The 115,343-nt window shown below is 70.5% G+C and carries 81 protein-coding genes and 3 pseudogenes (1 of these 84 running past the window's edge); 30 read left to right on the plus strand and 54 right to left on the minus strand.

From position 1 onward, the window contains the following. The first annotated feature begins 320 nt into the window (after nucleotides 1–320). Nucleotides 321–1,541 (plus strand): thiolase family protein, encoded by a 1,221-nt coding sequence (locus tag B7P34_RS05870; RefSeq protein WP_106674723.1) that lies wholly within the window; start codon nucleotides 321–323, stop codon nucleotides 1,539–1,541. Then, on the plus strand, nucleotides 1,538–3,667 hold the full coding sequence (locus B7P34_RS05875) for a 3-hydroxyacyl-CoA dehydrogenase NAD-binding domain-containing protein (RefSeq protein WP_106674724.1): 2,130 nt from the start codon (nucleotides 1,538–1,540) through the stop codon (nucleotides 3,665–3,667). Before B7P34_RS05870 ends, B7P34_RS05875 begins: the two co-directional genes overlap by 4 nt. A 60-nt stretch (nucleotides 3,668–3,727) precedes the next feature. Here B7P34_RS05875 and B7P34_RS05880 read toward each other — a convergent pair whose 3' ends face one another. Continuing rightward, nucleotides 3,728–3,922: a DUF397 domain-containing protein gene (locus B7P34_RS05880; protein ID WP_106674725.1), complete on the minus strand. Its 195-nt coding sequence runs from the start codon at nucleotides 3,920–3,922 to the stop codon at nucleotides 3,728–3,730. Continuing rightward, a complete protein-coding gene (locus B7P34_RS05885) occupies nucleotides 3,906–4,742 on the minus strand; it encodes a helix-turn-helix domain-containing protein (RefSeq protein WP_106674726.1) in 837 nt (278 codons plus the stop codon). The genes B7P34_RS05880 and B7P34_RS05885 overlap by 17 nt, the downstream gene beginning before the upstream one ends. Before the next feature lie 133 nt (nucleotides 4,743–4,875). Between B7P34_RS05885 and B7P34_RS05890 the strand changes: the two genes are divergently transcribed. Further along, complete coding sequence (locus B7P34_RS05890; protein WP_106674727.1) at nucleotides 4,876–5,061, plus strand: hypothetical protein; 186 nt, start codon at nucleotides 4,876–4,878, stop codon at nucleotides 5,059–5,061. Nucleotides 5,062–5,064: 3 nt separating this feature from the next. Here B7P34_RS05890 and B7P34_RS05895 read toward each other — a convergent pair whose 3' ends face one another. Together B7P34_RS05895 and B7P34_RS05900 are read right to left on the minus strand one after the other, a co-directional pair. Then, the gene (locus B7P34_RS05895) at nucleotides 5,065–6,255 is read right to left on the minus strand and encodes a hypothetical protein (protein ID WP_106674728.1); all 1,191 of its coding nucleotides are present in this window, start codon (nucleotides 6,253–6,255) and stop codon (nucleotides 5,065–5,067) included. Then, nucleotides 6,252–6,731 (minus strand): SH3 domain-containing protein, encoded by a 480-nt coding sequence (locus B7P34_RS05900; protein ID WP_106674729.1) that lies wholly within the window; start codon nucleotides 6,729–6,731, stop codon nucleotides 6,252–6,254. Before B7P34_RS05900 ends, B7P34_RS05895 begins: the two co-directional genes overlap by 4 nt. 132 nt (nucleotides 6,732–6,863) lie before the next feature. Here B7P34_RS05900 and B7P34_RS05905 point away from each other — a divergent pair, with 132 nt between their 5' ends. Beyond that, the gene (locus tag B7P34_RS05905; RefSeq protein WP_146166746.1) at nucleotides 6,864–8,402 is read left to right on the plus strand and encodes a serine/threonine-protein kinase; all 1,539 of its coding nucleotides are present in this window, start codon (nucleotides 6,864–6,866) and stop codon (nucleotides 8,400–8,402) included. 78 nt (nucleotides 8,403–8,480) lie between these two features. After that, nucleotides 8,481–9,086, plus strand: a complete 606-nt coding sequence (locus B7P34_RS05910; protein ID WP_106674731.1) for a mycothiol-dependent nitroreductase Rv2466c family protein — start codon at nucleotides 8,481–8,483, stop codon at nucleotides 9,084–9,086. Here B7P34_RS05910 and B7P34_RS05915 read toward each other — a convergent pair. Together B7P34_RS05915 and B7P34_RS05920 are read right to left on the minus strand one after the other, a co-directional pair. Then, nucleotides 9,079–11,982, minus strand: coding sequence for an NACHT domain-containing protein (locus tag B7P34_RS05915; protein ID WP_223267548.1), 2,904 nt, complete (start codon nucleotides 11,980–11,982; stop codon nucleotides 9,079–9,081). The two genes, B7P34_RS05910 and B7P34_RS05915, sit on opposite strands and share 8 nt — an antisense overlap. A 157-nt stretch (nucleotides 11,983–12,139) precedes the next feature. Next, complete coding sequence (locus tag B7P34_RS05920; protein ID WP_106674733.1) at nucleotides 12,140–13,198, minus strand: hypothetical protein; 1,059 nt, start codon at nucleotides 13,196–13,198, stop codon at nucleotides 12,140–12,142. Between the two features lie 221 nt (nucleotides 13,199–13,419). Here B7P34_RS05920 and B7P34_RS05925 point away from each other — a divergent pair, with 221 nt between their 5' ends. From B7P34_RS05925 to B7P34_RS05945, 5 genes are all read left to right on the plus strand, one after another. Then, nucleotides 13,420–15,741: a cache domain-containing protein gene (locus B7P34_RS05925; protein ID WP_223267549.1), complete on the plus strand. Its 2,322-nt coding sequence runs from the start codon at nucleotides 13,420–13,422 to the stop codon at nucleotides 15,739–15,741. A gap of 3 nt (nucleotides 15,742–15,744) precedes the next feature. Then, on the plus strand, nucleotides 15,745–17,049 hold the full coding sequence (gene pgsB, locus B7P34_RS05930) for a poly-gamma-glutamate synthase PgsB (RefSeq protein WP_106674734.1): 1,305 nt from the start codon (nucleotides 15,745–15,747) through the stop codon (nucleotides 17,047–17,049). Continuing rightward, entirely contained in the window at nucleotides 17,046–17,528 is a 483-nt protein-coding gene (locus B7P34_RS05935) for a poly-gamma-glutamate biosynthesis protein PgsC/CapC (protein WP_106674735.1), read from the plus strand. The genes pgsB and B7P34_RS05935 overlap by 4 nt, the downstream gene beginning before the upstream one ends. A gap of 29 nt (nucleotides 17,529–17,557) precedes the next feature. Continuing rightward, nucleotides 17,558–18,646: a C40 family peptidase gene (locus tag B7P34_RS05940; protein ID WP_106674736.1), complete on the plus strand. Its 1,089-nt coding sequence runs from the start codon at nucleotides 17,558–17,560 to the stop codon at nucleotides 18,644–18,646. 98 nt (nucleotides 18,647–18,744) lie between these two features. Then, the gene (locus tag B7P34_RS05945; RefSeq protein ID WP_146166747.1) at nucleotides 18,745–19,275 is read left to right on the plus strand and encodes a DUF4878 domain-containing protein; all 531 of its coding nucleotides are present in this window, start codon (nucleotides 18,745–18,747) and stop codon (nucleotides 19,273–19,275) included. Between the two features lie 51 nt (nucleotides 19,276–19,326). Here the strand turns inward: B7P34_RS05945 and B7P34_RS05950 are convergent, their stop codons facing one another. Then, complete coding sequence (locus B7P34_RS05950) at nucleotides 19,327–21,435, minus strand: tachylectin-related carbohydrate-binding protein (protein ID WP_189382513.1); 2,109 nt, start codon at nucleotides 21,433–21,435, stop codon at nucleotides 19,327–19,329. Nucleotides 21,436–21,883: 448 nt separating this feature from the next. Here B7P34_RS05950 and B7P34_RS05955 point away from each other — a divergent pair, with 448 nt between their 5' ends. Both B7P34_RS05955 and B7P34_RS05960 read left to right on the plus strand, forming a co-directional pair. Then, the gene (locus B7P34_RS05955) at nucleotides 21,884–31,642 is read left to right on the plus strand and encodes an HYD1 signature containing ADP-ribosyltransferase family protein (protein ID WP_146166748.1); all 9,759 of its coding nucleotides are present in this window, start codon (nucleotides 21,884–21,886) and stop codon (nucleotides 31,640–31,642) included. A 2-nt stretch (nucleotides 31,643–31,644) separates the two neighbouring features. Then, nucleotides 31,645–31,926, plus strand: coding sequence for a DUF6881 domain-containing protein (locus B7P34_RS05960; RefSeq protein ID WP_106674740.1), 282 nt, complete (start codon nucleotides 31,645–31,647; stop codon nucleotides 31,924–31,926). Nucleotides 31,927–32,272: 346 nt separating this feature from the next. Here B7P34_RS05960 and B7P34_RS05970 read toward each other — a convergent pair whose 3' ends face one another. Further along, a complete protein-coding gene (locus B7P34_RS05970) occupies nucleotides 32,273–33,340 on the minus strand; it encodes a hypothetical protein (RefSeq protein WP_106674741.1) in 1,068 nt (355 codons plus the stop codon). Between the two features lie 154 nt (nucleotides 33,341–33,494). On the opposite strand from B7P34_RS05970, the gene B7P34_RS05975 reads away from it, so the two are divergent. Continuing rightward, complete coding sequence (locus B7P34_RS05975; protein WP_106674742.1) at nucleotides 33,495–33,869, plus strand: NTP pyrophosphohydrolase; 375 nt, start codon at nucleotides 33,495–33,497, stop codon at nucleotides 33,867–33,869. Nucleotides 33,870–33,935: 66 nt separating this feature from the next. Here B7P34_RS05975 and B7P34_RS05980 read toward each other — a convergent pair whose 3' ends face one another. The 7 genes and pseudogenes from B7P34_RS05980 to B7P34_RS06010 all read right to left on the minus strand — a co-directional run bounded on the left by B7P34_RS05980 (nucleotide 33,936) and on the right by B7P34_RS06010 (nucleotide 44,201). After that, complete coding sequence (locus B7P34_RS05980; RefSeq protein WP_106674743.1) at nucleotides 33,936–35,438, minus strand: amino acid permease; 1,503 nt, start codon at nucleotides 35,436–35,438, stop codon at nucleotides 33,936–33,938. A gap of 291 nt (nucleotides 35,439–35,729) precedes the next feature. Continuing rightward, the gene (gene dxs / locus B7P34_RS05985) at nucleotides 35,730–37,697 is read right to left on the minus strand and encodes a 1-deoxy-D-xylulose-5-phosphate synthase (RefSeq protein WP_106674744.1); all 1,968 of its coding nucleotides are present in this window, start codon (nucleotides 37,695–37,697) and stop codon (nucleotides 35,730–35,732) included. A gap of 468 nt (nucleotides 37,698–38,165) precedes the next feature. Further along, nucleotides 38,166–39,491 carry a sugar ABC transporter permease gene (locus B7P34_RS05990; RefSeq protein ID WP_223267550.1) on the minus strand — a complete coding sequence of 442 codons (1,326 nt, stop codon included), beginning with the start codon at nucleotides 39,489–39,491 and terminating at the stop codon, nucleotides 38,166–38,168. A gap of 158 nt (nucleotides 39,492–39,649) precedes the next feature. Then, nucleotides 39,650–40,462, minus strand: a pseudogene (locus B7P34_RS05995) (ATP-binding cassette domain-containing protein); the annotation flags it as partial. An 11-nt stretch (nucleotides 40,463–40,473) separates the two neighbouring features. After that, a complete protein-coding gene (locus B7P34_RS06000) occupies nucleotides 40,474–41,580 on the minus strand; it encodes a substrate-binding domain-containing protein (RefSeq protein ID WP_106674745.1) in 1,107 nt (368 codons plus the stop codon). Between the two features lie 203 nt (nucleotides 41,581–41,783). Further along, nucleotides 41,784–42,989, minus strand: coding sequence for an ROK family transcriptional regulator (locus tag B7P34_RS06005; protein ID WP_223267551.1), 1,206 nt, complete (start codon nucleotides 42,987–42,989; stop codon nucleotides 41,784–41,786). A 465-nt stretch (nucleotides 42,990–43,454) separates the two neighbouring features. Next, complete coding sequence (locus B7P34_RS06010; RefSeq protein WP_189382518.1) at nucleotides 43,455–44,201, minus strand: ALF repeat-containing protein; 747 nt, start codon at nucleotides 44,199–44,201, stop codon at nucleotides 43,455–43,457. A 1,074-nt stretch (nucleotides 44,202–45,275) separates the two neighbouring features. Between B7P34_RS06010 and B7P34_RS06015 the strand changes: the two genes are divergently transcribed. Both B7P34_RS06015 and B7P34_RS06020 read left to right on the plus strand, forming a co-directional pair. Then, the gene (locus B7P34_RS06015; RefSeq protein WP_189382520.1) at nucleotides 45,276–46,850 is read left to right on the plus strand and encodes an FG-GAP-like repeat-containing protein; all 1,575 of its coding nucleotides are present in this window, start codon (nucleotides 45,276–45,278) and stop codon (nucleotides 46,848–46,850) included. Between the two features lie 414 nt (nucleotides 46,851–47,264). Further along, nucleotides 47,265–48,368, plus strand: coding sequence for an acyltransferase family protein (locus B7P34_RS06020; RefSeq protein WP_189382522.1), 1,104 nt, complete (start codon nucleotides 47,265–47,267; stop codon nucleotides 48,366–48,368). Nucleotides 48,369–48,534: 166 nt separating this feature from the next. Here the strand turns inward: B7P34_RS06020 and B7P34_RS06025 are convergent, their stop codons facing one another. From B7P34_RS06025 to ngcE, 4 genes are all read right to left on the minus strand, one after another. Next, a complete protein-coding gene (locus tag B7P34_RS06025; RefSeq protein ID WP_106674749.1) occupies nucleotides 48,535–49,170 on the minus strand; it encodes a hypothetical protein in 636 nt (211 codons plus the stop codon). Nucleotides 49,171–49,280: 110 nt separating this feature from the next. After that, nucleotides 49,281–50,117: a carbohydrate ABC transporter permease gene (locus tag B7P34_RS06030; protein WP_106674750.1), complete on the minus strand. Its 837-nt coding sequence runs from the start codon at nucleotides 50,115–50,117 to the stop codon at nucleotides 49,281–49,283. A gap of 100 nt (nucleotides 50,118–50,217) precedes the next feature. Further along, nucleotides 50,218–51,135 (minus strand): carbohydrate ABC transporter permease, encoded by a 918-nt coding sequence (locus B7P34_RS06035; protein WP_106674751.1) that lies wholly within the window; start codon nucleotides 51,133–51,135, stop codon nucleotides 50,218–50,220. 200 nt (nucleotides 51,136–51,335) lie between these two features. After that, nucleotides 51,336–52,769: an N-acetylglucosamine/diacetylchitobiose ABC transporter substrate-binding protein gene (gene ngcE, locus B7P34_RS06045; RefSeq protein ID WP_189382523.1), complete on the minus strand. Its 1,434-nt coding sequence runs from the start codon at nucleotides 52,767–52,769 to the stop codon at nucleotides 51,336–51,338. A 618-nt stretch (nucleotides 52,770–53,387) separates the two neighbouring features. Here ngcE and B7P34_RS06050 point away from each other — a divergent pair. Next, the gene (locus B7P34_RS06050; protein ID WP_223267552.1) at nucleotides 53,388–57,212 is read left to right on the plus strand and encodes a GH92 family glycosyl hydrolase; all 3,825 of its coding nucleotides are present in this window, start codon (nucleotides 53,388–53,390) and stop codon (nucleotides 57,210–57,212) included. Nucleotides 57,213–57,321: 109 nt separating this feature from the next. Continuing rightward, nucleotides 57,322–58,371 (plus strand): FG-GAP repeat domain-containing protein, encoded by a 1,050-nt coding sequence (locus tag B7P34_RS06055; RefSeq protein WP_106674755.1) that lies wholly within the window; start codon nucleotides 57,322–57,324, stop codon nucleotides 58,369–58,371. 109 nt (nucleotides 58,372–58,480) lie between these two features. Here B7P34_RS06055 and B7P34_RS06060 read toward each other — a convergent pair whose 3' ends face one another. The 5 genes from B7P34_RS06060 to B7P34_RS06080 all read right to left on the minus strand — a co-directional run bounded on the left by B7P34_RS06060 (nucleotide 58,481) and on the right by B7P34_RS06080 (nucleotide 64,773). After that, nucleotides 58,481–59,728, minus strand: a complete 1,248-nt coding sequence (locus B7P34_RS06060; RefSeq protein WP_189382525.1) for a hypothetical protein — start codon at nucleotides 59,726–59,728, stop codon at nucleotides 58,481–58,483. A gap of 79 nt (nucleotides 59,729–59,807) precedes the next feature. Then, complete coding sequence (locus B7P34_RS06065) at nucleotides 59,808–60,149, minus strand: hypothetical protein (protein WP_106674756.1); 342 nt, start codon at nucleotides 60,147–60,149, stop codon at nucleotides 59,808–59,810. Nucleotides 60,150–60,179: 30 nt separating this feature from the next. Further along, nucleotides 60,180–60,461 (minus strand): hypothetical protein, encoded by a 282-nt coding sequence (locus B7P34_RS06070; RefSeq protein ID WP_146166749.1) that lies wholly within the window; start codon nucleotides 60,459–60,461, stop codon nucleotides 60,180–60,182. A gap of 196 nt (nucleotides 60,462–60,657) precedes the next feature. After that, nucleotides 60,658–63,372, minus strand: coding sequence for an aconitate hydratase AcnA (acnA, locus tag B7P34_RS06075; RefSeq protein WP_106674800.1), 2,715 nt, complete (start codon nucleotides 63,370–63,372; stop codon nucleotides 60,658–60,660). Nucleotides 63,373–63,852: 480 nt separating this feature from the next. Continuing rightward, nucleotides 63,853–64,773, minus strand: coding sequence for an alpha/beta fold hydrolase (locus B7P34_RS06080; protein WP_106674758.1), 921 nt, complete (start codon nucleotides 64,771–64,773; stop codon nucleotides 63,853–63,855). A gap of 194 nt (nucleotides 64,774–64,967) precedes the next feature. Here B7P34_RS06080 and B7P34_RS06085 point away from each other — a divergent pair, with 194 nt between their 5' ends. Beyond that, nucleotides 64,968–65,522 (plus strand): Uma2 family endonuclease, encoded by a 555-nt coding sequence (locus B7P34_RS06085; protein ID WP_106674759.1) that lies wholly within the window; start codon nucleotides 64,968–64,970, stop codon nucleotides 65,520–65,522. 15 nt (nucleotides 65,523–65,537) lie between these two features. Here the strand turns inward: B7P34_RS06085 and B7P34_RS06090 are convergent, their stop codons facing one another. Together B7P34_RS06090 and B7P34_RS06095 are read right to left on the minus strand one after the other, a co-directional pair. Next, nucleotides 65,538–65,900, minus strand: coding sequence for a GntR family transcriptional regulator (locus B7P34_RS06090; RefSeq protein ID WP_106674760.1), 363 nt, complete (start codon nucleotides 65,898–65,900; stop codon nucleotides 65,538–65,540). A 1-nt stretch (nucleotide 65,901) separates the two neighbouring features. Further along, nucleotides 65,902–66,894: a hypothetical protein gene (locus B7P34_RS06095; RefSeq protein ID WP_106674761.1), complete on the minus strand. Its 993-nt coding sequence runs from the start codon at nucleotides 66,892–66,894 to the stop codon at nucleotides 65,902–65,904. A 92-nt stretch (nucleotides 66,895–66,986) separates the two neighbouring features. Here B7P34_RS06095 and B7P34_RS06100 point away from each other — a divergent pair, with 92 nt between their 5' ends. The 7 genes from B7P34_RS06100 to B7P34_RS06130 all read left to right on the plus strand — a co-directional run bounded on the left by B7P34_RS06100 (nucleotide 66,987) and on the right by B7P34_RS06130 (nucleotide 77,565). Further along, nucleotides 66,987–68,516 carry a helix-turn-helix domain-containing protein gene (locus B7P34_RS06100; RefSeq protein ID WP_106674762.1) on the plus strand — a complete coding sequence of 510 codons (1,530 nt, stop codon included), beginning with the start codon at nucleotides 66,987–66,989 and terminating at the stop codon, nucleotides 68,514–68,516. Nucleotides 68,517–69,160: 644 nt separating this feature from the next. After that, on the plus strand, nucleotides 69,161–69,571 hold the full coding sequence (locus B7P34_RS06105) for a hypothetical protein (RefSeq protein WP_106674763.1): 411 nt from the start codon (nucleotides 69,161–69,163) through the stop codon (nucleotides 69,569–69,571). Next, nucleotides 69,561–71,549, plus strand: coding sequence for a hypothetical protein (locus B7P34_RS06110; RefSeq protein ID WP_106674764.1), 1,989 nt, complete (start codon nucleotides 69,561–69,563; stop codon nucleotides 71,547–71,549). Before B7P34_RS06105 ends, B7P34_RS06110 begins: the two co-directional genes overlap by 11 nt. Before the next feature lie 282 nt (nucleotides 71,550–71,831). After that, nucleotides 71,832–73,055: an arginine deiminase gene (locus B7P34_RS06115; protein WP_106674765.1), complete on the plus strand. Its 1,224-nt coding sequence runs from the start codon at nucleotides 71,832–71,834 to the stop codon at nucleotides 73,053–73,055. 160 nt (nucleotides 73,056–73,215) lie between these two features. Continuing rightward, nucleotides 73,216–74,217, plus strand: a complete 1,002-nt coding sequence (gene argF / locus B7P34_RS06120; protein ID WP_106674766.1) for an ornithine carbamoyltransferase — start codon at nucleotides 73,216–73,218, stop codon at nucleotides 74,215–74,217. Between the two features lie 274 nt (nucleotides 74,218–74,491). Next, entirely contained in the window at nucleotides 74,492–75,319 is an 828-nt protein-coding gene (locus tag B7P34_RS06125) for an enoyl-CoA hydratase family protein (protein WP_106674767.1), read from the plus strand. Continuing rightward, nucleotides 75,316–77,565 carry a bifunctional salicylyl-CoA 5-hydroxylase/oxidoreductase gene (locus B7P34_RS06130; RefSeq protein WP_106674801.1) on the plus strand — a complete coding sequence of 750 codons (2,250 nt, stop codon included), beginning with the start codon at nucleotides 75,316–75,318 and terminating at the stop codon, nucleotides 77,563–77,565. Before B7P34_RS06125 ends, B7P34_RS06130 begins: the two co-directional genes overlap by 4 nt. Nucleotides 77,566–77,661: 96 nt before the next feature. On the opposite strand, the gene B7P34_RS06135 is transcribed toward B7P34_RS06130, so the two are convergent. Together B7P34_RS06135 and B7P34_RS06140 are read right to left on the minus strand one after the other, a co-directional pair. Further along, nucleotides 77,662–78,510 carry a PaaX family transcriptional regulator gene (locus tag B7P34_RS06135; RefSeq protein ID WP_106674768.1) on the minus strand — a complete coding sequence of 283 codons (849 nt, stop codon included), beginning with the start codon at nucleotides 78,508–78,510 and terminating at the stop codon, nucleotides 77,662–77,664. A gap of 20 nt (nucleotides 78,511–78,530) precedes the next feature. Beyond that, a complete protein-coding gene (locus B7P34_RS06140; protein ID WP_435693948.1) occupies nucleotides 78,531–80,171 on the minus strand; it encodes an AMP-binding protein in 1,641 nt (546 codons plus the stop codon). 215 nt (nucleotides 80,172–80,386) lie between these two features. Here B7P34_RS06140 and B7P34_RS06145 point away from each other — a divergent pair, with 215 nt between their 5' ends. Next, nucleotides 80,387–81,559, plus strand: coding sequence for an acyl-CoA dehydrogenase family protein (locus B7P34_RS06145; RefSeq protein WP_106674802.1), 1,173 nt, complete (start codon nucleotides 80,387–80,389; stop codon nucleotides 81,557–81,559). Then, nucleotides 81,556–81,978, plus strand: a complete 423-nt coding sequence (locus B7P34_RS06150) for a RidA family protein (RefSeq protein ID WP_223267553.1) — start codon at nucleotides 81,556–81,558, stop codon at nucleotides 81,976–81,978. Before B7P34_RS06145 ends, B7P34_RS06150 begins: the two co-directional genes overlap by 4 nt. 18 nt (nucleotides 81,979–81,996) lie before the next feature. Here the strand turns inward: B7P34_RS06150 and B7P34_RS06155 are convergent, their stop codons facing one another. The 7 genes from B7P34_RS06155 to B7P34_RS06185 form a co-directional block, all read right to left on the minus strand. Next, the gene (locus B7P34_RS06155; protein WP_223267554.1) at nucleotides 81,997–82,452 is read right to left on the minus strand and encodes a hypothetical protein; all 456 of its coding nucleotides are present in this window, start codon (nucleotides 82,450–82,452) and stop codon (nucleotides 81,997–81,999) included. 168 nt (nucleotides 82,453–82,620) lie between these two features. Then, nucleotides 82,621–85,317, minus strand: coding sequence for a polynucleotide kinase-phosphatase (locus tag B7P34_RS06160; RefSeq protein ID WP_106674770.1), 2,697 nt, complete (start codon nucleotides 85,315–85,317; stop codon nucleotides 82,621–82,623). Continuing rightward, nucleotides 85,314–86,789, minus strand: coding sequence for a 3' terminal RNA ribose 2'-O-methyltransferase Hen1 (locus tag B7P34_RS06165; protein ID WP_106674771.1), 1,476 nt, complete (start codon nucleotides 86,787–86,789; stop codon nucleotides 85,314–85,316). Before B7P34_RS06165 ends, B7P34_RS06160 begins: the two co-directional genes overlap by 4 nt. A 34-nt stretch (nucleotides 86,790–86,823) precedes the next feature. Continuing rightward, nucleotides 86,824–87,627, minus strand: coding sequence for an NUDIX hydrolase (locus tag B7P34_RS06170; protein ID WP_106674772.1), 804 nt, complete (start codon nucleotides 87,625–87,627; stop codon nucleotides 86,824–86,826). A 25-nt stretch (nucleotides 87,628–87,652) separates the two neighbouring features. Further along, entirely contained in the window at nucleotides 87,653–89,173 is a 1,521-nt protein-coding gene (locus B7P34_RS06175) for a hypothetical protein (protein WP_106674773.1), read from the minus strand. A 157-nt stretch (nucleotides 89,174–89,330) separates the two neighbouring features. Next, the gene (gene mmuM, locus B7P34_RS06180; protein ID WP_106674774.1) at nucleotides 89,331–90,260 is read right to left on the minus strand and encodes a homocysteine S-methyltransferase; all 930 of its coding nucleotides are present in this window, start codon (nucleotides 90,258–90,260) and stop codon (nucleotides 89,331–89,333) included. A gap of 58 nt (nucleotides 90,261–90,318) precedes the next feature. Continuing rightward, nucleotides 90,319–91,242 carry an LLM class F420-dependent oxidoreductase gene (locus B7P34_RS06185; RefSeq protein WP_106674775.1) on the minus strand — a complete coding sequence of 308 codons (924 nt, stop codon included), beginning with the start codon at nucleotides 91,240–91,242 and terminating at the stop codon, nucleotides 90,319–90,321. Between the two features lie 247 nt (nucleotides 91,243–91,489). Between B7P34_RS06185 and B7P34_RS06190 the strand changes: the two genes are divergently transcribed. Further along, nucleotides 91,490–91,816, plus strand: a complete 327-nt coding sequence (locus tag B7P34_RS06190) for a hypothetical protein (RefSeq protein ID WP_106674776.1) — start codon at nucleotides 91,490–91,492, stop codon at nucleotides 91,814–91,816. Between the two features lie 11 nt (nucleotides 91,817–91,827). Here B7P34_RS06190 and B7P34_RS06195 read toward each other — a convergent pair whose 3' ends face one another. From B7P34_RS06195 to B7P34_RS06215, 5 genes are all read right to left on the minus strand, one after another. Continuing rightward, a complete protein-coding gene (locus B7P34_RS06195; protein ID WP_106674777.1) occupies nucleotides 91,828–92,286 on the minus strand; it encodes a DUF6099 family protein in 459 nt (152 codons plus the stop codon). Between the two features lie 130 nt (nucleotides 92,287–92,416). Beyond that, entirely contained in the window at nucleotides 92,417–92,830 is a 414-nt protein-coding gene (locus B7P34_RS06200; protein WP_353620232.1) for a nucleotide pyrophosphohydrolase, read from the minus strand. Continuing rightward, nucleotides 92,820–94,037, minus strand: coding sequence for an AAA family ATPase (locus B7P34_RS06205; RefSeq protein WP_106674778.1), 1,218 nt, complete (start codon nucleotides 94,035–94,037; stop codon nucleotides 92,820–92,822). The genes B7P34_RS06200 and B7P34_RS06205 overlap by 11 nt, the downstream gene beginning before the upstream one ends. 24 nt (nucleotides 94,038–94,061) lie before the next feature. Next, nucleotides 94,062–94,475 (minus strand): cell division protein SepF, encoded by a 414-nt coding sequence (locus tag B7P34_RS06210; RefSeq protein ID WP_106674779.1) that lies wholly within the window; start codon nucleotides 94,473–94,475, stop codon nucleotides 94,062–94,064. A 208-nt stretch (nucleotides 94,476–94,683) separates the two neighbouring features. Further along, the gene (locus B7P34_RS06215) at nucleotides 94,684–95,532 is read right to left on the minus strand and encodes a nuclease-related domain-containing protein (RefSeq protein ID WP_106674780.1); all 849 of its coding nucleotides are present in this window, start codon (nucleotides 95,530–95,532) and stop codon (nucleotides 94,684–94,686) included. Between the two features lie 186 nt (nucleotides 95,533–95,718). Here B7P34_RS06215 and B7P34_RS06220 point away from each other — a divergent pair, with 186 nt between their 5' ends. Then, nucleotides 95,719–99,012, plus strand: a complete 3,294-nt coding sequence (locus B7P34_RS06220; RefSeq protein ID WP_106674781.1) for an AAA domain-containing protein — start codon at nucleotides 95,719–95,721, stop codon at nucleotides 99,010–99,012. A gap of 89 nt (nucleotides 99,013–99,101) precedes the next feature. On the opposite strand, the gene B7P34_RS06225 is transcribed toward B7P34_RS06220, so the two are convergent. From B7P34_RS06225 to B7P34_RS38285, 8 genes and pseudogenes are all read right to left on the minus strand, one after another. After that, complete coding sequence (locus tag B7P34_RS06225) at nucleotides 99,102–100,028, minus strand: hypothetical protein (RefSeq protein WP_223267555.1); 927 nt, start codon at nucleotides 100,026–100,028, stop codon at nucleotides 99,102–99,104. A 311-nt stretch (nucleotides 100,029–100,339) separates the two neighbouring features. Further along, the gene (locus B7P34_RS06235; protein WP_106674784.1) at nucleotides 100,340–101,761 is read right to left on the minus strand and encodes an MFS transporter; all 1,422 of its coding nucleotides are present in this window, start codon (nucleotides 101,759–101,761) and stop codon (nucleotides 100,340–100,342) included. A gap of 57 nt (nucleotides 101,762–101,818) precedes the next feature. Then, nucleotides 101,819–102,157, minus strand: coding sequence for a Clp protease N-terminal domain-containing protein (locus B7P34_RS06240; protein WP_106674785.1), 339 nt, complete (start codon nucleotides 102,155–102,157; stop codon nucleotides 101,819–101,821). A gap of 386 nt (nucleotides 102,158–102,543) precedes the next feature. Beyond that, a complete protein-coding gene (locus B7P34_RS06245; RefSeq protein ID WP_106674786.1) occupies nucleotides 102,544–103,764 on the minus strand; it encodes a cytochrome P450 in 1,221 nt (406 codons plus the stop codon). 30 nt (nucleotides 103,765–103,794) lie between these two features. Then, the gene (locus B7P34_RS37290) at nucleotides 103,795–104,049 is read right to left on the minus strand and encodes an aminotransferase class V-fold PLP-dependent enzyme (protein WP_286157449.1); all 255 of its coding nucleotides are present in this window, start codon (nucleotides 104,047–104,049) and stop codon (nucleotides 103,795–103,797) included. Beyond that, nucleotides 104,015–104,743 (minus strand): annotated as a pseudogene (locus tag B7P34_RS38280) (aminotransferase class V-fold PLP-dependent enzyme). The gene B7P34_RS37290 and the pseudogene B7P34_RS38280 overlap by 35 nt, the downstream one beginning before the upstream one ends. A 128-nt stretch (nucleotides 104,744–104,871) precedes the next feature. Next, nucleotides 104,872–106,128: a flavin-containing monooxygenase gene (locus B7P34_RS06265; RefSeq protein ID WP_106674790.1), complete on the minus strand. Its 1,257-nt coding sequence runs from the start codon at nucleotides 106,126–106,128 to the stop codon at nucleotides 104,872–104,874. Nucleotides 106,129–106,179: 51 nt separating this feature from the next. After that, nucleotides 106,180–106,938, minus strand: a complete 759-nt coding sequence (locus tag B7P34_RS38285) for a hypothetical protein (protein WP_223267556.1) — start codon at nucleotides 106,936–106,938, stop codon at nucleotides 106,180–106,182. Nucleotides 106,939–107,071: 133 nt separating this feature from the next. On the opposite strand from B7P34_RS38285, the gene B7P34_RS06275 reads away from it, so the two are divergent. Next, the gene (locus B7P34_RS06275; RefSeq protein ID WP_435693949.1) at nucleotides 107,072–107,638 is read left to right on the plus strand and encodes a helix-turn-helix domain-containing protein; all 567 of its coding nucleotides are present in this window, start codon (nucleotides 107,072–107,074) and stop codon (nucleotides 107,636–107,638) included. Between the two features lie 21 nt (nucleotides 107,639–107,659). Here B7P34_RS06275 and B7P34_RS39660 read toward each other — a convergent pair. From B7P34_RS39660 to B7P34_RS06310, 6 genes and pseudogenes are all read right to left on the minus strand, one after another. Beyond that, nucleotides 107,660–107,842 (minus strand): annotated as a pseudogene (locus B7P34_RS39660) (hypothetical protein); the annotation flags it as partial. 774 nt (nucleotides 107,843–108,616) lie between these two features. Further along, nucleotides 108,617–109,945, minus strand: coding sequence for a class I SAM-dependent RNA methyltransferase (locus tag B7P34_RS06290; protein ID WP_106674793.1), 1,329 nt, complete (start codon nucleotides 109,943–109,945; stop codon nucleotides 108,617–108,619). Between the two features lie 94 nt (nucleotides 109,946–110,039). Continuing rightward, nucleotides 110,040–112,091: an APC family permease gene (locus B7P34_RS06295; protein WP_106674794.1), complete on the minus strand. Its 2,052-nt coding sequence runs from the start codon at nucleotides 112,089–112,091 to the stop codon at nucleotides 110,040–110,042. Between the two features lie 105 nt (nucleotides 112,092–112,196). Beyond that, on the minus strand, nucleotides 112,197–113,300 hold the full coding sequence (locus tag B7P34_RS06300) for a cytochrome P450 family protein (protein WP_223267557.1): 1,104 nt from the start codon (nucleotides 113,298–113,300) through the stop codon (nucleotides 112,197–112,199). After that, nucleotides 113,297–114,913 carry a cytochrome P450 gene (locus B7P34_RS06305; RefSeq protein WP_223267558.1) on the minus strand — a complete coding sequence of 539 codons (1,617 nt, stop codon included), beginning with the start codon at nucleotides 114,911–114,913 and terminating at the stop codon, nucleotides 113,297–113,299. The genes B7P34_RS06300 and B7P34_RS06305 overlap by 4 nt, the downstream gene beginning before the upstream one ends. Next, a protein-coding gene (locus B7P34_RS06310; RefSeq protein WP_106674796.1) for a GTP-binding protein crosses the window boundary here: on the minus strand, nucleotides 114,910–115,343 show its 3' portion. It continues 208 nt past the right edge of the window; the window shows 434 of its 642 coding nt (coding positions 209–642); its start codon lies off the right edge, out of view — the gene reads right to left on this strand; it ends in the stop codon at nucleotides 114,910–114,912. The genes B7P34_RS06305 and B7P34_RS06310 overlap by 4 nt, the downstream gene beginning before the upstream one ends.

The following is a 115,343-nucleotide window of genomic DNA, read 5'->3' on the forward strand; positions in this document are numbered from 1 at the left end:
CGGGTCCCCGCGGGGACCCGGGGCACAGCCCTTTTCCGGCCCCCGTACCCCCGGGGCCCGGGGGCTCACCCCCGGTTTCAGGAAAGGGCGGGCCAGGGGATCACCCTCGGCCGCGACGGCGCGCGACCACCGCAAATGCCACCGGCCGTGCCGAACCCGCAGTAGCCCCTCCCGTTCACGGAATGTGACCTTCGCCGCTCCCGCCGAGGGGGCTGGGCAACTTAGTTACCCGTAAGTAGCATGGCCGGTGTCAGCCCGCACCGCGGCGGAGCCGTCCAGGCATGCCCGCGAGCAGCGATCCCGCACAGGAGGAGAGCCAAGTGCCTCGTACCGCTAGGGACGTCGTATTCGTCGACGGCGTCCGCACCCCGTTCGGCAAGGCGGGCCCGAAGGGCATCTACCACGAGACCCGCGCCGACGACCTCGTCATCAAGTGCATCCGTGAGCTGCTGCGCCGGAACCCGAACCTGGACCCCGCCAAGATCGACGAGGTCGCCATCGCCGCGACCACGCAGATCGGCGACCAGGGCCTGACCCTGGGCCGTACGGCCGGCATGCTCGCGGGCCTGCCGCAGACCGTGCCCGGCATGTCCATCGACCGCATGTGCGCCGGCGCCATGACCGCCGTGACGACCGTCGCCGGCGGCGTCGCCTTCGGCGCGTACGACATCGCCCTCGCGGGCGGCGTCGAGCACATGGGCCGCCACCCGATGGGCGAGGGCGTCGACCCGAACCCGCGCTTCCTCTCGGAGAAGCTGGTCGACGAGTCCGCCCTCGTCATGGGCATGACGGCGGAGAACCTGCACGACCGCTACCCGCAGCTCACCAAGGAGCGCGCGGACGCCTACGCGGTCCGCAGCCAGGAGAAGGCCGCCAAGGCCTACGCCGACGGCAAGATCCAGGCCGACCTCGTGCCGATCTCCGTGCGCCGCACCACGCCCGAGGGCGGGGAGCTGGGCTGGGGCCTGGTCACGGCCGACGAGCCGATGCGCCCGGGCACCACCATGGAGGGCCTGGCGAACCTCAAGACGCCGTTCCGCCCGCACGGCCGGGTCACCCCGGGCAACGCCTCGGGCCTCAACGACGGCGCCACCGCCTCGCTGATCGCCGCCGAGGACGTCGCGCGCGAGCTGGGCCTGCCGGTCCGCATGCGCCTCGTCTCGTACTCCTTCGTGGGCGTCGAGCCCGAGGTCATGGGCTACGGCCCGATCCCGGCGACCGAGAAGGCCCTCGCCAAGGCGGGCCTGACGATCGACGACATCGGCCTCTTCGAGCTCAACGAGGCCTACGCGGTGCAGGTGCTCGCGCTCCTGGACCACTACGGCATCGCCGACGACGACCCGCGCGTCAACCAGTACGGCGGCGCCATCGCGTTCGGCCACCCGCTGGCCTCGTCCGGCGTCCGTCTGATGACCCAGCTGGCCCGCCAGTTCGAGGAGCAGCCGCACGTCCGCTACGGCCTCACCTCGATGTGCGTCGGCCTCGGCATGGGCGGCACGGTCATCTGGGAGAACCCGCACTTCGACGGAGGCAACAAGTGAGCACCACCGCTGAACTTCTCAAGGGTGCGGCGGAGCTGTTCCCCGACGAGGTCGTGACCCAGGCGCACGTGCGCCACTTCGACCTCCCCTTCGGCGCCGGGCGCTTCGCGCTCATCACGCTCGACAACGGCCTGGACCACACCAAGCCGACCACCTTCGGCCCGCAGTCGCTCGCGAACCTGGCCGCCGCGATCGACCAGGTCGAGAAGGAGGCCGCCGAGGGCTCCATCACCGGCATCGGCCTCACCGGCAAGCCGTTCATCTTCGCCGTCGGCGCCGACCTCAAGGGCGTCGAGCTGCTGAAGAAGCACGAGGACGCGCTCGCCATCGGCAAGGGCGGCCACGACGTCTTCAAGCGTCTCGCCTCCCTCGCCGTCCCGACGTTCGCGTACTACAACGGCGCGGCCATGGGCGGCGGCGTCGAGGTCGGCCTGCACTGCACCTACCGCACCGTCTCGCGCGCCATCCCCGCCTTCTCCCTGCCCGAGGTCTTCCTCGGCCTGGTCCCCGGCTGGGGCGGCTGCACCCTGCTGCCGAACCTCATCGGCGCCGACCGCGCGGTCTCGGTCATCATCGAGAACTCGCTCAACCAGAACCGCCAGCTCAAGGGCGTGCAGGTCTTCGAGCTCGGCATCGCCGACGCCCTCTTCGACGGCGCCGACTTCCTGGAGCAGTCCCTCATCTGGACGGCCCGCGTCCTCAAGGGCGACGTCCAGGTCGACCGCGCCGAGATCGACCGCGGCGAGGCCTGGGACCAGGCCGTCGAGCGCGGCCGCTTCATCGCCGACTCCAAGGTGCACGGCGCCGCCCCGGCCGCCTACCGCGCCCTGGACATCATCGCCGCGGCGAAGAACGGCGACCTGCGCCAGGGCTTCGACGCCGAGGACCAGGCCCTCGCGGACCTGATCATGGGCGACGAGCTGCGCAGCGGCATCTACTCCTTCAACCTGGTGCAGAAGCGCGCCAAGCGCCCGGCCGGTGCCCCCGACCGCTCGCTGGCCCGCCCCGTCACCAAGGTGGGCGTCGTCGGCGCCGGCCTGATGGCCTCCCAGCTCGCGCTGCTCTTCGCGCGCCGCCTGGAGGTCCAGGTCGTCCTCACCGACATCGACCAGGAGCGCATCGACAAGGGCGTCGGCTACGTCCACGGCGAGATCGACAAGCTCCTCGCCAAGGGCCGCATCGGCAACGACAAGGCCAACCGCCTCAAGGCCGCCGTCACCGGCTCCCTCGACAAGGCCGCCGCCTTCGGCGACGCGGACTTCGTCATCGAGGCCGTCTTCGAGGAGATGGGCGTCAAGCAGCAGGTGTTCGCCGAGGTCGAGGCGGTCGTCCCCGCCCACACCATCCTGGCGACCAACACCTCCTCGCTGTCCGTCAGCGAGATGGCGTCCAAGCTCAAGCACCCCGAGCGGGTCGTCGGCTTCCACTTCTTCAACCCGGTCGCCATCCTCCCGCTGCTGGAGATCGTCCGCGGCGAGAAGACGGACGACGCCTCCCTGGCCACGGCCTTCGCCGTCGCCAAGAAGCTGAAGAAGAGCGCGGTCCTGGTGAAGGACGCCCCGGCGTTCGTCGTCAACCGCATCCTGGTCCGCTTCATGGGCGAGATCCAGAACGTCATCGACGAGGGCACGCCGGTCGCTGTCGCGGAGAAGGCCGTCGAGCCGCTCGGCCTGCCGATGTCCCCGCTGGTGCTCCTGGAGCTCGTCGGCCCCGCGATCGGCCTCCACGTCTCCGAGACGCTGGCCGGCGCGTTCCCCGACCGCTTCAAGGTCTCCCCGAACCTCGCCGCGGTCGTCAAGGCCGGGAAGCGCGGCTTCTACGTCTACGACAGCGGGAAGCCGGAGCTCGACCCCGAGGTCGCGGCGCTGCTCAAGCAGGGCGACAACGTCCTGACGGAGGAGCAGGTGCGGGCGCGCGTCCTGGAGGCGGTGGCCCAGGAGATCGGCATCATGCTGGACGAGGGCGTCGTCGCCGAGGCCCAGGACATCGACCTGTGCCTGATCACCGGCGCGGGCTGGCCCTTCCACCTGGGCGGCGTGACGCCGTACCTGGACCGGGTCGGCATCGCCGAGAAGGTCAACGGCAAGCGGTTCCTGCCGCGGGGCGTTGCTTCCGTTCCCGCGTAGCGGGAGCTAAGCCGGAGGGCCGTACGGGGTTTCCCCGTACGGCCCTCGTTTGCGTTGGCGTCAGACGGCCCTGACGAAGGCGGCCCAGGCCGCCGGGGAAAAGGCGAGGACGGGGCCGCCGGGGGTTTTGCTGTCGCGGACGGGGACGATGTCCGGGGATGCGGATGGTGCCCATTCAAGGCAGTTGTCACCACCATTGCCGCTGTAGCTGGACTTGGCCCATACCGCGCGGGATATGTCAGGGATGGTAGCCATCGGGTAATGCCTCCATGACGGACCTGATGAATGCCGCCGAGTCGGCCGGCGACAGGGCGCTTGCGCTCAGGAGATCGTAAGCACGGTCGCGTGTGACGAAGTCGGTTGCGTCTTCCAGCAGGGTCCCGGTGGAGATCGACTCCTCGTAGGCGACTTGTGTCCCATCGCGCAGGGTCAGCAGGGTCAGAGTGCCGCCCACCAGGCCGTGGCCACCGTGGGAGAACGGCAGGATCTGAACCGTGGTGGTCGAGGTGAGGGTCAGCCCGGCCAGCCGGTCGAGCTGAGCACGCATGGTCTTCGGGCCGCCGAAGGAACGCCGGATCACACCTTCGTCGAGGATGAAGGAAATGTCCGGCTCCGGGTCCTCCCGCAGGAGGGCCTGTCGTGACAGCCGGGCCGTCACCAGTTCCTCGATCTGGTCCGATGTAGCCCGAGGGTTGTATGCCTCGAACAGGGCCCTCGCATATTCTTCCGTCTGCACCAGACCCGGGACGATCTGCCCGGTGTATTGCTGAATCAGGCGCGCCTGACCCTCCAGCTCCATTCGGCGACGGAACTGATCCGGATGGATCTCCTTCCGAGCGAGCTGGTACAGCTCGACGAAAATGCCGTCCGTGCCGAACTGGGCGTCCAGCAACGCCGGAAGCTCCGGCGGCGGCATCGACTCGGCCGTCTCCACCCTCGCCAAGTGACTCCTGCTGAAGTTCACAATCTCGGCGAGCCGCTCCAGGCTCATATTTCCGCGATACGCGCGCATCTTCGCCCCGAACAGATGCCGGGCGGACCGGTCCGGCGTCAGCGTGCGTGGTCGTGCGGGCATGCACGTACCCCCTATCTCCCCTGCTCAGGCGAGGGACATGAACTCCTGGTGGTCGACGTCTCTGCCCGGCAACCCTAGTTATCTGAAGGGGAGTTGCCCGCTGGCAACGAGCAAGACACAACGGAGGCCGGACATGCTGAACGAACGTGCGAATGCCCACCCGTACGACGACGAGGGCACCCGCACGAAAACAACCGCCTCCTGCCTGACGTGCGCCGTCCTCGTCATGAAGCGCGCCGCCGCCCTGCGGCAGGGCCTCGCCGCGGTCGAGGAGATCGAGAGCCGACGCCGGGAACACCTCCGGCAGGAACACCGCTGAGGCTCACCCCGTGCGCACACCCCTGAGGTCGTACGTGGTGCCGGACAGCACCATGGTGAGGGTGTACGACGGCGAACCGTTCGTGACGCCGGTGAACTTCCCCCTCAGCTTGTAGCTCTCGTGGGACGTCCGGTTGCCACTGCCGGGCGTGGTGTCGGTAATGTCGGTCCAGAGGTCGTAACCGGTTTCCTCGACCGTGCCGTCCTGCTGGATCCAGGCCTGCATCGGGCCGATCTTCATGTTGATCACGCTGGCCACGCCCGTGGTCGCCGGTGTCCAGTTCGCGGCAGTGAAATTCACGGTGATCCTCCCGGCATCATCGATGCCGGGCCCGCTCGGGTCGCTCACCTTCGTCACCGTGACGTAGCACTCGGGCTTCTCGCACTTCGCTCCGTTCGCGGTCCCGTTGTAGTCACCGTTGATGTTGAAGGAGGCGGAGGAGGGAGACGACGCGGACGGCGAGGTGAAGTGGTTGTAGGCCCAGTACGCGCCGACCGCCACGGCCGCGATGACGGCGATGCCGATGAGGACGCGGCCCACGCGGGAGGCGCCGACGCCGGCGACGGCTTCGGCTCCGGCGCCCGTGGCCGCTTCGCCGCCCGCGAGCGCTTCTTCGCCCGCCGCGACGGGGGCGGCCGGCGGGGGGAGGTCCGGGGCCGCTGCCGGACCGCCGGGTACTTCCGCGACCTGCGGAACGGGGGTAACGGCGTCGTGCGCCACATGGACGGCGCCGGGCGGCCGTACGATCCCTTGGCGAGGGAGCTCGGGCACGGGAACATCGGGCACAGGGGCATCGGGACCCACGCCGCCGGGACCGGGCCCCTCCGGAACCTGTGGTTCGGGAGGGGCGCGGCGGGCGGGGCCCACCTTCTCAAGCCTCCGCCATTTCGCGTCGAGCCGGGCGTCGAGATCTTCCAGGTACGCGCGGCAGGCGTCCGGTCCCTGCGACAGCGTCTCCCGCGCCTGGTCGATCTTTTGCAGAGTGGTCTCCATGTTCTCCTGGAGCATGCGGAACTCAAGCCTGGCCTGATCCGCTGTCAGCCCGTACTGGCCGCCCGGCTTGCCTGCCAGGAAGTACTCCTCTTTGTTCGCCAGAATCATCTGCTGGGTCTTCAGCAGTTGCTGAAGACTCTTGATTCTTTCCTGCACCTTTTCCATCAGGATCAGGTTGTCGAACGCCGCCCACTGGCTCATGACCGCTCCTCGAATGTCACGTGGCGCAAAGTGACTCCGTCGTAGCGGTGCCAGCCATGGGCGAAGTCCCACATCCACGCCTCCCCGTCACGCAGGACGAGCCCGGCGCGGAACGCCTGGGCGTGGAAGGACTCGGCGTCGATCCGCCCGTCCTTCACGTCTTCAAGCAGTCGCGAGCAGGCCGACAGCGCGCCCTGTAGCTGCGCTACCAGCTCCATGGCATCGGCATCGACGGACTCGTCGGGCGTGATCGCCTCCAGATGCCGCCCGTCGGTCCAGCCCTGCGGGCCGCCGCGGGCCGTGAGCCGCACCCAGCCGTCGGGCCGCCGCTCGACGACCTGCACTTCCGTACCGCCGGGGAGTTCTGCGACCGGCTGCTGCTCCGCATCCGGACCCGGATCCGGCAGGTTCCACAGATCCGCGCCCCACGCGGGGACCGTATGGGTGGCGACGAATCCGTCATTCGCGCTGGTCATGGCATGGACCCTTCCGAGGGGCCCCTGAATTCAGCCTGGCACCGCGGGCCCGGCGGATCAAGGGGATGCGGATGAGGCGAACCCCGGCCCGGCGGCGCAGTATGGGATCAGGGAGCACGAAGGGATCGCACCGTGAGCACGCAGGGCGGCCCCGGAACCGGTGGGAGCCCCGGGCCGGACCGCGGAGCGGAAGAATTGCTGGCCGACCGGTACCGGCTGGGCGGGACGCTCGGCGACGGCACCATGGGCACGGTCCGGCGGGCGGTGGACACCGCACTCGACCGTGACGTCGCGGTCAAGGAAGTGACCGTCAGCGGTCTGCCGCCCGAGGAGCTCGCCGCTCTGTACTCCCGCATCCTGCGTACGGCCCGGGCGGCGGCCGGGGTCCGGCACGTCAACGCCGTCACCGTCTTCGACGTGCTGGAGCAGGACGGCCGGCCGTGGATCGTGATGGAGCTGGTCGACGGGCGCTCCCTGGCCGGCGTCCTCTCCGGGGAAGGGACTCTCCGGCCGCGCGATGCGGCCCGCCTCGCCCAGCCGCTGCTGGGCGCCCTGCAGCAGGCGCACCGCGTCGGCGTGCTCCACGGGGACGTCACACCGGCGAGCGTGCTGCTGGAACACAGCGGCAGGGTGGTGCTCACCGGCTTCGGCCTCGCCGTGTTCGAGGGCCCGGCCGATCTGGCCCGCATCGTCAGCGCCGTCGGATCGGCCGCGTACGTGGCGCCGGAGCTGACCATGGGCCCGCCCGGACCGCCGTCGGACCTGTGGTCACTGGGCGCAACGCTGTACAGCGCTCTGGAGGGCGGGCCCCCGTTCCAGCGCGCGACGGATGCCGAGACCCTGGAAGCGGTGGCCGCCGATCCGCTGCCGCCGCCCCGGCACGCCGGACCACTCACCCCGGTGGTCGAGGCATTGCTGCGCAAGGACCCGGATCAGCGACCGGACGCCGAGCAGGCCCGGCGCATGCTCGCCGACGCGGTCGCCGGACCGTCCGTCACCGCGACGCAGCCGATCACTCCACCCCCGTCCCCGCCTCCACCCCCTCCCCCGCAACGCGTGACACACGAGACCCGCCCGCCACCGACCGTCCCCGTAGCGCCACCGGTCCCGGTCCCTGCTGCGGGAGGCACCGGCCCGGGCGGTCAGGCCCCGCACCCTCCGGGCGCACCCGCCGGCAGCCGCCCCAGGCGCAAGGCGCGCATACGCGCCCTGATCACCGCGGCCTCCCTTCTCCTGGCACTCATCGGCGGCGGAATCACCGTGTGGAAACTGACCAGCAGCCCGCACCATGCTCCGCAGTCCGTACCGTCCACGGCCCCCAGCACTCCGCCGTCCGCACCACCCGCACCACCCGCCCCGGCCCAGCCGCCCAGTGGCACGCCCGCCGCCGCTCCCCAGCAGGTGGTGCAGGACTACTACGCCGCCATCAGCAACCGTGATTACCGGCGCGCCTGGGACCTCGGAGGCAAGAACCTCGGTGGTTCCTATGAGGAGTTCGCCAAGGGTTTCGCGACCACCGCCTCGGACTCCGTCACAGTCACCTCCGTGTCCGGCAACACCGTGGGCGTCCAGCTCGACGCGACGCAGACGGACGGATCGCACCGGTATTTCTCCGGCACGTTCACGGTGAACAACGGCGAGATCGTCTCGGCCGCCGTGCAGCGCCGCTGACCCTGTCGGATTGGCCCACGATCTACGGAGGGAAATGGCCCTGCCCACCGGTCCACCTCCTCCCGTAGCCTCAACGTCATGACACACAAAGTCGACTTCTACTTCGACCCCATCTGCCCCTTCGCCTGGATCACCTCCCGCTGGATCCTGGAGGTCGAGCGCCACCGCGACCTCGACCTGCGCTTCCGCGTCATGAGCCTCTCCGTGCTCAACGAAGGCCGTGCCGATCTGCCCGAGCGCTACCGCAGACTGCTCGACGTGGGCTGGGGTCCGGTGCGGGTGTGCACGGCCGCGGCGCAGGAGCACGGGGAGGGCGTGCTGCGCGACCTGTACACGGCCCTCGGCACGCGCATCCACAACGATGACGGCGAGGTCTCCGACGAGCTGATCCGCAAGGCCCTGGCCGACGTCGGCCTCCCGGAGTCGCTCGCCGACGCGGCCCGTTCGGCCGACTACGACGAGGCGCTGCGCAAGAGCCACCACGAGGGCATGGACCCGGTCGGCGAAGAGGTCGGCACGCCCACCATCCACATCGACGGGGTCGCCTTCTTCGGGCCCGTCCTGACCGCGATCCCGCGGGGAGAGGAAGCCGCCCGGATCTTCGACGGCGTGCGGCTGCTGGCCGGTTACCCGAACTTCTTCGAGCTCAAGCGCACTCGTACGGGCGGCCTGGACTTCAGCTGACCGGGCTTCGGCCCGAGGCCCCCGCCGGGGCCGCCCGGCGTTCGTCGTCGGCCGCCCCGGCCAGCCGCTGCTGGAGCCGCAAGTGACGGAACTCGTAGTGCGCGCCCGACTGGCGCAGCACCCCGCGCCGGTGGGCCTCTTCGAGGAAGGCCATGAGCCGCCAGGGCGCACGGCCGGTGACGGCCAGCCAGATCCGGGCCGTCAGCAGGCGGCCCCACGCGCTCAGCGCGAGCGCGGACGTGCCGACGGGCACCCAGAGTTCGGTGTGCATGGTGCCCAGCGCGCCGCCGCTGCCGACCACCGGGATCAGCGCCAGGCAGACGCCGCCCGCGAGCACGGCGGCGATGGCGCTGCGCGCCGCGGTGGCGGCCCGGTCGGTGCGCAGGGTGCTCTGCGGGCCGGCGGCCCGGAGGGTGTCGGAGGGGGTGCTCAGGGCGCGGTAGACGCCCGAGGCACAGCCTCCGATGGCACCGACCAGGACGCCGAACTCGGCGAGCGGGCCCACGACGTCACCGATGACGGCCGGCGTGCTGCGGTACGCGAGCCACAGCTGTACGGGGTGCGGCAGTTCCGACACCACATTCCAGGCGTCGGCAGGGGGGTGGCCCGCCGTGATGAGCACGGGCCCCTCCCGCTCCATGCGGATCCGGACCGGCTGACGGAAGGGCTCGGGCGTGCGCCCGTTGCGGGCGATGCCGGAATGGCCCGGTACGGCGAGCGGCTTGGTGTGCGCGCCGCGGGGCAGCAGCTCGCCCGCGTACGGCCCCGGGGAGTCGAGGGTGCGGATGCCGCCTGGCGACACCCGGGGGCGCCAGCCGTCGGTCCGGCCGGTGTCCGTGAGGGAGGGCGCCGAGCGGATTTCGTACGCCGCGATCGCGCCCGCGATGCCTCCGACGACCGCACAGCCGGACACCGCGATGAGCGAGCAGACGGCGAATCCGCGCAGGAGGCCGCTTCCGAAGCCGCGGAGGACGGCGACGGGGCCCGTGAACGGTGCCGCGGCCCGTTCCCCGTGGCGCTGTCCGGCCAGGCCCAGGAGCAGGCCCGCCACGAAACAGATCAGGGCCGGTACGACGAGCCGGACGGCCAGGAGGACCGGTCCGGCGGCGGCGAGGCCGATCGCGAGCGCGCGGACGGCCCCGGGGCCGCTCGCGCTGCCGGCCCACGGCAGGCCCAGCGGGGGCGGGCGCCGGGGCAGCCCGGCGACGGCGAAGAGCATGGACAGGATCAGCCCGAAGGCGCATCCGTTGAAGAACCAGATGGGCCGGGGCGTGATCGCGTCCCCCAGCCTCATGCCGAAGAGCGGCGGCGCCAGGAAGCCGGCCACCGCGGCGAGGGGCGCGGCGAAGGCGGTCATCGTCACCGCCGTGCGGGCCAGCCGGCGAGGCCCTTGCGGCGTGTCCGCCGTGGCGGGCAGCAGGCAGGCGAACCCGCAGCACAGGCCCAGGAAGATGCCCGTGAAGTGCAGGACCATCGACAGCGTGCTGTCCCAGTTGCCGACGACCCCCCTTCCGTACCAGGCCATCGGCACCAGCAGCGCGGCCGTCGCGAGGAGGGCCGTCAGGGCGGGGCCGGTCACGCGCAGCGCCCCCGGCATCGCGTCCGGCACCTCCCACCAGGCGAGCCGCCACGTGCCGCGCTGCCGGTCGTGGCCGTCGAGGTCGCGGGCGAGGCGGCGGAGCCAGCGGTGGGCCGCGTCCGGCCGCCAGGTGCTTCCGGGCGCGTCGCCGAAGGCCGCCGGGACGAAGGCGTCCAGAAGGTGTTCCTCGATGCTCTCCGCCGTGGGGAAGCGCGCCGTGTCCAGGAGTTCGGCCGGGTCGCGGGAGGTGTCCCCGTAGACGGTGCGGGCCAGGGCCACCATCAGCGGCGTGCCCAGCACCTCGGTCAGCGGCCCCGGGGGCGCCTGCAGCACCGGCGTCCACGAGGTCGAGCCCCGGCCGTCCGGCCGCGCCGTGCGTTCCAGGTACGTGCGGGCCGTGCCGAAGTCGAGGCGGCGCAGCTCGACGACTTCCGCGGCGGTCAGGACGTCGCCGGCCTGCACGGCGCGGGTCCAGGCGGTGGTGCGGCAGGTGAGCAGGACGGGCAGCCGTTCGTCCAGCTCCGCGTTGAGCCGCCGCATCGCCTCGCCGTGCGCGGGCGGGGGAAGCTCGTCGAAACCGTCGAGCACGGGCAGGACGAGGCCGGCGTCCAGCAGGTCCCGGGCCAGGGTGCCGTCGCCGGACGGGGCGGCCAGCGTCCGGTACTCCGCGGCCAGCCGCTCGGCCAGCCACGCGCGCAGGGTGAGGGCCCGCGGATTCCACCCGGCGAGCGGGAAGAGCACCGGCACCGGGCCGCCCGGCTGCCGTGCGGCGAGCATCCCGAGGACGAACTGCACGGCCAGGATGCTCTTCCCCGCACCCGGCCCGCCCAGGACCACCAGCCGCCGCGACGGCACCGCGGCGAACGCCTCGACGACGCGGCCGAGCTGCTGGTCGCCGTCGCGCGGCGGGGGCAGCAGCCCGCGGCGGATGTTGCCCTGGTGGTCGGCGAGGGGCGGGCCGACGCGGGACCAGCGGACGCTCAGCGGCTCAGGGTCCTGCAGCCGGCGCAGCTGCGCCTCCGCCGCCCACTGGCTGCGCACCGCCTCGGCGAGGGCGTCGGCCGCGCGCCGGCGGCGGTCGGCCGGGTCCGGCGCGTCACCGCCTCCGGGACCGTTCAGGAGGTCGGCGACGAAGGCGAACGCCGAGACGACGGCCGAGACCACGGAGATCCACGTCGCCGTGCCGGTGCTTTCGACGTCGCCCTTCCACAGCACGACGGCCAGCGTGATCAGGGCCGCGCAGGCCAGCCCCAGCCCGATGCGCCGTTGCACGTGCGTCCGGCGCAGCGGCGACCCCGGCGCCATAGGCTCCCCCACTCCGCAATCCCCCGTCCGCCCCGGGCGGGCGGCACCGGCGGCCCGGGGCGGGCCGCCTGCATGGGGATCAGGTAACCCGTCCTTCTCGGCCCCCGGGCGGAAATCCGCGGAAGGCCACCCGGCAGAGCGACCGGGGCCCGCCGGGCGGAGCGAGCCGTCAGCCCCGCTCCGGCCCCCACTTCTTCACGATCTCCACCAGCGCCCGCACCGCCTTCGCGACGAGCCCGTCGTCGTCCCGTACACGCCGGTTGTGCTCGACGTGCACGAACGGCACGCCGGCCTCCCCCGCGTACTCGCCCTCGACGTTCGTGCGGCCTTCGAGGCGGCCGCAGTAGCGCTCCCAGACCTCGCAGACGCGCATGCCCTGCGCGCGGTAGGCGGCGGCGAGGCGGCGGGCGGAGGGGAGGCCCGCTTCGCCGCTGCCGGGGGAGACGACGACGTCGTGGTCGGGGAGGCTGCTGTCGGCGAAGCCGTGGACCTGGACGGCGGGGAGGCGCCGGTCGGCAAGGGCGTCGGCGACGGCGGCGAAGACGGAGTCGCGGCGGTGGGCGACGTCCGCGGCGTCGGAGCCGGCCCCGGAGTCCGCCGCGCGGTGGGCGCCGGCGAGGACGAGCACGCCGCCGGGGGCGCCGCGCAGGAGGCCGATGCCGAGCTGCTCGGTGCGCTGGTCGGCGGAGGGGTGCGGGACCTGGACCTGCCAGCGGGCCGGGCCGCGCAGGTCGGCGTAGACGCGGCCCCAGCCGCGCCGGACCTCGCCCTCGCGCGTGGCGTCGGCGATCTCCGCGTACCGGGCGCCGCCGCTGTCGGTGAGGGTGCGGACGGCGTACCCCACGCCCGCGAGGCGGCGGGCGGCCGCGGCGCGGTCGCCGTCGAGGAGGGCGCGGACGCCGTCGGCGACGGCGCGGCGCTCGCGCTCGGTGGGGACGCGGTAGCTGCCGTCGGCGGTGATGCCGGCGGTGTAGTCGGTGATGTGGCGGCCGAGGTCGACGCTCCCCGCGGGCTCGGGGGTGGACTTCCGCACCGCGGGGGCGTCCTTGTGTCCGTCCGCAGACGCCGGCGACGGGCCGCCGCAGCCGGTGGCCCCCATGAGGGCCGGCGCGCCGAGCAGCACGCAGGACAGCACGGCGCGTGCGGCGCGGGCGGCACGTTCGGAGCGTGCGGCGCGGGCGGCGGAGGCGGCGGAGGCTCCGCTGTCGGTGGCCGGCTGGGTCGTCATGCGGGCAAAAGTACCCCGGGAGCGACCCCCTCCCGCGCCTTTACTTCAACTCCGTCCGCAGCGCACGCATATGACACACACACCGTCAAGATTTTGTCGATACTTTAACTTCCACTTAGAATTCAGCGGTTCCCGTTAGTTCATCCTGATGTGCGGCAAGCGGAACAAGGCATTCCGCCGACCCGGCAATGCCGAGCCGCGGCCGAAAGGAATACCCAGGAATGCCGCTGTCCGCCCCGCGCGGCGCGCGCCGGCGCAAGCTGCGCCGACGCGCCGACATGCCTCTTCTCGGCGGCGCCCGCCCGCCGATCGCCGCACTTCTCGCGCTCCTGCTGCTGGTCGCGGGCGCGACCGCCCTCGTCCTGGGCGACCACGACCGGACCGTCGTCGACAAGGCCGTCCTCACCTCGCAGCAGCGGGTCGCGGAGGACGGCGCCCTCGCCCTGCGCGCCTCCCTCGACGAGAGCGTCACCGACCTCCAGCGCGCCGCCGCACTCTTCGCCGGCCCCGAGGCCGTGCCCGCCGACACCGTCCTGGACAAGCTCGGCAAGGTCTACAACAAGTGGCGCGGCCTCGCCGTCATCGACCCCGCCGGCGGCACCCTCCTCGCCGCCCGCGGCGAAACGATCCCGCTGGCCGACGCCCTGACGGACAAGGGCGACAGGGCCGACAAGGCAGATAAGACTGATGGGGCTGCTAGGGCCGATAGGGCGGGCAACTCCGGCAAACAGGACGGCGGCAAGGGCGGCGGTGCCACCCCCCGCCTCGTCAAGCTCCCCTCCGGCGACACCCGCATGCTCGTCACCGCCGCCCTGCGCGGCGGCGACAAGCCGCGCCTCCTCGTCGCCTCCGGCACCCTCAACGTGCCGGGCATCTCCACCGGCGAGAACCGCTCCCTGCTCGTCGTCGACTCCGCCGGCACCGTCCTCGCCAAGGACGGCCCGTCGATCGCCCGCACCGCCTGGGCCAAGCGCGCCGCGAAGACGGCGGCCGCGGCCTTCACCAAGACCCCCGAGCCCGGCGGCCACCCCGGCGCGAGCGGCCGGCTCATGGGCGGCACGGACAAGCACCGCACTGCCGTGGGCTACGCCGCCGCCGGCCGCGCGCCCGGCGAGACCAGCCCCGCGGGCGGCCTCGGCCTGTCCGTGGTCACCTCGGTCAAGGTCACCGAGGACGCCAAGGCCGTGCGCACCCAGGCCTTCGGCCTCGTCGCCGCCGCCGTGCTGCTGCTCCTCGCCGTGCTCGTGACGTGGATCCTGATCCGTACGGTCCAGCGCCCGCTGATCGGGCTGTACCTGGAGAGCCGCCGGCTCGGCCGCGGCGAGCTCGACCGGCCCGTCCGCGCGTTCCGCGGCCGCGAACCGGCCCGCATCGGCGCCGCCCTGGAGAGCCTGCGCGGCCAGCTCCTCGGCGGGCGCCCCACCCGCACCGGCCGGGCCCGCGGCGGCATCGGCACCCGCACCACCGTCATCGTCTGCGGCGTGGTCCTGCTCGCCTGGGCCGCCCCGCTCCTGCTGCTGCTCAACCGCGCCGGCAGCGGCGTCGCCGTGCCCAAGCAGCTGGTCGAGGACCAGCGGCGGCGTACGGACACGGCCGCCGACCGCGTCCGCAAGGCCCTCAACGAGGGTTGGGCCGACGTCGCCTCCGTCGCGCAGATCGTCGGCGCGGGCAGCGAAAAGGGGGACAAGGGAGATAAGGGGGAGAAGGAGGCCAGGGAGGACGCCGACGCGGGCAGCGCCACCAAGGCCGTCCTGCAGACCACCCTGCGCGAGCACACCCGCTACCGCTCCGTCTACGTCCTCGACGCCGACGGCAAGGTCCTCACCCGCGCCGGGGCCGCCCCCCGCCACCCGGCCGGGCGCAAGCCCTACGCGGACTCCGTCGCCCAGCTCAACACCTCCGGCAAGGAACCGGCCGTCGCCGCCTACGCGGCCGTTCCCGGCGGCAAGGGCCGCACCGTCGTCGGCGAGTACGACCCGCAGTTCCTGATCTCCATGGTCACCCGGCCCGGCCTCGGCCAGGTCTGGCTCGTGGACGACAAGCACCGCATCGTCGCCGCCGACCGCCAGCACGGCTTCCGCGCCTTCTCCAAGCTGCCCGGCAAGCACCTCGACGACCTCGTCACCAAGGCCCGCAAGGACACCAACGGCACCGCCCTGCTGCACCGCGCCGACGGCGGCTCCTCCCTCGCGGCCGCGGCGTCCTTCACCGGCGGCGGCGCCGTCCGCGACCTGAACTGGCAGGTCGTGAGCGAGCAGCCGGCCTCCTGGCTGGAGCTGCCCGAGTACACCGCGCAGCGGCACACCATGCTCGCCGGCCTGCTCGGCGTGACCGCCGCCGTGGCCTGCCTGGGCTGGCTGCACATCATCGTCGTCCGCCCGCTGCGCACGCTCGCGGACCAGGCCGAGGCGCTGGCCGGCGGCGACCGCAAGACCGTGCTGTTCCCGCAGCACCACGACGAGGCGGGCGCCGTCGTCCGCAACCTCGAACTGATCCGGCAGCAACTGCGTACCGCCGAGCGACCGCCGGCCGGAAGGAACTGACGCGTGCTCTTCCTCTACACGGTCCTGGTGATCTGCTGCGCGATCGTCCTGGTCGCGGGCGTGATCGAGCAGCGCCGGCACTTCACCAACCTCGACATGATCCCCACCCGGGTGCTGATCAACGGCATCCGCGGCAAGAGCTCCATCACCCGGCTGTGCGCGGGCGCGCTGCGCGGCGGCGGGCTGGTCACGGTCGCCAAGACCACCGGCACCGCGGCCCGCTTCATCCACCCGGACGCCACCGAGGAGCCCGTCTACCGCAAGTTCGGCATCGCCAACGTCGTCGAGCAGATCGGCATCGTGCGGCGCGCCGCCGCGTACCGGCCGCACGCGCTGGTCATCGAGTGCATGGCCGTCATGCCGGCCCTGCAGGAGGTCAACCAGACCAAGCTGATCCGCTCCACCATCGGCGTGCTGTGCAACGTCCGCGAGGACCACCTCGCCGAGATGGGCCCCACCCTGGACGACGTCGCCCGCTCGCTGAGCCGCTCCATGCCGCACGGCGGGATCTGCGTCACCGCCGAGCGCGACCGGCTGCACATCCTGCGCGAGGAGGCCGCCAAGCGCGACTGCCGGCTGATCGCCGTGGACCCGGAGACGGTGACCGACGCCGAGCTGCGCGGCTTCAGCTGGTTCACGTTCAAGGAGAACGTCGCCATCGCGCTCGCCGTCGCCGAACTCCTCGGCGTCGACCGCGCCACGGCCCTGCAGGGCATGTACGACGCGCCGCCGGACCCCGGCGTGCTGTCCGTCGAGCGCTACCTCACCCCCGAGGGCATGCCCTTCCGGTTCGCCAACATCTTCGCGGCCAACGACCCCGAGTCGACCCTCATGAACGTCGAGCAGCTGCTCAGCCTCGGCGCCATCGAGCGGCCCCTGCACGTCCTCATCAACTGCCGCCCGGACCGCGTCGAGCGCAACGGCCAGATGGGCGAGCTCATCCCGCGCCTCGCGCCCGAGTCGGTCTTCCTCATCGGCCACCCGACGAAGAGCGCCGCCGACGCGATCCCCGCGGAGTGGCGCTCGAAGATCGTCGACCTGGGCGGCGACCGCCGCGACCCGGCCGAGCTCGAACGGGAGATCCTCGGCCGGCTGGGCCCGGGCGCGTCGCTCATCGCCATCGGCAACATCCACGGACAGGGCGAGCTGCTGCTGGAGCGGCTGGCGGAACTGCCGGCGGACGAGGAGACGGAGCCGACGCGGACGCAACGTCCGGAGGAACCCCAGGTATACGTCCCAACCTACATAGACCACCTAGACCACCTAGACCAGATAGATCACATAGATCGCACAGGAGACTTCCGTTGATCCCCGCCGTCCTCACCCCGGAGATCGCCGCCATCGGGATCGCCCTGGGCCTGCTGTTCTCCCTGGTCTGCTACCTCACGACGAACCTCTCCCCCGGCGGCATGATCACCCCCGGCTGGCTGGCCCTCACCCTCGTCGAGAGCCTCCAGCGCGCCGCGATGGTCGTCGGCATCACCGTCCTGACGTATCTGGCCACCCTGCTGCTGCAGCGGTACGTGATCCTCTACGGCAAGCGGCTGTTCGCGGCGGTCGTCCTGACCGGCGTCCTGCTGCAGGCGACGCTCTACGTGATCCTGCAGCAGCAGTTCCCGCTGATGTACGCGAACCAGACGCTCGGCTTCATCGTCCCCGGCCTGATCGCCTACCAGCTGGTGCGCCAGCCGCGCGGCGCGACCCTGCTGGCCACCGGCACGGTCTCGCTCGCCAACTACGTCGTCCTGACCGCCGGCATCCTGCTGGGCTTCATGCCCACCGCCTGAGCCCTACGGACCCTACGGAGCAGAGCCCCATGAAGAAGGACCGCAGGCGCAAGAAGCGCCTCACCGGCCGTCACGCCCTCCACACCCTGGTCGTGCTCGGCCTGCTCGGCACCAGCGCGTACCTCACGGTGGAGCTGCGCGAGAAGCAGGACGGGACCGCGCCGCCGGTCCAGTCCGTCTCCGGCACCGGCACCGGCACCGGAGCCGCGCCCGGCGGCAAGCCCGCCGCGGGCGAGCGCCGCTTCGAGCGGCTGGCCAGCCCGGCCCGCACGGTCGTGCGCGCGGCGGACGGCGGCGTCCTCGCCACCTTCACCGACGGCGCCCGCACCGCGGTCCTCACCGGCGCGAGCCGCACCTTCACCGAGCCGAAGTACACGGACGCGAAGGTCACCACGGACAGCTGGGTGCGCCTGCTGCCCGAGGCGTGGAAGGAGGGCGCCGAGAACGCGGCCTGGTTCAAGGACTGGTTCAGCACGTCCCTGGGCAGCAAGGACCCCGACATCTTCGCGTTCGCCATGGAGTACATCGAGGGCGCCCCGCAGAAGAAGGACGCCAAGGGGATCCCGTACTCCGGCGACGCCCAGTTCGGCCCGCTCAACCCCAACGGCTCCGTCGCCGGCGACCTGCGCCTCGAACAGTCCGACTTCTACGACTACCTGGGCATCCCTTACCGCTTCCGCGACGGCACCGTCGAACAGCCCGAGGCGGCGCGCTACCGCTCGATGGACTGCTCGGGCTTCGTCCGCACCGTCTTCGGCTACCGGGCGCGCTACCCCCTCATGTCCAAGGACATCAAGGGCGACGGCCTCCCCCGCACCGCCAACGGCATGGCCCGCCTCTCCCCCGGCGTCCCCGTCCTCGAACTGACCGGCAAGCGCCCCGACGCCACGGACCGCCTGCAGCCGGGCGACCTGGTCTTCTTCGACATCGACAAGCGCACCGGCGAACGACTCGACCACGTCGGCATCTACATGGGCCTCGACACCGACGGCAAACCCCGCTTCATCTCCAGCCGCGAGGAGGCCAACGGCCCCACCTTCGGCGACAAGGGCGGCACGGCCCGCCTGGACGGCAACGGCTTCTACGCAGCCGGCCTGCGGAGCGCGAAGCGCCTCTGACGGCACCTCAGCAATACCAGGCCCAAATATTCCGTTTGCCGGAACTCCGTGTCAGACTTGCCCGGTTCACAGGTGATTCGCGAGAGAAATGTGAGACCGTGCCCGAGCAGGTGAAGTCCTCGTCCGGAGAGCGGAGCGCAGGAGAACGGATCAGCCGTGCGGCTCACAGCACCGGCACGCGGCTGTGGTCGACCCGCAGGCGCCGGCTGACGACGATCGGCACCTCGGCCGCCCTGGTGGCGGCGGCCGTCACCGGCGTCCTGGTCCTCCGGGACAGCGACCCCGGCGCCGAGCCCGGCGCCAAGGGTGCTCGCAAGCTCGTCATGGCGTACATCGACGCGCTCGCCGACGACGACATGCGCGAGGCATGCCATCTCCTGCACCCCAAGGTGGCCTCCTCCATGGCTCAGGCCGACGGCGGTTGCCCCGGAGCCATGCGGTCCCAGACCGGTGACCGGCTCAGCGGCAAGGAACGGAGCAAGGTCGGCGACATCGATGTCGGCGCGGCCCGGGTCGAGGGCGAGGGCAAGGTCGCCCGCGTCGAGGTCAGCGCCGGGTCGGGTGGCTCCAGGAAGAGCACCGTGACGGTGGAGCGCGTCGACGGGCACTGGCGCGTCCTGGAGGACTGAGCAGAGCCGCGCGAGCAGTGGGCGGGAGGCACGCCTCCCGCCCACCCGCCGCTACCGGCCTTCCGTCACCACCGGCTTGCCGTTGCGGGACTTGGCGGTGACTCCGCCGGTGAACACCGGGTCGGCCGGAACGCTGCGCTTCGGCCTGGTCAGGGACCGGGGCTGGGCGCTGCTGCCGTCCGCGTCGGAGAGCCAGTACATCCGCTCCAGGCCCTCGGTGTCGATGTAGAACACGGCCCACTGGCCGTCGGCGAGCTGTACCACCGCGGGGTCGGTCGCCGCCTGCTTGGAGGCCACGAGACTCCACCGGCTGAAGTCACCGTCCGGTCCCAGCTGACGGGCGTAGTGGACGTAGCCGCTCTCGTCCCGGACGACCACCCCGAGTGTTTTGTCCTGGTTGACGGCGACCGCGGGTGAACCCGTCGTCTTCACGCCGGACAGGACGGTTCCGTCGCCGAAGAAGCCGTTGAGCGGAAGCTTGGTGTCCGCGTCGGTACGAGTGGCCTCCCTGGCCGTCCAGATCTCGCCATTCTTGGTGCGGGCGAAGGCCATGACCTTGCCGTCGGCCCCGCGCGCCGCGGCCGGCGTGCCGCCGAGGCCGCTCACGTCGGAGGCGCCCCAGACCCACCAGCCCTCGCGCTTGGCGTCCGCACGGTTCATGCCGAGACGGCCCTGCTTGTCGAGCCCGAGGATGAACGGGCGCTCGGCATTGACGTCCACCGAGGCGGCCTGGCCCGCGCCGGCGAAGGACGACTTCTCGTACCCGGCGGGCATGGAGGAATAGGCGTCCCGGGTGCGCCACGGGATGAAGTTGTCGCTGTTCGGCGTCTGCTGGTTCAGGTACCACATCTTGCCGTCGCGGTCGAAGGCGTGGACCGCAACGATGCCCTGGGTGTTCCTGGTGACGGTGGGCGCACCGGTGAAGTCGCCGCCGAAGTCCGTCAAAGCGGACCAGACACCGCCCGCTTGACGCTTCGTCATCCAGATGTGGCCGTCCTTGCCGAGGACGAAGGCCATCGGGGTGCCGTCCGCCTGCTCCATGACGACCGGCTGGTCGACGATGTCCCGCGCGCCGGGCACGGTGCTGTACGCCACGGTGCCCAGGTCCCTGGGGTCGCGCTGGACACCGTTGACCAGCCAGCCGCGTTCGTCGACGTAGAACTGCTGAATGAGCTTGTCGCTGCCCTGCCGGATCGCCGCGGGCATGTTCGGCCGCGGAGCGACAGGCGCCTTCGCGGGCTGGGCCGGGGTCTTGCACGCGTCCGTGGACACGGAAACACCGTGGTACTTATCGGCATCGAAGTTCCAGCCGGCCTTGCGGCCCTTGGTGTCCACCCACGCGCCGGTGTTGACGTCGTAGCGGAACCAGTAGAGCGAGCCGTCGGAGTAGAGGCCGTAGAGGGTGCCCCCGCCGGCCGAGCGGATCTCCCGGAAGTTCTCCCAGCCGCCCATCCAGGCCTGCGACTTGAGCTCGAGCCACTGCTGGCGGTCGACGTCGTAGCGGTAGCGGTACATGTCCTTGCCCTGGCGAGCGAAGAGCAGCCCGTCTCCGGCAGCGACGATGAGGTTGAACCCGCCCCAGTTGCCGGTGTCGATGATGCGGCCGTTGCCGGGCACCGGGGCCCCGGTCTTCTCGTCGTAGCGGTAGAGCCGCAAGGTGCCGTCGTCGTGGACGGCGAAGATGTTGCCGCGTTCGTCGATGGTGACGCGGTTGCGACGGGCGGCACCGTTGAGGAAGTTCCCCCAGCCGCTGTCGATCTTCTCGCCGGGAGGGGTCCCCCAGCTGTTGGTGGCCGGATCGTAGCGGTGACGGTACAGGCCGCCGTCGGCGTTGATGCTGTAGATCCAGTTGCCGGGGCCGCCGAGGGTGATGCGGGGAGGGCCCCAACCGCTCCCGTCGATCCGCTTGCCGATGACGGGCCAGTTGAAGGACCCCTGCGCGGCGTCGGCATGGGAGAAGAAATCGAGCTTCCCGTCGGGGGTCGGGCCGTACAACTGGACCGGTCTGCAGCTCACTTGCGCGGAAGGGACAGGAGTGGACGGCACGGCGTCGGCCGTGGCGGTGGGAGCGCACACCAGCCCCAGCGGCAGAGCGGTGACGACTGCGAGGGTCAGCGCCGCCACGCGGGCGGCGGACGGGCGAGGGCGACTCAGAAGCATCGAGGGCACTTTCTGACGGGGCGACAAGGCCCGGCCGGGGCCGAGGTCCCGGCCGGAGGACGGCGGGGCGGGATGCATGTAATCACACCCGATGTGGCTACCTTTGGGGCAGTTACCCTCGATGAGCATTGATGACGGCAAAACGACCATAATGCCCGCTCTTGCTTTCGGAGCGTAGTCGGTGGCGCTTTAACTACCCCTGCCTCTTGCATACCTGATCTTTACTCAGATACAACATCGTCTCAATGCCCGCCATCTCATGGTTGTGGCTCCCTGTGGCGACCTATGCCCATATGCCGATGCATGTCCATATGCAGGCTCGCCACGTCCGGTCGATGGGTGGGGTGTGTTCTCCGTGTTCCTTGGCAGCCGGCGTTCCGGGTCCTCCGGCGCGCGTCGCCGCCGCGGCGCCTTCAGGCACCGCGGCTTCTTCGCCACCAGACCGGGGGTGAGCAGAGCCGTCGCGGCCACGGCCGCCATGCTGGTGTTCACCGCCGCGGCTCCCTCCGAGGCGGTGACCAAGCCGGAGGCCGGGCCCTCGCTGCCTGGCGTCAAGGGCCACACCAAGCGGCCCGACGGGCAGCGCTGGCGCAGTGCCGCGGATCTCGACCACCTCGACGGCTCGGCCGCCCCGGTCAAGTCCCGCGGCCCGCAGACCCTGCACGGCAAGTACGCCGTGGAGCGCCCGAAGGCCCCCGAGGCCACCGCCCGGAACGAGGCCAAGATCGAGGCCGCCCCCGGCAAGGAGGTCAAGGGCTACGACCCCAGGAGCAGCAGTGAGATCACCGGCGAGCGCTCGGAGTTCGAGCGCACCTTCAGCAACCGGGACGGGTCGCGAACGACCCAGTTCTCCAAGGAACGGCTGAACTACCGCGCCTCCGACGGCAGCTGGAAGCCGATCGACGCAGCGCTCGTCCGCACGGGCGACGGCAATGCGGGCGGCTGGCGCAACGCCGCCGACAGCCTCGACATCCGGCTCGCGGCTCAGGCCGACGCCAAGGACCTGGCCCGGCTCGTCGTGGACGGCGACCACGAGGTCTCCTTCGGCCTCGACGGAGCGCAGCGCTCGGCCGGCCGTACCGACGACAAGAACAAGTCGGCGATCACCTACCCCGACGTCCTCAAGGACGCCGACCTGGAGCTGATATCCAGGCCGGGCGGCCTCAAGGAGGTCATGGTCCTGCGGTCCAAGGACGCACCGCGCACCTGGCTCTTCCCGCTGCGGACCAAGGGCCTCACGGCCTCGCTGGACAACGGTGACATCGTCCTCAAGGACGCCGGGGGCAAGCAGCGCGTGCGGATCCCGCACGGCTACATGGAGGACTCCAAGGTCCACCCGGAGTCCGGCGACGGTGCGATATCCACCAAGGTCGGCTACCGCCTCGTCGAGCACGGCGGCGGGCAGGCCCTGCGCGTGGACCTTGACGGCGACTGGCTCTCCGCCCCGGAGCGCACGTTCCCCGTCCGGGTCGACCCGCCCATGGTGGATCCCGTCGGCGCCTCGTCAAGCATGTACGTCGAGAAGTCCGGCAGCAACAACTGGAGCTCGGGCTCCGAGGACACCCTCAAGGTCGGCGCCGTCAGCGACGGCGGCACCAGCCGGGCCGCGAGCTACCTCGCCTTCCCGAACGTGGCCTCCAAGCTGCGCAACCACAAGATCTTCGGCGCCTCGCTCAACGTCCTCAACTACTGGTCGGCCTCCTGCCGCCCGCGCGAGGTGAGCGTCCACCCGGTCACCGAGGCGTGGACGGCCGGCAAGGGCCACACCTACCCCGGCCCCTCCTTCGGCGCGAAGATCGCCGGCGAGTCCTTCGCCCACGGCTTCATCGGCGAAGGCCAGTCCAGCTCGGCCTGTCCCGCCGCGTGGGAGGCCATTGAGCTGGGCTCCAAGGGGCGCGACCTGGTCGAAGAATGGGCCAACGGCTCCCGCCCCAACTACGGTCTGACCCTGCGCGGCTCGGAGTCCGACACGGCGAGCTGGAAGAAGTTCTCCAGCACCAACAGCGCCAACCCTCCGTCCCTCTACGTCACGCACTCGCCGTACGACGCCAAGTACTCCGTCGAGCGCGCGAACCCGGAGCCGGCGGTCAGCCGGAGCCAGGACGGCAAGGTCAAGATCAAGGTGACCAACCTGGGCGCCGAGACCTGGACCCCCAGCACCTACGAGCTGGGCTACCGCGCCTACAAGGGCGGCAAGCTGGTCAAGGAGGTGTCCGCGGCCCAGCTCCCCAAGGACGTGCCCCGGGGCGCCGCCGTCACCCTCGACGCGACGGTCCAGAAGGGCGACCCGGGCGAGTACCTCATCGACTTCTCGATGATCCGCAAGGGTCTGGGATTCTTCACCGACTACAACATCGCGCCGGTCCGCATCGGCCTCAACGTGCTGGCCATCCCTCCGGTCGTCGACGCCTTCCACCCGGCCAACGGCTACCAGTCCCAGACGCTCACACCGGAGCTGTGGGCCAACGCCCGGGACATGGACAAGACCGGGCAGACACTGCAGTACCGCTACGAGGTGTGTGAAGCCGGCAAGGACGGCAAGCCGAAGGACTGCTTCTTCTCCGACTGGTCACCCGACCGCAGCTGGGTCGTCCCGGCCGGCAAACTGCGCTGGTCCAAGACCTATCTGTGGCGCCCCTGGAGCAGGGACAACGCGGCCGTCAGCCCCGAGCTGCCGTACGCCACCCTGCTGACCGCCGTGCCGCAGCCGGTCATCACCTCGCACCTGGCGGGCTCGCCCTACGGCTCCTCGGACAAGCCCTTCGACCCGCAGGTCGGCAACTTCGCCAGCGCGGCGGTCGACGCTTCGGTGGCCACCATCGGCCCGGGGCTCACCATCGCCCGGACCTACAACAGCCTCGACCCGTCCAGGAACCACGTCTTCGGCGCCGGCTGGGCCTCGCGCCTCGACATGAAGGTGACGCCGGACGACGACGGAACCGGCAATGTCGTCGTCACCTACCCCGACGGCCAGCAGGTCCGCTTCGGCCGCAACCCCGACGGCTCCTTCGCCGCCCCCATGGGCCGTGACGCCGTCTTCACCACCGTCAAGGACGGGGGCTGGCAGCTCACCGACAAGAACGGCGTCCGCTACGCCTTCCGCGCCGACGGACTGCTCGGCACGGTCACCGACGCGAGCGGACTGGCTCAGACCTTCACCTACACGGACGGCAAGCTCGTCCAGCTCCGCAACGACGCCGGCAAGCGAAGCCTGTTCTTCCAGTGGACGGGTGAGCACATCACGGCAGTCGGTACCGACCCGCTCCGCACCAGCCCGCTGACCTGGACGTACGAGTACGACGGGGACAAGCTCGCCAAGGTCTGCTCCCCCGAGAAGACCTGCACCCGGTACGAGTACGGAAAGGGCTCGCACTACCGCAGCGTGGCCCTGGACTCCGGCCCTTACGCCTACTGGCGTTTCGGTGAGGACGGCGGCGACGACGCCGTCAGCCAGGTCACCGTCAACCAGGGCAAGGACCGGGCCCAGTATGTCGACGTCACCCACGACGCCGCCGGCCCGCTGAGCGGCACCTCGGACAGCGCGGCCGGCTTCAACGGCACCTCCTCGCGCGTCGACCTGCCCGAGAACCTGCTGAACCTGCAGCGCAGCCTCGCGGTCAGCATGTGGTTCCGCACCTCCGGCAACGGCGTGCTGCTGAACTACCGCTCCGACAAGCACAACGACAGCAGCGACGGGACCAGCGCGCCCGTGCTGTACATCGGCGCGGACGGCAAGCTGCGCGGACAGTTCCGCATCGGCCGCATCTCCCCCATCACCACGGGAACCGCTGTCAACGACGGCCAGTGGCACCACGTGGTGCTGTCCTCGGACGGCGCCCGGCAGACCCTGTTCCTGGACGGCAAGCGCCACGGCAGCCTGGACGCACCGGTCAACCACGGCAACCAGCGGTTCGCCGAGATCGGCTCCGGCTACGCCTACGACTGGCCCTCCCCGCCCGCCAAGGGCGCGGTCTACTTCAAGGGCGACATCGACGAGGTCGCCGTCTACCACAAGCCCATCGGCACCGCCGCCGCGCAGTCCCTCTACGCGGCCCGCGAGCAGGCCGACCACCTCACCAAGGTGACGACGCCCGGCGGCCGCACGGCCGTGGAGGTCTCGTACGACACCTCCGTCGACCGCGTCGACAAGCTGACCGACAACAACGGCGGCCAGTGGCAGCTGGGCATCCCCGTCACCGGTCTGTACGGCAAGGAACTCATCCGCACCGTCCAGGTGACCGACCCCAAGAACCGCCGGCACTTCTACGACTACGACCCGCTGGCCGGCCGCGTCATCCGCTACGTCTCCCCGTTGCGCGACAAGCCGGTGGAGCCCCAGAAGCCCAAGCCCACGACCTCCCCGACCCCCGGCACCGAGGGCGGCATGTTCGAGGGCGGTGTCGTCGGCGACGGCAACCGCCCGACGGACTACCCCGACCCCGAATTCGTCGGCGGCGCGGTCAACGCCATGGGCGTGCGCAGCTTCGGCTACGACGACAAGGGCTTCCAGAGCCGGGTCATGGACGAGAACGGTCATGCCATCGACATGACCTACGACGACCAGGGCAATGTCGCGACACGCAAGACCTGCCGCGACCTCGGTGACTGCCAGACCACCTACTACACGTACTACTTCGACGAGAAGAACCCGGTCGACCCGCGCAACGGCAAGCTCACCGAGTCCCGCGACGCACGCTCCGCGGACGCGACGGACAACACCTACCGGACGACGTACTCCTACGACGCCCGCGGTGAGCTGACCGAGCAGACCGCACCGGACGGCCGCAAGGCCACCCGCACCTTCACCACCGGATCGGACCCCGCCTTCAACAACGAGGGCACCGCTCCGGCCGGCCTGCTGGCGTCCATGACCGACGCCAAGGGCAAGACGACCAAGTACACCTACTTCGCCAACGGTGATCTCGCCGAGACCACCGACCCGGCGGGCCTGATCACCCGGTACACCTACGATCGCCTGGGCCGCAAGCTCACCGAGACCGACATCAGCGACTCCCAGCCCAAGGGCGTGACCGTCAGCTACACCTACGACGGCCTGGGCCGGACGGTCACCACGACCAAGCCCGGAGTCAAGAACCAGGTCACCGGCGTCACGCACACCGCTTTCACGACCATCGAGTTCGACCAGGACGGCCTGGTGCTGCGCTCCGAGGTCGCCGACACCACGGGCGGCGACCCCACCCGCGTGACCCGCACCGAGTACGACGACTCCGGCCGCCCGGTGCGGGTGACGGACGCCGAAGGCGCCGAGACCAGCTTCGGCTACGACGCCCTGGGCAACCGGGCCTGGCAGGTCGACCCGAGCGGCACCCGGACCGAGTACACCTACACCCCGCGCAACAAGGTGGCCGAGGTACGGGTGCGCGACTGGAGCGGAGACCCGGAGGAAGCTCCCAAGGACGCCGACGAGAAGGTCCTGGTGACCGACTCCTACGCCTACGACATGGCCGGCCGCCTGACCCGGCACGCCGACGCCATGGGCCGTATCCGCGCGTTCAGCTACTACGACGACGGCCTCAGCAAGGCCGTGCGCGCCCTCGGCGTGCGCCAGCCGGACGGGTCCACCCGCGACATCGAGCTCGAACGGAACGCCTACGACGCCCTCGGCAACCTGACGCGCAAGACCACCGGCAACGGCACCACCGTCACCGCCTACGCCTACGACGTGTCGGGCCGCACCCGGACCATCACGACGGACCCGGGCCGGCTCGACCGCAAGGTCAGCTACACCTACGACGATGCCGACAACGTGACGCGCGTCGTGCACACCGGCAAGAGCTCCAACGTCGGGTTCTCCAGCAGCAGCTCCGAGGTCGTCGACTACACCTACGACGCCGCCGGCCGGGAGCTCAGCGAGACCACGCTCAACGGCAAGGAGCGGCTGACCACGACCTTCAAGCGCGACCAGCGCGGACTGCTGCTCGCGGAGACCGAGCCCCGGGGCAACGCCGAGGGCGCGGACCCGGAGGCGTTCACCACCACCTACACCTATGACGAGCTCGGCCGTCAGGTGACCGTCACCGAACCGGCCGCCGACGTGGAGAACGGCGGGGGCGACGCTCCGGCGGTCAGGACCCGTCCGGCCACCACCACCGGGTACAACGCCTTCGACGAGGCGACCCAGAGCAAGGACCCGCAGGGCCGGGTCTCCTCCGTCACCTTCGACAAGGCCGGCCGCCCGACGGTCAGCACCTCTCCGTCCTACACCCCGCCCGGGGCGTCCGAGCCGATCACCCCGGTGAGCCGCAACGAGTACGACGCGGCCGGCCGGATCACCGCGACCACGGACGCGCTCGGCAACGTCCAGCGCTTCCGCTACGACCAGCTCGGCCGGATGGTCCAGCGCGAGGAGCCGCGCGCCTCGAAGCTGCTCGGCCTGGTGACAGAGTCCGGCAAAAACGTTCCGGCAGGTGCCGGTGCCGTGTGGTCCTACACCTACTCCCGCACGGGCGAGACCCTCTCGGTGACGGACCCGACCGGAGCCCGCACCGAGAACACCTACGACGACCTCGGTCGTCGGCGCACGGCGACCGCGGTGGAGCGCAAGTCCGACCAGACCCGCTACTTCTCCACCACCTTCACTTACGACGACGCCGACCAGCTCGTGGCACAGACCGCGCCCAGCGGCGACACCACGCGCTTCACCTACGACGCACTCGGCCAGCTCACCGGCACCGAGGATGCCGCGGGTGTGAAGACACAGACCGGCTACGACATGGCCGGCCGCGTCATCCGCAACAGCGACGCCCTGGGCCGCACCGTGCGGCAGGACTACGACCAGGCCGGCCGGATGACCGGTCAGCTCTGGCTGGACAAGGACGAACGGCCGCTGCGCAACCGCAGCTTCCGCTACGACCAAGCGGGCAACCTCTCTACGTCCACCGACGCGAAGGGCAAGAGCACCCGGTTCACCTTCGACCCGCAGAACCAGCTGGTGCAGCAGGTCGAGCCGGTGAGCGCGGACAAGACCATCACGACCAGCTTCGGCTACGACGCCAACGGCAACCGCACCCGTTTCACCGACGGTCGCGGCAACACCACCCGCTACACCTTCAACGCCCTCGGCCTGCCCGAGTCGGTGATCGAGCCGGAGACGAAGGACCACCCGGCCCCGGCCGACCGCACCTGGACCACCTCCTACGACGCCGAGGGCAACCCCGTCCGGCTCACCGAGCCGGGCAAGGTGGAACGTCAGCGCACCTTCGACCCCAGCGGCCTCCTGCTGCAGGAAACCGGATCCGGGGCCGAGGCCTCGACCCCCTCCCGCGTCTACGAATACGACGCGGCCGGCCGGATGACCTCCGCCAGTGCCCCCAAGGGGACGAATGTCTTCGAATACAACGACCGGGGCCTGCTGACCTCCGCGAAGGGCGGATCCGGCGACGCCACGTTCGGCTACGACGAGAACGGCCGTCTGCTCACCCGGGTCGACGCGGCCGGCACGGCAGTGTTCGGCTACGAGAACGGCCGGCTGAAGTCCGTCAAGGACGCGCAGTCGCAGCGGCTCTTCAGCTACCGGTACGACAAATCCGGGGCGCTGGAAGGCGTCGACTCTCCCGGCCTGAACCGCACTTTCGGCTATGACGCGCTGGGCCGTCAGGTCTCCGACATCACCAAGTCCACCGGGGGAACGACACTCGCCTCGTTCGAGTACGCCTTCGACGACAACGACCGGGTGATCTCGAAGAAGACCGCCGGCACGGCCGACGCGGGGGAGCAGAAGTACGCCTACGACGACGCCGGCCGCCTGACCTCCTGGACCGACAAGGACGGCAAGACCACGGGCTACGCGTGGGACGACGCCGGAAACCGCATCCAGGCGGGCGAGCGGAAGGCGACGTACGACGCGCGCAACCGGATGCTGACCAACGGTGAGGCCACCTACACCTACACCCCGCGCGGCACCCGGAAGTCCTCCACGACGTCCGGCCTGACCGAGGAAAGCCGCTTCGACGCCTTCGGCCAGCTGGCCAAGCAGGGCGAGATCTCCTACCAGTACGACGCCCTCGGCCGCCTGGTCGACCGGGACGGCACCCAGCACACCTACGACGGTCTCGACGACGACGTCGTCACCGACGGCCGCGGCGTCTACAGCCGCGGGCTCAACGGCGAGCTGGTCTCCATCACCCAGGACGGTGCCACGCGCCTGGCGATGAGCGACCGCCACGGCGACATCGTCGGCACGCTGAACGCCAAGGACAGCGACCCGAAGAAGCTCACGTCGTCGACGGGCTACGACCCCTTCGGCCGCACCACGGCTACCCAGGGCGACCAGGTCTCCCTCGGCTACCAGGGCGACTGGACCGACCCGTCCACCCAGCAGGTCAGCATGGCCGCCCGCTGGTACGACGCCGACGGCGGTTCCTTCACCTCCCGCGACAGCTACAACCTCGACCCGACCCCCGCGTCCATCCGGGCCAACGGCTACACCTACGGCGACGGCGACCCGGTGGACAACACGGACCCGACGGGCCACTGGAGCATCCGGGGCGCCCTGAAGAAGGTCGGACGGAAGATCGCGTCCGCCGGCCGCGCCGTCGCGCAGACGGCCACGCAGATCTACCACGCCGCGGAACGAACGATCTCCTCCGGCATCAACTGGATGCAGGAGCGGATCTCCTCCGGCCTCAACTGGATGCGGGAGAAGATCTCCTCCGGCGTCAACTGGATGCGGCAGAAGATCTCCTCCGGCGCCCGGTGGCTGGGCAACAAGATCTCATCCGGAGCGCGGTACATACGCAACCAGGGCGCACGGATCTACAAATCCGCGGCCCAGATCTACCGCGAGAGCAAGCGCTACATCAGCGACACGGCACGGGCGGCGAAGAAGTTCGCCGCCACCCACAACCCCATACCAGTCCTGGCCAAGGCACTTCGCCCCGTCTACGCGGGCATGAAGATGGTCGTCGCGGCGGCGGCCCACGCTCCGGCACTGATCGTCCAGGAGACCAAGCAGGTCGTCCAGGACGTGGCAAAGGTCGCGACCGAAGTCACGAAGATCGTCGCCGACGTGAGCGCCAAGATGGTCTCGGCCGTCGACACCGCGATCACGGCGGTCTCGGAGTTCGCCCAGACGGCGGCGCCCTACCTGAAGGCGGCGCTGGACTTCGCGGCCGAGGTCACCGGCGTCAATGACGCGATCGCCTGCGCCACGAAGGGCGACGTCGAGGCGTGCCTGTGGACCATCGCGACGGTCGGCAGCATGTTCGTGCCGGGCGCCACGGCGGGAGTCCGCGGCGCGAAGGCGGCGCGGGCCGGCATGAAGATGGAACACGCGGCGAAGACGGCGTTCGTTTCGGAGAAGGGCGCGACCACCGCGGGGAAGGGCACGAAGCTCGCGGAGAAGGCCGAGGACCTGGCCGGGGCCACCTGCAAGGCCCCGAACAGCTTCACTCCGGAAACCCCGGTGTTGATGGCCGACGGCACGACCAAGCCCATCAAGGACGTCAAGGTCGGCGACAAGGTCCTGGCGACCGACCCGACGACAGGAAAGACGGAAGCCCAGACAGTCGGTGATGTCATCGTCGGCAACGGCGAGAAGCACCTCGTCAAGCTGACTGTCGACACGGACGGCGACAAGGGCGAGGCCACCGACACCATCACTGCGACCGAAGGCCACCCGTTCTGGCTGGAGGACCAGAAGACCTGGACCGACGCTGGCAAAGTCAAGCCGGGCGCAATGCTCCGCACGTCGACCGGCACGTGGGTCAAGGTCACGGCGACCCGAGCGTGGACCGCGGTCCAGCAGGTATTCAACCTGTCGGTCAGCTCGATCCATACGTACTATGTCCAGGCGGGCGCTACGCCGGTCCTTGTCCATAACTGTGGTGAGGCCGCGAAGGCTGCTTCTGATGGTCCGCAAAGTCTCTACCACTACACGAATGAAGCGGGGCATGACGGAATCATTTCGAGTGGCGAGATGAGGCCGTCCCTGAAAGCGAACAATCCGAAGGATGCTCGCTACGGAGACGGTCAGTACTTGACGGATATACAGCCGGGGACGAAGACACTCGGGCAGCTCTCAGCGGCCTTCTTGCGGGTCCCATGGGCCGGACGTAAGTTCACTCACTACATCGAAATCGACGTCAGAGGGCTGGACGTGGTAGAAGGCAGGCCAGGGGTGTTTGTGATCCCAAACAGCGGACCACTCGATCTAACCGGCCGTATCGTCGGCTCTGGAAGGAACTAGAGGTGAGGTACGTCAAGGTCACATGGGATCACGACTTCGCTGACGATCCTGTGCTCTATCTCAGCGAGCTTGGAGACGACGGGTACGAAACCCGGAAGGTGCAGTTCTACCGGGATGGTCAATCCGAATGGGCAGACGAGGGTTTCGAAACTGCAACTGTCGGCCTCTCGGAAATCCCGTTCCCGCCTCTGGAGGAAATTTCCAGCCAGCCGGAGTTCACTGCCAAGGTGATTACTCCGGAAGAGTTCGAGAGTGCATGGAACGAGGCGCACGCGAACTCCTGATCGCCGCCGAATTCTTCTTGTGGCGTGCCAGAGCGAAAAGAGTGCTTCCATTCTGGTGGTAGCAGAAGCTTGGGGCCCTGCTGACAGTCAGCAGGGCCCCAGGTTCTTGACGGCAACGCTGACGGCAACGTCAACGGACGGTTGCGGCGGGTGGGTCTTCCGGTTCATCGTCGGTATAGCCGAGGGCGTCGATGGCTTGTCGTTGGAGTCGGAGTCAGACGCGGGCACATACGGTGGCGGTGATGCACTCTGTTCTCCAGAGCCCAACCGTTAGGCTGTTTACCTGTCCATCCAGCGGCCCTTCGGCGTTGAAACGCAATGACGTCCGCGCGGTGGCCGGACGCTGCTACACCCGCTGCCAAGGACCGAGCGCCAGGCCCGGCTCGTCGGAGCGCTGGCGGGCCACCCGCAGGTGGCCGTCGGTGCCGAGTACGGCCACCGTCACTCGCCCGTTCGCGTCGACGGCGAGCGCCGGCGCGCCGGTGAACTCCTCGCCCGTCTCCGACCACTGCGCCGGCAGCGTCTCGTCCCCGCTGGGGCACACGGCGACGGCCGGCAGCCCGGACGCGGCCCGTTGCGCCAGCACCGTGCACTCGTGCCCGTCGAGGACGGCCCGCAGCACGGCGACGGGGCCGGTGCCCGTGCCGCCCACGGACGTGACCGACGGCTCGTCGTCCGCACCGGCGTCCGGCAACAGCGTCTGCAGGCCGCCGTCCGCCGCGTCCCGCCAGAAGTGCGTGACGCGGTCGTCGCCGGTGACGCCCGAGGCGGAGGAGCCGGCCGCCGGCTTCGCCGGAACGTTGAGGACGCGCCGCACCGGGCCGCCCGGCTGCTCCTGCCGCCAGCGCAGCACGCATTCGGCCGCGGGGGCGATCAGTTCGACGCGCCCGGCGGGCGTCGCGACGGCGGTCAGGCCGTCGAGGACGTGACTGCCCTTCATGTCGGCCCAGGGGCCCCAGATTCCACGGGCGTCCTGCCGCCGCCCGCACACCCCGCCGCCGGAGTTGCGGACGAAGACGTGCAGGCCGGCGGAGTCCACGGCCGCCGCGGGGGCGCCGATCTGCGCCGAGCGCTGCCAGTCCTGTCCGTGGGGCGAGCCGATCGAGCGCCAGTTCGTGGGCGGTCGGCCCGACTGGAACTGGGTGGCGTAGACGATGTCGGTCTCGGTGCGGTCATCGACCTCGCGGCGCCGCACGCCGACCAGGTGGACGTAGCCCTTCGGGCCCTGCGCTATGGACAGGAACGGCTCCAGGCCGGGCACCGCCAGCAGCTCCGGGCCCGTCCACTCGGGGCCGCCGGGCCGGGTCTCGGTCCAGCGCACGACACCGCCCTCGGCCGGTGCGTAGGCCGTCAGACGGCCGTCGCTCCCCCTCAGTAGCCAGCCGGTGACCGGGGTGGCCGTACGCACTGCCATGACTCGCTGCCAGCCTTTCTCGCATGCGGCTCTCGCATTCGGCCTCGGTGGCGCGGCGCGTGGCGCTGCGCTCGGAGCCCGTTTGTCGACCCTCGACAATAACATCGTGGCCGGTCAGGGCGTCGTGCCACGGTGGCCGTGCAAGGCTGCGGGCATGAACACTCTTCTCGTCGTGGACTCCGCGAACGTCGTCGGTTCGGTGCCGGACGGCTGGTGGCGGGACCGGCTCGGCGCGGCCGGGCGGCTGCGGGACCGCCTCGCGGCGCACGCGGCGGCCGGCGCGCCCGCCCTGTTCGCGGACGCGCCGGAGGTCGTCCTGGTGGTCGAGGGCGCGGCGCGCGGTGTCGCGCCGGTGCCGGGCGTACGGGTCGAGGAGGCGTCCGGCAGCGGTGACGACGCGATCGTGGCCGTGGTGGCGGGCCGGGAGCCGGGCCGGCGCTGCGTGGTCGTCACGGCCGACCGTGAGCTGCGGGCGCGCGTGACCGCGCTCGGCGCGGAGGTGACCGGGCCGAGCGCGGTGCAGGCTTGAGAAGCACGGTGCGGGCCTGAGCCTGCCGCCGCCCGCTCTACGGGACCCGGCAGGGCTACAGCAGGGCTACGGGACCCGGCTGTGCCGCTTCCCGTACACGAAGTACAGGACGAAGCCGAGGACCATCCACGCCGCGAACCGCAGCCACGTCTCCGCGGTCAGGTTGAGCATCAGCCAGACCGAGGCGATAACGGACAGGACGGGGACCGCGGGCACCAGCGGGGTGCGGAACGCGCGCGGCAGGTCGGGCCGGGTGCGGCGGAGGATGATGACGCCCAGGGCCACGACGACGAACGCGAAGAGCGTGCCGATGTTGACGAGTTCGGCGAGGACGTCGATCGAGGTGAAGCCCGCGAGGACGGCGACGACCACGCCGAGCAGGATCGTGGAGCGGTAGGGCGTGCCGTACTTCGGGTGCACCCGGGAGAAGATCCGGGGCAGCAGGCCGTCGCGGCTCATCGCGAAGAACACCCGGCTCTGGCCGAGCAGCAGGATCATGCAGACGGTCGTGAGGCCGACGGCGGCGCCGAAGCTGATGAGCCCGGCCCAGAACGGGTGCCCGGTGGCCTTGAAGGCGTCGGCGAGCGGGGCGTCCGTGGACAGCTCGCTGTACTTCTGCATGCCGGTGACGACGACGGACACGGCCACGTAGAGCAGGGTGCAGATGGCGAGGGAGCCGAGGATGCCGCGCGGCACGTCGCGCTGCGGGTTGCGGGTCTCCTCGGCGGCGGTGGCGACGATGTCGAAGCCGATGAAGGCGAAGAAGACGACGGCGGCGGCCGAGAAGATGCCCATGACGCCGAAGTTCGACGGGGAGAAGCCGAACATCAGCTGGATGAGCGGGGCCTTGATGTCGCTGCCGGCCGTGGTGCCCTGGGACTTGGGGATGAACGGCTCGTAGTTGGAGCCGGTGATGAAGAAGGCCCCGACGATGATGACGATGAGGACGACGGTGACCTTGATCGCGACGACGACGGCCGTCACGCGTGAGGACAGCTTCATGCCGAGGACGAGGATCGAGGTCAGGACGAGGACGAGGATGCAGGCGAGGAGGTCGAAGCCGAAGCGGCCCCCGTGCGTGCCCTGCAGTCCCACGGGGAGGTGCCAGCCCGCGTTGTCCAGCAGCGAGCGGATGTAGCCGGACCAGCCGACGGCGACGACGGCGCAGCCGAGCGCCAGCTCCAGGATCAGGTCCCAGCCGATGATCCAGGCGGGCAGCTCGCCGAGGGAGGCGTACGAGAAGGTGTACGCGGAGCCGGCCACCGGCACGGTGGAGGCGAACTCGGCGTAGCACAGCGCGGCGAGCCCGCAGACGACGCCGGCGAGGACGAAGGCCAGCGCGACCGACGGGCCGGCGTTCTCCTTGGCGACCTTGCCGGTGAGGACGAAGATGCCGGTGCCGATGACGACGCCGACACCGAAGACGGTGAGGTCCAGGGCGGTGAGGGACTTCTTGAGCGCGTGCTCGGGCTCCTCCGTGTCCCGGATGGACTGTTCCACCGATTTGGTACGGAAGACACCGCGCTTGCCGCGGCGCTCCCCGAGAGGCTGCTGTTCGCTCGTGCTCATCGGCCCTCCTCCACCTGCTCGCACACTCTTCGCCATCGCTCACCGTGAACTGAGCGAGTGTCCGCGATGATCGGGGGCGCGGGGCGGCCGGACCTGCCACCCACCCTCAGGATTCACCCGATGGGACGCAGAGGTCCATATGCGTACGGACCGGCCGGACCACCCGGATAGGGGGTGGTCCGAACCGGTCCGTGGAGACGGTCGGAGGGGCGAGGCCCTCGGAAGGGCGAGGCGCTCGGAAGGGCAAGGCCCTAGTCGCACGCTCGCGCGCAGCCCTGGTCGCGCGCAGTCCTAGTCGCGCGCGGGCTCCGCAGCGGCCTCGGAGGTCGCCCCGGCGGGCTCGGCAGCCTCGGCGGCCTCGGGCGCGTCCTCGAGCCGCCCGTCGATCTTGGCGACGAGCCCCGTCACCTGACGGGCGATGTCCGGCGCGGTCAGCCCGATCTCGGCCATGACCTCCTTGCGGGAGGCGTGGTCGAGGAACCGCGGCGGGATGCCGAAGTCGCGCAGCGGCAGGTCGACGCCCGCGTCGCGCAGCGCCTGGGCGACGGCGGAACCGACACCACCCACGCGGCTGTTGTCCTCGACGGTGACGACGACGCGGTGCTCGGCGGCGAGGCCGGGCAGGGCGGCGTCGACCGGCTTGACCCAGCGCGGGTCGACGACCGTAGCGGAGATGCCCTGCTTGTCGAGCAGGTCGGCGATCTCCAGGCACATCGGGGCGAGCGCGCCGACGGAGACGATGAGGACGTCGGGGCGCTCGACGCCCTCCGCGGGCTTCCGGAGCACGTCCATGCCGCCGACGCGGCCGACGGCCTCGACCGCCGGGCCGACGGTGCCCTTGGAGTAGCGCACGACGGTCGGCGCGTCCTTGACCTCGACGGCCTCGCGGAGCTGCGCGCGGACCTGGTCGGCGTCGCGCGGGGCGGCGATCCGCAGGCCCGGCACGACCTGCAGGATCGACATGTCCCACATGCCGTTGTGCGAGGCGCCGTCGTCACCGGTGACGCCGGCCCGGTCGAGGACGAACGTCACGCCGCACTTGTGCAGGGCCACGTCCATCAGCACCTGGTCGAAGGCGCGGTTCAGGAAGGTGGCGTACACGGCGAAGACCGGGTGGAGACCGCCGGTGGCCAGGCCGGCCGCGGAGGTGGCCGCGTGCTGCTCGGCGATGCCGACGTCGTAGACGCGCTCGGGGAAGGCCTTCGCGAACTTGCCGAGGCCGACCGGCTGCATCATGGCCGCCGTGATGGCGACGATGTCCTCGCGCTCCTGGCCGAGCTTGACCATCTCGTCGGCGAAGACGGAGGTCCAGCTGGCGCCGCCGGAGGCGACGGGCAGGCCGGTGTCGGGGTGGATGGCGCCGATGCCGTGGAAGCGGTCCGCCTCGTTCTGCTCGGCGTGCTTGTAGCCGCGGCCCTTCTGGGTGAGGCAGTGCACGAGGACGGGGCCGCCGAAGCGCTTGGCGCGCTGCAGGGCGGACTCCAGAGCCTCGATGTCGTGGCCGTCGATCGGGCCGACGTACTTCAGGCCCAGGTCCTCGAACATGCCCTGCGGGGCGATGAAGTCCTTCAGGCCCTTCTTCGCGCCGTGCAGCGTCTCGTACAGCGGCTTGCCGACGACCGGGGTGCGCTCCAGCAGGTCCTTGCCGCGGGCCAGGAAGCGCTCGTAGCCGTCCGTGGTGCGCAGGGTGGCGAGGTGGTTGGCGAGGCCGCCGATGGTGGGCTCGTAGGAGCGCTCGTTGTCGTTGACGACGATGACGAGCGGGCGGTCCTTGGCGACGGCGATGTTGTTCAGCGCCTCCCAGGCCATGCCGCCGGTGAGCGCGCCGTCACCGATCACGGCGACGACGTGGTCCTTGCGGCCGAGGACCTGGTTGGCCTTGGCGAGGCCGTCGGCCCAGCCCAGCACGGTGGAGGCGTGGCTGTTCTCGATCACGTCGTGCGCGGACTCGGCGCGCGACGGGTAGCCGGAGAGGCCTTCCTTGGCGCGCAGCTTCGAGAAGTCCTGGCGGCCGGTGAGCAGCTTGTGGACGTACGCCTGGTGCCCGGTGTCGAAGAGGATCTTGTCCTTGGGCGAGTCGAAGACCCGGTGCATGGCGATGGTCAGCTCGACCACGCCCAGGTTGGGCCCGAGGTGCCCGCCGGTCTTGGAGACGGCGTCGACGAGGAAGGTGCGGATCTCGGCGGCGAGCCGGTCGAGCTGCTCCGGGCTGAGCCGGTCCAGGTCGCGCGGTTCCCTGATGCGGGTCAGCAGGGCCACCCGTGCCTCCTCTTCGTCGAGCTGTCGGCTTGTAGAAACATGTAGAAGCCTTGAAGAACCGCAAGAACCTCAAGAACCTCTAGATCCGTCGAGTCTAATGTTCCGCTCGGCGTGGCGATGAACGGGTGATGCGACCCGAGTCACCCGACCGGACGCACGAGCGAGGGAGGGCGTGGCAAAACGCCCTATAGGGCACGGTCCGGGCGGGGAGGACGGCCGTACGGCTGGATGGCGGGGGGGGAGCCCGCGGCCACGTACGGCTCGCGCGCCCTCCCGGGGCCCCGCCACGCCCCGATAAGGGGCGCGGGGAACTGCGCGACCAGCCACCACGGACCGGCAGCCGACGACGTACGGGCGTACCCCGTACACATACGGGCACACCCCGTACACAAAGGCGCCGCCGTCCGCCGCCCAAGGCGGGCGACGGACGGCGACTACGCACCGTGGGCAGAGCGCCCCCCGCAGGGGCTACGCGCGCCCCGCCGTTTTCTGCGTCCGCCGCGACACGGAGTCGATCACAACCGCAGCCAGCAGCACCGCGCCAGTGATCATGTACTGGACCGCCGAGGCGATGCCCAGCAGCGCCATGCCCGACGCGATCGACTGGATGACCAGCACGCCCAGCAGCGCGGACCACGTCTTGCCGCGCCCGCCGAAGAGGCTGGTGCCGCCGATGACGGCCGCGGCGATCGCGTTCATCAGGAGGCTGCCGGCCCCGGAGGACTGGTTCGCGGCGTTGATCTGCGAGGCCAGGAACATGCCGCCGACGGCCGCCATCGTCCCGGAGAGGGCGAAGACGGAGATCCGGACGGCCGCGACGTTGATGCCGGCGCGGCGGGCCGCCTCGACGCTGCCGCCGAGGGCGAAGACCTTCCGGCCGTACGCGGTGCGGCGCAGCACGAGGTCCAGCGCCACGACGACCCCGAGGAAGATCACGACGGCGAGCGGCAGGCCCTTGTACTGGTTGAACAGCCACGCCACCACGTACGCGGGCACGGCCAGTGCCACCGTGCGCAGCACGATCTCGCTGAGCGGCCGGCTGGGCACGCCCGCGGCCTCGCGGCGCCTGCTGTCGCGGAAGGACACCAGGAAGAACGCGGCCACGGCGACGGTCGCCAGCCCGTACGCGGCGGAGATGTCGGTGAAGTAGTGGTTGGTGAGGCCTGCGACGAGCCCGGAGTCGTCGAGGTTGATCGTGCCGTTGGAGCCGAGGACCTGCAGCATCAGGCCGTTCCAGCCCAGCAGGCCCGCCAGGGTGACGACGAACGCGGGCACGCCGATCCGGGCGAAGAAGAAGCCGTGCAGGGCGCCGATGACGGTGCCGGAGAGGATCGCCAGGACGAGCGCGAGCCACTCCGCCATGCCGTGGTTGATGTTGAGTACGGCGAAGACGGCGGCCGCGAGGCCGCTGACCGAGCCCACGGACAGGTCGATCTCGCCGAGGATCAGCACGAAGACGATGCCGACCGCGATGAGGCCGGTGCCGGCGGCGGTGACGAAGAGGTTGCTGAGGTTCTCCGCACCGAGGAACGCCGAGTCCCGGAGCTGGAAGACCAGGGCGATGACGATCAGGCCGACGACGACGGGGAGGGACCCGAGCTCGCCGCTGCGCAGCTTGCGGAGGAATTCGCTCCAGTAGCCGGCGAAGCCTTCCTCGCGGACGAGGAGGCGGGGGTCGACGGCGGGGAGTGCGTCGTGGGCGGGGGCCTGGCCGTTGGGACCATTGGAACCGTTGGGACCATTGGAACCGCTGGTGGCCGGCTCGGTGGACGACGTGGGCAGCTCGGTACTCATGCGCCCGCCTCCTTCTCGGGCTTGTCGGCCTGGACGGCCTGGACGGCCTTGTCGGCTTCGTCGGCCTCGGCAGGCTCGGCGGCCTGGGTGGTCGGAGCCTCCTTGATGGCACCAGCGGCACCGGCGGCCTCCGTGGCCCCCGCCCCCGCCCCCGCCCCCGCCGCCTCCGCGGAGCGGGCCCGCCGCCGGGTGACAGCGTTGTCGGTGGCACCGGTGATGGCGGAAATGATCTCTTCCTGGGAGGTGGAGGCCACCTCGAACGTCCCGTTGTTCCGCCCGAGGCGGAGCACGGCGACGCGGTCGGCGACGGCCTTCACGTCGGCCATGTTGTGGCTGATGAGGATGACGCCGAGGCCGCGCTCGCGCAGCCGTTCGACCAGGTCCAGGACCTGCGCGGTCTGCTCGACGCCGAGCGCCGCGGTCGGCTCGTCCAGGATGACGATCTTGGGCTCGCCGAGCAGCGAGCGGGCGATGGCGACGGTCTGCCGCTGCCCGCCGGAGAGCGAGGCGATGGGGATCCGGACGCTGGGGATCCGGATGGACAGGGTGGAGAGCAGTTCCCGGGCGCGGCGCTCCATCTCGACCTCGTCGAGCACCCCGGCGCGGACGATCTCGCGGCCGAGGAAGAGGTTGCCGACGACGTCGAGGTTGTCGCAGAGCGCGAGGTCCTGGTAGACGGTCGCGATGCCGAGCTCCTGGGCGGCGTGCGGCCGGTCGACGGTGACCGGCTTCCCCTCCCACTCGATGACTCCGTCGTCGGCGGGGCCGACGCCGGCGATGGTCTTGACCAGGGTGGACTTGCCGGCGCCGTTGTCGCCGACGAGGGCGACGACCTCACCGGGGTGGATCTCCAGATCGACGTCGGTGAGCGCCTGGACGGCACCGAAGCGCTTGGAGATCCCTCGGAGGGCGAGAACGGGGACGGTGGTCTCGGTGGCGGTGTCTGCGGCGGTGTCTGTGGTGGCAGGCATCTGGGGAATCCCTACTTGATTCCGGCGGAGTCGCACTGAGCCTTGTACTTCTCGGTGCAGATCTCGTCGCGGTTGAAGAAGCCTTCCTGACCGACGTACTTCGCGATGTCGCCCTTGGTGAGCGCGAAGGGGGTGACGATGATGGAGGGAATCTTCTTCTGCGTCCCGCTGTCGACGGCCGACTTGGCGATTCCGTCGAGCGCCTTCCCCTTGGCGAGCGCGACAGCCATCTCGGCAGCGGCATCGGCCTCGGGCTTGTAAGGCTTGTAGACACTCATGAACTGCTCGTCGGAAAGGATCCGCTGGACGGCGGAGAGCTCGGCGTCCTGGCCGGTGACGGGCGGGAGCTTGTCGAATCCGGCGCTCTTGAGGGCCGTGATGATGCCGCCGGCCATACCGTCATTGGCGGAGTAGACACCGACGATGTTGTCCTTGCCCAGCGAGGAGATCGCGCCCTTCATGTTCTCGTTGGCGTTCTCCGGCTTCCACTCCTTGGTGTCGTACTCCTTCCCGATCTTGACCTTGCCGTCGAGGACGGAGTGAGCGCCGTCCTTGTACATCTTGGCGTTCGGGTCGGTGACGGAGCCGTTCATCATGACGATCTGGCCCTTGGAGGCGTTGTCACCGAGCTCCTTGAGCAGCGACTCGCCCTGGATCTTGCCGACGCGCTCGTTGTCGACGGAGGTGTACGCCTTGACCGGGCCCTCGGCCAGCCGGTCGTACGCGACGACGGGAATTCCCTTGTCGGTCGCCTTCTTCACCGAAGAAGCTATCGACTTCGCGTCCACCGAGTCGACGATCAGCGCGTCGACCTTCTTGGTGATCATCGTGTCGACCTGCTGCTGCTGGACGGAGGCGTCCTGCTTGGCGTTCTCGTAAAGGACGACGGTGTCCGTGCCCGCCAATTCCTTGATCTTCTTCTCGATCAGCGGCTTGTCGAAGCGCTCGTAACGCGCGGTCTGGTTCTCCGGAAGGAGGAGCCCGATGGTGAGGGACCCCTTCCCTTCCTTCTTGGTGTCCCCGCCGCCCGCTTCCTTGGCCTTACCGCAGGCGCCCAGTCCGGCGGCCATCGAAACAGCGGCCACGGCCACGGCTGCACGACGCAGATGCGTGTTCATTGCAGAAACCTCCCTGACATGGCCGCGTCGTTGCGACCGAGGTGGCGGAAAGTCAACTCGGCCGCCCGAGCACCGTCAAGAAGTAAATCCCTAACGAGACGGCAACGATGCCATTCGTTATCTACATGAACTCAAGGGAGGAGTCAGGGCCAAAAGCGGGACGTGCCGGGACGGGTCGGGGCACGCCCGGCCGTCGCCGGCGCTCAGGCGGACAGCGACGCCCCGACCGGAGCATGCCCATCGAGGAGCGTGGAATCACCCATCTCGCTCAGCACGAGCGCGAGGGCGCCGAGCACCTCGGCCCGGCCGCCGAGCGCACCGGGGACGACCTCCAACTGCCGGGCGGCGCTGGGGATCGCGTACCGCGAGACGGACTCACGGATGGGCGCGAGCACGAGCTCACCGGAGGGAGCGAGATCCCCACCCAGCACGACCCGCCGCGGATTGAGCAGGTTGCACAGGTTGGCCACACCACTACCAATATGCCGCCCGACGTCCGAAATCACCCGTCGGCAGCCGGGGTCCCCCTCGCGCGCGAGCTGGACCATACGGGCGACGGTGAGATCGGACCCATGGGCCGAATGGAGCAGAGGAAGGACATACCGGGCAGCCGTAAAGGTCTCAAGACACCCGCGGTTACCGCACCGGCAAACAGGCCCGGACTCATCGAGCGTAATATGCCCGATTTCCCCCGCTGTGCCGCCGGGCCCCCGGTAGATCTGCCCGTTGATGACGAGTCCGGCCCCGACACCGCTGGCGACCTTGATGTACGCAAGGTCAGCGGCCCCTCGCCCGGCGCCCCACACGAGCTCACCGAGGGCGCCGAGGTTCGCATCGTTGTCCACGTGCACGGGCACGCTCAGCCTGGCGGCCAGCTCATCCCGCGGATTGGTCCCGGCCCACCCCGGCAGGATGGCGGTGGACCCGAGCGTTCCGGTCTCCACGTCAATCGGCCCCGGCACGCCGAGCCCCACACCGATGATCTTCCCGGGATCGATCCCGGCATCGTCGATCAGCCGCCTGACCAGCTGCTCGGCCCGATCGAGCCCCTGCGCGGCGGAAGCGTCCACATCGAGCGGCTCGGCGTCTTCGGCAAGCACGCGCTGAGCAAGATTCCCGACGGCGACGCGCAGGTGGGTGTGCCCGAAGTCCACCCCGACCACAACGCCGGCATCCCCGGACAGCGACACGCTCCGCGCCCGCCGCCCCCCGGAGGAGGTGGGCGTGACCTCGACGGTCCCGCCCTCCTTCAGCTCCCGCACGATGTTGGAGACGGTGGCGGCGGAGAGGCCGGTAGTCCGGGCGATCTCGGCCTGTGTGAGCGACCCGGCCGTCCGCACGGCCCGCACGACCCGCTCAAGGTTGGCCCGGTGCAGCGACGACTGCGACCCCGGAGTCTCCACGCCCATCCACTCCCGCCTAGCCGGGCCACGGCACGCCGGCCGTCCCCGTACCGGACCACAGCTCTGGAGCCCGGCATCCATACAACACATGAACTCTAAGCTGAGCCGTCCCGCGGTTCCCCCGTCAAGGCCTTGAGCCACATCGAGGCCTCCATGGTATGGAAGGCCTCCTGCGGAGGAGCGGGGAAAGGGGCGCCTCGACGGCAGGAACCGTGTGCGTGCAGCCTGCGGCGGCAAAAGGCAAGATCACCCTTGTCGGCCCCATGGCCGGGAATGGCCGGGATCGGCGCGAACATGATCTACAGGGGCGGTTCGCGCAACCGGTGAAAGGATGCGTCCTGCCCGTCGGCGGTCCGTGCGGGTCAGCCCCTCGAAGGGGCCCGCGCAGGCCGCATTAAGAGAAGTATCGAAGAAGAGAAGTATCGAAGCCCCGCCAGTCGCCGGCAGGGCTTCGGGTGACTTCACCAGCCTCTACTTCCCGGCCTTCTTGTCCTTCTCACGCGCCTCGAACTGGCCGGTCGCGAGGAAGGCGATCCGATCCTGCTGAGTGCCCATCATGGCCTTCCTCCCCGCATCGTGTATCGCGGGGCCTCCCTCACTGATGATCCGCGAGATGAGAATCGAGATGTCATCTTCCTGAGCGTCGTACTGACCCGACGTCAGGAAGTTGATCCGATCCTGCGGAGTACCCTTCATGGCCGCCTTGCCGGCTTCCCTCACCCCGCGCCCCCCGGCATTGATGATCTGCGAGATCAGAACCTGGTTGTCGTCATCCCTGGCCTCGAACTGACCGGTCTCCAGGAAAGCCACCCGATCTTCCGGAGTGCCCTTCAAGGCCGCCTTGGCCGCGTCTTTCACCCCACGCCCCCCGGCGTAGTAAAGGATCCGCGAGATCAGAACCTGATTGTCCGCATCCCGAGCCTCGAACTGACCGGTCTCCAGGAACTTCCTCATGTCGGCGGCGGCACCGCCGAGCGCCGCCTTGCCTGCGTCCTTCACACCAGGGCCCCCGGTGTTGATGATGCGCTGGATCTCGTTCCGGTCCTTCTCCGCCTGCTGATCCTTGTCGGCAGACCCTTCGCCCTGCTGTCCGGCGGACTTCGCCGCCGAGATCTGGGCCGCCCGCGCCGACGAATCCGCTGCGGCGCCGTCCGCCAGGGACGGCGAGGCAAGCAGGAGGGCCGGAGTAATGGCGGCCACGGCGACCACCGCGGCCATGCGAGACAACTTCAAGACAATCCCCACCCCTTCACAGCAACTGTCATCTCTGCGTCGGCCAACCATAGGGAGACGAAGGTGTTTTGCTCCACTCATTAGACCCGCGGCCCGGCGCCCACCGAAATGCCTGCAAGAAGAGGGTCCGGACCCGCCACGGCAACCATCACGCAACAGGCCGACAGGACAGCGCGGACCGCATCAATCCAGCCAGAAGACAGGAGAAGTCGTGCACATGACACGCCATCAGGTGCTCTGCATTCACGCACCTCGGGAGGCCCGCACCCCGATTCAGACTGTATGGTATGTTCACTCGTATCGCCTGTCACCGCAGCACCACCACTCGTAGCTACTGCGGCAGAGAAAACCTTGGAAGGATTCCTAGGTGATGTCACGTGCGCGCAAACTCCTGCTCGCAGGAGCCATCGCCGGGGAATTGCCTTTCACGAGGCCGGCAGGCGCGCTCTGCCGCCGGACTGCCGGGCTTCCCGGTGAACCACTGCCCTGGCCGCCCTGACCAATGAGCCGGGGCGTTGGCTGAGACCGCTCCGTTTCAAGGTCGCCGGCACCAGCAGATCGAGCGCTTGACTCCTTGAAGTCCCCGAGGCCCTCCCCGTATTCGCGGGAGTCCGAGCCGGAGGACAGGCCCTCCGAGCCGCAACGAGGGCAGTCCACACCACACAGGCTCTCGAGGTCATAGCGCGCGACGACCGTGACGGGTTCCGGCCGGGCCGCCGCCCAGCCGACCGCGGATGGCGACAACACGCACAGCGAAAGCCGTCCTCCTCACGTAACACCCAGGACTCCGCAACGTGGCGGAGCGCTGGAGCTTGCCCCCATCACGGCGCGGCGAGCCCAGCAGCAGATACACACTCGCCTTTCTCGGGCCCGCGGCGAAGAAGCGCCGTCCGGCCATGGTTGCCGCGAGAAGCCACCCTCGCATCGCGAGGAGGCATTCCGGGCTCCCAGAAACGGATATGACAGAGAGTCATTGATTTGAAGCGCAGAAACCCTCTGAGACCGTTGTCGCCGCGGATGGTCGCACTCGCTCTGAGCGCTGCACTCGGGGGAGGCCTGATGACAGCAGATGCCGTCGTCGCCGAACCGCAGCCCTCACCCACCGCGCCCACCCCTCCCGGCGGAAGTGCAGTCGTCGCCACCGCCGCCGCGAAGGACTGGAAGGTGCCACGCCTCACCGTGATGCCCCTGGGCGACTCGATCACGCACGGTGCCGGCAGCTCGACCGAGTCCGGTTACCGCGGGGAATTGTGGAACCGGCTGGCCTCGCACACGGACCGCCTGGACTTCGTGGGATCCAAGCGGAATGGGAAGCTCCCCGACCTCGATCACGAAGGGCACTGGGGCTGGAAGATCGGCGGGTTGTCCAGCAACATCGACAGATGGCTGCCGGCCGCACAACCCAACGTCGTGCTGCTGCACATAGGCACCAACGACCTCAATGACGACTACCACGTCGACACGGCCCCCCGCCGCCTCGGGGACCTCATCGACAAGATCACGTCGGCCGCTCCCGACATGACGGTGCTGGTCTCCTCCCTGGTCCCCTCCACGACGCCCGACACCCAGAGGCGCATCGAGCAGTTCAATGCCGTGGTGCCCCAGCTGGTGGCGGAGCGGCGGGCCGAGGGACGGCACGTCGGGTACGTCGACATGGGGGCGGTCACGACGAGCGACCTCGCCGACGATCTCCATCCCAAGGACAGCGGCTACGTCAAGATGGCCGAGGCGTTCTCCGAGGGCGTGGCCCGCGCGGCGCAGGACGGCTGGATACAGCAGCGCGTGGACGTCAAGGCGGCGGCGCCGCGCCGGCCGGCCCCGCCCGGTGACCACCGGGTCGACATCGACGGCGACGGCAAGGCCGATTACCTCGTCGTCCAGGACGACGGCTCCGTGAAGGCCTGGATCAACAACGGCGGCACCGATCACGGCAGCTGGAGCGGACGTGGCACCTTCGCCACCGGCGTCGGCGAGCCCGGGCGCAAGGTCCGCTTCGCCGACATCAACGGCGACGGCAAAGCCGACTACCTCGTCCTCAATGACGACGGAACCGTGAAGGCCTGGATCAACAACGGCGGCACCGGCCACGGCGGCTGGAGCGAGCGCGGCACCTTCGCCACCGGCGTCGGCGAGCCCGGGCGCAAGGTCCGCTTCGCCGACATCAACGGCGACGGCAAAGCCGACTACCTCGTCGTCAACGAATACGGGGCGGTGCAGGCCTGGATCAACAACGGCGGCACCGGCCAGGGAAGCTGGGCCGGGCTCGGCACCATCGTCGGTGGCGTCGGCGAACACGACGACAGCATCCGCTTCGCCGACATCAACGGCGACGGAAAGGCCGACTACCTCGCCGTCCAGGACGACGGCTCCGTGCGAGCCTGGATCAACAGGGGCACCGACGGGCGCGCCCGCTGGAGCGAACTCGATTCCTACATCCCCAGTGCCGGCGAGCCCGGGCGCAAGGTCCGCTTCGCCGACATCGACGCCGACGGAAAGGCCGACTACCTCGTCCTCCAGGACAACGGAGTGATTCAGGCCCGGATCAACGGCATCGGCGACGGTCAGCAGAGCTGGACCGAGCGCGGCACCTTCGCCACCGGCATCGGCGAACCCGGCAGCAAGGTCCGGATCTAGCGCAATCCGTGGCGCAAGGGTGGGCCCTGCGCCCACCCTTGCGTCTTCGGCAGCCATACCTGAACCGCGGGTAACAGGATTCGGGAACGGGCCGTGAGGGCCCGGCTCGGCAAATGCGTGACCGAGACACCTCGTGTAGTGACCATCTTGCATATAAGATGAGCGCTTCGTGCTCATTCGTTCCGCCGCCGCGGCCGCTTCTTCGCGGCCCCGGCCGCCCGCGGTACGACCTGCGTTCCCTCCCCGCGCCCGCCGGGCGGGACACAGGCATTTCCGTGGGCCCAGGAGATCGCCTCTCCAGGGCCCGCGCCACGCCCTCGCAAGGCTCTGCGACGTAACCCATGCCGCAGAAACCCGCCTGCTCTTCACCTGGGACAGCTGACAGTGAGTCTGATAACCCCCACCGCCGCCGAGGTGTCCAGCAAACCCCCCGTCTCACGGGTGCGACTGGACTCGCTCACCGGCCTCCGGTGGTACGCGGCGCTGCTCGTCGCCTGCTTTCACTTCTTCTACGAGGAGGCGTCGACCGGCACCTCACTGCACGTCTTCCGGCTGAAGGAGGTCGTCTACGCCGGCCCCTCCGCGGTGTCGTTCTTCTTCATCCTCTCCGGATTCGTCCTCGCCTGGTCGGCGCGCCCCCACGACACCGTCACCGGATTCTGGCGGCGCCGTTTCGCGCGGATCTACCCGAGCCATCTGGCGACCTTCTTCGTCGCCGTGCTCACCATGATCTGGATGGGCAAGGCCCTCGACGCCCGGATCGCCCTGACCAACCTCAGCCTCACCCAGTCCTGGATTCCGAACCAGAAGGACTGGTGGTTCGGATACAACGGCGTCTCGTGGTCACTGAGCTGCGAGTTCCTCTTCTACCTGAGCTTCCCGCTCGTAGTGAAGATCATTCGTCGGTTCTCCACCCGGGGACTGTGGGCGACCGTGATCGCCGGCAATCTGTGCGTGGTCCTGGCCCCGATCGCCGCCGGCCGGATCGCGCACGCGACGGGCTGGGACCCCAAGTTCATGCTCTACATCTTCCCGCCCGTCCGGCTGCTCGAGTTCGTGATCGGCATCGCGGTCGCCCTGCTGGTGAAGAGCGGGAACTGGCGCGGTCCGGGACTCGCCGCGAGCCTCGCCCTGTCGGTGCTGGTCGTCTTCGGGCCGTCCCACGTCATGCCCTTCGACTTCCACTGGTCCGCCGACACGGTCATTCCGTACACGCTCACCATCGCCGCGGCGGCCCGGGCCGACGTCCATGGAGAGCCCTCGCCCTTCCGGAATCGCATCACGGTGTACCTGGGCGAGGTCTCGTTCGCCTTCTACTTGGTGCACGAGATCGTCATCTTCAGCCTCGACCACTTCCTCAAGACACACCATCTCCTCATACCGCTGAGCCTGCACCTCGGGCTGGTCCTGGCGGTGTCCCTCTTCGGCGCGGTACTCCTCCACGAATACGTGGAGAAGCCCGGTGTGAAACTCCTCTCCGCCCGGCGCCGGAAGTCCGGCCCGGCCGCGGCGGCCTGACAGACGGGTCGCGGAATGGCGGAATGACGGTGGGCGGGGCCGCGGGCTCCGCCCACCGTCATTCGCAGTGGGTGACGGCCGGCCCGCCTTCCCTTTAATTCTCATTTAGCGCCTAACACACCACAATACGCATTCGTGTGGTTTGGTGTGGATACGCCTCAGAGGGTTACTCGTCCTTCGACATCGTGGTTCTTCCAGGGTCGCGCCGCGAGATGGCGCGACCCATCGATGAAGGGCGATCCGAATGCGAAATGTTGCGCGTGCAGCGCTGGTGGTGCTCTGCGCCGCCGGTGCCGCGTTGCCCGTCCTCCCCGTGGCGCAGGCCGCCGCGCCCGGGACTCCTCCGGCCCCCGCCGACTGCCGGTACGTCTATTCGAACGGGCGTCCTGGGCCGAACGGGGAGACCAGAGGCAGTGGCGTCTACGACGAGGGGGACCGTGACGCCGAGGGCCGTGTGTGCCGCAATGGCTGGTGGGTGCACCCCTCCGAGGTTCACCGCCACGACGACGACCGCCGGGACGACGATCACCGCCGCGATGACGATCACCGCCGGGACGACGACCACCGCCGGGACGACGATCACGGCAGGGATGATCACCGTCGCGATGACGACCACCGGCGCGATGACGACCACCGCTGGAACGATGACCACGGCAGGGACGACCACCGCCGGGACGACGACCACTGGCGCGACGACCGCCGGGACGACCGGGATGACGACCATCGCCGCGATGACCGACACGACGACCGTCACGACCGCGATCACAACCACGACCACGACCGCGATCACGACCACCGCCACCCGTAGGCCGCGCTCCAGGGCTTCCTGGTGCCCCCTGAGGGCACCAGGAAGTCACAGGAGGGAAGGCCCCCCGACGGCCCCCGGCGGTCCTCCGACAGCCCCCCCCGGCGCTACTTCAGCGCCCCCGCCGTCAGCCCCGCCTGGACCTGCCGCTGGAAGACGATGTACGCCGCCAGGACCGGGAGCATGGCGATGACCAGGCCCGCGAAGAGGCCCGACCAGTCGCCCTTGTAACCCTGGCTGACTGCCAGGGCGACCAGGCCCTGCGGCAGCAGCTTCTTGTCCTCGTCGCCCACGTTCAGGACCGCCGGCAGCAGGTACTGGTTCCACTGGCCCAGGAAGTTGAAGATGCCGACGCTGATCAGGCCCGGTTTGGCCATCGGCAGCATCACCTGGAAGAAGGTCCTCGTGTGCGAGGCGCCGTCGATCAGGGCCGCCTCCGCGACCGACGAGGGCAAGGTGCGGAAGAAGCCGCTCAGGAAGAAGATCGTGAACGGGAGCGAGTACGCGATGTAGACCAGGATCAGGCCGTGGTAGGTGTCCAGCAGCTGCATGTTCTTCATGACGAAGAACAGCGGGACCAGGGCCAGGATCACCGGGAAGCTCATCCCGCCCACGAACAGGTAGTAGATGAAGCGGTTCCCGGGGAATTCGAACCGCGCCAGGACGTACGCCGCCATCGAGCCCAGCAGCATCGTCCCGAAGAGCGAACCGGCCACCACCACGACCGAGTTGAAGAAGTATTCACTCATGTGCGCCTGGGACCACGCCCGCGACCAGTTGTCGAAGTGCAGGCTCGTGGGCAGCGCCCAGGGCGACGTGAAGATGGACTTGTCGTCCTTGAGCGCGCTCATCACCGCCCACAGCAGCGGCAGCGTGACCATCAGCGCCCACAGGATCAGCACCCCGTGCGAGAAGACGTTGAGGATCCTTCCCTCGCTGCCCATGCGGCCTTCCGGGGAGTCCACCACCGGAGCCCCGGTCTCTGCAGCGTTTTCCGCCTCCACCGCGCTTTCCGCCTCCACAACGTTCTCCGCGCCGCTCAACTCAGAACTCCAGCCGTTCGCGCCGGCCCAGCTTCATCACGATGCCGGCGAAGATCATGGTGACGATGAGCAGGGCGACCCCGAGCGTGGTCGCGTATCCGGCCTGCCCGTCCCGGAACGCCTTGGTGTAGAGGAAGTAGGCGAGCACTTCGGTCGAGTAGTCCGGGCCGCCGGGGCCCACCGTCATGATCTGCACGACCGCGAATCCGTCGAGCGCCATGATGCCCATGTAGACCCAGCCGGTCTGGACCGTGTCCCACAGCAGGGGGAGCGTGATCCTGAAGAAGGTCTGGACGCGGTTCGCGCCGTCCAGCAGCGCCGCCTCGTAGAAGTCCTTCGGGATGGAGCTCATGCCCGCCGAGAACAGGACGACGTAGAAACCCACGTTGCTCCACACCATCACCGCCATCACGCACCACAGCGCAAGATCCGGGTCACCGAGCCAGTTCGGCTGTACGGAATCCAGGCCGACGGCGCTGAGGAAGGAGTTCAGCGCGCCGCTGTTCGGGTTGTACGCGAACTGGAACAGCAGGGCCACGATGGCGATCGACAAGACCTGCGGGAAGAAGTAGACGACCTTGTAGAAGCCCGAGCCGCGGACGCCCGCCACCGCCGCGTTCTTCCTCCTGCGCCCGCCGACGTTCAGCATGAAGGCGAAGAAGAGGCCCAGTCCGAGCGTCACCAGTGGCAGCACCAGCAGCAACAGGACGTTGTGGCCGACGGACTTCCAGAACACGTCGTCGGAGAACATCTTCCGGTAATTGCCGACCCCGACCATCTTGAAGTCGGGACTCAGGCCCGTCCAGTCCGTGAACGAGTAGTAGATCGCCTGGAGGAACGGCGAGATCACGAACACCGCGTAGATCACCAGGGGTACGGCCAGGAACCCCACGACGAAGCGGTACTTACCGTGCTGCATTGCCTTTCGACCCCGATCTCCCGCGGGCGCGGAGCCGCGGATGCGGGGCGGCGGACGCGGATCCGTCCCGGTCCGCGTCCGCCGCCGGTGACGTACTTCAGTGGCTCGGTGCGCTCAGCTCGCTCGGTGCGCTCAGCTCGCTCAGTGCGCTCAGTGCGCTCAGCGCGCTCCATGCGCTCAGCACGCGCGCCACCCGCCTGCTACTTGTGCCGGTACTTCTTGATCGAGTCATCCGCACGCACACCGTCCGCGAATTTCTGGATCTTGGCGATCGTCTCGTCCGGGGTCATCCGGCCGGCCATCATCTCGCCCAGCGCCGCCACGCCGATCTTCTCCTTCTGAAGGGCGACGTACCAGTCCTGGATCCGCGGATTGACCACGTTCTCGCCCGCCTTGGCGAGCGCCTCCTGCGAGGAGCTGAGGCCCGGCGGCAGGGTCAGGCCCTCCGTCCCGCCGTTCAGCGACGTCAGGGACGAGACCTGCTTGATGAAGTTCTGCGAGGACTTCTTTCCCAGCATGATGCGCAGCAGTTCCATGCCGCCCTGCGGGTTCTTCGCGTTCTTCGGCACGATGAACGGCTCGCCGCCCGAGGCCCAGATCGTGCCGAACGGCATCTTGTCGCGCTTCGCGTCCAGGCTGGACGGCGCCCCCACCGCCATCTTGAAGTCGGCGGGAGTGGTTTTCTTCGACTCGTTCTCGACCCACGAGCCGTTGGGGATGAACAGGGCCTTGCCCTGGTTCCAGGCGGTCTGCGACTCGATGTGGGTGAGGCCGGGGGTGCCCCGGAGGATGTAGCCCTTCTTGTAGAGCTCGTAGTACGCCTCGAAGGCCGCCTTGACCGCCGGGTCCTTCCAGGCGTTCGGCTCCAGGTTGTCGATACGGTCGATGACTTCCCGGCCGCCGATCTTGGCGATGAAGGGATAGAGGCTGAACGGCAGGTAGTACGGGAACTTTCCGGGGTACGTCCAGCCGGCGATGCCCTTCTTCTTCGCCTTCTCGCAGACGGCGAGCATGTCGTCCCACGTCTCCGGGTACTGCGCGTCCAGTTTCTCCAGGGCCGTCTTCGAATACCAGACGCCGTAGACCGTGTACGCGTAGTAGAGGATCCAGGTCTCCTGGCCCTCGAACCGGCCCATTTCGACGACGCCCGGCCGCAGCGTGTCCCGCACCTTCTTCGACGGGTCGTCGATCGACGGCGCGTCCAGCAGGGCGTTGAGATCGGTCAGCTGCTTCTTGCCCACCAGGGTGCCCATGTCCATCTGTTTGGCACCGGAGTTGTCGATGAGGTCCGGCGGGGTGCCGCCGTTGAAGCGGGGCTGGAGCTGGGTCTGGATCTCCTGGGTGGCCGCGTGCTTCACCTCGGCCTTGGGGTACGCCGCCTTGTACTCGGCCTCGGCGTCTTTGGCGTACTGCTGGCCGAAACCGCCGTCGAAGATGACGACGTCGAGCGGCGCGGACTCATTGACCGCGAGCGGGTTCTTCTCGCTCTTCGTCCCCTTGTCGACCTTGTTGTCGTCGCTGCCGCCGCCCGACGCGCAGGCGCTCAGCACGCCCATCGACGGCACCGCGATCAGGCCGAGTGCGGCCGCTCTCTTGATCAGGTCGCGCCGGCCGAACTCCCCTGTGGATCCCATGCTCGATCCCATGCTCAAGTCCTCGCCTTCTCCAGGACTCAGGCGGTGCACCGGTTTTTCCCTTGCTCACAAGAGTTGCCGAAGGGCCCGACACCGCGGGTCAGTTGAAGCTTGGTGTGCTGGGTGTGGTGCTGAAGCTTGGTGTGCTGGGTGTGGTGCGTGGCGTGCTGGGTATGGTGCGTGGTGCGCTTGGCGTGGTGCTGAGCGTGCGCGCCGGGAGCGGTGACGTGGCAGCGACGTTCCCCCTTGTCGCCCTCCCCCGGATCCGCCGCAGCGGCCCTCGGAGCCTCCCCGGTAGCCGACAGGTATAGTCCACTTCTCACCAACTGGGCAAGATCGGAAGCAGCTTCTGCCGTCAGTCTTTCTCTAGTTGAGACCTCGCGCGGTACGGGCTCTCCTGCGGGCGGCATCCCCTCGTGGCGACACCAAGTCCGGGACCCTTGACACCACCCGCCCCTCACGCCCTACTTATCTCTGCGCGGCTCACTTGACAACGTTGTCGGTTTCGTTGGGAGACTTGAGATGCGGCAGGGACAGCGGCACAGGCCCCGGCACCAGCTCCGACACCGATGGCGTAGTCTCACCCGTCCGCTCGTCCCCCTTCTGGCCGTCGCCCTTATGACGGGCATTCAAGTCCCTGCCGCCGCTTCCCAGGCTGCCGCCCCCACCGACCATTTCTCCTCCTCCTTCGAACCGGGCGACCCCCAGCCCGACTGGCGCGACACCGTCGAGTCCACCCCCGACGGCCGCAAGCGCACCGCCGGCGTCGACGGCGACGACACCCGCGGCATCCCCGGCAACGTCAGCGACTCCGTCACCGCCGTCCGGGCGAGCGGCGAGAACGCCGGCTCGGGCGAGGTCAAGGAGAACCTCGTCGACGGCGAGAGCACGACCAAATGGCTCACCTTCGAGAAGTCGGGAGCCTGGCTGGAGTTCGACCTCGCCGAGCCGGTCACCGCCGTCCGCTACGCCCTGACGTCCGCCAACGACGCCCCCGGGCGGGACCCCCGCGACTGGGTCCTGCAGGGCTCGCAGGACGGCAAGAGCTGGACGCCGCTGGACACCCGCAAGGGCGAGACCTTCGACAAGCGCTTCCAGACCCGCGAGTTCTCCTTCGCCAACACCACCCCCTACGGCCACTACCGGCTCGACTTAACCCGCAACAGCGGCGAGGACATCACCCAGCTCGCCGAGGTGCAGCTCGCGCCGGAACACACCGGCCCGCCGCCGCCCTCCGACATGCGCAGCCACGTCGACGGCGGCCCCAAGGGCTCTCCGACCGCCAAGGCGCGCGCCGGCTTCTCCGGGCGCCGCGCCCTGCGCTACGGCGGCGTCCACCAGGCCATGGGCCGCGCCTACTCGTACAACAAGCTCTTCTCGGTCAGCCTCCGCGTCACCCCGCGCACCGTCCTCTCCTACAAGGTCTTCCCCTCCATGCCGGAGGTCGACCTGCGCTACCCCGCCACCCATGTGTCCCTGGACCTCGCCTTCACGGACGGCACCTATCTGAGTGACCTCGGGGCGGTGGACCAGCACGGCGCGCCCCTCACGCCCCGCGGCCAGGCCGGCTCCCGCACGCTCTACGTCAATCAGTGGAACAACAAGGAGTCGCGCATCGGGGCCGTGGCCGCGGGGAAGACCGTGGCCCGTGTGCTCGTCGCGTACGACTCCCCCGCCGGGCCGGCGCGGTTCCGCGGCTGGGTCGACGACGTCTCCCTCGCGCCCGCGCCCGCCGAGAAGCCCCCGGCACACCTCGCCGACTACGCGGTGACGACGCGCGGCACCCACTCCAGCGCGAGCTTCTCGCGGGGCAACACCTTCCCCGCGACCGCCGTCCCCCACGGCTTCAACTTCTGGACGCCGGTCACGAACGCGGGCGCCATGGACTGGCTCTACCAGTACGCCGCCGCCAACAACGCCGACAACCTTCCCACCGTCCGGGCGTTCAGCGCGAGCCACCAGCCGAGCCCCTGGATGGGGGACCGGCAGACCTTCCAGGTGATGCCGGTCGTCGCCCCCGGGGCAGGCCCTCCGGACACGAGCCGCACGGCCCGCGCCCTCCCCTTCCACCACGCCAACGAGACGGCCCGCCCCCACTACTACGGCGTCACCTTCGACAACGGCCTCAAGGCGGAGATCGCCCCCACCGACCACGCCGCGATCATGCGCTTCACCTATCCGGAGGACAAGAAGGAGAGCGAGGACAAGAAGGAGAGCAAGGAGAACGCCGCCGCCCTCGTTCTCGACAACGTCCGCAACCAGGGCGGCCTCACCCTCGACCCCGGGACCCGCTCCTTCACCGCCTACTCGGACGTGCGCAGCGGGCTGTCCGTCGGCGCGGGCCGCATGTTCGTCTACGGGGTGCTCGACACGCCCGTCACCGGGGCCGGTCAACCGGACGACAAGGCGAGCACCACCGGCTGGCTGCGCCTCGCCCCCGGCAAGGACCGCACCGTCACCCTGCGCATCGCGACGTCCCTCATCGGCACCGAGCAGGCGAAGGCCAACCTGGAGCAGGAGATTCCCGCGGGGACCTCCTTCGGCCGCGTCCACGACCGGGCCCGCGCCGCCTGGGACGCCCTCCTCGGCCGGGTCGAGGTCGAGGGCGCGAGCCGCGACCAGCTCACCACCCTCTACTCCAGCCTCTACCGCCTCTACCTCTATCCCAACTCCGGGTTCGAGAACACCGGCACCAGCACCCGTCCGCGCCATCGCTACGCCAGCCCCTTCTCCCGCCCCGAGGGGGAGAGCACCCCCACCCGTACGGGAGCGCGGGTCGCCGACGGCGAGATCTACGTCAACAACGGCTTCTGGGACACCTACCGCACCGCCTGGCCCGCCTACTCCCTCCTCACGCCCAAGCAGGCGGGGCGGCTCGTCGACGGCTTCGTGCAGCAGTACAAGGACGGCGGCTGGATCTCGCGCTGGTCCTCCCCCGGCTACGCCGACCTGATGACGGGCACGAGCTCCGACGTGGCCTTCGCCGACGCCTACGCCAAGGGCGTCCCCTTCGACGCGGAGGCCGCGTACGAGGCCGCGCTCAAGAACGCCACCGTCGTGCCGACCCAGCCCGGCGTCGGCCGCAAGGGCATGGAGACCTCCCCCTTCCTCGGCTGGACGAGCACGACCACCCGCGAGGGCCTCTCCTGGGCGCTGGAGGGCTACCTCAACGACTACGGGCTCGCGACCATGGGCAAGGCCCTCTACGAGCGCACGCACAAGGCCCGCTACCGCGACGAGTCCGCGTACTTCCTCAACCGCGCCCGCAACTACGTGAAGCTCTTCGACCCGGCCGTCGGCTTCTTCCAGGGCCGCAACGCCGACGGCTCGCGGCGCCTGCCGCCCGGCCGCTACGACCCGCACGTCTGGGGTCACGACTACACCGAGACCAACGGCTGGAACTTCGCCTTCCACGCCCCGCAGGACACCCGCGGGCTGGCCGGGCTGTACGGCGGCCGCGAGGGCCTGGCCGAGAAGCTCGACCAGTTCTTCGGCACGCCGGAGACGGGGGCGCCCGAGTTCGCCGGCTCGTACGGCGGGGTCATCCACGAGATGACCGAGGCGCGGGACGTGCGCATGGGCATGTACGGGCACAGCAACCAGGTCTCGCACCACATCACGTACCTCTACGACGCCGCCGGGCAGCCGTGGAAGACGCAGGAGAAGGTGCGCGAGGTGCTGTCCCGCCTCTACCTCGGCAGCGAGATCGGGCAGGGCTACCCGGGCGACGACGACAACGGCGAGATGTCCGCCTGGTACCTGTTCGGCGCGCTGGGCTTCTACCCGCTGGTGATGGGCGGCGGCGAGTACGCGATCGGGTCGCCGCTCTTCCGGAAGGCCACGCTCCATCTGGAGAGCGGCCGCGACGTGGTGGTGAAGGCCCCGCGCAACAGCGCCCGCAACGTGTACGTGCAGGGGCTGCGGGTCAACGGCAAGGCCTGGCGGTCGACGGCGCTCCCGCACGCGGTCCTCGCCAGGGGCGCGACCCTGGAGTTCGACATGGGCCCGCAGCCGTCGTCCTGGGGCAGCGGCCGCACCGACGGGCCGTCGTCCATCAGCAAGGACTTCGCGGCCCCCGTCCCGGACGAGGACCTGACCGCGCCGAACACCTCGCCCCTCACCGACGACACGTCGGTCACGGACGTCTCCTTCGGCACGGCCCTGCTGCAGGTGCCGTCCGGCGCGCGCGTGACCTCGTACACCCTGACCTCGGCGGACCGGGCCAAGGCCCCCGGCGGCTGGGTGCTGGAGGGTTCGCAGGACGGCACCGGGGAGTGGCAGGAAGTCGACCGGCGGACGGACGAGACGTTCGCCTGGGACCGGCAGACGCGGGTCTTCTCGGTGGCACGGCCCGGCGCGTACCGGCACTACCGGCTGCGGCCGGCGGACGGCGCCGACCACGTCCTCGCCGAGATCGAGCTATTGGGGAAAAGATCCGCATAACACCTCTTGACGGCCCGTAAAGACAGTATGAAACGATCACGTGGATCCAGTGGCGTGCCCCTGACAGGGGGCGCGCCGCTTTTTGCTGAGACCCTCTTGGAGAACCCACGTGGCTCACCTTCCCGGCCGCCCGCGCGCCCGCGCGGTGCAGCGCATCGCCACCGCGGCGATAGCCGCCGCCCTGGTCGGCACCACCGCCGGCACCGCGCTCGCCGACGGCCCCAAGGCCCCCTCCCGTGCCGCCACCGCGGCCGAGCGGGCTGCCAAGCTCCCCGCCGACACGTCGTTCAAGCACCGCTCCGAGGCGCTGCGCGGCGAGGCGAAGTCCGGCGACTACCCGAAGTCGGGCGCCGTGGCCCCGCAGGCCCCGCGCCTCGCGGCCCCCCGCAAGGGCGTCAAGGGCGTCAAGGCTGACGGCCCCACCGCCGAGGCCCCCTTCCTCCCCCTCAGCGCCGTCAACAACGACGACCTGTACTTCTACTGGCCCGACGGCAAGGGCGGCATCACGCCCAAGGAGCACGTCACCAACGGCTGGAGCGCGATCAACTCCGCCGCCCGCGTCGACCACGACCGGGACGGCATCGCCGACGGCCTGTACGTCCGCGACAACGCGCAGAACATCATCTTCGCCCCGGCCGGCAAGAGCCCGAGCATCGTGGCGGACGACTGGGGCCAGTACGACCAGTTCATGTCCCCCGGCAACCTCGGCGGCGGCAAGGAGTCGGACATCCTCGTCCGCGACCGCGAGGGCGTCCTGTGGCTCTACCTCGCTTACCCGGACGGCACGCTCACCGGCCGCAAGAAGGTCGGCCCGGGCTGGAACCAGTTCACCGAGATCGCCGGCCGCGGCGACCTGACGGGTGACGGCAAGGCCGACATCGTCGCCCGCGACAAGGACGGCGTCCTCTGGCTCTACAAGGGCACGGGCGACTACACCAAGCCGTTCGAGTACAAGCAGCGGATCGGCGGCGGCTGGAACCAGTTCAACAAGCTGGTGGGCACCGGCGACGTCGACCTGGACGGCAAGGCCGACCTCATCGCGCGCGACAAGGACGGCGCGCTGTGGCTGTACCGCGGCACGGGCCGCACGGACCAGCCGTACGACTACAAGGTGAAGATCGGCAACTCCGGCTGGAACCAGTACGGGCTGATGTTCTGACGTAGCGTCACTGGCAGTGCGCGCCACTGCCGGTCCGGGCCGCAATCCCCGCGTGAGGCCGCACGCCTCGCGCGCGGAGCGGCCCGGACTTCGCGCTTCACCGGCGGTCTCACCCGGGGGACAGCCACCGCTTGGCGCCCCGCGCGAGGGCCCGCGCGGGCCGGGCCAGGGCCAGCGTCACCCCCACGACCGGGAGAGTGAGCAGCACGACCTGCAGGCACGCCGCGACCGTGCCGAGGACGGGGTAGCCGGAGGCGCCCGCGTGCTCGGCGAGGAGCCGGATCGTCTGCCAGTCCGTACGGAGCAGCTGGGGCAGGTTGGCGAGCACCAGGCCCAGCTGGAGCACCAGCGCGGGCACCAGGAACAGCACCCACGCCGCGACCACGACCTGCGGCCATCGCTTCAGCGCCTTCAGGCTCTCGTCCTGGGGGCGCCGGAGCACGACCCGCCGGAGGATGGGCGCGATGTACTTGAACAGGTCGGGGATCCCGACCAGGTCCGCCACGATGTAGTAGCCGTCGAACCGCAGGGTGGGGAGGAGCTGCTGGATCATCTCCAGGTGGACGGAGAGGATCGCCACCAGCATCAGGGGATTCCCCGTCGCCCCGTACAGCCCCAGCAGCCCCAGCACGAACAGCGCGTTGAAGTAGACGCCGCCCAGGTCGGCGCGGATGCGCCCGGCCCGGCCCAGCCGGTAGGAGCTGGTGATGTCGGTGTAGAAGGCGGGCCACACCAGATAGACGCCGCAGCCCATCTCGCCCGGCCGCACCCCTCCGTAGCGGCAGGCCGCGCCGTGGCCCATCTCGTGGAACACGCAGGAGGCGACGGCCAGGACGACGACGAGGAGGACGTCGGCCGGGGAGGAGAGCACGGACCGCAGTGCCGCGCCGGTGTCCTGGGTCAGCCACAGCCACGTCTCGCCGTAGGCGAAGGCGCCCAGCGCGAGCAGGACCAGCGCCGGCCGGAACAGCCAGGCGAACAGCCCGGCGAGGAACCACGTGGCGCGCTCCGGCAGCACGGCCAGCCGGAAGCGGAACGACAGGAAGGGGTCGGGCTTCGCCGTGGGCGGTGGCGGCGAGCCGTCGCTGTAGGTCGACAGGCCCAGCGGGACGAGCTTCTTGTCGATGAGGAAGACGATGTGTTCGGCGGCGAAGCGGCGACCGGTCTCGGCGCTCAGCTGCTCGGCCACCTGCGCCACGGGCCGGCCGTCGAGCGCCCGCGCGAGCTGGTAGAGGAGGGCGGGGAGGCGGACGACCTGCCCGTCGGGGCGGCAGACGAGGTGGGGCGGCTCGCGGTAGCCGGAGTCCTCGAACTCGCCGACCAGTTCCGTGCCGGCCACCAGCGCGGGCAGTGCCATGAACGCTCTCCGTCGGGGCGAGGGGAAGGGCCGGACGCGTCCGGCCCTTCCCGGGTGCGTAAGCGGTGCCGTTACGCGGTCAGTGGCTGGCGACGGCCGCCGGGATACAGGTCATGGTGGTGGTCGGGTTCGTGGACGGCAGGCCGAGCGAACCGAACAGGCCCGGCGTGCCCTGGCGGTCCACGGCCTGGCAGGCGGAGAGCGCCACGGTGCCGTGGTCGTGCGGCTGCGGGGCGAACACGCCGCCGCCCGTGGCCGCCGCGGAGCTGCTGCTGGAGCTGCCGGCGCCGGCACCGGAGCCGCCGTCACCGTCGCCGTACGGAGCGGCGAGCGGCGTGGCCACGACGCCCATCACGGTGCGCTCGGGCAGCACCTCGCCCGCGACGGTGTCGAGTTCCTCGAAGCTGATGGCGTTTTCCATTTCCGTACCCCTTCTCGAAAAGCGGAGCGGTCAGCGGCTGGAGATGGCCGCAGGAATGCACGTGGTGCTGTAGCCGGGATCGCTGGACGCCAGTCCGAGCGCGACCAGCAGAGGAGGATTGCCGGCGTTCTGCCGGTACTGACATGCGTAGGCCACCGTCGTCCCGTTCTCCGACTTCACGAGCGCCGGGAACACGGGCTGTTCGGAGCCGGCGGCTGCCGGAAGCAGCACGCTCGACAGTGCGATCCGCCGGGGAAGCTCCTCACCGCAAAGCCGGCCGAGCTCCCCGAAGGTCACAGCGGATCCCGTCATCTGCTCCCTCCCCCATTCGTCCCGGGCGGGAGCTTAACCAGGGCATCACGGCCCGACACATCCCCAATCGCCCCATCACCCGGTCGAGTTGGATGCTTGCCTCGGAAGGGTGGAAAAGCTGAAAAGCATGCATGAACGCGTGAGGGCCGCACCCCGTGAACGGGGTGCGGCCCTCACAACTCGGCGCGGGAGGTGCCTACTTGCGGATCAGGCTCCGCAGCACGTACTGCATGATGCCGCCGTTGCGGTAGTAGTCCGCCTCACCGGGGGTGTCGATGCGGACGACCGCGTCGAACTCGACACCGGTGTCGGTGGTGACCTTGACCGTGCTCGGGGTGGTGCCCTCGTTCAGCTCCGTGATGCCCGCGATGGAGAAGGTCTCCTCGCCGGTCAGGCCGAGCGAGTCGGCCGACTGGCCGGCCGGGAACTGGAGCGGCAGGACGCCCATGCCGATGAGGTTCGAGCGGTGGATGCGCTCGTACGACTCGGTGATGACGGCCTTGACGCCGAGGAGCGCGGTGCCCTTGGCCGCCCAGTCGCGGGACGAGCCGGAGCCGTACTCCTTGCCGCCCAGGATGACCAGCGGGATGCCGGCGGCCTGGTAGTTCTGCGAGGCGTCGTAGATGAAGGAGACGGGAGCGTCTTCCTTCGTGAAGTCGCGGGTGAAGCCGCCCTCGGTGCCCGGCGCGATCTGGTTGCGCAGGCGGATGTTGGCGAACGTACCGCGGATCATGACCTCGTGGTTGCCGCGGCGGGAGCCGTAGCTGTTGAAGTCACGGCGCTCGACACCGTGCTCGGTGAGGTACTTGCCGGCCGGGGTGTCGGCCTTGATGGCACCGGCCGGGGAGATGTGGTCGGTGGTGACCGAGTCGCCGAGCTTCGCCAGCACGCGGGCGCCGGAGATGTCGGTGACCGGGGTGGTCTCCATCGTCATGCCCTCGAAGTACGGGGGCTTGCGGACGTAGGTGGACTCGGAGTCCCACTCGAAGGTGTTGCCGGTCGGGATCGGCAGGGCCTGCCACTGGGCGTCGCCCGCGAAGACGTCCTGGTAGGACTTGTTGAACATGTCCTCGCCGATGGCGTTGGCCACGACGTCGTTGACCTCGGCCTCGGACGGCCAGATGTCCTTGAGGAAGACCGGGTTGCCCTCGGTGTCGGTGCCGAGCGCGTCGCGGGTGATGTCCACCTTCATGGAGCCCGCGATGGCGTACGCGACGACCAGCGGCGGGGAGGCCAGGTAGTTCATCTTGACGTCGGGGTTGATCCGGCCCTCGAAGTTGCGGTTGCCGGAGAGCACCGAGGTGACGGCCAGGTCGTGGTCGTTGACGGCCTTGGAGACCTCCTCCGGCAGCGGGCCGGAGTTGCCGATGCAGGTGGTGCAGCCGTAGCCGACGAGGTTGAAGCCGACCTTGTCGAGGTACGGGGTCAGGCCCGCCTTGTCGAAGTAGTCGGTGACGACCTTCGAGCCCGGGGCGAGGGTGGTCTTGACCCACGGCTTGCGGGTCAGGCCCTTCTCGACCGCCTTCTTCGCGACGAGGGCCGCGGCCACCATCACGTACGGGTTCGAGGTGTTGGTGCAGGAGGTGATCGCGGCGACGGTGACGGCGCCGTGGTCGATCTCGTAGGTCGAGCCGTCGGGGGCGGTGACGGTGACCGGGTTGGTCGGCACGCCGTTGGAGGCGGCCGGGGCGTCGGAGGCCGGGAAGGACTCCTCGCCCGCCTCGTCGGCGGTGGAGACGTAGTTGAGGACGTCACGCTCGAACTGGGCCTTGGCCTCGGCGAGGACGATGCGGTCCTGCGGGCGCTTCGGGCCGGCGATCGACGGGACGACCGTCGACAGGTCGAGCTCCAGCTTCTCGGAGAAGTCGGGCTCGGCGGCCGGGTCGAGCCAGAGGCCCTGCTCCTTGGCGTACGCCTCGACCAGCGCGACCTGCTGCTCGCTGCGGCCGGTGAGCTTGAGGTAGTTCAGGGTCTCGCCGTCGATCGGGAAGATCGCGGCGGTGGAGCCGAACTCCGGCGACATGTTGCCGATGGTGGCGCGGTTGGCGAGGCTCGTGGCCGCCACGCCCTCGCCGTAGAACTCGACGAACTTGCCGACGACGCCGTGCTTGCGCAGCATCTCGGTGATCGTGAGGACCAGGTCGGTGGCGGTGGTGCCGGTGGGCAGCTCGCCGGTCAGCTTGAAGCCGACGACGCGCGGGATCAGCATGGAGACCGGCTGGCCGAGCATCGCGGCCTCGGCCTCGATGCCGCCGACGCCCCAGCCCAGCACGCCGAGGCCGTTGACCATGGTGGTGTGCGAGTCGGTGCCGACGAGGGTGTCGGGGTACGCCTGGCCGTTGCGGACCATGACGGTGCGGGCCAGGTGCTCGATGTTCACCTGGTGGACGATGCCGGTGCCCGGGGGGACGACCTTGAAGTCGTCGAAGGCGGTCTGGCCCCAGCGCAGGAACTGGTAGCGCTCCTTGTTGCGGCCGTACTCCAGCTCGACGTTCTGGCCGAAGGCGTCCTTCGTGCCGAACTTGTCGGCGATGACGGAGTGGTCGATGACCAGCTCGGCCGGGGAGAGCGGGTTGACCTTCGCCGGGTCGCCGCCGAGCTCCTTGACGGCCTCACGCATGGTGGCGAGGTCGACGACGCAGGGGACGCCGGTGAAGTCCTGCATGATCACGCGGGCCGGCGTGAACTGGATCTCCTGGCTGGGCTGGGCCTGCGAGTCCCAGTTGCCCAGCGCGCGGATGTGATCGGCGGTGATGTTCGCGCCGTCCTCCGTGCGGAGCAGGTTCTCCAGCAGCACCTTCAGGCTGTAGGGAAGGCGCGCGGAGCCCTCGACCTTGTCCAGCCGGAAGATCTCGTACGACTCGTCGCCCACCTGCAGCGTGCTGCGGGCGTCGAAGCTGTTCGCCGACACGACAGTCTCCTTCATGCATGAATTCGCGTACTGCGGCCATCCTGCCGCCCCACGGTCCCGCCGATCCGATAAGGTGTGCCTTAGTTAGGCATGCCTTACTGGCGCGACAGCGGTACGCCTCTCGGCAGATATCTCGATGTCGAGATAACTCTAGTACATCGCTGAGGAACGGTCATGTCCTGACCGGGCCGTGACCGGGCCCGCGCCTGCCCTGACGGGGCTGACCTGCGCGGTCCGGGACGGACGGGGGCGGACCGGGGCGGATCGGGGTAGGCCGCGGGGGCCGCCCTCCGGCCGGTGGAACGGCGTGCGCGAGCAGGCGCGAGTGAGGGCGACGACTCGGCGACGACCTGCGGCGGGGCCGCGCGGGGGCGGATGGAGAGCTCGGGCCCGGTACGGCCATTCCGGTGGTGCGGGGCCGCGTGGGGGCGGGGGCGGGGCTGCCGTGGTGAGCGTCACCACCTCCACTGGCCGGACGGGCTAGGCGGCCGCGGCCTCGTCCACCTCACGCAGGAAGGCCGGCAGACGGTCGTTGAACACCTTCACCGGGATGCCGTGCCCGGCGCCGGGCACGATCTCCGTCCGCACGCCCGGGATCAGCCGCCGCGCCCGCCCCTCGGCCCGCCGCGCGTCCATGGCCTTGCCGGCCCCGCCGAGCAGGATCAGGGCGGGCGCGCTCACGGAGCGCAGTTCCTCGTCCGTCATGCGCCACGGCTGCGGCAGCCGGATGCGGAAGCCGCGGATCGCCTCCAGGGAGAGCCGCATCGTCGCCTCGGCCTCCTCGGGGCCCGCGCCCGTGTCGCCGATGAGCCCGCTGAACCAGCGGCGCTGGACCTTGTCCGAACCGCTGAGGACGGCGACGAGGGCGCCGAGGACGAAGCCCGCTTTCAGCGGGGCCAGGGCGCGGGGCGGCTCGTAGGCGGTCACCGAGGCGACGCGGGCCGGGCGGCGGGCCGCGTGGTTGAGCGCGACGCAGCCACCGTACGAGTGGCCGACGAGGTGCGCCCGCTCCAGGCCGAGACCCGCAAGGACCTCTTCCAGCCAGTCGGCCATGTGGTCCGCGGTGCGGATGGGAGCCGTCTGGGCGCTGTACCCGGGCTCGCCGACCCGGTCGACGGCCAGCACGGGACGTGCCCCGCCGAGGGCGGCGACGTGCGGCGCCCACTCGGCGGGCGTGGCGCTCTGGCCGTGCAGCAGGACGACGGGAGTGCCGGCGCCGCCTCCGTAGGTGTGCACGCGGGTGGTCCCGAAGGACGTCGCGACGTCCTGCTGACCGCGCGGTTCCGGCCAGAAGGCCATCGCCTTGTCGTAGGCGCCGAGGATCCGCGCGCGGGCGGCCTCGTCGGCGAAGGAGCCGAGCTGTGCGGCCGCCTGTACAGCCGCCTCCACCTTGCCTGCCATGGGTGTTCTCCCCCTGCGGCGGAGCGTTCGGCCGCCGCGCGTTCGATCATGACAGGGGGTGATTTGCGGGACACAAGCGGGCCTAGTTCACCAGTACGAGTGAGCGTTGGGTCGAACGGGCGGGCCGGTGGCGCTGATTGCCGTAGACCTTGGACAGTCGTCATGCTGCAGTCACGATGTCCGCGGGAGGACCGATGAGCGCACAGTCCCACTCTTACGCAGCCGACGACCCCGAATCCGCACTGAAGTATGCGATCCAGCACATCCGGGGGGATGACCGGGCGCAGATCGTAGAGGGGGTCATCGAACAATCCGTGCCTGTATGGGACCACGAAAACGTTGCAGACCTTATCCGTGAACAGATCGGGCCTGCATTGCGGAGGCTCGGCTGCAGGGCAGGCGCAGGCAACCTCGACCTGCCGGGCAGCCCCAACTGGTACGTCCCCGACCTGGCGGTGGTGCCTCGCGAACTCGCAAAGGGAGGAGACACTCTGGTTCCCGACCAGACCCTCCTTGTCGTCGAGGTCACCTCCGAGTCCAACGGAGACACAGACAGGATCACCAAGCGCCGTCGATACGCCGAATACGGCGCCCCGCTGTACCTGCTCGCGGACCGGCAGGAGCGCACCTGCACGCTCTTCAGCAAGCCGGGAGAACTCGGCTACATGAAGTCGGACAGCTGCCGCTTCGGGGAACCTCTCCACCTCCCCGAGCCCTTCGATCTCGAACTCGACACCTCCGAGTTCTGAACCCGGCGGCCCCGGCTACCGCCCCGCCAGCCCGCCCCGTACGAGCTTGACCAGCTCCTCGTCCGACACGCCCAGCGCCCGCGCGTCCGCGACCAGCGCGCGGACGCCGTCCGTCAGGCGGGCGCGGCCGGGGGCGGCGGGGTCGGCCGTGACCACCGCGCCGCGGCCGCGCCGGAGTTCGATGAGGCCCTCTTCGCGGAGACGCTGGTAGCCGCGGAGGACCGTGTGGACGTTGACGCCGAGGGAGTCGGCGAGGGCGCGGGCGGCGGGGAGGCGTTCGCCCGGGCTGACGGTGGCGTCGGCGATGGCGCCGCGCACGGCGGCCGCGATCTGGTCGCCGAGCGGCACCGGGGAGCCGTGGTCGAGGCGGACGAGCATCTCAGCCTCCTCCGGGCGTCGTGCGCTCGCGCTCCCGCTCGGCCAGGGCGCCCAGGAGCGCGGCGGCCGTGGCGGCGTCGTCGACGGTGACGACGAACTCGCTGCCGGTCGTGAGGCGGACGACCACCGCGGGGCCGGAGCGCAGGGCGAAGCCGCTGCGGCCGGGGACGGCGCGGTAGCCCCAGCCGCCCAGGTCGCGCAGCGGTTCGACGTCGCGGCAGGTGGCTTCCTCGATCCGGTCGAGGGGAATGCGGACGCGGGGGCGGGGCAGGCCGAGCACGTTCACGGTGAGGCCGTGCCGGTCGACGGTGACGCGGACGGCGAAGCAGGCGCACAGCGCCAGTCCTCCGACCGCGAGGCCCACGCCCGAGACCCAGCCTGCGAGCGGGGTCATGAGGGCGCCGGCCGCCACGAGGGCCACGCCGCCGGCGAGCACGGGGCGCGAGCCGGCGCCACGGGTCCAGACCACGCTCTCGCCCTTGCGGAGCGCGAAGCGGGGTGCCGGTTCCGCGAAGGGGTCGTCCGGCTCCGCCTGCGGCGCCGCGGGGCCGCGTCCGCCCGCGGGCACGCCGAGGGCCGTCGCCGCGGCGGCGACGGCGAGGGCGGCGCCCAGCGTTCCCGGGCCGAGCCGGACGCTGTCGGCCGTCTCCGCCCCGGCGTTGTTCAGGACGACCGCGACGACCACGGCACCGAGGAGCCCCGCGACGGCGCAGCCGAGGCCGACGAGCACGCGGTGGCCGCGCGTCGCGAACACGAGCCCCGTGCAGAGCAGCGCCATGACGAGCAGGATGCCCAGCGCCCCGTAGGGGAAGGCGTCGAGGGTCGTGAAGTCGTCGGCTCCGCCGGAGCCGGAGAAGTGGGTGGCGACGGGGTCGGGCAGGTCGTCGCGGTGGGTCAGAAAGGCCGTCAGGAAGGCGGCGCAGGCCAGCAGATGGGCGGCGGCCACGACGAGGGGCGCGCGCAGGCCGCTCACCGGGCGCGAGGACACGGTCATGTCACCTCCGAGTTGTACGCATCGTAATAGAACAACCAATGGCCAGAACCGCCATGCGGATGAAATCTCATATGTGAGATAACGTCTACGGCATGACCGACGCATACCTCGCCCGTATCGGCAAGCTGATCCGCGACGCCCGGCAGCACCGAGGCTGGACCCAGTCGCAGCTCGCGGAAGCCCTCGGCACCAGCCAGAGCGCCGTGAACCGCATTGAGCGAGGAAATCAGAACATCAGCCTTGATATGATCGCCCGCATCGGTGAGGCGCTGGACAGCGAAATCGTCTCCCTCGGTTACGCCGGTCCCATGCATCTCAGGGTGGTCGGCGGCCGCCGGCTCTCCGGCTCGATCGACGTCAAGACCAGCAAGAACGCGTGCGTCGCCCTGCTGTGCGCGACGCTCCTCAACGCGGGCCGCACCACCCTGCGCCGGGTCGCCCGGATCGAGGAGGTCTACCGGATCCTGGAGGTGCTGGGCAGCATCGGCGTCCGCACCCGCTGGATCAACGACGGCAACGACCTGGAGATCGTGCCGCCCGCGGAGCTCGACCTGGCCGCGATGGACACCGAGGCCGCCCGCCGCACGCGCAGCGTCATCATGTTCCTCGGTCCGCTCCTGCACCGCATGGACCACTTCAAGATCCCGTACGCGGGCGGCTGCGACCTCGGCACCCGCACCGTCCAGCCGCACATGACGGCCCTGCGCCACTTCGGCCTGGAGGTCACGGCGACCGACGGCACGTACCACGCGCAGGTCGACCGTTCGGTCGCACCCACCCGGGCGATTGTGCTGACCGAGCGCGGCGACACCGTGACCGAGAACGCCCTCCTGGCGGCCGCCCGGCACGAGGGCGTCACCGTCATCCGGAACGCCAGCTCGAACTACATGGTCCAGGACCTCTGCTTCTTCCTGGAGGAGCTCGGCGTCCGCGTCGAGGGCATCGGCACGACCACCCTCACCGTGCACGGCGTCGCCACCATCGACCGCGACGTGGACTACGCGCCCTCCGAGGACCCGGTCGAGGCCATGAGCCTGCTGGCCGCCGCCGTCGTCACCGAGTCCGAACTGACCATCCGCCGCGTGCCGGTGGAGTTCCTGGAGATCGAGCTCGCCGTCCTGGAGGAGATGGGCCTCGACCACGAGCGCAGCCCCGAGTACCCGGCGAACAACGGCCGCACGCGCCTGCTCGACCTGACCGTGCGCCCCTCCAAGCTGCGGGCGCCGATCGACAAGATCCACCCCATGCCGTTCCCCGGCCTCAACATCGACAACGTGCCGTTCTTCGCGGCCATCGCCGCGGCCGCCCAGGGCCAGACCCTCATCCACGACTGGGTCTACGACAACCGCGCCATCTACCTCACCGACCTCAACCGCCTCGGCGCCGACGTCAAGCTCCTCGACCCGCACCGCGTCCTCGTCGAGGGCCCCACGCGCTGGCGCTCGGCGGAAATGATGTGCCCGCCGGCCCTGCGCCCCGCCGTCGTCGTCCTCCTGGCCATGATGGCCGCCGAGGGCACGTCCGTCCTCCGCAACGTGTACGTCATCAACCGCGGTTACGAGGACCTGGCCGAACGCCTCAACTCGATCGGCGCCCAGATCGAGATCTTCCGGGACATCTGAGCCGAAGGAAGATTGCCGCAGCTCCACCTGACCAGCAAGAATTCCGAGCAAGAGGGGCTGCGGCGACCCCTTTGCACTACCTCTGGGACTGGCTTGCGCCGAACTCGCGCCGTTGTACTGTCCGACTGTGTTACGCGCGCTGATTGCTCTGATAGCGGGTGGAAGCATCCGACAGCTACCAACCCGCGGTGACGCCAAGATCTCCACGCACGACTTCAGGTCATAGCCTGACTCCGATTGGGCGTGGCCTGCAAGGCGCAGGTCTTACTCGAGCGTGGCTGCAAGAAGGAACGCCTTGCACACTCTGTGACGCGGCGACTACGCTCCCACTCCAGCGACTTGTTCGAGATCCCCGCGTTGTGGGGGACCGCGTCTCCTAACCAGGCTTACCCTTGGTGGAATCGAGCAGCAGTCCCCCTGGCCGTGCTCCCTCAGCTCAAGGTTTCCTTGCTCGCTGCCGGGCCGGACGATGTGCGGTCCGGACTGCACCAGACGTCTCGGGGTCCTTCTCCGCAGACCGACACGGGTGGAGGTCAGCGGCATCGTGTCCGCGCTCTCGCTCTGCTTGGCGCACCCGCGTCACGCAGCAAGAACGCCGACGCTGATGCCCCAGGCATCGGCCTAGCCTGCCGGAGCGCCTCCCCGTGCCCATTGATGACACTCTCACCGTCTCGATCGACCTCGCCCAAGACGAGGTCATCCTCATCGTCGGCGTACTCCAGCAAGCAGCCGAGGGCTGTCGTGCTGTGGCCCCATCGGAAGCCACCACAGACGAGCACACCGGCGTGACACTGGGGCGACTGACCGCCCACTGGACCGACATCGCGGAGCGAGAACTGCACTGCGTCGTAGTAAAACTCCACGGTGAGCGACTGTTCACGGTCACACTGTCACCCGAAAGCTGGTATCAGGTCCGTGCGGCGCTCAGCGCCTGCGTCGCACAGCTATCCGGTGAGCTGGACGACAGCACGCCGACCGGAGCCTCGAACCGGAAGCGGATGTACAACGCACTGCACCTGGCGCACAAGATCGCGGAGGCCGCCAATGACCGATGAGGCCACTGCCGAGCTGTTCGACGACGGTACAGGGTGGCAGCCTGAACCTTATGCTCTGCCGCGCACCGCTGCCGTCGCTAACCTCGCCGCTGCGCTGTTCGGCAGGGGCCTGAGCGAGGAGGCGGTCGAAGCACTGGCACGGGCCGTGGTGCAGCCGGACGACATGCGACGCAAGCTGACGGATGTCAATAAGTTGCGCGTCCAGGGCGGCACACTACACATCGTGGAAACGCGGCTGTGGTCCGCCTCCGTGGTTCCTCATCCGGCCAATCCCCGTGAGTACGGACGCCGGAGCTACGCGCTGGGAGCCGGCTCAGCAGCTGCTCCGGGGCTCTTGCCAGAGCCGGAGTCGGCCCCGGGAGACGGCCCGGAGCTGCGGATCCGGGTATCACACCCCTCCGTGCTCGCCCAGCGTCTGGAAGAGGCCAAACAGCGGCTCGTTAAGGAAAATCCACTTGACGATGACATCGCGGCCGAGGGGGTACTCCAGCCTCTCACCGTCATTCCAATGACGGTCCATCACGAAAGCTTCGCGCACAGGCCTACCGCGCTGCTGATCACCGCAGACGGGTCGAGCCGGATCAGCTCTGTTCACGAGCTGCTCGGGTTCCTCCCCGCCGTAATCGCCTACCAGTGGGGGCGAGACGCCCGGGCGTTCCGGCGGGAGGTCAACCGGTGGCTGCGGCTAGCCCAGAAGCAGGGCTGGGACTCGCTCAGCCCGGCCGAGAAGGGCAAGTTGCGCGCTCTGACCGTACCCGCCAGGGTAGTGGTGGGTTTCGTTCCCGATGTACGGGCAGGTGTCCGTTTCCACACTGCCGTACGCAACTTCATTGGCTTGACCCACATCCGGCCGCCGAAACCGTACGGGTCAGCTGTGGAGAACGAGGCCAAGGGTGACGCTGTCCTCGACTCGCTGGCCGAGCCCACCCGGAGTCGGCCAGCCCGGATTACCCTGCAGGAAAAGCGCTGGTTCGCTGGCGTTATCACCGAGCAGGAAGCGGCTGAGGAGGGCTTTAGCCAGCACTGGGACGTACGCGCTGCGGAGATCGTCCGGACCCTGCTCGGCGGCGGAGTGGGCACAACGCGCCGGGTCAACGCGGGGATCCGCTCGCTGACTGCAAAGCAAAGGCCCAGGCGCGAGGACCGCGTCGACATCGCCGTCGAGTTGATCCTCCGACCAGTCCGCACGGAGAAGAACAACGCACTCCAGTACACCCGGCCTCGGCGCGCTGTACTCCAACGGGCCTACCGACTCCCGGAGATCGTCGATCTGCCCGCCGACGCCCTACTGGAGGGAGCGATCGGCGGCGGTCAGTCGCTGGAGGAATTGCGGGATGCAGCGCTCAAGGAAGCGGCAGAAGGGCTCGGCGCGAGCGGCAGGCTGGGCATCGCGCAGACAGAACTCGCCGTCAAGGCCGCGTACTACATGGTTACAGCAGACACCATGGCCCTGCAGACGGAGGGCTCAGGAGCAGCTCGTGCCGAGGACAGCCGCAGCACGGTTGGGGTACTGCGGGCGATGCTCTCCCAGCAGCGCGGAGTGATCCAGGCATATGAGGTTGTCCGTGCAGGTCGGCTGGGTAGTCCCCTGCACGAGGTCGACGAAGAGGGCACACCAGTGCGCACAGCGGAAGGCGGGTACCGAGAACTGACTGACGCGCTGGTCCGGCACACGTACAACGGCGAGACATTCACCGCGGCAGCCGCAGGCCTTCCCGCTGCCCGGGCCCGGTGGGCCACGGTGACGAAAAGCGTAGAGAACCTCGGGCAAGCCGTACAGCACATGGCAGCCGTGCCCGTCTACGAGGGCGGCGAAAGCCTCGTCGAGCGTGAGGGATGGGATGTGCGGGCGATCGAAGAGGTCCGCTCCGGCATCGACAAGATCAGCCGCAAGCTGGCGGACTGGGGGGATCTGCAGCACGCCCAGAACAACGAAGAGGAGAAGGATGTCGATCTCGATGCTGCGGGTCTCTGGTGATCACCGGGTGTGAAACATCAGCGCTCCTTCTCCACCGGCCGACGGCCTGGAAGGGAGCGAAAGGCGGCCTTGCAAGCCATCGCCCAGTGAACACGTAGCTCAGCAGGTCGCGAGACCTACCAGGTCTTCCCTGAGCCATCCGTCACTCTCAGCCCCTGCCGGTCCAAGGCCCTCCGCCGCCGCAGAGGAGTAGCCCGTTGCAGCGGGGCGAAGGAAACGTTCGGTGAGCGTTTCGTCGTGGTGAACCGGGTCATCGGCGGTGATCCGGGCCAGGATGGTGGCATGGGATTCCATGTCGATTCCGAGGCCGGGCGGCTGCGCCGCGTCATACTGCACCGCCCCGGCCTGGAGCTGAAGCGGCTCACGCCCTCCAACAAGGACGCTCTGCTCTTCGACGACGTGCTGTGGGTGCGCCGGGCGCGCGCCGAGCACGACGGGTTCGCGGACGTGCTGCGCGAGCGCGGGGTCGAGGTGCACTTCTTCCAGGACCTGCTGGAGGAGAGCCTGACGGTGCCGGAGGCGCGGGAGCTCGTGCTGGACCGGGTCTTCGACGAGAAGGAGTACGGGCCGCTGGCGACGGGCCACCTGCGGGACGCGTTCGAGGGGCTGCCGGCGGTGGAGCTGGGCGAGTGGCTGGTCGGGGGGATGACCAAGCGGGAGTTCCTGGAGCGGCACAGCGAGCCGGTCTCGGTGCGTTTCCACGCGATGGAGCTGGACGACTTCCTGATCAATCCGCTGCCCAACCACCTGTTCACCCGGGACACCTCGGCCTGGATCTACGACGGGGTGTGCGTCAACGCGATGCGGTGGCCCGCGCGTTGGCACGAGACCGTGCACTACGAGGCGCTGTACCGCTATCACCCGCTGTTCTCGGGCGGCGGCTTCCACGTCTGGTCGGAGGGGCAGGCGGCCTATCCGTCGACGATCGAGGGCGGTGACGTGCTCGTGATCGGCGAGGGCGCCGTGCTGATCGGCATGAGCGAGCGGACGACCCCGCAGGCCGTGGAGATGCTCGCCCACCGGCTCTTCGCGGCGGGCTCGGCGCGGACGATCGTGGCGCTGGACATGCCCAAGCGGCGCGCGTTCATGCACCTGGACACGGTGATGACGATGGTGGACGGGGACACCTTCACGCAGTACGCCGGGCTCGGGATGCTCCGCTCGTACACGATCGAGCCGGGCGTGGGCGAGCGCGAGCTGAAGGTCACCGACCATCCGCCGGAGCACATGCACCGCGCGATCGCCGCCGCGCTGGGCCTGGACTCGGTGCGGGTGCTGACGGCGACGCAGGACGTGCACGCGGCGGAGCGGGAGCAGTGGGACGACGGCTGCAACGTGCTGGCCATCGAGCCGGGCGTGGTGGTGGCCTACGAGCGGAACGCGACGACCAACACGCACCTGCGGAAGAACGGCATCGAGGTGATCACCATCCCGGGCAGCGAGCTGGGGCGGGGGCGGGGCGGGCCGCGGTGCATGAGCTGCCCGATCGAGCGGGATGCGGTGTGAGGACCCGGGTGGGGGCGAATGCCGGGGGTCCTAAGGCCCGGGGCCTGCCCGGTCTGAGACGCATCGCACACTTGATTGCATAGCAATACGGATGTTCGTATAGTTTCACTCTTCTGCAGCAGTCGTGAGCATCCCGTGAGCAAGCTAGGAGTCCAACCCCATGGCGACAGACCTCAAGGGCCGTCACTTCCTCAAGGAGACGGACTTCACCGCCGAGGAGTTCCACAGCCTCGTCGAGCTCGCCGCCGAGCTCAAGGCCGCGCGGAAGACCGGCGTCGAGGAGCAGCGGCTCCTCGGCCGCCACATCGCGCTCGTCTTCGAGAAGACCTCGACCCGCACCCGCTGCGCCTTCGAGGTGGCGGCCGGCGACCAGGGCGCCCGTACGACCTTCCTCGACCCCGCGGGCTCCCAGATCGGGCACAAGGAGTCGGTGAAGGACACCGCCCGGGTGCTCGGCCGGATGTTCGACGCCATCGAGTACCGCGGGCACGGGCAGGACGTGGTGGAGGAGCTCGCCGCCCACGCGGGGGTGCCCGTCTACAACGGGCTGTCCGACGAGTGGCACCCCACGCAGATGCTCGCCGACGTCCTCACCATGTCCGAGCACACGGCCAAGTCCCTGGACCACGTCACCCTCGCCTACCTCGGCGACGCCCGTTACAACATGGGCAACTCGTACCTCATCACGGGCGCCCTCCTCGGCATGGACGTGCGCATCGTGGCGCCCGAGGAGCTGTGGCCCGCCCCCCAGGTCATCGCCGACGCGCGGCGGCTCGGCGCGGCGAGCGGCGCGCGGATCAAGCTCACGGAGGACGTCGCCGAGGGCGTGAAGGGCGCCGACTTCATCGCCACCGACGTGTGGGTGTCGATGGGCGAGCCCAAGGAGGTGTGGGACGCCCGGATCGCCCTGCTCGGGCCGTACGCCGTGACCATGGACGTGCTGCGCGCCACCGGCAATCCGGCGGTGAAGTTCCTGCACTGCCTGCCGGCCTTCCACGACCTGGAGACGAGCGTCGCCCGCGAGATCCACGAGCGGCACGGGCTGACCTCCCTGGAGGTCACCGACGAGGTCTTCGAGTCGCCGCACTCGGTCGTCTTCGACCAGGCGGAGAACCGGATGCACACGATCAAGGCGGTGATGGTCGCCACGCTGGCCGGCTGACGCCGGCGGACGGCACCGCACGTGCCGGCTGCGGCGACCGCACATTCCGCCGGACCCTCACCATCGTGGCCCGGCGCCGTTGCGGCGGGAGGAGTCTGCCCGCCGCAACGACGGCACGCCCCCGCCGCGAGGGTCCGGCGGCATCAGAGGTCACCGCAGCCGACGCGTTCCCGGATCCGCCGGAGGCTATCGCGCACTCGTGACGACAGTCACACACGAGTGATAGCTTCACGGAGCAGGCACACACCAGCCCCCGGCTGAAGGAGGCCGCTCCGTGAGCCCGTTCACCGGCTCCGCGTCCCGTACCGAGGAGTGGCGGCACCTGCGCCTCCGCCTCGACGCCGGCGTCGCGACCGTCACCCTCGCCCGCCCGGACAAGCTCAACGCCCTCACCTTCGGTGCCTACGCCGACCTGCGCGACCTCCTGCCCGAGCTGGCCCGCGACGGCTCCGTGCGTGCCCTCGTGCTCGGCGGCGAGGGCCGCGGCTTCTGCTCCGGCGGCGACGTCGACGAGATCATCGGCGCGACGCTGGCCATGGACGCCGGGCAGCTCCTCGACTTCAACCGGATGACCGGCCAGACCGTACGGGCCCTGCGCGAGTGCCCGTTCCCGGTGATCGCCGCCGTCCACGGGGTCGCCGCGGGCGCGGGCGCCGTCCTCGCGCTCGCCGCCGACTTCCGCGTCGCCGACCCGACGGCCCGCTTCGCGTTCCTCTTCACCCGGGTCGGCCTCTCCGGCGGCGACATGGGCGCGGCCTACCTCCTCCCCCGCGTCGTCGGCCTCGGCCACGCCACGCGGCTGCTGATGCTCGGCGACACCGTGCGCGCCGCCGAAGCGGAACGCATCGGCCTGATCAGCCAGTTGACGGACGAGGGGCAGGCGGCCGGCGCCGCGCAGGCCCTCGCCCGCCGCCTCGCCGAGGGGCCGGCGCTCGCCCACGCCCAGACCAAGGCCCTGCTCACCGCCGAGCTCGACATGCCGCTCGCCGCCTCCGTCGAACTCGACGCCGCCACCCAGGCCCTGCTCATGAACAGCACCGATTACGCCGAGTTCCACGCCGCCTTCACCGAGAAGCGGCCGCCGAAGTGGCGGGGGCGATGACGGCCGCCCCGCGCGTCGCCGTCATCGGCGGCGGCCCCGGCGGACTCTACGCCGCCGCCCTGCTGAAACGTCTCGCCCCCGAGCGCGAGGTCACCCTCTGGGAGCGCAACGCCCCCGACGACACCTTCGGCTTCGGCGTCGTCCTCTCCGACGAGACCCTCGGCGGCATCGAGAGCGCCGACGCGGAGGTCCACGCCGCCCTGTGCCGCGAGTTCGTCCGCTGGGACGACATCGACGTCGTCCACCGCGGCACCACCCTGCGCTCCGGCGGCCACGGCTTCGCCGCGCTCGGCCGCCGCCGGCTCCTGGGCATCCTCCACGAGCGCTGCCACGGCCTCGGCGTCCGCCTCCGCTTCCGCACCGAGGCGCCGCCCGCCGCCGAGCTGGCCCGCACCCACGACCTCGTCGTCGCCGCCGACGGCGTCCACAGCCGCACCCGCGAGGCCCACGCGGACCGCTTCCGGCCCGTCCTCACCACGCACCGCTGCCGCTACGTCTGGCTCTCCGCCGACTTCGCCCTCGACGCCTTCCGCTTCGAGATCGCCGAGACCGAGCACGGCATCATGCAGCTGCACGGCTACCCGTACCGGCAGGACGCCAGCACGATCATCGTCGAGATGCGCGAGGAGGTCTGGCGCCGCGCGGGCCTGGACCGCTGCGACGAGGAAGGCACGCTCGCGGCCTGCGGCAAGTACTTCGCCGACGCCCTCGGCGGGCGCCCCCTGCGCTCCAACCGCTCCGCCTGGACGGCCTTCCGCACGGTGGTCAACGAACGCTGGCACCACGGCCGTACGGTCCTGCTCGGCGACGCCGCCCACACCGCGCACTTCTCCATCGGCTCCGGCACCAAGCTCGCCGTCGAGGACGCGCTAGCGCTCGCGCAGGCCCTCCAGCGGCACCCGGACGTCCCCGCGGCGCTCGCCGCCTACGAGGACGAGCGGCGCCCGGCCGTCGCCTCCACGCAGCGCGCCGCCCGCGCCAGCCTGGAGTGGTTCGAGGACCTCGCCGTGCACGCGGACCAGCCGCCGCGCCGGTTCGCGTTCAACCTGCTCACCCGCAGCCGCCGCGTCACCCACGGCAACCTGCGGCTGCGCGACCCCGGATTCGTCGCCTCCGTCGAGGACGAGGCCGGCGTCCCGCCCGGCACGCCGCCGATGTTCACCCCCTTCCGGCTGCGCGGCCTGACCCTGCGCAACCGCGTCGTGGTCTCCCCCATGGACATGTACTCCGCCGTCGACGGCACCCCCGGCGACTTCCACCTCGTCCACCTCGGCGGGCGCGCCCTGGGCGGGGCGGGCCTCGTCATGGCGGAGATGGTCTGCGTGAGCGAGCGGGGCCGGATCACGCCCGGCTGCTCGGGCATGTACGCGCCCGAGCACGAGCGGGCCTGGAGCCGCGTCACCCGTTTCGTCCACGAGCAGGCGCCCGGCACGGCGATCGGCCTCCAGCTGGGGCACGCGGGCCGCAAGGGCTCCACGCGCCGGATGTGGGAGGGCATCGACGAGCCCCTCCCGGACGGGAACTGGCCGGTCGTCGCCCCCTCGGCGCTCCCGTACCGGCCCGGCGTCAACCAGACCCCGCGCGCGCTGACGACGACCGAAATGGCGGCGATACGAGAGGAGTTCGTGCGGTCCGCGGAGGCCGCCGCCCGGGCCGGGTTCGACCTCCTCGAACTCCACTGCGCGCACGGCTACCTGCTGTCCGGCTTCCTCTCCCCCCTGACCAACCACCGCGACGACGCGTACGGGGGCGGTCTGGAGGGGCGCCTGCGCTACCCCCTGGAGGTGTTCGACGCGGTACGGGCCGTGTGGCCCGCCGACCGGCCCATGACCGTGCGCGTCTCCGCCACGGACTGGGCCGACGGCGGCACGACGGCGGAGGACGCGGTGGCCGTCGCCCGCGCCTTCGCCGCCCACGGGGCGGACGCGCTCGACGTCTCGACCGGGCAGGTCGTCGCCGACGAGCGGCCCGCGTTCGGCCGCTCGTACCAGACGCCGTTCGCGGACCGCATCCGGCACGAGGCGGGCGTCCCCGTGATCGCCGTGGGCGCGATCTCGTCCTGGGACGACGTCAACTCCCTGATCCTGGCGGGCCGCGCCGACCTCTGCGCGCTCGGCCGCCCGCACCTGTACGACCCGCACTGGACGCTCCACGCGGCGGCGGAGCAGGGGTACGCGGGGCCGGGGGCGCCGTGGCCGGCCCCGTACCGGGCAGGGAGCCGGCGCCCGCCGACCGGGAAGGGATAGAGCCGTCCGGCGATTGAGGACCGGGGTCCGGGGCGGAGCCCCGCACAACGGCGGGGCCGGAGCCCCGCACAGCGGCGGGGCACCCGGCAGCCGGGCCTACGCCAGCTCCCCCGCCACGAACCTGGCCCCCGCCTCCCTCAGCCTCGCGTGCAGCGCGCCGAAGACCCGTGCCGAGCGGGCCCCGGGCCAGTCCGCCGGCAGCAGGCCGCCCGGGAGGCCCGGGTCCGCGTAGGGCAGGTGGCGCCACGAGTCCAGGGCGAGGAGGTAGTCCCGGTACGCCTCGCGCGGCGGGACGACGCGCCGCCGCACCCACCGCCGCAGCACCGGCTCGTGGGCGGCGAGGAACGCCCGGTGCTGGGCGGCGAGCGCGTCGAGGTCCCACCAGCGGCCCACCGCCTCCGCGGTCGGTTCGAAGCCGAGGTGGGAGCCCTTGAAGAGGTCGACGTACGAGGCGAGTCCGAGGCGCTGCAGCGTGTGCCGCGTCTCGTCGTGCACGTGGGCCGGGGCGATCCACACGCCCGGCGCGGCCGTGCCGAAGCCGAGCCGCGCGAGCCGGGAGCGCAGCAGGTGCCGCTTGTTCCGCTCCTCCTCCGGCACGGAGAAGACGGCCAGGAGCCAGCCGCCGGCCGTCCGCGCGGGGGCGCGGCCGTAGATGCGCCGGTCGCCGTCGTCGAGCAGTTGCCGGGCGGTGTCGGAGAGCCCGTATCCCGCGGCGCCGCCGGCCGTGCGGCCCGCGACGAGCAGCCCGCGCCGTTTGAGGCGCGAGACGGCCGACCGCACCGAGGGCGAGTCCACGCCGACGGCACCCAGCAACCGGATCAGGGCCGCGATCGGCACGGGGCGGCCGGCTGCGTGGCGGGCGCCGCCGCGGCCGTACGCGCCGTAGAACGTGACGATGAGGGACCGGGGAGTGTGGAGAGGAGGGAGGGGTTGCTGGTCAGTCACGGGGAAACTGTAAAGCTCCGTCAAGAGCCGTCACGCAGCCTGAATCGCTGCAGCTTGCCGGTGGGCGTACGGGGCAGGGCGGCCGGGAACTCGATCTCGCGAGGGCACTTGTAGGGAGCGATCTCCTTTTTGGTGAACTCCCGCAGCGCCGCCGCGGTTTCCGGCGTCGCCGGCACGCCGTCGCGCAGGACCACGCAGGCGACGACGATCTCGCCGCGCCGCTCGTCGGGGCGCCCGACGACGGCCGCCTCCAGGACGTCGGGGTGGCGCAGCAGGGCCTCCTCGACCTCGGGCCCGGCGATGTTGTAGCCGGCCGAGATGATCATGTCGTCGGCGCGGGCGACGTAGCGGTAGTGGCCCGTGGTCTCGCGGACGTACGTGTCGCCGGTGAGGTTCCAGCCGTCGCGCACGTAGTCGCGCTGCCGCTCGTCGGCGAGGTAGCGGCAGCCGGTGGGGCCGCGCACGGCGAGCAGTCCGGGCTCGCCGTCCGGGAGGGGGCGGCCGTCGGGGCCGACGACGCGCGCCTCGTAGCCGGGGACGGGCAGGCCGGTGGTGCCGGGGCGGATGGCGTCGTCGGCGGCGGAGATGAAGATGTGCAGCATCTCGGTGGCGCCGATGCCGTTGATGGCGCGCAGCCCGGTGGCCCGGTGCCAGGCGTGCCAGAGGGCGGCGGGCAGGTGTTCGCCGGCGGAGACGCAGCGGCGCAGCGAGGAGAGGTCGTGCGCGCCGGGCCGTTCGTCCATCAGCTCCAGCATCGTGCGGTAGGCGGTGGGGGCGGTGAAGAGCACGGAGACGCGGTGGCGCCCGATGTCGGCGAGGAGCCGTTCGGGGCCGCGCCAGTCGGTGAGGAGGGTGGCGGCGCCCGCGCGGAGGGGGAAGACGACGAGGCCGCCGAGGCCGAAGGTGAAGCCCAGGGGCGGGCTGCCGGCGAAGACGTCGCCGGGGCGGGGCCGCAGGACGTGGGCGGAGAAGGTGTCGGCTATGGCGAGCACGTCGCGGTGGAAGTGCATGCAGCCTTTGGGGCGTCCGGTGGTGCCGGAGGTGAAGGCGATGAGGGCGACGTCGTCGGCTGCGGTGTCGGCGGCCGCATACGATGGGGGTTTGTCCGCGGCCAGGTGCAGCAGGTCGCCGGGGGTGTCGCCACCGTAGGGGGTGACGCGGAGGTCCCCTCCGGGCGCTTGCAGTCCGTCGAGGGAGCGGGCGTCGCACAGGGCGTGGCGGATGCGGGCGAGTGCGCAGATCGTGGCGAGTTCGTGCGGGCGCTGGGCGGCCAGGACGGTGACGGCCACGGCTCCGGCCTTCATCACGGCGAGCCAGCAGGCGGCGAGCCAGGGGCTGGTGGGGCCGCGCAGCAGGACGCGGTTGCCGGGGACGACACCGAGGTCGTCGGTGAGGGTGCGGGCGATGCGGGCGACGTGGGCGGCGAGTTCCCCGTACGTCCAGAGGCCGCCGTGTCCGTCGTGCACGGCGGGGCGGTCCGGGCCCAGGCGGGCGATGGTGGCGTCGAGCAGCTCGGCGCCGCAGTTGAGGCGGTCCGGGTAGGCCGGGAGGACGCCGTCCCGCGGGCCGAGGAGGAGGTCGGGCCACTGGGCGGCGGGCGGGAGGTGGTCGCGCGGGAAGGTGTCGGCATGGACCGAGGGCTGAAGCTCCATCGCTGCCATCGCTGTGCGCCCCCTCGCGCCGGTGACATGGAGGTGAACGGGGGTCTTGCCAGCTGTACGGATCCGCTGTCAGCGTAGCGACTTGGTGACGGCAGTCAACAGAGCGCGATAGCACGACAGAGAAGAAGCAGAAGAAGGAAGAGAAGAAGCAGGCAGCGGAAACAGTCCGTGGACCTCGGCGATCCGTGGACCTCAGCGACCAGAAGGGGCCGCCCATGGTCACCCCGTTCGCTCTCGACCCGCAACAGCGCGCCTGGAGCGAGGAGTTGCGCGCCCTCGCGGCGGAGCGGCTGCGCCCGCTCGCGGCCGCGGGCGAGCCGGGCCGCGTCAACCGGCCCCTCGTCGCCGCCCTCGGCGAACTCGGCCTGCTGGCCCGGCTGTTCCCCGCCGGGCGCGCTCCTGCGGGGGCCTCCGAGGGGCCCGCCCCGGACGCCGTGCGCGCCATGGACCTGTGCCTGCTGCGGGAGTCCCTCGCGCGCGAGTGCACGGAGGCCGAGACCGCGCTCGCCCTGCAGGGCCTCGGCGCGTACCCCGTCGTGCAGTCCGGCAGCGCGCGGCAGCGCGCCCGGTGGATGCCGGAGGTCGTCGCGGGCCGGGCCGTGGCCGCGTTCGCGCTGAGCGAGCCGGCTGCCGGGTCCGACGCGGCCGCGCTGGAGCTGCGCGCCGAGCCGGACCCGGGCGGCGCGGGGGACGGCTGGCGCCTGACGGGCGAGAAGACGTGGATCTCCAACGCCCCCGAGGCCGACGTCTACACCGTCTTCGCGCGGACGGGGCAGGCGCCCGGCTCGCGGGGTGTGACGGCTTTCCTCGTGCCGGGCGACAGCGCGGGGCTGTCCGGCCGCGGCCTGGACATGCTCAGCCCGCACCCCATCGGCACCCTGACGTTCGACGGCGTGCCGGTCGGCGCCGGGGACGTGCTCGGCGTGCCGGGCGGCGGCTTCCGCGTCGCCATGCGCACGCTCGACCTCTTCCGGCCCAGCGTGGGCGCGTTCGCCGTCGGCATGGCGCGGGCCGCGCTCGCCGCGGCCGTCGCCCACACCGGGGAGCGGCGGGCCTTCGGCGGCCCCCTGAAGGACCTGCAGGCCGTCTCCCACCAGCTCGCCGAGATGGCCACCCGGACGGAGGCGGCGGCGCTGCTGGTGTACGCGGCGGCCGCGGCGTACGACGCGGGCGAGCCGGGCATCGCGGCCCGCTCGGCCATGGCCAAGCTCTTCGCCACGGAGACCGCGCAGTACGTCGTGGACGCGGCCGTCCAGCTCCACGGCGCGCGCGCCCTGCGCCGCGGGCACCTGCTGGAACACCTGTACAGGGAGGTGCGCGCGCCACGGATCTACGAGGGCGCGAGCGAGGTCCAGCGCACGATCATCGCGAAGGAGCTGTACCGGTGAGCGCGGACGGCGAGCGGGGCGGGGAGGTGCGCAGGGTCAACCCGCCGGAGCTCTCGCCGCCGGCGGGCTTCTCGCACGCCGTCACCGTCACCGGCGGGCGGCTGGTGTTCCTGGCGGGCCAGACGGCGCTGGACGGCGCGGGCCGCATCGTGCCGGGCGGCCTGCCCGGGCAGTTCGAGCGGGCGCTGGGCAACCTGCTCCACGCCCTGCGCGCCGCGGGCGGCGGGCCCGAGCACCTGGCGCGCGTCACCGTCTACGCCACCGACGTCGCCGGCTACCGGGCGCACGCGCGGGAGCTGGGCGCCGTCTGGCGGCGGCTGGCCGGGCGGGACTACCCGGCCATGGCCGTCGTCGGCGTGGTGCGGCTGTGGGACGAGGAGGCGCTGGTGGAGCTGGACGGGATCGCGATGCTTCCGTGAGCTCCGTCCCGGGCCCGCTCAGAAGCCCGAGCACGTGGCCGTCGCGCCCGGGCCGGACGCGGACGCGGTCCACGGACGGCGGTTGTTCACCGTCACCGAGCAGGACACCGTGCCGCCGCCCTTCCCGGTCGTGACCGCCAGCAGGCCGCCCTTCACGAAGTCCTTCGTCTCCAGCTCCTTGCGCCAGGGCAGGTCCCGGGGGCCCTCCTTCTGCGTGACGAGGGCCCCGCCCTGCCAGGTCGTGTACGCGATGGCCACGCCCTTCGCGCTGCCCGTCACCTCGTACCGCACCCGGACCGTCTTGTCCGTCTCCTCGGACAGGCCGACGACGAGCGCCGCGCACCCGCCCGCCAGCAGGAGCACCGCGGCGAGCAGCACCCACGGCCACTTGCGGCGCCCCTTGCGGACATGGGCAGGGGGCGGCACCCACTGGCCGTGCCCGGGGCCGCCGCCGCCCGGATGCGGGGTACTCATGCGGCCAGCATGCCGCCGCGCCTGCGGGGCGGCGACCGGAGGCGGCCCGTACGGGCGGCGGCCCGCGGCCTTTCCACCCGTACGGGGAGCGTCCCGCGCCACGGTCCGGGCGACCGGCCCGCGGCGCATGCAGGCCGCGGGTCCGTTCCTAAAGCCGCGGGTCCGTTCCTAAAGCCGCGGGTCGACCGGTTCGGACTCCAGGGCGAGCACCCCGAAGACCGCCTCGTGCACCCGCCACAGCGGCTCGCCCTCCGCGAGCCGGTCCAGCGCCTCCAGGCCGAGCGCGTACTCGCGCAGGGCGAGCGAGCGCTTGTGGCCGAGGTGGCGGGCGCGCAGCCGGGACAGGTTGTCCGGGCGGGTGTACTCGGGGCCGTAGATGATCCGCAGGTACTCCCGGCCGCGGCACTTGACGCCCGGCTGGACGAGCCGCCCGCCCCCGGTCCGTACGAGCGCCTGCAGCGGCTTGACGACCATGCCCTCGCCGCCGGCGCCGGTCAGGTCCAGCCACCACCGCACGCCCGCGGCGACGGACGCCTCGTCCTCGGTGTCGACGACGAGCCGGCGGGTCGGGGCGAGCAGGCGGTTCATGTGCACCGGGATGTACGCGCAGAGGCCGTTGTTCGCCTCCGTGCCGTGCATCTCCGCCTCGATCATGCGGTCGATCAGGGCGAGCTGCTGGTCGTGCGGGAGCGCGGCCAGGCTGCGGCCCTGCACCGCCAGGATCTGGAACGGCGCCATCCGGATGCCGTCGAGGCCGTCCGTGCCCTTGGAGCCGACCCGGCGCAGGGACTGCGTCTCCTCCTGCTCCCCCGGCCAGCCCTGCGCGCTGTCGCCGGTGGTCCAGCAGTAGCGCCGGTAGGCCTCCGTGAACGCGGCGGCGTCCGCGGCCCGCTCGCGCTGGCGGTCCAGCAGCCCGGACACGTCCACGCCGCGCTCCGCCGCCGACTCCAGCGCGGCGAGCGCCGGCGGGAAGACCGCGCCGGACGCGGCGCCCACGGCCGCGTACTGGTGGCGCAGCAGCCCCTGGGCCTTGAGGGACCAGGGCATGAGCTCGGCGTCGAGCAGCAGCCAGTCGGTCTCCAGCTCCTCCCACAGCCCGGCCGAGCGGGCCGTCGTGCTCAGCCGGCGCAGGACGCGCTCGGTCATCTCCGGGTCGTCGAAGAACGGCCGGCCGGTGCGCGTGTACAGCGCGCCGCTCACCCCGCCGGTCGCGCCGAAGCGCTCCCGCGCGACGTCCGCGTCGCGGCACACCAGCGCCACGGCCCGCGAGCCCATGTGCTTCTCCTCGCACACCACCTGCCGCACCCCGTCGGCGCGGTAGGCGGCGAACGCCTCCGCCGGGTGCTCCAGGTAGCCCTCCTCCTGGGAGGTCGCGCAGGGCGCCATGGTGGGCGGGAGGTAGGGCAGCAGCCGCGGGTCGACGGCGAAGCGGCTCATGACCTCCAGCGCGGCCGCGGCGTTCTCCTCCTTCACGGCGACCCGGCCCATGTGCCGGGTCTCCACGACGCGGCGGCCGGTGACGTCGGCCAGGTCGAGCGGGCGGCCGTCCTCGCCGCCGGGCGCGTCGCTCGCCAGCGGCCGGGCCGGCTCGTACCAGACCCGCTCGGCCGGTACGTCCACCAGCTCGCGCTCGGGCCAGCGCAGGGCGGTCATCTTCCCGCCGAAGACGGCGCCGGTGTCGAGGCAGATGGTGTTGTTCAGCCAGGTGGCCGACGGGTTGGGGGTGTGACCGTAGACCACGGCGGCGCGGCCGCGGTAGTCCTCGGCCCACGGGTAGCGCACGGGCAGGCCGAACTCGTCGGTCTCGCCCGTCGTGTCCCCGTACAGCGCGTGCGAGCGCACGCGGCCCGAGGTGCGGCCGTGGTACTTCTCCGGCAGGCCCGCGTGGCAGACCACCAGCTTGCCCTCGTCGAGGACGTAGTGGCTGACGAGCCCGTCGACGAACTCCCGCACCCGCTCACGGAAGGCGGGGTCCTCGGCGTCCGCCCGCTCCAGCTGCTCGATGGTCTCGGCCAGGCCGTGGGTGTGCTGGACCTTCTTGCCGTGCAGCCAGCGGCCGAGCTTGTTCTCGTGGTTGCCCGGCACGCACAGGGCGTTGCCGGAGGCAACCATGCCCATGACGCGGCGCAGCACGCCCGGGCTGTCGGGGCCGCGGTCGACGAGGTCGCCGACGAAGACGGCCGTGCGTCCGGCGGGGTGGACGCCGTCCTCGTAGCCCAGCTTCGCGAGGAGCGTCTCCAGCTCGGAGCTGCAGCCGTGGATGTCGCCGATGATGTCGAAGGGGCCCGTGAGGTGCCGCAGGTCGTTGTAGCGGCGCTCCAGGACGACCTCGGCGGAGTCGGCCTCCTCGGCGCTGCGCAGCACGTGCACCTTGCGGAAGCCCTCGCGCTCCAGGCCGCGCAGCGAGCGGCGCAGCTCGCGGCGGTGGCGCTGGATGACGTGGCGGGGCAGGCCGGCCCGGTCGGCGCGGCCGGCGTTGCGCGCGGCGCACACGTCCTCGGGCAGGTCGAGGACGATCGCGATGGGCAGCACGTCGTGCTCCCGGGCGACCCGGACCAGCTGACGGCGGGCCTCGGACTGGACGTTGGTCGCGTCGACGACGGTGAGGCGGCCGGCGGCGAGGCGCTTGCCCGCGATGTAGTGCAGGACGTCGAAGGCGTCGCCGCTGGCGCTCTGGTCGTTCTCGTCGTCGGCGACGAGACCGCGGCAGAAGTCCGAGGAGATCACCTCGGTGGGCTTGAAATGGCGGCGGGCGAAAGTGGACTTGCCGGAGCCGGTCGCGCCGATCAGGACCACGAGGGAGAGGTCGGTGACGGCGAGGGTCCGCTTCACCTGTGCCCCGGCGGTTGTTGCTGTGCTGGTCATGCGGCCTTCTCCTGCTCCGGCTCTTTCTCTGTACGCTCTGTACGGGTGAAGACACCCAGCTGGGTGGGCGGCCCGACCTCCGGGTCGTCCGGCCCCACGGGGGCGAACACGACCTCGTAGCCGTAGCGCTCCGCGACCTCCGCCGCCCACGTGCGGAACTCCTCGCGCGTCCACTCGAAGCGGTGGTCGGCGTGCCGCACGTGACCGGCGGGCAGGGTCTCCCAGCGGACGTTGTACTCGGCGTTCGGGGTGGTGACGACGACCGTCGCGGGGCGGGCCGCGCCGAAGACGGCGTGCTCCAGCGCGGGCAGCCGCGGCAGGTCGAGGTGCTCGATCACCTCGCTGAGCACGGCCGCGTCGTATCCGGCGAGCCTGCGGTCGGTGTACGCGAGCGAGCCCTGGAACAGCGTGACCCGCGCTGCCTGCCGCTCGGTCATCCGGTCCAGGCGCAGCCGCCGCGCGGCCTCCTTCAGGGCGCGCGTCGACACGTCCACGCCGGCCACCTCGGTGAACCGCGGGTCCTTGAGGAGCTCTCCCACGAGCTGGCCCTGGCCGCAGCCGAGGTCGAGGACGCGGGCGGCACCGGCGGCACGCAGGGCGTCGAGGATCGCCGCGCGGCGCTGCACGGCCAGCGGCACGGGCCGCTCCTCGGTGTCCGTCTCCTCGTCGACGGCGTTGTCGAGCGCCTCGGCCTCGGTGTCGTCGGCCTCGGCGAGGCGGGCGAGGGCCAGGCGCTCCAGGGCATCGCGGGTCAGCGACCAGCGGCGGCCCAGGTAGCGGCCGGTGATCAGGCGCTGCTCGGGGTGGTCCTCCAGCCAGCCCTCGCCGGCCCGCAGCAGCTTCTCGACCTCGTCGGGCGCGACCCAGTAGTGCTTGGAGTCGTCGAGGACCGGCAGGAGCACGTAGAGGTGGCGCAGGGCGTCCGCGAGCCGCTGCTCGCCCTCCAGGACGAGGCGTACGTAGCGCGAGTCGCCCCACTGCGGGAACTTCTCGTCCAGCACCACCGGCTCCGCGGTGACCGTCCAGCCCAGCGGCGCGAACAGCCGCTCCACCAGGGCCGCGCCGCCGCGGGCGGGCAGCACCGGCACCTCGACGCGCAGCGGCCGCGCGATCCCCGGCAGCTCCGGGCGGGCGTCGCACCGGCCCTTCAGCGCGGTGGAGAAGACGCCGCCGATGGCGACGGCGAGCAGCGAGGACGCCGCGTACGGGCGGTCGTTGACGTACTGGGCGAGGGCGGAGTCGGGCGCCCCGCCGCGGCTCCTGTCCTTGGCCTTCCGCACCAGCGCGACCGGATCGATCTCCAGCAGGAGCGCGGCGGTGCAGCGCTCCGCGCCGGCCTCGGGGTAGAGGACGTGCGCGGTGCCGTGGGAGGTGGAGAACCGCTGCGCCTTGTCAGGGTGCTTGTGCAGCAGGAATCCGAGATCGGTCGCGGGGGATCCGGCCGTGCCGGTGGTGGATATCGTCAGGAACACGCGGTCGAGTATCGCCCGGGACGACCGTTTTCGACTAACTCTTTTCGCCGGTGGCTTCGGTGGTGGTTTCGCCGGTGGTTCCGGTGGTATTTCCCAGTAGCCCGTTCAGGAGAGCGCGGGTGAGGACCGCGATGGTGAATCCGCAGGTGATGTCCCCCGCTGCCACCATTTCCGAGACCTCCGGCCAGGGGCGGGTGACGATCCGGCGGATGCCTTCGGAGGTCTCCGGCGGGCCGAAACCGTCGATACGGGCGGCGAACAGCTCGACGTGATCACCGAGCAGGCCGCTGTCGGGATGCAGCCGGCCCAGGGAAATCCATTCGGTGGCTTCCGCTCCGATTTCCTCCGCGAGTTCCCGGGCGGCGCTTTCCGCGCCGGTGGCGCCCGGCGCGCCCATGCCGCGGGGAACTTCCCAGTGCCAGGAGCGGGTGGCGTGGCGGTAGTGCTCGACGAGGACGATGTCGCCCGTGGTGGTGAGGGGGAGGACGACCGCGCCGGGGCTCGCCGCCGTGGAGAGCATGCGGATGTAGAGCCCGAGGGCGCCGCCGGGGAACCGGACGGCGTCCCGTACGAGGGTGACGAAGCGGTCGGCGTAGACGACGCCGACGGGGGACGCGGCATCGACGGGGGACGCGCCGTCGACAGGGGGCGCGCCGTCGACGGGGGACGCACCCTCCTCCGTCGTTCCGGCCTCCGGCGTGCCGTGCGCCGCGCGCCGGGCCGCCTCGACCTCGGCCGGGTCGAGGAGGATGTCGATCCCGCCCGGGGCGTTGCCGAACAGCTCGGGGCGGGCGGCACGCAGCCGGTCGTACGGGGTGGCCGCGGTCTCGTCTGGCATCGGCTCAGCACTCCGGGGTGTCGTCTCAGTACTCCGGGATGTCGTCCTGCACGGTGGCGGAGCCGGTGGCGGCCGGGGCGCCGCCCTCCTCCCGGTACCCGGGCAGCCTGCGCACCATGCCGTGGAACCTTTCCCACTCCCGGGTGCTGTCGAACCGGACCGCGGCCAGCTCCCGCGCGAACTTCTGCTCGCGCCGCCCCTCCACCCGGTTGCGGAGCACCAGTTGCACGGAGCCGCCGTACTTGGCCGAGATCCCGCCGAGGCTGCCGGCCACACTCCAGGACTCGTCGCCGGTGATCGCCGTGAAGACGGCACCGCCGACGGTGACGACGACCTCGATGACGGGCAGCCACCTGTTGGCCCCGGCCCGCCGGTCGCCGCGGGCATCGGCGAGGCGGACGATCTCGGAGTTGAGCCGGACGTAGCGGTCGAAGACGGGACCCACCCGCTCCTGGAAGGCCGCCGGGTCGGATGCCAGCGCGTCGAAGGCGCGGATGTACGCGTTCCAGGCGTCGCTCTGGCGCAGGCTGCAGATGTCCTCCAGGGCGAGCGCGTCGACGGCGGAGGGGGTCAGGGCGAGCCGGTCCTGGACCGTGGAGAACGCCTGGCGCTGCAGGAACAGCAGCAGCTGCTCGGGGTCGGTGACCGTACCGGCCACGGTCGTACGGACGTCCCGCCACTCCTGGAGGGCGACCCGCCGCAGGCTGCCGGCCGGGGTGAGCGGGCACATGCCGAGGGCGTCGGCGAGGTTCACGCTGTAGATGAGGTCGAGGAGCTGCTTGATCTCCGCGGCGAACGGCTTGGTCCCGTCGTAGCGGCCCTCGGAGACGGGAGTGCCCGGCACCGTCACGAACTGCTCGTAGAGCAGGTTGCGCGTGACGAGGTCGCCGCGGACGCTGTGCTCGTTGCTCCACCGGACCACCTCGCCGATCCGCTCCGCGAACGCCCCGTACCGCGGCTCCGGAACCCCGAGCTGGCGGGCGAGGAGGGGGATGTCCTTCGCGGTGAGCGCCTGCACCCGCGCGGCGAACGCGTTGAACAGCGCGGACCGGGTGGCGTCCCGGTTCTCCTGGTCCTCCCAGGAGAACCGGACGCACTTCACGCGCTCCCCGGCGGGCATCCCTTCGAGGGTCTCCTGCCAGGCCGTGAACGCCCGCGCGTCATAGCCCAGGCCGGGGCGCGGCGGCTCGGCGGGGTCGCGCTCGTTGAGCAGGTAGGGCACCAGGGCCTCCTGCGCCAGCAGCTTCTGATGCGCCCGGCGGGCCGCGCCGCCCTCCAGGAGGTCACGGCTCACGGCCGCGTTGTTGTAGAAGAACACCCGGTTGGCCACCACCTGCCGGGTGTTGATCAGGCTGCGGAAGTACTCGGCGCGCACCTCCTTGTCCCGCGCGCTCCCGACGTCCTGGAGCGACTTCCCGCGCGCGACCATGTCCCTGGTCAGCTTCGCCGTCACCCACTGGTTGTCCAGGGACTGCGCGATCACCGCGCCCGGCGCGAGGTCCGCCGGTCTCACCCTGACTGCCGCCTCGGTGGATTGCTGGGCCATCCCTCCACACCCCCGGTACTCGTTCCCCCCGGTGACGCTGTGTTCACGTCCGCATCCACGCTAGCCGTGAACCGGCGGCCCGCAGCCGCGGTTGCGCCAACTTGCCTCATATCCTGGTACGTTGACGGCCCATTCACCCGCCCCCTTGACACGGGCCCTACGTCTGCACAGGCCCCGCGCCGAGCGCCCGGGACAGGGCCGCGATGTCGTCCGGGCCCACGCGGCAGCAGCCGCCCACGAGGCGGGCGCCCGCCTCGCGCCACGCGGTGACGCGGTCGGGGGTGAAGGCCGGCTCGCCCGTCCAGGAGCGGGCGGCGGCATCCCACTCCTCGCCGCTGTTGGGGTAGACCACGACGGGCTTACGGGCCGCCTCCGCAGCCGTCCGGACCGCCGCGTCGGCGTCGGCGGGGGTGCAGCAGTTGACCCCCACGGCGACGACCTGGTCGTTCCCCGCGGCCAGGGCGAAGGCCTCGCGCAGCGGCTGCCCCGCGCGGGTGCGCCCGCCCGCCGCGCTGTACGAGAGCCACACGGGGACGCCGCAGCCCTCCACGGCCCGCAGCAGGGCCTCCGCCTCGGCCGCGTCCGGCACGGTCTCCAGCGCGAGGACGTCCGGCTCCGCTTCCGCCAGCGTCTCGATCCGCGGCCGGTGGAAGCGCTCCAGCTCCGCAACGCTCAGCCCGTACCGGCCGCGGTACTCGCTGCCGTCGGCCAGGAAGGCCCCGTACGGGCCGACGGACGCGGCGACCCACACGTCCTTCCCCGGCGCCTCCTTCTCCGCGGCGCTCCGGGCCAGCCCGACGCTGCGCCGCAGCAGCTCCGCCGCCTGCTCCCGGCCCAGCCCGCGGCGGGCGAAGCCCTCGAACGTGGCCTGGTAGCTGGAGGTGATGAGGACCTGCGCGCCCGCCCGCACGTACGCGGCGTGCGCCTGCTCGATCTGCCCGGGGTCGTCGGCGAGCAGCCGGGCCGACCACAGGGCGTCGGACAGGTCACAGCCCTGCGCCGCCAGCTGGTTGGACAGCCCGCCGTCGAGGACGAGCGGACCGCGCGCCAGCGCGCCGGCGAAGGGGACGGTGGGGGCGGGCGTCACAGGGGTGCTCCTCGGTGGGGGACGGCTGCCGGGACCGGAAGCCGGATGCGGGCCGCTGTCAGGCCAGCTGGGACTGGACCTCGGAGGCGATCAGCTCCAGGTGGTCGAGGTCGTCCAGGTCCAGGATCTGGAAGTAGATCCGGGACGAGCCGACGGCCGCGTACCGGCCGATCTTGTCGACCACCTCGGCCGGGGAACCGGCCAGGCCGTTCTCCTTGAGCTCGGCCACCTCGCGCCCGATGACCGCCGCACGCCGCGCGACCTCCGCGTCGTCCTTGCCGACGCAGGCGACGAGCACGTTGGAGTACACGAGGTCGTCGCCCTTGCGGCCGGCCTCCTCCGCAGCCGCCCGCACCCGGCCGAACTGCCGCTCGCTGTCCTCGACCGAGGCGAACGGGATGTTGAACTCGTCGGCGTACTTCGCGGCGAGGCGCGGCGTGCGCTTCGCGCCGTGCCCGCCGATGAGCACGGGCAGCTTCTGCTGCGCGGGCTTGGGCAGCGCCGGGCTGTCGGTGAGCCGGTAGTAGGTGCCGCCGAAGTCGAAGGTCTTGCCCGGCTCCGTCTCCCACAGGCCCGTCACGATGGCGAGCTGCTCCTCCAGCCGCCCGAACTTCTCCTTCGGGAAGGGGATGCCGTAGGCCTTGTGCTCCTCCTCGAACCAGCCCGCGCCCAGGCCCAGCTCGATGCGCCCGCCGGACATCTGGTCCACCTGCGCCACCTGGATGGCCAGCACGCCGGGCAGCCGGAACGTGCCCGCGGTCATCAGGGTGCCGAGCCGGATGCGGCGCGTCTCACGGGCGAGGCCCGCGAGGGTGATCCAGGCGTCGGTCGGGCCGGGCAGGCCGTCCGCGGAGCCCATGGCCAGGTAGTGGTCGGAGCGGAAGAAGGCGTCGAAGCCGAGGTCCTCGGTGGCCTTGGCGACCGTCAGCAGCGTGTCGTAGCTGGCCCCTTGCTGGGGCTCGGTGAAGATTCGCAGATCCATGCCTCCATCCTGCACTGCCGAACAGGCGTCAACCGGCTGCGCCCTGCGGCGGTACACCCGCCCCGGTCGGGTGAAATTCCGCCGCCCCCGCCGAGCGGGTGAGCTCCGGCCAGTGTCCGCCGCGGCCGGTGGTCGTTGGCTCGGGCGGAGCCGGACCGCCCGGCCCGCGCACCGGTGCACCCTGCCGGAGGCGACGACCGCAACACCGCTCTCCCGCACCGGGAGGGCCGGGGCCGAGGAGGCCGCGATGACCCAGGAAGCCGTGCCCGACGAGACGGTGCCCACCCAGCCCGCCGACGGGCGGCCCGGCGCACCGAAGGGCCTGCTGCAGCAGATGGAGGAGCTGATGGCCGCGCTCAACGCGGACCTGTCGCAGCTCGACGCGGACCTGCAGCCGCGTGACGGGCGCCCGGAGCCCGCCGGCGCCGCCGCGGGCACGTCCACCGGATCGCCTGCCGGCGCATCCGCCGGTGCGCCCATCGACGCACCCATCGACGCACCCATCGACGCGCCTATCGATGTGCCTGCTCACGTGCCCGTCGACGCGTCCGTCGACGGAGGGGATGACCGCTGAGCGCCCGCGCCTCACGCGGCACCGCCTTCCCGCTCGCGCAACGCGAGCCGTCTCTGTAACCAGCGCACTCTGTCGCTCGTCTCGTCGGCGGCATCTATCGCTTCTATGCACTGCCAGTACATGGCGTCCTCGTCGGAGGAGCAGGCGACCCCCACCAGGGCGATGCCCACTTCCCCGAGGAGCCCGCAGAGCCCGGCCAACGCGCTCCAGGGGTCGCGGACTTCGGTGAGCTGCCCGGCCCGTATCGCTCCGGCGCGCAGCGTTTGACGCAGCGCGCCGGACGCGCGGGACCCGGCCTCGCTCAGACTCCCCGCGGCGGCACGGGCCTCGAAGGGCCCGTGGACCGCGAGGTGGCCGCCGACCGCTCCCGCCAGCGCCTGGGTCTGCCATGCCTCGGTGACGATGTCGTGGACGACCCTGGCCTGCGCCAGGGCCGTCCGGGTGGCTCCGATGAGCCGCACTGCGTCCATGACCCGGTCCCCCAACTTCCCGACTGTGCCGTGCCCACACCTTCTCACTACCCAGAGTGATGACTAACCGCCGGAAACGCCAGGGGAATTCAGAAATCTGTGGATACCAGATGGGGTGTGGATAACTCAATCACTCCGGAGAGTGACGATCCGGCGCATCCGGAGTGTCCCGGTCCGGCACCGGGAACCGCTTCTCGTTACGCGTGATCTTCGCGGCGAGGGCGGCCGCCACGTCGATGCCCAGCACCTCGCAGAACTGCAGCAGGTACGCCAGGACGTCAGCGACCTCGTCCTCGACCCGCTCGGCCGTCCCCGGCCGCTCCATCACCCGCGCCGACTCCTCCGGCGTCAACCACTGGAAGATCTCGACCAGTTCCGACGCCTCGACGCTGAGCGCCGCGACGAGGTTCTTGGGGGTGTGGTACGGCTGCCAGTGGCGCGCGGCCGCGAAGTCGGCGAGCCGCCGCTGCAGGACGCGCAGCTCGCTTGCGCCCTCGCCGGCCCCGCCGCACTCTTCCCGGCCTTCTCGATGTTCAGCATTCACCCCCAAGATCTACCACCGAGACCCCCTCGGCCGGAGCATCCCCGTCGCCCGTTCCCCGCACCGTCCCCACCAGCCGCACATGCCCGCGCTCCCCCATCCGTACCGCCAGGGCGATCAGCTCGCGCGCCTGCCGGGCGTCCAGGCAGCGGTCGAAGTCGTCCGCGAGGACAGTGAGCGCCTGCCGCGCCTGCAGCACCTCGCCGACGGGGTCCATGTCCAGGACTCCGGGGCCGGTCATCAGCACCAGGCAGAGCGCGAGGTAGCGCAACTCGCCGTCCCCGAGCCGCTCCACGGGCGTCCCGTCGCCGGACTTCCGCTCCAGCACGGCCTGCAGGAGGCCGCCGCCGGCCTCCCGTACGCCCAGCCCGTCCACCGGTACGCGGCAGCCGGCCCCCACCGCCGCCACGAGCGCCGCGTGGCGGGTCGCGCACTCGTGACGCGTACGGTCCAGGACCGCGGCGACGTTGTCGCAGGCGCTGCGCAGCAGCCCGTCGTGCGCGGCGGCGGGCATGCGCATGAGCTCCGGGCGCGGGTCGCAGGCGAAGACCGCGCGCAGGGCCACGACGACCTGCTCGGCGGCGTCGAGGACGAGGCGCTGCCCGGCGGTCTTGCCCGCGACGCGCAGGGGCAGCAAGGCAGTGCCGAGCCGGTCGTCCGGCAGGGGCGCGCGAGTGACGGGGACGGCGCCGGCGGTGTGCCAGGCGGCCTCCACGGCGCGGCGGCCGGGGTCACGAAGCGCCGTCGAGAGCAGGGTGCGCCCGCAGCCCGTCATCCGTTCCCCGACGATGCGGAGCTCCGGCTCGGCCTGCACGGCGACGTCAACCCGCACGGGCCCCACGGGCCCCTCGACGGTGCAGCCGATGCGGAAGCCGCGCCGCCCCTGGGCGTCGGGCCGCGCCTGCTGGGGAACACACGCCCCGGGTCCGCCGTCGACAAGCGACAGGGCCTCCCCCAGAGCGTCACCGCCGGCCAGCCGCGCGAGCACCTCGTACGCCTGGAGCGCACTGGACTTGCCGGAGCCGCTCGGCCCCCGGAAGAGGGTGAGCGGGCCGAGCGCGAAGGAAGCGTTGCGGTGCGATTTGAACGCGGACAGCCGTAACTCCGTTACGACAGGCCGCTGCGTACGGGAGGCCGCAGGAGGGACGACAGGGGAGACGACAGAGGAAACGCCGGGATGAACGTCCGGTCGGGCACAGCGAGTGTCCATGCCCGGACCGTATGTGTCACATAATCAGCCAAACCGTTTCGGCTGATCACTTTTCCTACGATCGGGGTACCCCGATGCCACCTCCGTCCCTTCCGGGGCCAGCAGGAAGACATTGGTGTCGACCCGGTGCATGCCGCTGCCCAGGCCGAAGACGACTCCGCTGGAGAAGTCGAGGATGCGCTTGGCGACGTCCGTGTCGGCACTGGTGAGGTCCAGCAGGACCGGCACCCGCGCCATCAGGTGCTCGGCGACCTCGCGGGCGTCCGCGAAGACCTGGACCCGCAGCACGACCATGCGCCGCTGGTTCGGATCGGGCGCCTGCTCCTCCTCGGGCAGGGCCCGGTGGTTGGGCCATGACGGCCATGCGTGGTGCCCACGGAGCGGGACGACCTCGGCCAGCCCCTCCCACTGCTCGTCGGTGGCCTCGGACCTGTTCACCGGCTCACCCCTCCGGGGAACGTGCTCGCTATATGCATCCCACAATCCTAGGGACAATCGTCACCCGTCGGGACCAATGACACGCTCGGCCGGCACAAGGGGGCCGATCAGCCGTCGCGAATTCCGAGCCGCTCCGTCAACCGCCGGCCGCGGGGGCCCGGCCTTCACCCGTTCCGCAGCACGACCACCGTGCGGTGGCAATGTTCCGTCACGCGCTGATCCAGGTGTCTCGCCTGCGCGCCGCCGCGTATATGGCCTCGACGTCACCACCGGTCCACACCACTGCGAACTGCCGGAACCAGGCGGCCTCCTGCGCCTGGATGACGTACACGTCCCGCAGCGACGGCACCGCACTGAGCGAACCGGTGTCGACGAACGCGAGCACGGGCCGCACGTCGACGGCGAAGCCGCAGGCCCGGGTGAGGGCTGCGGACGCCCGCCTCGCTTCGGCCCTGCTTTTGCGCACGTACGGATACGACCGGCCGCCGATCCGCACGGCCTCGTCGCCCACCCACACGCGTGCACCCCGGTGGTACTTGGTGTTGACGCAGAAAACCCCGCCCGGACCGATCAGCAGGTGGTCTATGTCCACGTCCCGCGGCAACGGCACCGAGTGCAGCACTCGCCATCCCTCGCCGGCGAGCCGCTCCAGCTCCGCCCCCATCCGCCGCTCTCCCACCAGGCCCTTGCGCCAGCTCTCCGCCTCGGAGCGCCGCCCGAGCAGCTTGTCCAGCAGCCGCCGCCAGAACCCCGGCGTCATTTCATCGACCTTCGCCCGGAGCGCCTCTCCGGGACGGTGACGCGCGAGATCCTCCCCCGGATCCAGCGGCCCCTCCTCCGGATCGCCCGGAGGCATCGCTGCGACCGGACGAGTCAAGCCGGGACCGGCCAGGTAGGGCGCAAGGACATCGAGCACAGCCGTCCGGTGCACCTCGACAAGAACGGTCAGCTCCCCGGTACGCCGGTCGAACCAGGCGACTTTCGTCCCGTCCGAAGCGTTCACATACAGCCGGTCGTACCCGTAGCGCTTCCACGGGGACACCCGTAACCCGTCCATGCCCCATCCCCACCCTCATCAAGTTCCCAGTCGCGAACATTTGAGCAAGACGCGTCAAGCGCCGCAAGGCCGGTGGTCACCAGTTGGTCTGCGTGCACCGGCCTGATCCACTGGCCTGTGCGCCGCCCGTTGCCAGGGGTAGGTTCTCTGTTCCGGGGCGAGACACCGTTATTTGGGGGGGCAGGGGTGGGGTGGCGCGAGGAAATCGCGGCTGCGCTGAGCGAGTGGATAAATGTCGAGGGCGGCGCAGGCAGGCAACCCCGTTGGCAGCGCATCGGGCGAGCAGCACGTACCGGGGAGGCCGGCACGTATGCGGTGGACCTGCGCGGCTCCGACATCGGACCTGACCAGCTTGACGGCCTACGGCTCGCCGGGCCGGAGCACAGCAGTGTCGAATCGGGCGGCTTCACCGTATCCGAGACAGTGCAGAACGGTTCCCTGCTGACCGTACGAGTGGCCCGGTTCGCCGAGCCCACGGACCCTCACTTGTGGATGCTGAAGCAGGCACCGGCCTTCCTCATCGAAGCCCTGCGCGACGGCATTGCCGGCCTCGGAGAACACCCTCTCGCCGCCGCTCTGGCAGCGGGCAGCATCGGCGGGCCCCGGTCGAAGAGCGGGGCCCCACCCGGTTTCCATCCCGCCCAGCAGGACGCATACCAAGCCTGTCTCGGCGAAGGAGTGCACCTGGTGTGGGGGCCGCCGGGGACAGGCAAAACCACGGTGCTGCGGCGGGCCATCGGCGAACTCATTGCCCGGGGAGACCGGCTGCTGCTCGTGTCCGCGACCAACATCGCCGTGGACAACGCTCTGCTGGGCGTGATCCGGGACCGGAAGCACGGCCCGGGAGACATCGTCAGGGTCGGCCCGCCGCATCTCAAGGAGGTGGCCGAGGACGCGTCCGTATCCCTGCCGCTGATGGTGAAGGCGCGGCTGGCCGAGGCCGCCGAACGGCGCAGCTCGCTCGAGGCCGAACTCATCACGGTCAAGGACCGCGCAGCCGAACTGGCATCCCTGGAAGGCGCTCTGGCCGGTTTCGATGCCTCCGCCTATTTCTCGGCACTGAAGGTGCTGCGCACGCCCGGCGGGGACCTGGCGTCAGCTCGGGCCCAAGCAACGGAGGCGCGGAGGCAGCACTCCGAGGTAGTGCGGCTGCACGAGCGAACGGTCACCGCGGCACAGGCCGCCACCGCTCGCAATGAGGCGGCCGAAGCGTCTCGTGAGCAGTGGCGCCAAGTGGACCGTTTGTCCAACGAGATCACTGACATACGCAAGGCGGCCGAGCGCAAAGAGGCCGCGGCACTTCTGGCTGAAGGCCGCTGCGCTCCACTGCGCGAGGAACTAGTCACTCTCGAAGCCAGGGGAACATGGGCGAAGCGGCGGGCCCGCGACAGGATCGCGGAGCTCCGGCAGCAGCTGTCCGATGCCGAACGTTCTGCCGCCACTGCCCAACAGGCGGCGCTTGAGGCGCGGAACACGGCCACGACCCACATCGCGGCCCTCGGTGCACAGATCACGGCGCTGGTCGATGCCATCCCCCTCACCGGCGAGCAGGCTGCCTCACTCGCGGCCGAGGCCGACGCCGCCGTCACGGCTGCGGAGCGGGCTCGGCAGCTCCGCGAGGGCTGGGATCGGGAGGTGGCCCGGACCGCCGAGGTCGTGGTACGGGCCGAGCAGGCCCACGAGCTGACCGAACAAGCCGACCGCAAGGGCTGGCCCACCCAGTTCGACCGTGCACGCCGCTTGCGGTTGAGCGTGGCCGCCGACGACGCTCGCCGCCCCGGGCTTGAGAAGGAGTACCGGAAGGCCCAGGAGGAGTACGAGCGGCTGGCTCGCAACGCCCAAGGCGAGATCATTAAGGCCGCGAGGCTGGTTGCGACCACACTGGCCCGATTCCGCACCAACCGGTCCGTCCTCGAAGGTCCGTACGACGTCGTGCTCGTGGACGAGGTGGGCGCCGCGACCCTGCCCGAGGTGCTGCTCGCTACGGGCAAGGCGAGCCGCGCCGCGATACTGCTCGGGGATTTCATGCAGCTCGGCGCCGTCATTCCGGCGGCGCTCAAGGACCAGGAGCGCGCCGACATCAAGCGCTGGCTGCTCCCGGATGTGTTCGCGCACTGCGGCATAACCGAGCCGGCCGACGCACAAGGCCATCCCGCCTGCATCACCCTCACCCAGCAGCACCGCTTCGGCCCGGCCGTCATGCGGCTGGCCAACGACCTCGCGTACGGGGGCATGCTGGGCGGTGGCTCCCAGGCGCGAGGGCGGCGCGAACCGAACGACCCTGAGATCGTGCTGATCGACACCGACGGACTCCACGAACTGGCCAGGCCCCAGCTGACGGGCAGCCGCAGCGGCTGGTGGCCGGCCGGTTCGCTGATCGCCCGGGCCCTGGTGGAGTTGCACGGCGAGCTGGGCGAGGAAACGGGCGTCATCACCCCCTACCGAGCCCAAGCGGATGCCACCCTGGAAGCTCTTCGGGACGTCGAGGGGCCGGCAGGCCATGCCCTGGCCGAAGTCGGCACGGCGCACAAGTTTCAAGGGCGGGAATTCGACATAGTCGTCTTCGACACGGTCGAGGGTGACCGGAGCAGTCGGCCCCTGTGGATGGCCAACGCCCACCGCCAACCTGCAGCGTCTACATGGCCCCGCGACGGTGTCCGCCTCTTCAACGTCGCCGTCACCCGGGTGAAGACCCGGCTCTACGTCATCGCCAGCATGGAACGTCTCAAAGCCGCAGGAGCGGCAACGGTGCTGGGACAGGTCGCAGCCCTCATCGGCACACCGGGTTTCCGGGTGCTGCACGCCAGGAATCTGATCACCCCACCGACCGCTCCCGTGCCTTTCCGAGGCGAGTTCGGCAGCGCTCTCTCGGACGTACTGAGCCGGCACGTCGAAGTGACGGAGGTCGATGACGAGCGCGACTTCTACCGGACGTTCTCGGAGGAGATCCGGCGCGCGCGACGGTCCCTGTGGCTCTGGGCTCCCTGGGTCGCGGGCCGCCTGCGCACGCTCCTGCCGGAACTCCGAGCCGCTGCGGACCGGGGCGTACGGATCAACGTATTCATTCGCGACGACACCGACCAGCTCCAGAAACGGCGGGACAACCAGGCACTGATCTCAGACCTGCGAGCCGTGGCGCACTCGGTGGTGCCCATGAACGTCATGCATCAGAAGATCGCGGTGCTCGATGAGCAGACGATCATGCTCGGCAGCCTCAACGTGCTCTCCCAGAGCTGGACCCGGGAGATCATGCTGACGATGCGCGGCGCTCACTTCGCCAGGAAGCTACTGGAGCAAGAACACGCCGAGACCTTCGCGGCACCACCGAAGTGCGGCCGTTGCAACGGCAACGAGATCGAAATCCGTCGCCGCAAGAACGGCGCTTGGTTCTGGCGCTGCTACGCCACCGCCTGCAAGACCAGACCGAACGGCAGGACCAACGCCTGGACGCAGGACATCCGGATGCGGTCGGGGCGATAGCCCACGTGGGAGCGAACGGACGGAGCGGCCGGAAGAGCGGCGCCCCGCCCGGCGCCTGCTGCCGCGCACGTTGACTCTGGTTGGCCGCCTTACCGGTCGACGAAAACGACCTCGTACTCGCCGGCGGTGGGTGGGAGGCCTGTCTCGGCCGTGTCGGACTTGGCGTTGACGACAGCCAACCGGTTCTCGAAGGCGATGGCGGTAGCCGGGAACTGGAAGGCGTCGTGGGTGATGACGTTTTCGACAGTGCCGGACGTGAAGTCGGAGCTCAGCCGGACCCGGGACACCTCGTTGACCCGGTTCTGCACGACCCACAGCAGTCGGCCGTCCAGCACGAGGCCGTCCGCCTTGGGGACGTCGACACCTTCGATCGTCCGGCTGGCACCGGTTTCCGGGTCGACGGTGTAGATCCTGCCGTTGGCGGTGTGCGAGACGATCAGGGGCGATCCGGTGTCGGGTGCGACGATCCCGTTCAGATTGAACTCGCCGCTGACTTCGGCTGCCGGGCCGGTGACCGGCACGGTGGTGGCCGGCTTGAGCTCGCCGGCAGGGCTGATCGGCACGAAGTACAGGACGCAGCACGAGGAGTCGGTGAAGTAGGCGCCCCGCTCATTGACGTAGACCTTGTTCACCAATGTCGACGCGAGATCGTCGATCTTGCCGAGCTGATAGGTCGCGACCGTCTCGCCGGTCTCGAGGTCGTATACGTATGCCCAGCCAAGACCGCCACCGACGAACAGCCACCCGTGCTTGAGATCGGTCCACAGACCCATGGCCAGCCGGCCTTCCGGGACCTCGATGAACAGCTCGGCGGTCCGACGCTTGAGGTCTCCCCGGTAGATGTGACCGAGGAACAGGTCGCCGTAGTAGAAGGTGTTGCCGGCTCCCCTGGCGATCCCTTGTGTCGACCTGACGCCGGGAAGCACCATGATGTCGGTGTCCGGCTCGTTCGATAGCCTCATGAGTTCGCCCCGTTCAGTCATCTGGGGATCGCCGTGAGGAAAAATCTCGCGCATCCGGACCACTATGAATAAGCCCTGCAAGTGCGGACGATGTAGCGCGCGGGAGTGCGCGCGAAGGTGCGCCACTTATGGAACTGCCCATACCGCGAAACCTCGCCCGCACCTGCTTTTATGCCAATATCCAGCCAAACCTCGCCTCCCACGCCCGTTCAGGCCGCGACGATCGTGATGGAAGCACTGAACGATCCCGGCTGGGGCATGTTCGTCTGGCTCGCCTTGACCCGTCGCCACCCGGGACACACACTCTCCGATGGCCGCTGCATCGCCGACTTTCGCGTATCCAGCGTCGGCCCAGGACGTGACCTTCACGGCGTCTGTGGTTTCCGGGACGGGACGAGAACCAGCGCGATCAGCGCGGTGACGATGGCGACGGCGGTGAACACCGTGTAGGCGCTGGTGAATCCGTCGATCGTAGGTGTCCTGGCAAGTCCCGCGGCGGCAACGGTCGAACCTATCCCGACAAAGATGGCGGAACCGGTCGGGTTGAACGTGTAGACGGTGGCCGACACCACCCCGGCCTCCTGCTGAGCGACCCCACTAAGAGCGGACGTGGTCGCGGAGACGAACACCATGGTGGCGCCCAGCGCGAACAGGATGACGCCGGGAAGAGCCAGGACGAAAACGTTGCTCTGCGACGACAAGGCGCTGAGAAGCCCGTTGCCGATGGCCACCAGGCCCAGTCCGATGAACGCGACCAGCCGGGCGCCGAGCGGCTCGACCAGTCGCCCGCCCAGAGTGGCACCGACCACGCTGGCCACGGCGGCGGGCAGGAAGAACAACCCGGCCGACAGCGCACTGTAGCCGTGCAGGTGTTGCAGGTACTGCGAAGTGATGAAGACGTCCCCACCGGTCACGCCGGCGGCGGCGAGCATGAGAAACGCGCCGCTCGCGACCGGACGGCGGGCCAGCATTCCCGGGCGCATCAAGGGATTCCGCACGATGCGTTCGACGAACGTGAACACCACGTACAGGACAATCGCGGCCGCGATGGGCACCAGCGTGCCGACGTCCGCCCAGCCGTTGTTGCCGGCGTTGATCACGCCGTAGATAAGTAAACCGGTGGCGGCAGTGGCAGTCACCGCGCCCAACATATCGACGCGCCGGTTGGCGCCTTCGATCCGACGCTCCGGCACCAAGGCCCGGATGGCGATCAGCAGGACGATGCCGATCGGGATGTTGATGACGAACACCCAGCGCCAGCCGGGGCCACTGGTGAGAAGTCCGCCGGCGAGCAGGCCGACGGTGAAACCAATGCCGCCCAGGGAGGACCACACGCCGAGCGCCTTGTTACGTTCGGTGCCCGTGAACACGCCGGTGAGTGCCCGGAGCGCGGCCGGCGACATCATCGCGGCCCCGACGCCCTGGCAGACACGGCCACCGATCAGCATGAACCCGTTCTGCGCCAAGCTGCCGGCCGCGGAGGCGAGCGTGAAGACCACCAGGCCGGTCAGTAACATCGTCCGCGCGCCGAAGATGTCCGCGAGCCGCCCACCGAGCAACAGCAACCCGCCGAGGAACAGCACGTAGACACTGACCGCCCAGGTGAGTTCCGACAGCCTCAGGTCCAGGTCGGTGCGAATGGTGGGCAGAGCAACGTTGATGACGTTGGAGTCCAGCATCAGCATGAACTGCGCCATGCAGATTGCCACAAGCGCCTTCCAGCGATTGGGGTTCACGGCCGCCTGCGGCTCCGCTGGAGCACGCACCGGACCTTGCGAAGAAGACATCACCGGCTCCTAACTCAGATCTCGACGGCATTGCCACCCCGGCCTTGGGGCACCGCCCTAACGGCAACGCCATAACTGGGCCGAAGGCTTCGGCCATCGCGTACGCACCTGTTCCGGGGTTGTCTCGGTGGCGAGGAACTTCGCTGCCAGGCCCACCGGTTGGCTGAGCAGGCCGAGGACGATGCGCTCAGTGCCGCCGCAGTCGTGGCCGGCCGCGCGGGCTTCGTCCTCGCTCGCGGCAATGTCCGCGCGGGTTCGGGGCGTGAACCGTTCGTAGATCGCGGCGTCGGATACGGACCTGGCCACCGCGTCGGTCAGGTGTCTGAGCGCGTCGCCGTCCGGGCGCCGGCTGGTCACGTGATGGACCAGATCACCGACTGCGGTCGGCTCATTCATGAGGCAACCTTAGGTTGACAACCCCTGCTTGTCAACCTGGAGATGACAGGAGATCGGTCAATCGTTTGCCCGCCGCCGCTCGGCCATCCAGCCGACCTCACCGAGACCGGCCGCGCCCTCCAGCCCGAGCCGCTCGGACAAGTGGACCGACGGCTCCAAATGCTGAGCGAGTCGAGGCCGACGCCCTCCAGGCCGATTTCGAGAAGTGCGGCCTTTTTGTTAAGTTCGAGCCCTTGTTCCGGAATGCGTTTGAGATCCTCGTTCACGGTCGCTCCTTCCCGTCCCGTCACCCGGTATCACCGGCGACTGGTTGACAACCCTTTCCGCTGTCGGCTCCGTCCCCGGGACGCACGACGAGTCACCCAGCGTGCCCACTGCCGGGCGCTCTAAGCCGAGATCGGCAGTCGCACGTAACCGTGCAGGGCCAGCCCGGGACGGCGCTCACCTGGTCCGGCGAGGGCCAGCTTGGGGAAGGCGCGGAGCAGCGCAGGGAACGCGACGTGGGCCTCCAGCCGGGCCAGTGCCGCGCCGAGGCAGTAGTGCATGCCGCCGCCGAAGGACATCGGCGACTCGCCGTTGCGGTCCAGGCGCAGCCGATCCGGCTCGTCGAACACCTCCGGATCACGGTTGGCCGCTCCGAGCACCAGCATGGTGCGCTGGCCGGCCGCGATCGGCTGTCCAGCGACAACCATGTCCTCAGCGGCAGTACGGGCGAACAGGAACTGCAGCGGAGTGTCGAACCGCAACAGCTCCTCAACCGCCGGCCCGACCAGGCCGTCCTCGCTGCGCAGCCGGTCAGCCTGGTCGGGATGGTCGAGCAACGCGACCAGGCCGTTGGCGAGTAGTCCGGTGGTGGTTTCAAAACCAGCGGCCCACAGCAGACCCGCCATAACCGTCACTTCCTCGGCGGACAGGCCGGGATTGCCGTCAGCCGGAGCCACCAGGGCGGAGATCAGGTCGTCGCGCGGATGAGCGCGGCGATGTGCGGCCATGTCATCAAGGTAGTCACGGATGACCACAGCGGCCGAATCCGCCTTCTCCACGGTGGCCGGGTCCTGCGCGTTCACGACACCAGTCCAGTCTCTTACCAGCGTCTGGAACATCGGCCGATCCGCACTGGGAATACCAAGCAGCTCACCGATAACCGTAACGGGCACCGGATACGCGAACTCGTCGACAAAACAACACTCGCCGGAAAGCCGGTCCAGCGCGTCGGCAACGGTCTGCTCGACAGCGGGCCGCAGCGCAGCCACCCGACGAGCGTTGAACGCTCCAGCCACCAGCCTGCGCAGCCGGGTGTGCTCGGGCGGGTTGAGATGCCCGAGACTGGTGAAGAACAACCGCAACGAGGGGCGCTCCCGCCAGTTCGTGTAGCCCATACGAACCAGCATCTCGCCCACCTGCTTGGGCAGCCGTGTATCGCGAAGTGCGCCGTCCGCCAGCCGGTAGCCGATGATCACCAACTCGCCGTCCGGTCCGGTGATCGCCGGGCCGAAGGCGTGCATCCGTTGGTACGTGGAGTACGGATCGGCCTGAGCTGCTGGATTGGTGAGCAACTCAGTGACCAGTTCGGTCCCTGTCTGTTGCACTGGAGAATTGAACTTCATCGTTGTCGTCCTCCACCTCTTCTGGCCGGCTCAGCTGGGCAGGAGCAGATCGTTCGGGTATTCGTTCGACCAGAACCCCTTCTCCATCGTCCACACCGGCTCGATGAACAACTCGACCTCGGACATGCTGTTGTAGACACCGAACGACGCGCCTACGGACCCGAGGGTCCCAAGGCTGTTCATGAAGGAAGCGGCGCAGTGCACGCCGGTACGACCGGCGATCCCGGACGAGTTGAAACGGCCGCCGACGTCATGAGGGTGCACGCCATCCACATTGAAGGACACGATGCCCCGGGTACCTGGCCGCCGTACACGGTGACGCCGTCCTGGGCGCGTAGCCCCTCGGCGGCGCGCGTGGCCGACGCCACGTCGTGAGGCGCTCCGCTTTGTCGTACAGCACTCCAGCCCCATGTGGACCGTACATCTTGTGCGCCGAGAAGGCGTAGAAGTCGACGTCGATGTCCCGCACGTCCACGGTCCGGTGCGCAACGGCCTGGGTGCCGTCCACCACCATGACAATGCCGTGCCCGGGCGCCTCCGTGAGGATCTCGCGCACGGGGCTCTCGGTGCCCCGGACGTTGGAGACGTGGGCCACGGCGATCAGGCGCGTCCGTTCGGTGATCTTCGCCCGGAACGACTCCAGCAACAGCTCGTCGTTCTCGTCCACGGCCGCGACCTGCAGAGTGGCCCCTGTCCGGGCACAAAGTCACCGCCACGGCAACAGGTCCGAGTGGTGCCCGAGCCCGCTGATCAGGCCCTCGTCACCGGCCGACACGGCCTGCGGCCCGAAACCCTGGGCAACCAGGTTCAACGCCTCGTTCGCGCTCTTGGTGAACGCGATTTCCGGCGCCTCGGCGGCGTTCAGGAACACGCGAACGCACTCACGTGACCGCGTGAAACGTTCCGTCGTTGCGAGAATCGGAAAATCGGCCCGCACATCACGGTCGAGCCCGGACGGGGCGGTTTGCTCAGCTGTCATCAGCGCACCTCGCTGAGAGGCAAGAAGGCGTCGGTAGTCGCGGTGCCGGACCCACCGAACAACGTTCGCGAGCCCGGACTGTCACGAGCAAGCCGAAGGGGAGCGCACAAAAGTGCGCACCTGCGGCGTCAGGATGCGTTTCGGGCGGCGATGTGCTCCACGATGTGCGCGGCGTCGGCGCCGGCGCCGACAAACACCGACGACGCCACGGAGTGCAGCCAGGGCAGGCCAACCGCGTACAGGCCGGGCTGGGTGGTGACGCCCCTGGCGTGCCGTGGGTAGCCCCATTCATCGAAGACAGGCAGATCGACCCAGCCGAAGTCGAGTTGGTACCCGGTCGCCCACACCACGGAACCGATCCCGGCGGCGGCCAGGTCGAGCTCGGTGCTGGTGGCCGGAACGGCCGAGTCGCTGGGCGCGGGACGGTCGTCGGGCGGCGCGTCGATCTTGGCCGCCGCGATGTACGCGTCGAACAGCCGCCGCTGCGTCTTGTCGAACTGGGTCTCGACGAACGCCAGCCGTTCGGCGAGGTCGTCGGTGAACCGCACCGTCGTGCCGTCCGCCGACTTCAGCCGGCCGTACAGCCGAACGCCTTCCCTGCCGAGCTGCCGCAGGTCGATGCTGTGACCGCCGCCCTGGCCGGACAGGATCGGGTTGCCGTCGAACCGCGCGGCCGGCGACTGGAGCTTCATCTCCACGCCTACCTCGGCGCCGTGCTGGTGGATGCTGAGCAGCCACCAGCCCAGGTCGCGGCCTCGGTACCGGCGGGGTGCGGCGGGCTTCTTCGACACCGACAGGTGGACCTCACGGCCTGCCCGATGCAGTTCCTCGGCGATCTGCGCGCCGGACTGGCCTGTGCCGACCACGAGCACCGCGCCGTCAGCCAGTTGCGTGGGCCTGCGGTAGTCGTTGGTGTGCAGTTGCTGGATGTCCGCGGAGATCTTCTCTGCCGCGGCCGGGATCCTCGGCCGCGGGTACGGTCCGGTCGCCAGCACGACGTTGCGGGCCTGGAAGGTCGTACCGCTGGTGTACGCCACAAGGCCACCGTTCTCGGCGGCCAGGCGGTTCACGTTCGTCGCAAGCCGGACCGACGGGTTGACCTGCGACGCGTACCGCGACAGGTACTTCAGCACGTCGTCGCGGGGCATGAAGCCATCCGGGTCGTCACCGTCGTACGGCATCCCCGGCATCAGGAGCGTGAAGTTCGGCAGTACCAGGCAGAACTCGTCCCACCGGTCGTTCCAGCCGCCGCCGAGGCGGTCCCGCCGGTCCACCACGATGTGGTCGATTCCAGCCTTGGTGAGCCAGTAGCTCGTGGCGAGCCCGGCCTGACCACCTCCGATCACGAGCGTGTCCGTACGCTCCACCCTCCCCCTGCCGGTCATGATCGGTCCCTCCCGTTTTTCTTGATACGTCTGGTGGTTATTGCCGTACGGTCATTCGGCTGGACGTCGCACCGCGCGCAGCACCGCGTCGGTGGGCGTGATCGGCCGGCTCTCCGGGTCGGTGGCCGGGCGTTCGGCGGCCAACGTGGTGATGTCCCACTCGGGTCCAGCAGGATGGCGGCGTCCTCGGCGGTGAACATCAGGCGCGGCAGGCACGGACTGCGGAGCGTCGGTACGTCCAAGTCGGCCGGGTGGTGACCGACGACGAGCAGCGTTCCGCCCGGACGGACGGCCGCGGCCAGCTTGCGATGCATGGCCTGGAGTGCGGGCCTGGGCAGCTGCAGGTCTGCGCGGACACCAGGTCGAACTGCTTCCGTGCGAGGCGAGCCAGATCGCATCCCAGCCTCCGCCGATACCGACGTTCGGCGCGGTGCCGGCCGGGAGATCGGCGGCGGTCGTTTCCACATGCAGGTTGGCTTTGCCGCTCCAGACCCGTTTTCCCTCCCCGTACCGCTCCTCCGAGTAGGTCGGTGCCAACACCTTGATGGTGAGCTCGGCGTCCTCAGCGACGAGGTCGCCGCTGATAGCGGCGCCGGCGGCGGCCGCGCTCACCATCTGCGCATTGAGGTCGTCAGCCACCTCAACGGACTCCACCGGCTCAGTGAGCACCCTGATGTCCCAGGTGGTCAACCGGGCCACGTGCTGTTCGGTCAGCGCCGGGGTGGCGTGCTGAAAGAAGGTCACTTCCGAGGTCAACTGCCGGAACATCAGCGCCTGGCGCACGGCCCATTCCAAGTGCATGGCGAGCACGCCGACGGGCTGGTCGCGCCGCTCAGTCCCGCGGCGCCGCCGCCGAGCACGGCGGCATCGAACTTCTTCTTCATGTCACCAGCATCTGTTCCCGTCGGCGGGCGGACCAACTAACTTTGCAGGAATGGCAAACATGGATGAGGTGCTGACCGGAGTCGGGTCCCGGCTACGCGCGATTCGCAAGCAACGCGACACGCCCCTCACCGACGTGGCGACCGCGACCGGCATCTCGGTTTCCACACTGTCGCGGCTGGAGACCGGCCACCGCCGGCCCACGCTCGAACTGCTGCTGCCGCTCGCCCAGGTCTACGGCGTGCAGATCGACGAACTCATTGGCGCGCCACCAACCGGTGACCCGCGCATCCACATGCGTCCGGTGCAGCGCAACGGCATGACGTTCATCCCGCTGACGCGGCGGCCCGGCGGCCTGCTGGCCCATAAGGCGATCATCCCGCCCCGACGCCGTCCGCCCATGCAGAAGTCCCACGAGGGCTACGAATGGATGTACGTGCTGGGCGGCCGTCTTCGCTTACTCCTCGGTGACCAGGACCTGATCCTCGGCGAAGGCGAGGCCGCCGAGTTCGACACCCATGTGCCACACTGGTTCGACAGCGCCGACTCCACGCCCGTCGAGGTGCTCATCCTGTTCGGCCGCCAAGGCGAACGCGCCCACCTCCGCGCCCGCTCCACACCGCGCTGACTCCCTGAAGGAAATCCCCAGCTTGTCGGCGATCTGCCGATTGCTGAGTCCTTCCGGGAGCAGTTCGATGACGTCCCGCTCCCGCGGGTTGAAGTAGGGCTGCGGCCCACGACGGTGGCGGCGGTCCTGCCTCGCCCGATCCGGCACGTTCGAGAAGATAGCTCGCGACGGGCATGGGTCCCGCACAAGCACGAGTTCGGCCACAACACTTCATGTCAGCGGCTTCGTCAGTAACACCCGTCCCCGACAACCCAATTTCGATCACGGAAAACGTATCCGTAACGGGCGGTAGCAGCAGCGCCGGGGACAGGAGGTATCCGCAAGGTGGTGGACTGACCGATGAACGGCGGGAGTTCCATGAATGGATCCGCCTGGAAGCGGCCGGGATGTTCGCTGAATGTCTGCCGAACGGGCTGATCGCGAAGCGATTACGGGTGAGCGTACGTTCGGTCCAGCGGTGGCGGCAGGCACACGAGGCCGACGGGGGAAGCCGCACTGCTCTCGAAAGGGCCCGCATCCTGCCCGAAGCTCAGCGACAAGCCGTTCGCGGCGCTGGAGGAAGAGCTGGACAAGGGGCCGGTTACGCACAGCCGGCGTGCCAGACCTGGACCCTGGCCAGGATCGGGACGCCGGCCAGGATCGGGACGCTGATCGGACACCGGTTCACCGACCCCGGCCAGTTCATCCGGTCACTCCACCATGGCCTCCGCGGAAGAGGCCCTCGTTGATCACCCCGGCGTCACGCCCGCACTTGTACTCGATGACGACTGGGGCCCCGTTTTCACCGATGCCCAACGTACGGGGATCGCTGGGCGCGCGGCAATCTCAGTCACAGCGCCCACTCAACCCGGATCTCAGCCGCCGGGTTGAGGGGCACTCCGCACCCTCCGTTCGCCTCCTCGGCGAGCGTCACATGAGCGTCAAGATTTCACCCTTAACGTCCATAGCGCGCATCATGCACACCAGGTAAACCGCAGGTCAGGCGCGGTTTCCCGTGGGCTTGAGGATCGCAACGCACTCGACGTGATGGGTCATCGGGAAGAGGTCGAACGCCCGCAGCGTCGCCGGGGCGTAGCCCTCCTCCGCGAAGTACTTCAGGTCGCGGGCCAGGGCTGCCGGGTCGCAGGCCACGTAGGCGATGCGGCGGGCGCCCAGCGACGCCAGCTGGCGGATCGTCTGCTTGCCGGCGCCGGCGCGGGGCGGGTCGAGGACGATGATGTCGGCCTCCTTGATGCCCGTGCGCGGGAGGACCTGCTCGACCTTGCCCTGTTCGATGCGGACGCGGTCGAGGTCCTGGAGGTTGTGGCGGGCGTCCTCGACGGCGCGCTTGCCGGATTCGATGCCGAGGACCGCGCCCTTCTCGCCGATGCGCTCGCCGAGGGCGCCGGCGAAGAGGCCGACGCCGCAGTAGAGGTCGAGGGCCATGTCGCCCTTGCGGGGCATGAGGCCCTGCATGACGGCCTTGACCAGGGTGTCGGCGGCCTGCGGGTGGACCTGCCAGAAGCCGCCCTCGCCGACGCGGTAGGTGCGCTCGTCGGCGCGTTCGCGGACGAAGGGGCGGCCGTGGACGCGGTGGACCCGCTTGTCCTTCTCGCCGACGCGCATCACCGAGACCGGCTTGTCCAGCTCCACGATCGGGAGGCGGCCGCCCGGCTTCGGGGTGAGGATGACCTGGCGGTCCGCGGAGCCCGACGCGGCGATCGCCTCGACCGTCGCCATCTGCGGCCACTCGCGCTTCTCGATGCCGAGCTCGCTGACGCCCGGTGCCGCGATCATGCAGTGGTCGATCACCTGGACCTCGTGCGAGCGGTGCTTGCGCAGGCCCGCGCGGCCCTCGGCGTCGACCGCGTACTGGACGCGGGTGCGCCAGGCGGGGACCTGGCCCGCGGGGAGCTTGTCGCCCTCGGCCGGCATCACGGTGCCGTCCCAGCCGGCCTCCTCGGGGGTGAGGCCCGCCAGGCGCTGCAGCTGCTCGGCGATGACCTCGCCCTTCAGGCGGCGCTGGGCGCCCGGCTTGGCGTGCTGCCAGTCGCAGCCGCCGCACTTGCCCGGGCCCGAGAAGGGGCAGGGGGCCGGCACGCGGTCCTTCGACGGCTCCAGGATCTTCACCGCGTCCGCGCGCAGGAAGCGGGACGTCTCCTCGCCCTCCGTCACCTTCGCGATCACGCGCTCGCCCGGCAGCGCATGCCGGACGAAGAGGACCCGGCCCGACTCCGTGCGCGCCACGCAGTGGCCGCCGTGGGCCACCGGGCCCACCTCGACCTCGTACTCCTCGCCGACCAGCGATTCCTGCGGTTCGTTCTGCATGGGGGTCGGCTCCAGGTACGTCAAAGGGTGAGGCGGGACAGCCGTCCAGTCTACGTCCCACCTCACCCTTCGGATGACGCGCTACCTCGGCGCGCTACTTTTTGGTCGCCGCCTTCTCCTTCTTCGGCTGCGACACCGGGCCGCGGCGCACCGACCCCGGCGCGTTCCACTCCGCCCGCTTGCGCGCCCGCAGCTTCGCCGCCTCCGACGAGTCGAGCTGCCACGGCACCGACGTGACCATGACGCCCGGCGTGAAGAGCAGGCGGCCCTTCAGGCGCAGCGCGCTCTGGTTGTGCAGCAGGTGCTCGTACCAGTGGCCGACCACGTACTCGGGGATGTAGATGCTGACGACGTCGCGCGGGCTCTCCTTGCGGAGGCTCTTGACGTAGTCGATGACCGGGCGGGTGATCTCGCGGTACGGCGAGTCGAGGATCTTCAGCGGGACGTCGAGGCCGCGGCGCTGCCACTCGTCGCGCAGCAGCTTGGTCTCGGCCGCGTCGACGCTGATGCTGAGCGCTTCGAGGGTGTCGGAGCGCATGAGCTTGGCGTAGGCGAGGGCCCGCAGCGTCGGCTTGTGGATCTTGGAGACGAGGACGATCGAGTGGACGCGGGAGGGGCGGACGGTCTCGTCGCCCGGGCCCTCGTCGGCGGCGATCTCCTCGGCCACCCGGTCGTAGTGCTTCCGGATCGCCGTCATCGTCGCGTAGAAGATCACCATGCCGAGCAGGGCGACCCACGCGCCGTGGGTGAACTTCGTCAGCAGGACGACGACCAGGACCAGGCCGGTGAGGAAGGCGCCGAAGGTGTTGATCGCGCGGGAGCGGATCATGTGGCGGCGCTTGGCCGGGTCGGTCTCCGTGGCCAGGTGGCGGTTCCAGTGCCGGACCATGCCGGTCTGGCTGAGGGTGAAGGAGACGAAGACGCCGACGATGTAGAGCTGGATCAGCTTCGTCGAGTCCGCGCCGTAGATGTAGGTGAGGACGGCCGCGGCGCCGGCCAGCAGCACGATGCCGTTGGAGAACGCCAGGCGGTCACCGCGGGTGTGCAGCTGGCGCGGCAGGTAGCGGTCCTGGGCGAGGATCGAGCCGAGCAGCGGGAAGCCGTTGTACGCGGTGTTGGCCGCGAGGAAGAGGACCAGCGCGGTGGCGGCGGCGAGCACGACGAAGAAGAACGAGCCGCTGCCGAAGACCGCCTCGGCGACCTGGGAGATCACCGGGTTCTGGGTGTAGCCCTCGCCCACCGGCGAGCCGTTCTTCAGCAGGTCGGTGGCCGGGTTCTCGGCCATCCGGACGTTGGTCGCCATGGCCAGGCCGATGATGCCGCAGAACATCGTCACGGCCAGGCCGCCCATCAGGGCCAGCGTCGTGGCGGCGTTCTTGCTCTTGGGCTTGCGGAAGGCCGGCACGCCGTTGCTGATGGCCTCGACGCCGGTGAGGGCGGCGCAGCCGGAGGAGAAGGCGCGCAGCAGCAGGAAGACGAGGGCGACGCCCGCGAGGCCCTGGTGCTCGGCGTGGATCGTGTAGTCGGCGGTGGGGGCCTTCATGGTCTCGCCCATGAGGAAGCCCTTGATCGCACCCCAGAAGATCATGACGAAGACGCCGCCCACGAAGACGTACGTGGGGATCGCGAAGAGCTTGCCGGACTCCTTGACGCCGCGCAGGTTCATCAGGGTGAGCAGCACGATCACGCCGATGGCGCAGGCGGTCTTGTGCTCGATGACGAACGGGATGGCGGAGCCGAGGTTCTCGATGCCGGAGGCGATGGAGACCGCGACGGTCAGGACGTAGTCGACGAGCAGGGCGCTCGCGACGGTCAGGCCGGCCTTCGGGCCGAGGTTGACGTTGGCGACCTCGTAGTCGCCGCCGCCGCTGGGGTAGGCGTGGACGTTCTGGCGGTACGAGGCGACCACCGTGAACATCAGCACGACGACGGCGACGGCGATCCAGGGGCTGAAGTGGTAGGCGGACACGCCTGCCGCGGAGAGCACGAGGAGCACTTCGCCCGGCGCGTACGCCACGGAGGAGAGCGGGTCGGAGGCGAAGACGGGCAGGGCGATGCGCTTGGGGAGAAGGGTTTCTCCCAGCTTGCTGCTGTGCAGCGCCCGGCCGATCAGGATCCGTTTCGGCAGGTCGGTCAGTTTGGACACAACAGAGGATCGTAAGCGCTCACCCGTACGGTCGCCCACCCGCCACCCGCCGGAGCGGGAATGTGGCCCACGCCTCATCCCCGGTCCGGCGTACTCCGCGGCGGTTCAGCCGTGCAGCAGGGCCGGCAGCGCCCGGTGTCCGTTCGAGATGAACGACTCGACCGGCTGCAGCTCCCCCTCCCCGGCCGCGAGCCGCAGCCGCGGGAAGCGGTCGAAGAGGGCGGGCAGGGCGATGGCCGCCTCCAGCCGGGCGAGGGGCGCGCCGAGGCAGAAGTGGACGCCGTGCCCGAAGGCGAGGTGGTCCTTGACGGCCCGGGTGACGTCGAAGCGGTCCGGGTCCGCGCCGTGCAGCTCCGGGTCGCGGCCGGCGGCGGCGTACGCGGCGAGGATGGCGTCGCCCTTTCGCAGGGTGATGCCCGCACTGGTTTCGATGTCCTCGGTGGCGTAGCGCAGCGGGAGGCTCGCGACGGGGGAACGGTGGCGCAGGGTCTCCTCGATCACGTCGTCCCAGCTCGCGGCGCCCGAGCGGACCAGGGCGAGCTGGTCCGGGTGGGTGAGCAGGGCGTGGACGGCGTTGTCGAGGAGGTTGACGGTGGTCTCGTGCCCGGCGCTGATCACCAGCAGCAGGGTGTCGAGGAGCTCCTGCTCGCTGAGGCGGGAGCCGTCCTCCTCGCGGGCGGAGATCAGCACGCTGGTCATGTCGTCGCCGGGGGCGGTCCGCTTGGCGGCGACGAGGGCGCCGAGCAGCTCGTAGATCCGGGCGTACGTGGCGGTGACCTCGGCGGGGTCGGCGGAGGTGTGGAAGATGCTGTCGACGCAGTCCCGCAGGCCCTCGCGGAGGTCCGGGTCGGTCACGCCGAACAGCTCGCAGATGACCTGGATGGGGATCGGGTACGCGTAGCGCTCGCGCAGGTCGACGGTCTCGCCGGGGGCGGTCGCGGCCAGGCCGTCGAGGAGGTCCGCGGTCAGCGCCTCGATGCGGGGGCGCAGGGCGGCGGTGCGGCGGGCGGTGAACGCCTTGGCGACGAGGGAGCGCAGCCGCTTGTGGTCGGTGCCGTAGGCGGTGAACATGTTCCGCACCGCCACCCAGGTGAACAGGGGCCACTCGGGCGAGATGTCACCGTTGGTCCAGGCCGGCCAGTGCTGGTTGGGGTCCTTCGAGACGCGCGGGTCGGTCAGGAGCTCCTTCAGCAGCGGCTGCGTGGTCACTGCCCACGCCACCACTCCGCCAGGAAGCTCCACGGGCGTCGCGGCGCCGCGGGCCCGGACCCTGGCGGCCTCCCCGTGGATGTCGCTGCCGGTGGCGTCGATCCGGAGGGGGGCGGGCTGAACCGTGACGGCGCCGGGCCGGCGGTCCGTGCTGGGCTTGCGTTCCATCGGCTGTCTCCAGGGAGGTCGGCCTGCTGCGGGGACGGGGCGGACTGGGGCTGCTCGTACGGCGGTACGGGGCCGGGCCCGGGGCGGCGCACGGCCGAGAGGTCGTGCACGGGGGCGGGCCGCGGGCCGGCCGGCGGGGCCGGGGGGAACCGTACGGGCAGCGCGGTCAGGGCGCGGTGGAACGGGCCGGGCCGCCAGACGAGGCGGTCGGCGGGGACGGCGAGTTCGAGGTCCGGCAGCCGGTCGAGGAGCTTCTCGACGGCGACGGCGGCGATCAGGCGGGCCGCGTCCTTGGCCGGGCAGTGGTGGGGGCCGGCGCTCCAGGCGAGGTGGGCGCGGTTGCCGGTGCGCCGGGTGGTGAGCAGCGCGGGGTCGGTGTTGGCGGCGGCGAAGCTGACGACCACGGGCTCGCCGGCGGCCAGCGGCACACCGCCGAAGTCGACGTCCTGCACGGGGTAGTGGACGCCGTAGTTGGCCATCGGCGGGTCGAGCCAGAGCACCTCGTCCAGGGCGTCCTCGACCGGCATGCTGCCGCCCGCGAGGTCGCCCGCGAAGCGGTCGTCGGAGAGCAGCAGCCGCAGGGCGTTGGCGATGAGGTTCTGCTGGGGCTCGGTGCCGGCGCCGATGAGGACGACGTGCTGGTGGATCAGCTCCTCGTCGCTCAGGCGGGCGTGGTGGGCCATCAGCCAGGACGTCATGTCGGCGCCGGGCTGCTCGCGCTTGAGGGCGATGAGCTCGACGAGGCTGCTGGTGATGAGGGCGTCGGCGCGCTCGGCGTCGACGCCGTCGAAGATGCCGGAGAAGCCCTCCACCAGGCGGTCGCCGAGCTCGGGCGGGCAGCCGAAGAGCTGCTGGAAGACCAGCAGCGGCAGCACCTTGGCGTACGCGCCGAGCAGGTCGGCCTCGCCGAGGCCGGCGAAGCGGTCGATGAGGGTGTCGGCGCTGCGCTCGACGTAGCCGCGCAGGGCGTTGGGGTCGATGCGCGCGAGGGAGTCGGTGACGGCCTGGCGCAGCCGCGTGTGGGCCTCTCCGTCGGAGAAGAGGCAGTTGGGGCGGTAGGCCATCATCGGCACGACCGGGTTGTCCGGGGCGACGCGGCCGTCGGCGAGGGAGCGCCAGCGGCGGGCGTCCTTGCCGAAGATCTCGGGGGTGCGGAGCACTTCGAGCGCGGCCCGGTAGTCGGTGACGAGGGTCGCGCGGGCGCCGGGGGCCAGCTCCACGGGGGCGGCCGGGCCCAGGGTGCGCAGCCGGGCGTAGACGGCGTGCGGGTCGGCCGCGAAGTCGGGCCCGTACATGGGGGTGGGGGGCCCGGGGGCCCAGGCCCCGGCGGCGTGCTCCTGGTACTCCTGTTGCTGCTGATACTCCTGGTGCTGCTGCTGGTACTCCTGGTGCGCCGGGCAGCCGGGCGGGGGCACGGCGCCCCCGTCGGGGCGGGGGTGGTTCACGCGTGCTCCCGTGCGGTGCGCCGCTGCAGGTACTCGACGAGGGCGATGAGCGCGCGGGTGGACGAGACCCGGTCGCGGGCGTCGCAGGTGACCAGGGGGGTCTCGGGGAGCAGGTCGAGCGCCTCGCGGATCTCCTCCTCCGGGTGCACGGGAGCGCCGTCGAAGTGGTTGACGGCCACCCCGTAGGGCAGGCCGAGCTCCTCCAGCAGGCCCATGACGTCGAAGGACTGCTCCAGGCGGCGGGTGTCGGCAAGGACGAGCGCGCCGAGCGCCCCCTGCGTCATGTCCTGCCAGAGGCGGGTGAAGCGCTGCTGGCCGGGGGCGCCGAAGAGGTAGAGCACCAGGCTGTCGCTGAGCGTGAGGCGGCCGAAGTCCATGGCGACCGTGGTGGTGGTCTTGCCCTCGATGCCGGCGAGGTCGTCGACCCCCG

Origin of the sequence: Streptosporangium nondiastaticum (assembly GCF_003011965.1) — a bacterium.
Classification (GTDB): Bacteria; Actinomycetota; Actinomycetes; order Streptomycetales; family Streptomycetaceae; genus Streptomyces; species Streptomyces nondiastaticus.

What these genes read in the sequence shown, in the direction of transcription:
- B7P34_RS06145 (WP_106674802.1), top strand. Translation starts at nt 80,387, where the DNA reads ATGGTCACCCCGTTCGCTCTCGACCCGCAACAGCGCGCCTGGAGCGAG.
- B7P34_RS06215 (WP_106674780.1), bottom strand. Translation starts at nt 95,532, where the DNA reads ATGGACGGGTTACGGGTGTCCCCGTGGAAGCGCTACGGGTACGACCGG.
- B7P34_RS06035 (WP_106674751.1), bottom strand. Translation starts at nt 51,135, where the DNA reads ATGCAGCACGGTAAGTACCGCTTCGTCGTGGGGTTCCTGGCCGTACCC.
- B7P34_RS06095 (WP_106674761.1), bottom strand. Translation starts at nt 66,894, where the DNA reads ATGACCGTGTCCTCGCGCCCGGTGAGCGGCCTGCGCGCGCCCCTCGTC.
- B7P34_RS06190 (WP_106674776.1), top strand. Translation starts at nt 91,490, where the DNA reads ATGACCCAGGAAGCCGTGCCCGACGAGACGGTGCCCACCCAGCCCGCC.
- B7P34_RS06265 (WP_106674790.1), bottom strand. Translation starts at nt 106,128, where the DNA reads ATGACCGGCAGGGGGAGGGTGGAGCGTACGGACACGCTCGTGATCGGA.
- B7P34_RS05950 (WP_189382513.1), bottom strand. Translation starts at nt 21,435, where the DNA reads ATGCTTCTGAGTCGCCCTCGCCCGTCCGCCGCCCGCGTGGCGGCGCTG.
- B7P34_RS06240 (WP_106674785.1), bottom strand. Translation starts at nt 102,157, where the DNA reads ATGAATGAGCCGACCGCAGTCGGTGATCTGGTCCATCACGTGACCAGC.
- B7P34_RS06065 (WP_106674756.1), bottom strand. Translation starts at nt 60,149, where the DNA reads ATGGAAAACGCCATCAGCTTCGAGGAACTCGACACCGTCGCGGGCGAG.
- B7P34_RS05890 (WP_106674727.1), top strand. Translation starts at nt 4,876, where the DNA reads ATGCTGAACGAACGTGCGAATGCCCACCCGTACGACGACGAGGGCACC.
- B7P34_RS06185 (WP_106674775.1), bottom strand. Translation starts at nt 91,242, where the DNA reads ATGGATCTGCGAATCTTCACCGAGCCCCAGCAAGGGGCCAGCTACGAC.
- B7P34_RS06225 (WP_223267555.1), bottom strand. Translation starts at nt 100,028, where the DNA reads ATGCGCGAGATTTTTCCTCACGGCGATCCCCAGATGACTGAACGGGGC.
- B7P34_RS06115 (WP_106674765.1), top strand. Translation starts at nt 71,832, where the DNA reads ATGGGATTCCATGTCGATTCCGAGGCCGGGCGGCTGCGCCGCGTCATA.
- B7P34_RS06290 (WP_106674793.1), bottom strand. Translation starts at nt 109,945, where the DNA reads ATGCAGAACGAACCGCAGGAATCGCTGGTCGGCGAGGAGTACGAGGTC.
- B7P34_RS06030 (WP_106674750.1), bottom strand. Translation starts at nt 50,117, where the DNA reads ATGGGCAGCGAGGGAAGGATCCTCAACGTCTTCTCGCACGGGGTGCTG.
- B7P34_RS06195 (WP_106674777.1), bottom strand. Translation starts at nt 92,286, where the DNA reads ATGGACGCAGTGCGGCTCATCGGAGCCACCCGGACGGCCCTGGCGCAG.
- B7P34_RS05895 (WP_106674728.1), bottom strand. Translation starts at nt 6,255, where the DNA reads ATGAGCCAGTGGGCGGCGTTCGACAACCTGATCCTGATGGAAAAGGTG.
- B7P34_RS06235 (WP_106674784.1), bottom strand. Translation starts at nt 101,761, where the DNA reads ATGTCTTCTTCGCAAGGTCCGGTGCGTGCTCCAGCGGAGCCGCAGGCG.
- B7P34_RS05920 (WP_106674733.1), bottom strand. Translation starts at nt 13,198, where the DNA reads ATGACGACCCAGCCGGCCACCGACAGCGGAGCCTCCGCCGCCTCCGCC.
- B7P34_RS06015 (WP_189382520.1), top strand. Translation starts at nt 45,276, where the DNA reads ATGACAGCAGATGCCGTCGTCGCCGAACCGCAGCCCTCACCCACCGCG.
- B7P34_RS06175 (WP_106674773.1), bottom strand. Translation starts at nt 89,173, where the DNA reads ATGGCCCAGCAATCCACCGAGGCGGCAGTCAGGGTGAGACCGGCGGAC.
- B7P34_RS06140 (WP_435693948.1), bottom strand. Translation starts at nt 80,171, where the DNA reads ATGGCAGCGATGGAGCTTCAGCCCTCGGTCCATGCCGACACCTTCCCG.
- B7P34_RS06000 (WP_106674745.1), bottom strand. Translation starts at nt 41,580, where the DNA reads ATGAACACGCATCTGCGTCGTGCAGCCGTGGCCGTGGCCGCTGTTTCG.
- B7P34_RS06275 (WP_435693949.1), top strand. Translation starts at nt 107,072, where the DNA reads ATGGATGAGGTGCTGACCGGAGTCGGGTCCCGGCTACGCGCGATTCGC.
- ngcE (WP_189382523.1), bottom strand. Translation starts at nt 52,769, where the DNA reads ATGGGATCCACAGGGGAGTTCGGCCGGCGCGACCTGATCAAGAGAGCG.
- B7P34_RS05910 (WP_106674731.1), top strand. Translation starts at nt 8,481, where the DNA reads ATGACACACAAAGTCGACTTCTACTTCGACCCCATCTGCCCCTTCGCC.
- B7P34_RS06005 (WP_223267551.1), bottom strand. Translation starts at nt 42,989, where the DNA reads ATGGGCGTGGAGACTCCGGGGTCGCAGTCGTCGCTGCACCGGGCCAAC.
- B7P34_RS06160 (WP_106674770.1), bottom strand. Translation starts at nt 85,317, where the DNA reads ATGACCAGCACAGCAACAACCGCCGGGGCACAGGTGAAGCGGACCCTC.
- B7P34_RS06010 (WP_189382518.1), bottom strand. Translation starts at nt 44,201, where the DNA reads ATGGCCGCGGTGGTCGCCGTGGCCGCCATTACTCCGGCCCTCCTGCTT.
- B7P34_RS06245 (WP_106674786.1), bottom strand. Translation starts at nt 103,764, where the DNA reads ATGAAGTTCAATTCTCCAGTGCAACAGACAGGGACCGAACTGGTCACT.
- B7P34_RS06080 (WP_106674758.1), bottom strand. Translation starts at nt 64,773, where the DNA reads ATGGCAGGCAAGGTGGAGGCGGCTGTACAGGCGGCCGCACAGCTCGGC.
- B7P34_RS05885 (WP_106674726.1), bottom strand. Translation starts at nt 4,742, where the DNA reads ATGCCCGCACGACCACGCACGCTGACGCCGGACCGGTCCGCCCGGCAT.
- B7P34_RS05900 (WP_106674729.1), bottom strand. Translation starts at nt 6,731, where the DNA reads ATGACCAGCGCGAATGACGGATTCGTCGCCACCCATACGGTCCCCGCG.
- B7P34_RS05940 (WP_106674736.1), top strand. Translation starts at nt 17,558, where the DNA reads ATGAAGAAGGACCGCAGGCGCAAGAAGCGCCTCACCGGCCGTCACGCC.
- B7P34_RS05970 (WP_106674741.1), bottom strand. Translation starts at nt 33,340, where the DNA reads ATGGCAGTGCGTACGGCCACCCCGGTCACCGGCTGGCTACTGAGGGGG.
- B7P34_RS05925 (WP_223267549.1), top strand. Translation starts at nt 13,420, where the DNA reads ATGCCGCTGTCCGCCCCGCGCGGCGCGCGCCGGCGCAAGCTGCGCCGA.
- B7P34_RS05975 (WP_106674742.1), top strand. Translation starts at nt 33,495, where the DNA reads ATGAACACTCTTCTCGTCGTGGACTCCGCGAACGTCGTCGGTTCGGTG.
- B7P34_RS06155 (WP_223267554.1), bottom strand. Translation starts at nt 82,452, where the DNA reads ATGAGTACCCCGCATCCGGGCGGCGGCGGCCCCGGGCACGGCCAGTGG.
- B7P34_RS06205 (WP_106674778.1), bottom strand. Translation starts at nt 94,037, where the DNA reads ATGGACACTCGCTGTGCCCGACCGGACGTTCATCCCGGCGTTTCCTCT.
- B7P34_RS05980 (WP_106674743.1), bottom strand. Translation starts at nt 35,438, where the DNA reads ATGAGCACGAGCGAACAGCAGCCTCTCGGGGAGCGCCGCGGCAAGCGC.
- B7P34_RS06130 (WP_106674801.1), top strand. Translation starts at nt 75,316, where the DNA reads ATGACGGCCGCCCCGCGCGTCGCCGTCATCGGCGGCGGCCCCGGCGGA.
- B7P34_RS06090 (WP_106674760.1), bottom strand. Translation starts at nt 65,900, where the DNA reads ATGCTCGTCCGCCTCGACCACGGCTCCCCGGTGCCGCTCGGCGACCAG.
- B7P34_RS06050 (WP_223267552.1), top strand. Translation starts at nt 53,388, where the DNA reads ATGACGGGCATTCAAGTCCCTGCCGCCGCTTCCCAGGCTGCCGCCCCC.
- B7P34_RS06100 (WP_106674762.1), top strand. Translation starts at nt 66,987, where the DNA reads ATGACCGACGCATACCTCGCCCGTATCGGCAAGCTGATCCGCGACGCC.
- B7P34_RS06170 (WP_106674772.1), bottom strand. Translation starts at nt 87,627, where the DNA reads ATGCCAGACGAGACCGCGGCCACCCCGTACGACCGGCTGCGTGCCGCC.
- B7P34_RS05990 (WP_223267550.1), bottom strand. Translation starts at nt 39,491, where the DNA reads ATGAGTACCGAGCTGCCCACGTCGTCCACCGAGCCGGCCACCAGCGGT.
- B7P34_RS05880 (WP_106674725.1), bottom strand. Translation starts at nt 3,922, where the DNA reads ATGGCTACCATCCCTGACATATCCCGCGCGGTATGGGCCAAGTCCAGC.
- B7P34_RS06110 (WP_106674764.1), top strand. Translation starts at nt 69,561, where the DNA reads ATGACCGATGAGGCCACTGCCGAGCTGTTCGACGACGGTACAGGGTGG.
- argF (WP_106674766.1), top strand. Translation starts at nt 73,216, where the DNA reads ATGGCGACAGACCTCAAGGGCCGTCACTTCCTCAAGGAGACGGACTTC.
- B7P34_RS06060 (WP_189382525.1), bottom strand. Translation starts at nt 59,728, where the DNA reads ATGGCACTGCCCGCGCTGGTGGCCGGCACGGAACTGGTCGGCGAGTTC.
- B7P34_RS06070 (WP_146166749.1), bottom strand. Translation starts at nt 60,461, where the DNA reads ATGACGGGATCCGCTGTGACCTTCGGGGAGCTCGGCCGGCTTTGCGGT.
- B7P34_RS06085 (WP_106674759.1), top strand. Translation starts at nt 64,968, where the DNA reads ATGAGCGCACAGTCCCACTCTTACGCAGCCGACGACCCCGAATCCGCA.